100 protein-coding genes, 1 tRNA gene and 1 pseudogene (1 of these 102 running past the window's edge) are annotated in these 115,343 nt (G+C 43.6%); 61 read left to right on the top strand and 41 right to left on the bottom strand.

The annotated features are described in order from the left end of the window. A protein-coding gene (gene zwf, locus AB2J24_RS04430) for a glucose-6-phosphate dehydrogenase (RefSeq protein WP_367384597.1) crosses the window boundary here: on the bottom strand, window positions 1–1,393 show its 5' portion. 80 nt of this gene lie to the left of the window's left edge; the window shows 1,393 of its 1,473 coding nt (coding positions 1–1,393); it begins with the start codon at window positions 1,391–1,393; its stop codon lies beyond the left edge, outside the window. A 204-nt stretch (window positions 1,394–1,597) separates the two neighbouring features. Beyond that, window positions 1,598–1,831 (bottom strand): hypothetical protein, encoded by a 234-nt coding sequence (locus AB2J24_RS04425; protein WP_162654148.1) that lies wholly within the window; start codon window positions 1,829–1,831, stop codon window positions 1,598–1,600. Between the two features lie 280 nt (window positions 1,832–2,111). Here AB2J24_RS04425 and AB2J24_RS04420 point away from each other — a divergent pair, with 280 nt between their 5' ends. After that, window positions 2,112–3,524, top strand: coding sequence for a helix-turn-helix domain-containing protein (locus AB2J24_RS04420; protein ID WP_162654147.1), 1,413 nt, complete (start codon window positions 2,112–2,114; stop codon window positions 3,522–3,524). Between the two features lie 233 nt (window positions 3,525–3,757). On the opposite strand, the gene AB2J24_RS04415 is transcribed toward AB2J24_RS04420, so the two are convergent. Continuing rightward, window positions 3,758–5,644: an AsmA family protein gene (locus tag AB2J24_RS04415; protein ID WP_367384596.1), complete on the bottom strand. Its 1,887-nt coding sequence runs from the start codon at window positions 5,642–5,644 to the stop codon at window positions 3,758–3,760. Between the two features lie 207 nt (window positions 5,645–5,851). Between AB2J24_RS04415 and AB2J24_RS04410 the strand changes: the two genes are divergently transcribed. Together AB2J24_RS04410 and AB2J24_RS04405 are read left to right on the top strand one after the other, a co-directional pair. Continuing rightward, entirely contained in the window at window positions 5,852–6,547 is a 696-nt protein-coding gene (locus AB2J24_RS04410; protein ID WP_367384595.1) for a CoA transferase subunit A, read from the top strand. 19 nt (window positions 6,548–6,566) lie between these two features. Continuing rightward, window positions 6,567–7,193, top strand: coding sequence for a CoA transferase subunit B (locus AB2J24_RS04405; RefSeq protein WP_162654453.1), 627 nt, complete (start codon window positions 6,567–6,569; stop codon window positions 7,191–7,193). A gap of 252 nt (window positions 7,194–7,445) precedes the next feature. On the opposite strand, the gene AB2J24_RS04400 is transcribed toward AB2J24_RS04405, so the two are convergent. Further along, window positions 7,446–10,739, bottom strand: coding sequence for an ATP-binding protein (locus AB2J24_RS04400; RefSeq protein ID WP_367384594.1), 3,294 nt, complete (start codon window positions 10,737–10,739; stop codon window positions 7,446–7,448). A 339-nt stretch (window positions 10,740–11,078) separates the two neighbouring features. Here AB2J24_RS04400 and AB2J24_RS04395 point away from each other — a divergent pair. Continuing rightward, a tRNA-His gene (locus AB2J24_RS04395) sits at window positions 11,079–11,155 on the top strand. 81 nt (window positions 11,156–11,236) lie between these two features. Here AB2J24_RS04395 and AB2J24_RS04390 read toward each other — a convergent pair. Next, window positions 11,237–12,619: a diguanylate cyclase gene (locus AB2J24_RS04390; protein ID WP_367384593.1), complete on the bottom strand. Its 1,383-nt coding sequence runs from the start codon at window positions 12,617–12,619 to the stop codon at window positions 11,237–11,239. A gap of 420 nt (window positions 12,620–13,039) precedes the next feature. Here AB2J24_RS04390 and AB2J24_RS04385 point away from each other — a divergent pair, with 420 nt between their 5' ends. Continuing rightward, window positions 13,040–14,218, top strand: a complete 1,179-nt coding sequence (locus AB2J24_RS04385; protein WP_367384592.1) for an EAL domain-containing protein — start codon at window positions 13,040–13,042, stop codon at window positions 14,216–14,218. Window positions 14,219–14,284: 66 nt separating this feature from the next. Here AB2J24_RS04385 and AB2J24_RS04380 read toward each other — a convergent pair whose 3' ends face one another. Genes AB2J24_RS04380 through AB2J24_RS04365 form a run of 4 tightly spaced genes read right to left on the bottom strand, consistent with a single transcriptional unit; the run spans window position 14,285 to window position 17,741 of the window. Next, the gene (locus AB2J24_RS04380) at window positions 14,285–15,133 is read right to left on the bottom strand and encodes a metal ABC transporter permease (RefSeq protein WP_367384591.1); all 849 of its coding nucleotides are present in this window, start codon (window positions 15,131–15,133) and stop codon (window positions 14,285–14,287) included. After that, complete coding sequence (locus AB2J24_RS04375) at window positions 15,126–15,989, bottom strand: metal ABC transporter permease (protein ID WP_420883615.1); 864 nt, start codon at window positions 15,987–15,989, stop codon at window positions 15,126–15,128. Before AB2J24_RS04375 ends, AB2J24_RS04380 begins: the two co-directional genes overlap by 8 nt. Continuing rightward, window positions 15,989–16,858 (bottom strand): manganese/iron ABC transporter ATP-binding protein, encoded by an 870-nt coding sequence (locus tag AB2J24_RS04370; RefSeq protein ID WP_367384589.1) that lies wholly within the window; start codon window positions 16,856–16,858, stop codon window positions 15,989–15,991. The genes AB2J24_RS04375 and AB2J24_RS04370 overlap by 1 nt, the downstream gene beginning before the upstream one ends. Next, window positions 16,851–17,741: a metal ABC transporter substrate-binding protein gene (locus tag AB2J24_RS04365; RefSeq protein WP_367384588.1), complete on the bottom strand. Its 891-nt coding sequence runs from the start codon at window positions 17,739–17,741 to the stop codon at window positions 16,851–16,853. Before AB2J24_RS04365 ends, AB2J24_RS04370 begins: the two co-directional genes overlap by 8 nt. A 172-nt stretch (window positions 17,742–17,913) precedes the next feature. Between AB2J24_RS04365 and rpe the strand changes: the two genes are divergently transcribed. Continuing rightward, on the top strand, window positions 17,914–18,588 hold the full coding sequence (gene rpe, locus AB2J24_RS04360; RefSeq protein WP_367384587.1) for a ribulose-phosphate 3-epimerase: 675 nt from the start codon (window positions 17,914–17,916) through the stop codon (window positions 18,586–18,588). 15 nt (window positions 18,589–18,603) lie between these two features. Here the strand turns inward: rpe and AB2J24_RS04355 are convergent, their stop codons facing one another. Next, the gene (locus AB2J24_RS04355) at window positions 18,604–19,062 is read right to left on the bottom strand and encodes an Lrp/AsnC family transcriptional regulator (protein ID WP_367384586.1); all 459 of its coding nucleotides are present in this window, start codon (window positions 19,060–19,062) and stop codon (window positions 18,604–18,606) included. A 286-nt stretch (window positions 19,063–19,348) separates the two neighbouring features. Here AB2J24_RS04355 and AB2J24_RS04350 point away from each other — a divergent pair, with 286 nt between their 5' ends. From AB2J24_RS04350 to AB2J24_RS04315, 8 genes are all read left to right on the top strand, one after another. After that, complete coding sequence (locus tag AB2J24_RS04350; protein WP_367384585.1) at window positions 19,349–20,551, top strand: glycosyltransferase family 2 protein; 1,203 nt, start codon at window positions 19,349–19,351, stop codon at window positions 20,549–20,551. Between the two features lies 1 nt (window position 20,552). Next, a complete protein-coding gene (gene rfbF, locus AB2J24_RS04345; RefSeq protein ID WP_367384584.1) occupies window positions 20,553–21,323 on the top strand; it encodes a glucose-1-phosphate cytidylyltransferase in 771 nt (256 codons plus the stop codon). Window positions 21,324–21,342: 19 nt separating this feature from the next. Then, a complete protein-coding gene (locus tag AB2J24_RS04340) occupies window positions 21,343–21,903 on the top strand; it encodes a dTDP-4-dehydrorhamnose 3,5-epimerase family protein (RefSeq protein ID WP_367384583.1) in 561 nt (186 codons plus the stop codon). Continuing rightward, complete coding sequence (locus AB2J24_RS04335; protein ID WP_367384582.1) at window positions 21,900–23,129, top strand: class I SAM-dependent methyltransferase; 1,230 nt, start codon at window positions 21,900–21,902, stop codon at window positions 23,127–23,129. Before AB2J24_RS04340 ends, AB2J24_RS04335 begins: the two co-directional genes overlap by 4 nt. Window positions 23,130–23,262: 133 nt before the next feature. Further along, entirely contained in the window at window positions 23,263–24,120 is an 858-nt protein-coding gene (locus AB2J24_RS04330; RefSeq protein ID WP_367384581.1) for a phytanoyl-CoA dioxygenase family protein, read from the top strand. Continuing rightward, on the top strand, window positions 24,121–25,275 hold the full coding sequence (locus AB2J24_RS04325; protein ID WP_367384580.1) for a class I SAM-dependent methyltransferase: 1,155 nt from the start codon (window positions 24,121–24,123) through the stop codon (window positions 25,273–25,275). It abuts the gene before it with no gap. Between the two features lie 101 nt (window positions 25,276–25,376). Next, a complete protein-coding gene (locus AB2J24_RS04320; RefSeq protein ID WP_367384579.1) occupies window positions 25,377–26,369 on the top strand; it encodes an ATP-grasp domain-containing protein in 993 nt (330 codons plus the stop codon). After that, window positions 26,350–27,036, top strand: a complete 687-nt coding sequence (locus AB2J24_RS04315) for a metallophosphoesterase family protein (RefSeq protein ID WP_367384578.1) — start codon at window positions 26,350–26,352, stop codon at window positions 27,034–27,036. The genes AB2J24_RS04320 and AB2J24_RS04315 overlap by 20 nt, the downstream gene beginning before the upstream one ends. A gap of 29 nt (window positions 27,037–27,065) precedes the next feature. Here AB2J24_RS04315 and AB2J24_RS04310 read toward each other — a convergent pair whose 3' ends face one another. Both AB2J24_RS04310 and AB2J24_RS04305 read right to left on the bottom strand, forming a co-directional pair. Then, on the bottom strand, window positions 27,066–27,782 hold the full coding sequence (locus AB2J24_RS04310) for a WbqC family protein (RefSeq protein ID WP_367384577.1): 717 nt from the start codon (window positions 27,780–27,782) through the stop codon (window positions 27,066–27,068). A 21-nt stretch (window positions 27,783–27,803) separates the two neighbouring features. Beyond that, window positions 27,804–28,556 carry a cephalosporin hydroxylase family protein gene (locus AB2J24_RS04305; RefSeq protein WP_367384576.1) on the bottom strand — a complete coding sequence of 251 codons (753 nt, stop codon included), beginning with the start codon at window positions 28,554–28,556 and terminating at the stop codon, window positions 27,804–27,806. 80 nt (window positions 28,557–28,636) lie between these two features. Here AB2J24_RS04305 and AB2J24_RS04300 point away from each other — a divergent pair, with 80 nt between their 5' ends. From AB2J24_RS04300 to AB2J24_RS04280, 5 genes are all read left to right on the top strand, one after another. Continuing rightward, window positions 28,637–29,773 carry a DegT/DnrJ/EryC1/StrS family aminotransferase gene (locus AB2J24_RS04300; protein ID WP_367384575.1) on the top strand — a complete coding sequence of 379 codons (1,137 nt, stop codon included), beginning with the start codon at window positions 28,637–28,639 and terminating at the stop codon, window positions 29,771–29,773. Window positions 29,774–29,821: 48 nt separating this feature from the next. Beyond that, entirely contained in the window at window positions 29,822–31,006 is a 1,185-nt protein-coding gene (locus tag AB2J24_RS04295) for a glycosyltransferase (protein WP_367384574.1), read from the top strand. A 100-nt stretch (window positions 31,007–31,106) separates the two neighbouring features. Then, window positions 31,107–31,844 carry a 16S rRNA (uracil(1498)-N(3))-methyltransferase gene (locus AB2J24_RS04290; protein ID WP_367384573.1) on the top strand — a complete coding sequence of 246 codons (738 nt, stop codon included), beginning with the start codon at window positions 31,107–31,109 and terminating at the stop codon, window positions 31,842–31,844. Between the two features lie 123 nt (window positions 31,845–31,967). Then, a complete protein-coding gene (locus tag AB2J24_RS04285) occupies window positions 31,968–33,341 on the top strand; it encodes a glutamate--cysteine ligase (protein WP_367384572.1) in 1,374 nt (457 codons plus the stop codon). A gap of 87 nt (window positions 33,342–33,428) precedes the next feature. Beyond that, on the top strand, window positions 33,429–34,238 hold the full coding sequence (locus tag AB2J24_RS04280; RefSeq protein WP_367384571.1) for a DUF937 domain-containing protein: 810 nt from the start codon (window positions 33,429–33,431) through the stop codon (window positions 34,236–34,238). 94 nt (window positions 34,239–34,332) lie between these two features. Here the strand turns inward: AB2J24_RS04280 and AB2J24_RS04275 are convergent, their stop codons facing one another. Beyond that, window positions 34,333–34,629 carry a DUF1127 domain-containing protein gene (locus AB2J24_RS04275; RefSeq protein WP_367384570.1) on the bottom strand — a complete coding sequence of 99 codons (297 nt, stop codon included), beginning with the start codon at window positions 34,627–34,629 and terminating at the stop codon, window positions 34,333–34,335. A gap of 115 nt (window positions 34,630–34,744) precedes the next feature. Here AB2J24_RS04275 and AB2J24_RS04270 point away from each other — a divergent pair, with 115 nt between their 5' ends. Continuing rightward, window positions 34,745–35,713 (top strand): LysR substrate-binding domain-containing protein, encoded by a 969-nt coding sequence (locus tag AB2J24_RS04270; protein ID WP_162654117.1) that lies wholly within the window; start codon window positions 34,745–34,747, stop codon window positions 35,711–35,713. A 21-nt stretch (window positions 35,714–35,734) separates the two neighbouring features. Here the strand turns inward: AB2J24_RS04270 and guaB are convergent, their stop codons facing one another. The 3 genes from guaB to AB2J24_RS04255 all read right to left on the bottom strand — a co-directional run bounded on the left by guaB (window position 35,735) and on the right by AB2J24_RS04255 (window position 39,602). Continuing rightward, window positions 35,735–37,231, bottom strand: coding sequence for an IMP dehydrogenase (guaB, locus tag AB2J24_RS04265; protein WP_162654116.1), 1,497 nt, complete (start codon window positions 37,229–37,231; stop codon window positions 35,735–35,737). 195 nt (window positions 37,232–37,426) lie between these two features. Beyond that, window positions 37,427–38,116: an RlmE family RNA methyltransferase gene (locus tag AB2J24_RS04260; protein WP_162654115.1), complete on the bottom strand. Its 690-nt coding sequence runs from the start codon at window positions 38,114–38,116 to the stop codon at window positions 37,427–37,429. Continuing rightward, the gene (locus tag AB2J24_RS04255; RefSeq protein WP_420883625.1) at window positions 38,109–39,602 is read right to left on the bottom strand and encodes a Ppx/GppA phosphatase family protein; all 1,494 of its coding nucleotides are present in this window, start codon (window positions 39,600–39,602) and stop codon (window positions 38,109–38,111) included. Before AB2J24_RS04255 ends, AB2J24_RS04260 begins: the two co-directional genes overlap by 8 nt. A gap of 401 nt (window positions 39,603–40,003) precedes the next feature. Between AB2J24_RS04255 and AB2J24_RS04250 the strand changes: the two genes are divergently transcribed. The 9 genes from AB2J24_RS04250 (at window position 40,004) to iolG (ending at window position 49,595) form a co-directional block, all read left to right on the top strand. Continuing rightward, window positions 40,004–40,822 carry a TIM barrel protein gene (locus tag AB2J24_RS04250; protein WP_367384568.1) on the top strand — a complete coding sequence of 273 codons (819 nt, stop codon included), beginning with the start codon at window positions 40,004–40,006 and terminating at the stop codon, window positions 40,820–40,822. Window positions 40,823–40,906: 84 nt separating this feature from the next. Beyond that, window positions 40,907–41,845: a substrate-binding domain-containing protein gene (locus AB2J24_RS04245; RefSeq protein ID WP_367384567.1), complete on the top strand. Its 939-nt coding sequence runs from the start codon at window positions 40,907–40,909 to the stop codon at window positions 41,843–41,845. An 82-nt stretch (window positions 41,846–41,927) separates the two neighbouring features. Continuing rightward, window positions 41,928–43,001, top strand: coding sequence for an ABC transporter permease (locus tag AB2J24_RS04240; protein ID WP_367384566.1), 1,074 nt, complete (start codon window positions 41,928–41,930; stop codon window positions 42,999–43,001). A 16-nt stretch (window positions 43,002–43,017) separates the two neighbouring features. Then, window positions 43,018–43,794, top strand: a complete 777-nt coding sequence (locus AB2J24_RS04235) for an ATP-binding cassette domain-containing protein (protein ID WP_162654111.1) — start codon at window positions 43,018–43,020, stop codon at window positions 43,792–43,794. A 225-nt stretch (window positions 43,795–44,019) separates the two neighbouring features. Continuing rightward, the gene (gene iolD, locus AB2J24_RS04230) at window positions 44,020–45,882 is read left to right on the top strand and encodes a 3D-(3,5/4)-trihydroxycyclohexane-1,2-dione acylhydrolase (decyclizing) (RefSeq protein WP_367384565.1); all 1,863 of its coding nucleotides are present in this window, start codon (window positions 44,020–44,022) and stop codon (window positions 45,880–45,882) included. Continuing rightward, window positions 45,836–46,876, top strand: coding sequence for a 5-dehydro-2-deoxygluconokinase (iolC, locus tag AB2J24_RS04225; protein ID WP_367384564.1), 1,041 nt, complete (start codon window positions 45,836–45,838; stop codon window positions 46,874–46,876). Before iolD ends, iolC begins: the two co-directional genes overlap by 47 nt. A gap of 28 nt (window positions 46,877–46,904) precedes the next feature. Further along, a complete protein-coding gene (locus AB2J24_RS04220; protein WP_367384563.1) occupies window positions 46,905–47,747 on the top strand; it encodes a 5-deoxy-glucuronate isomerase in 843 nt (280 codons plus the stop codon). Continuing rightward, window positions 47,744–48,571 (top strand): class II fructose-bisphosphate aldolase, encoded by an 828-nt coding sequence (locus AB2J24_RS04215; RefSeq protein ID WP_367384562.1) that lies wholly within the window; start codon window positions 47,744–47,746, stop codon window positions 48,569–48,571. The genes AB2J24_RS04220 and AB2J24_RS04215 overlap by 4 nt, the downstream gene beginning before the upstream one ends. Window positions 48,572–48,587: 16 nt before the next feature. Continuing rightward, window positions 48,588–49,595 carry an inositol 2-dehydrogenase gene (gene iolG / locus AB2J24_RS04210; protein WP_367384561.1) on the top strand — a complete coding sequence of 336 codons (1,008 nt, stop codon included), beginning with the start codon at window positions 48,588–48,590 and terminating at the stop codon, window positions 49,593–49,595. 41 nt (window positions 49,596–49,636) lie between these two features. Here the strand turns inward: iolG and AB2J24_RS04205 are convergent, their stop codons facing one another. Next, entirely contained in the window at window positions 49,637–50,923 is a 1,287-nt protein-coding gene (locus tag AB2J24_RS04205; RefSeq protein WP_367384560.1) for an O-acetylhomoserine aminocarboxypropyltransferase/cysteine synthase family protein, read from the bottom strand. A gap of 98 nt (window positions 50,924–51,021) precedes the next feature. Beyond that, window positions 51,022–52,080 carry a dipeptidase gene (locus AB2J24_RS04200; protein ID WP_367384559.1) on the bottom strand — a complete coding sequence of 353 codons (1,059 nt, stop codon included), beginning with the start codon at window positions 52,078–52,080 and terminating at the stop codon, window positions 51,022–51,024. Window positions 52,081–52,345: 265 nt separating this feature from the next. Between AB2J24_RS04200 and AB2J24_RS04195 the strand changes: the two genes are divergently transcribed. Beyond that, complete coding sequence (locus AB2J24_RS04195; RefSeq protein ID WP_367384558.1) at window positions 52,346–54,502, top strand: putative bifunctional diguanylate cyclase/phosphodiesterase; 2,157 nt, start codon at window positions 52,346–52,348, stop codon at window positions 54,500–54,502. A 24-nt stretch (window positions 54,503–54,526) separates the two neighbouring features. On the opposite strand, the gene AB2J24_RS04190 is transcribed toward AB2J24_RS04195, so the two are convergent. The 5 genes from AB2J24_RS04190 to AB2J24_RS04170 form a co-directional block, all read right to left on the bottom strand. Continuing rightward, window positions 54,527–55,204 carry a LutC/YkgG family protein gene (locus AB2J24_RS04190; RefSeq protein ID WP_162654103.1) on the bottom strand — a complete coding sequence of 226 codons (678 nt, stop codon included), beginning with the start codon at window positions 55,202–55,204 and terminating at the stop codon, window positions 54,527–54,529. Continuing rightward, window positions 55,201–56,637, bottom strand: a complete 1,437-nt coding sequence (locus AB2J24_RS04185) for a LutB/LldF family L-lactate oxidation iron-sulfur protein (RefSeq protein WP_162654102.1) — start codon at window positions 56,635–56,637, stop codon at window positions 55,201–55,203. Before AB2J24_RS04185 ends, AB2J24_RS04190 begins: the two co-directional genes overlap by 4 nt. Before the next feature lie 8 nt (window positions 56,638–56,645). Then, entirely contained in the window at window positions 56,646–57,416 is a 771-nt protein-coding gene (locus tag AB2J24_RS04180) for a (Fe-S)-binding protein (RefSeq protein WP_367384557.1), read from the bottom strand. 57 nt (window positions 57,417–57,473) lie between these two features. Further along, on the bottom strand, window positions 57,474–58,247 hold the full coding sequence (locus AB2J24_RS04175) for an FCD domain-containing protein (protein WP_367384556.1): 774 nt from the start codon (window positions 58,245–58,247) through the stop codon (window positions 57,474–57,476). An 88-nt stretch (window positions 58,248–58,335) separates the two neighbouring features. Further along, a complete protein-coding gene (locus AB2J24_RS04170; RefSeq protein ID WP_162654099.1) occupies window positions 58,336–59,283 on the bottom strand; it encodes a LysR family transcriptional regulator in 948 nt (315 codons plus the stop codon). A gap of 159 nt (window positions 59,284–59,442) precedes the next feature. On the opposite strand from AB2J24_RS04170, the gene AB2J24_RS04165 reads away from it, so the two are divergent. The 3 genes from AB2J24_RS04165 to glcF are packed head-to-tail and all read left to right on the top strand — an operon-like array spanning window position 59,443 to window position 63,426. Continuing rightward, the gene (locus AB2J24_RS04165; RefSeq protein ID WP_162654098.1) at window positions 59,443–60,882 is read left to right on the top strand and encodes an FAD-binding oxidoreductase; all 1,440 of its coding nucleotides are present in this window, start codon (window positions 59,443–59,445) and stop codon (window positions 60,880–60,882) included. Then, window positions 60,879–62,120 (top strand): FAD-binding protein, encoded by a 1,242-nt coding sequence (locus AB2J24_RS04160; RefSeq protein ID WP_367384555.1) that lies wholly within the window; start codon window positions 60,879–60,881, stop codon window positions 62,118–62,120. The genes AB2J24_RS04165 and AB2J24_RS04160 overlap by 4 nt, the downstream gene beginning before the upstream one ends. A gap of 4 nt (window positions 62,121–62,124) precedes the next feature. Then, window positions 62,125–63,426, top strand: coding sequence for a glycolate oxidase subunit GlcF (gene glcF / locus AB2J24_RS04155; protein WP_367384554.1), 1,302 nt, complete (start codon window positions 62,125–62,127; stop codon window positions 63,424–63,426). Between the two features lie 80 nt (window positions 63,427–63,506). Here the strand turns inward: glcF and AB2J24_RS04150 are convergent, their stop codons facing one another. Together AB2J24_RS04150 and AB2J24_RS04145 are read right to left on the bottom strand one after the other, a co-directional pair. Then, a complete protein-coding gene (locus AB2J24_RS04150; protein WP_420883614.1) occupies window positions 63,507–64,187 on the bottom strand; it encodes a L,D-transpeptidase in 681 nt (226 codons plus the stop codon). A 191-nt stretch (window positions 64,188–64,378) separates the two neighbouring features. Beyond that, the gene (locus tag AB2J24_RS04145; RefSeq protein WP_367384553.1) at window positions 64,379–65,137 is read right to left on the bottom strand and encodes a L,D-transpeptidase; all 759 of its coding nucleotides are present in this window, start codon (window positions 65,135–65,137) and stop codon (window positions 64,379–64,381) included. Between the two features lie 195 nt (window positions 65,138–65,332). Here AB2J24_RS04145 and AB2J24_RS04140 point away from each other — a divergent pair, with 195 nt between their 5' ends. The 4 genes from AB2J24_RS04140 (at window position 65,333) to hisG (ending at window position 69,648) form a co-directional block, all read left to right on the top strand. Further along, window positions 65,333–65,980: a DNA-3-methyladenine glycosylase I gene (locus tag AB2J24_RS04140; RefSeq protein ID WP_367384552.1), complete on the top strand. Its 648-nt coding sequence runs from the start codon at window positions 65,333–65,335 to the stop codon at window positions 65,978–65,980. Between the two features lie 111 nt (window positions 65,981–66,091). Further along, the gene (gene hisS / locus AB2J24_RS04135; protein ID WP_367384551.1) at window positions 66,092–67,828 is read left to right on the top strand and encodes a histidine--tRNA ligase; all 1,737 of its coding nucleotides are present in this window, start codon (window positions 66,092–66,094) and stop codon (window positions 67,826–67,828) included. A gap of 11 nt (window positions 67,829–67,839) precedes the next feature. Then, window positions 67,840–68,949, top strand: coding sequence for an ATP phosphoribosyltransferase regulatory subunit (locus tag AB2J24_RS04130; RefSeq protein ID WP_367384550.1), 1,110 nt, complete (start codon window positions 67,840–67,842; stop codon window positions 68,947–68,949). Then, a complete protein-coding gene (hisG, locus tag AB2J24_RS04125; protein WP_367384549.1) occupies window positions 68,950–69,648 on the top strand; it encodes an ATP phosphoribosyltransferase in 699 nt (232 codons plus the stop codon). It begins immediately after the preceding gene. Window positions 69,649–69,680: 32 nt separating this feature from the next. Here the strand turns inward: hisG and AB2J24_RS04120 are convergent, their stop codons facing one another. The 3 genes from AB2J24_RS04120 to groES form a co-directional block, all read right to left on the bottom strand. Then, a complete protein-coding gene (locus tag AB2J24_RS04120; RefSeq protein WP_162654090.1) occupies window positions 69,681–70,115 on the bottom strand; it encodes a hypothetical protein in 435 nt (144 codons plus the stop codon). A gap of 322 nt (window positions 70,116–70,437) precedes the next feature. Next, window positions 70,438–72,084 carry a chaperonin GroEL gene (gene groL / locus AB2J24_RS04115; RefSeq protein WP_162654089.1) on the bottom strand — a complete coding sequence of 549 codons (1,647 nt, stop codon included), beginning with the start codon at window positions 72,082–72,084 and terminating at the stop codon, window positions 70,438–70,440. An 82-nt stretch (window positions 72,085–72,166) separates the two neighbouring features. Beyond that, a complete protein-coding gene (groES, locus tag AB2J24_RS04110; protein WP_162654088.1) occupies window positions 72,167–72,463 on the bottom strand; it encodes a co-chaperone GroES in 297 nt (98 codons plus the stop codon). A 365-nt stretch (window positions 72,464–72,828) separates the two neighbouring features. Between groES and AB2J24_RS04105 the strand changes: the two genes are divergently transcribed. After that, window positions 72,829–73,866 carry an AbrB family transcriptional regulator gene (locus tag AB2J24_RS04105; protein ID WP_367384548.1) on the top strand — a complete coding sequence of 346 codons (1,038 nt, stop codon included), beginning with the start codon at window positions 72,829–72,831 and terminating at the stop codon, window positions 73,864–73,866. A gap of 132 nt (window positions 73,867–73,998) precedes the next feature. Here AB2J24_RS04105 and AB2J24_RS04100 read toward each other — a convergent pair whose 3' ends face one another. The 3 genes from AB2J24_RS04100 to AB2J24_RS04090 form a co-directional block, all read right to left on the bottom strand. Then, window positions 73,999–74,331 (bottom strand): ArsR/SmtB family transcription factor, encoded by a 333-nt coding sequence (locus AB2J24_RS04100; protein WP_367384547.1) that lies wholly within the window; start codon window positions 74,329–74,331, stop codon window positions 73,999–74,001. Beyond that, a complete protein-coding gene (locus tag AB2J24_RS04095) occupies window positions 74,328–74,774 on the bottom strand; it encodes an SRPBCC family protein (RefSeq protein WP_367384546.1) in 447 nt (148 codons plus the stop codon). Before AB2J24_RS04095 ends, AB2J24_RS04100 begins: the two co-directional genes overlap by 4 nt. 66 nt (window positions 74,775–74,840) lie before the next feature. Then, the gene (locus AB2J24_RS04090; RefSeq protein WP_367384545.1) at window positions 74,841–75,206 is read right to left on the bottom strand and encodes a hypothetical protein; all 366 of its coding nucleotides are present in this window, start codon (window positions 75,204–75,206) and stop codon (window positions 74,841–74,843) included. A 274-nt stretch (window positions 75,207–75,480) separates the two neighbouring features. Between AB2J24_RS04090 and AB2J24_RS04085 the strand changes: the two genes are divergently transcribed. The 10 genes from AB2J24_RS04085 to AB2J24_RS04040 all read left to right on the top strand — a co-directional run bounded on the left by AB2J24_RS04085 (window position 75,481) and on the right by AB2J24_RS04040 (window position 87,443). Continuing rightward, window positions 75,481–76,407: a glutathione S-transferase C-terminal domain-containing protein gene (locus AB2J24_RS04085; protein WP_367384544.1), complete on the top strand. Its 927-nt coding sequence runs from the start codon at window positions 75,481–75,483 to the stop codon at window positions 76,405–76,407. Window positions 76,408–76,729: 322 nt separating this feature from the next. Then, window positions 76,730–77,497: an ATP-binding cassette domain-containing protein gene (locus tag AB2J24_RS04080; RefSeq protein ID WP_162654082.1), complete on the top strand. Its 768-nt coding sequence runs from the start codon at window positions 76,730–76,732 to the stop codon at window positions 77,495–77,497. A 19-nt stretch (window positions 77,498–77,516) separates the two neighbouring features. Next, window positions 77,517–78,644 carry an ABC transporter permease gene (locus tag AB2J24_RS04075; RefSeq protein ID WP_367384543.1) on the top strand — a complete coding sequence of 376 codons (1,128 nt, stop codon included), beginning with the start codon at window positions 77,517–77,519 and terminating at the stop codon, window positions 78,642–78,644. Between the two features lie 74 nt (window positions 78,645–78,718). Continuing rightward, on the top strand, window positions 78,719–79,861 hold the full coding sequence (locus AB2J24_RS04070) for a substrate-binding domain-containing protein (protein ID WP_367384542.1): 1,143 nt from the start codon (window positions 78,719–78,721) through the stop codon (window positions 79,859–79,861). A 199-nt stretch (window positions 79,862–80,060) separates the two neighbouring features. Continuing rightward, entirely contained in the window at window positions 80,061–80,909 is an 849-nt protein-coding gene (locus AB2J24_RS04065; protein ID WP_367384541.1) for a TIGR01459 family HAD-type hydrolase, read from the top strand. Between the two features lie 13 nt (window positions 80,910–80,922). Next, window positions 80,923–81,906, top strand: coding sequence for a bifunctional riboflavin kinase/FAD synthetase (locus AB2J24_RS04060; protein WP_367384540.1), 984 nt, complete (start codon window positions 80,923–80,925; stop codon window positions 81,904–81,906). Beyond that, window positions 81,899–82,648 carry an SDR family NAD(P)-dependent oxidoreductase gene (locus tag AB2J24_RS04055; protein WP_162654078.1) on the top strand — a complete coding sequence of 250 codons (750 nt, stop codon included), beginning with the start codon at window positions 81,899–81,901 and terminating at the stop codon, window positions 82,646–82,648. The genes AB2J24_RS04060 and AB2J24_RS04055 overlap by 8 nt, the downstream gene beginning before the upstream one ends. After that, entirely contained in the window at window positions 82,645–83,415 is a 771-nt protein-coding gene (locus tag AB2J24_RS04050; protein ID WP_367384539.1) for an SDR family NAD(P)-dependent oxidoreductase, read from the top strand. The genes AB2J24_RS04055 and AB2J24_RS04050 overlap by 4 nt, the downstream gene beginning before the upstream one ends. A 293-nt stretch (window positions 83,416–83,708) precedes the next feature. Next, entirely contained in the window at window positions 83,709–86,645 is a 2,937-nt protein-coding gene (ileS, locus tag AB2J24_RS04045) for an isoleucine--tRNA ligase (protein WP_367384538.1), read from the top strand. 183 nt (window positions 86,646–86,828) lie between these two features. Next, window positions 86,829–87,443 carry a hypothetical protein gene (locus AB2J24_RS04040; RefSeq protein WP_367384537.1) on the top strand — a complete coding sequence of 205 codons (615 nt, stop codon included), beginning with the start codon at window positions 86,829–86,831 and terminating at the stop codon, window positions 87,441–87,443. A 4-nt stretch (window positions 87,444–87,447) separates the two neighbouring features. Here AB2J24_RS04040 and AB2J24_RS04035 read toward each other — a convergent pair whose 3' ends face one another. After that, window positions 87,448–87,882, bottom strand: coding sequence for a nucleoside deaminase (locus tag AB2J24_RS04035; protein ID WP_162654447.1), 435 nt, complete (start codon window positions 87,880–87,882; stop codon window positions 87,448–87,450). An 85-nt stretch (window positions 87,883–87,967) separates the two neighbouring features. Here AB2J24_RS04035 and AB2J24_RS04030 point away from each other — a divergent pair. From AB2J24_RS04030 to AB2J24_RS04020, 3 genes and pseudogenes are all read left to right on the top strand, one after another. After that, window positions 87,968–89,230, top strand: a pseudogene (locus AB2J24_RS04030) (pseudouridine synthase); the annotation flags it as partial. Between the two features lie 55 nt (window positions 89,231–89,285). Beyond that, entirely contained in the window at window positions 89,286–89,843 is a 558-nt protein-coding gene (rsmD, locus tag AB2J24_RS04025) for a 16S rRNA (guanine(966)-N(2))-methyltransferase RsmD (RefSeq protein WP_367384536.1), read from the top strand. A 24-nt stretch (window positions 89,844–89,867) separates the two neighbouring features. Beyond that, window positions 89,868–90,692 carry a patatin-like phospholipase family protein gene (locus AB2J24_RS04020; RefSeq protein WP_162654072.1) on the top strand — a complete coding sequence of 275 codons (825 nt, stop codon included), beginning with the start codon at window positions 89,868–89,870 and terminating at the stop codon, window positions 90,690–90,692. Here the strand turns inward: AB2J24_RS04020 and AB2J24_RS04015 are convergent. Beyond that, window positions 90,689–92,122 (bottom strand): MATE family efflux transporter, encoded by a 1,434-nt coding sequence (locus tag AB2J24_RS04015; RefSeq protein ID WP_367384535.1) that lies wholly within the window; start codon window positions 92,120–92,122, stop codon window positions 90,689–90,691. The genes AB2J24_RS04020 and AB2J24_RS04015 overlap by 4 nt on opposite strands. Then, window positions 92,123–93,904 (bottom strand): monovalent cation:proton antiporter-2 (CPA2) family protein, encoded by a 1,782-nt coding sequence (locus tag AB2J24_RS04010; RefSeq protein ID WP_162654071.1) that lies wholly within the window; start codon window positions 93,902–93,904, stop codon window positions 92,123–92,125. 110 nt (window positions 93,905–94,014) lie between these two features. Here AB2J24_RS04010 and AB2J24_RS04005 point away from each other — a divergent pair, with 110 nt between their 5' ends. The 6 genes from AB2J24_RS04005 to lpxK are packed head-to-tail and all read left to right on the top strand — an operon-like array spanning window position 94,015 to window position 99,544. Further along, complete coding sequence (locus tag AB2J24_RS04005) at window positions 94,015–95,361, top strand: TldD/PmbA family protein (RefSeq protein ID WP_367384534.1); 1,347 nt, start codon at window positions 94,015–94,017, stop codon at window positions 95,359–95,361. Further along, on the top strand, window positions 95,354–96,151 hold the full coding sequence (locus AB2J24_RS04000) for a 3'(2'),5'-bisphosphate nucleotidase CysQ (RefSeq protein WP_162654069.1): 798 nt from the start codon (window positions 95,354–95,356) through the stop codon (window positions 96,149–96,151). The genes AB2J24_RS04005 and AB2J24_RS04000 overlap by 8 nt, the downstream gene beginning before the upstream one ends. A gap of 41 nt (window positions 96,152–96,192) precedes the next feature. Then, window positions 96,193–96,429, top strand: a complete 237-nt coding sequence (locus AB2J24_RS03995; RefSeq protein WP_162654068.1) for a DUF4170 domain-containing protein — start codon at window positions 96,193–96,195, stop codon at window positions 96,427–96,429. Between the two features lie 46 nt (window positions 96,430–96,475). Then, a complete protein-coding gene (locus AB2J24_RS03990) occupies window positions 96,476–97,195 on the top strand; it encodes a lysophospholipid acyltransferase family protein (protein ID WP_367384533.1) in 720 nt (239 codons plus the stop codon). Then, window positions 97,192–98,538, top strand: a complete 1,347-nt coding sequence (waaA, locus tag AB2J24_RS03985) for a lipid IV(A) 3-deoxy-D-manno-octulosonic acid transferase (protein ID WP_367384532.1) — start codon at window positions 97,192–97,194, stop codon at window positions 98,536–98,538. The genes AB2J24_RS03990 and waaA overlap by 4 nt, the downstream gene beginning before the upstream one ends. Further along, on the top strand, window positions 98,528–99,544 hold the full coding sequence (gene lpxK / locus AB2J24_RS03980; RefSeq protein ID WP_367384531.1) for a tetraacyldisaccharide 4'-kinase: 1,017 nt from the start codon (window positions 98,528–98,530) through the stop codon (window positions 99,542–99,544). The genes waaA and lpxK overlap by 11 nt, the downstream gene beginning before the upstream one ends. Window positions 99,545–99,574: 30 nt before the next feature. Here the strand turns inward: lpxK and AB2J24_RS03975 are convergent, their stop codons facing one another. After that, window positions 99,575–99,781 (bottom strand): DUF2093 domain-containing protein, encoded by a 207-nt coding sequence (locus AB2J24_RS03975; protein ID WP_162654064.1) that lies wholly within the window; start codon window positions 99,779–99,781, stop codon window positions 99,575–99,577. A 96-nt stretch (window positions 99,782–99,877) separates the two neighbouring features. After that, on the bottom strand, window positions 99,878–101,683 hold the full coding sequence (gene mutL, locus AB2J24_RS03970; RefSeq protein ID WP_367384530.1) for a DNA mismatch repair endonuclease MutL: 1,806 nt from the start codon (window positions 101,681–101,683) through the stop codon (window positions 99,878–99,880). Window positions 101,684–101,776: 93 nt separating this feature from the next. Here mutL and AB2J24_RS03965 point away from each other — a divergent pair, with 93 nt between their 5' ends. Then, window positions 101,777–101,989 carry a hypothetical protein gene (locus tag AB2J24_RS03965; protein WP_367384529.1) on the top strand — a complete coding sequence of 71 codons (213 nt, stop codon included), beginning with the start codon at window positions 101,777–101,779 and terminating at the stop codon, window positions 101,987–101,989. A 236-nt stretch (window positions 101,990–102,225) separates the two neighbouring features. Continuing rightward, complete coding sequence (locus AB2J24_RS03960; protein ID WP_367384528.1) at window positions 102,226–103,581, top strand: putative bifunctional diguanylate cyclase/phosphodiesterase; 1,356 nt, start codon at window positions 102,226–102,228, stop codon at window positions 103,579–103,581. Between the two features lies 1 nt (window position 103,582). Here the strand turns inward: AB2J24_RS03960 and AB2J24_RS03955 are convergent, their stop codons facing one another. Both AB2J24_RS03955 and xylA read right to left on the bottom strand, forming a co-directional pair. After that, window positions 103,583–105,022 (bottom strand): protein adenylyltransferase SelO, encoded by a 1,440-nt coding sequence (locus AB2J24_RS03955; RefSeq protein WP_367384527.1) that lies wholly within the window; start codon window positions 105,020–105,022, stop codon window positions 103,583–103,585. Window positions 105,023–105,169: 147 nt separating this feature from the next. After that, window positions 105,170–106,483, bottom strand: a complete 1,314-nt coding sequence (xylA, locus tag AB2J24_RS03950; protein ID WP_367384526.1) for a xylose isomerase — start codon at window positions 106,481–106,483, stop codon at window positions 105,170–105,172. 236 nt (window positions 106,484–106,719) lie between these two features. On the opposite strand from xylA, the gene AB2J24_RS03945 reads away from it, so the two are divergent. Next, the gene (locus tag AB2J24_RS03945) at window positions 106,720–107,925 is read left to right on the top strand and encodes an ROK family protein (protein WP_367384525.1); all 1,206 of its coding nucleotides are present in this window, start codon (window positions 106,720–106,722) and stop codon (window positions 107,923–107,925) included. A 15-nt stretch (window positions 107,926–107,940) separates the two neighbouring features. Here the strand turns inward: AB2J24_RS03945 and AB2J24_RS03940 are convergent, their stop codons facing one another. From AB2J24_RS03940 to AB2J24_RS03930, 3 genes are all read right to left on the bottom strand, one after another. Continuing rightward, window positions 107,941–109,260: an HlyD family type I secretion periplasmic adaptor subunit gene (locus tag AB2J24_RS03940; RefSeq protein WP_162654057.1), complete on the bottom strand. Its 1,320-nt coding sequence runs from the start codon at window positions 109,258–109,260 to the stop codon at window positions 107,941–107,943. A 165-nt stretch (window positions 109,261–109,425) separates the two neighbouring features. Further along, complete coding sequence (locus tag AB2J24_RS03935) at window positions 109,426–111,651, bottom strand: peptidase domain-containing ABC transporter (RefSeq protein WP_367384524.1); 2,226 nt, start codon at window positions 111,649–111,651, stop codon at window positions 109,426–109,428. After that, the gene (locus AB2J24_RS03930) at window positions 111,648–113,339 is read right to left on the bottom strand and encodes an ABC transporter transmembrane domain-containing protein (RefSeq protein ID WP_162654055.1); all 1,692 of its coding nucleotides are present in this window, start codon (window positions 113,337–113,339) and stop codon (window positions 111,648–111,650) included. Before AB2J24_RS03930 ends, AB2J24_RS03935 begins: the two co-directional genes overlap by 4 nt. A 323-nt stretch (window positions 113,340–113,662) precedes the next feature. On the opposite strand from AB2J24_RS03930, the gene AB2J24_RS03925 reads away from it, so the two are divergent. Next, the coding region (locus AB2J24_RS03925) for a cadherin repeat domain-containing protein (RefSeq protein WP_367384523.1) at window positions 113,663–115,343 on the top strand (1,681 nt) is incomplete at its 3' end.

Raw genomic sequence — 115,343 nt, 5'->3', positions numbered from 1 at the left:
AAGTCTGAGCAAGTTGCTCTGTATCTTCCCACGCAGTTAAAATCGGATCAATCCATTCCCATGCCGCTTCAACTTCATCTCCGCGCATAAAGAGTGTTTGATCATTGCGAATAACGTCGAGTAACAGCCGCTCGTAGGCGTCCGGATTTCTGGATTGGAAGCTCTCGGCAAAACTCATATCAAGCGGAACGTGCCGCAAACGCATGCCGCCAGGGCCTGGGTCTTTAATCATGATCCATTGTTTGACGCCTTCATCGGGTTGCAGACGAATGACGAGTTGATTGGCATACATATTTTGGCCTGCATCGCCAAAAATCGAATGAGGTACAGCTTTAAAATTTACTACAATCTCGGAGACGCGATTTGGCATACGCTTTCCGGTGCGTAGGTAAAATGGAACACCGCTCCAACGCCAGTTCTCTATTTCTGCTTTGATTGCAACATAAGTCTCAATGTTAGATGGCTCGCCCAATTCGTCCAGGTATCCTGAAACCGCACCGCCGTCTGATGCTCCTGCTTTATATTGACCTCTAACAGTCATTTTGTCTGCATTCTTTGTATCGATACGTTTAAGCGAACGTAGAACCTTCAGTTTTTCATCACGGACATTTTTAGCATTCATTGACGCTGGCGGTTCCATCGCGACAAGGCACATGAGCTGTACCAAGTGATTTTGAACCATATCTCGCAACGCGCCTGCATTATTATAATAACCCGCACGCCCTTCTAGTCCGACAGATTCTGATACATTGATTTGTACGTGGTCAATGTGTGCTGAATTCCAAAGTGGTTCATAGAGCATGTTCGCAAATCGAAGTGCCATAAGGTTTTGAACAGTTTCTTTTCCGAGATAGTGATCAATACGAAAGACTTGATCTTCATCGAAAACACTCGAAATTGTGTTATTCAGATCTTGAGCTGAAGCCAAATCTCTGCCGAGTGGTTTCTCAACCACAATTCGGGTTTTTTCCGTAATCAATCCATTGTCGCGGATGCGTTCAGAAATATCGCCAAACAATGATGGGCCAACAGCCATGTAAAAGGCGCGAACGTTCTCTGCACCTTCATCCAAAATCTTTTTTAATTCATCCCAACCACGATCAGCTTTCGCATCTAATGAGACATAATTAAGCCGATTGACAAATTTATCAGCTTCGCCTTTGTCATACTCTGCTTCTTTGACGTGTTCTTTCAAAGCTGCATGCGCAAACTTTTGATATTCCTTTTGGCTCATCTCAGTTCTGGACGCGCCAATGATGCGTGTGGGGTCTGTAAATTGGCCCGCAACCTGTCTGTGGTATAGTGCTGGTAAGAGCTTTCGTTCGGCTAAATCACCGGTGCCGCCAAAAACGACATAATCGAAAGGTTCAACTGGAATGGTCTGACTGCTCATGATTTATATCCATTTTAACTGTGACCGATATTTAATCTAATCGATTTAAAAATGCTAGTGTGTTGCCTCAAATTTTACTTTAGAGCAATGCTTGCCATTGATTTATAACATAAATTTATCTTCGATAATCAGCGGATTCATATCTGGATAAGAAAAAGCCCCGCTTGCGCGAGGCTTTATTAAAATGTTGTCTATGTTGAATTTTTATTTGTTAGCTACAATGACCGGCACCAAAAGATCACCCCAGTTGCCACCGCCGCCATGGTGGCGTGCTGAGCGAATTAATTCGACTGATACGCCCTCATCAACAGCCTTCATGATTGAGTTGTTCAAACGATGAAGATCGTTGGCAAGTCTATGAATAGATGCTTGCTGATTTTCAGGCATTGAATGTGATTGCTCTTCAGCTCTCTCTTTAACGCGTGTTTTAGGTGCCATAATCAACTCCATTATATTTTTGGCCTGACAGGTAGAGGTTTTGCCAGTTTGTAAATTTTTGTCATACTTGCTTAGAGTATTAAGATTACTCCTTGCGGATATGATTTCTCTGTGACTAAATTTACATGGAATGCGGTGCGTATCCATGAAAATTGTAAGAAATGATCATAAAATAGAGTTATGTTGTATATTTTTTCACAATGACAAATTGTAAACTTGTAAATTTTGTAAAAACTGACTAAATCAAAATCAGTAAAAACTTGTAATAAGTTGGAGAATAATGGCTGATCAGAAAGTTTTTCTTGGGCCGCGCGTACGCCGGATCCGCAATTCACTTGGCTTAACGCAAACAGCGATGGCTGAGGATTTGGGAATTTCCCCGTCATATTTGAATTTAATTGAGCGCAATCAGCGACCGTTGACCGTGCCGCTTATCATAAAACTTTCATCTGTTTATAAAATTGATCCGCAAGAATTGCAGGTCGAAGGGGCGGGCACTCTGAGCGCCTTGAAAGAAGTATTTAATGATCCTTTGCTAATTGGTGAATTGCCTGGAGATCAAGAGTTGGTGGAAGTTGCTGATGCTGCACCGAATGCGGCTTCGGGAATGGTCAAACTTTATCGTGCCTACACCGAGCAGTTGATGCGATTAAGTGATTTATCTGCAATGTTAGCCAAAGATGATAGCTCAATGCAGATATCAGGCTCTCGGTTGCCTATTGATACTGTCCGCAATGCATTTGAAGAACGACCAAATTATTTTGGCAGGATTGATGAGGCCGCTGAAAAGTTCAGCGATGAATTTATTTCTGCTGATGAGCCAGCTGCATCTTTGCGTGATTGGTTGAAAGCAAAACACGGTATAACGATAAAGGTTCTGCCCGTGAGGACCATGCCAAGTCTACGACGACGACTTGATAGACATTCAATGCGGTTGTTTATTTCTGCACGATTATCACCGCATGATCGATTGCGGGAAATTGCGATAGAAGCGGGCATGCTTGCGCTTGCAAAACCAATTCAGGATGAGTTGGAGGGATTAAATCTACAAGGCGAAGAAGCTATTCGGATTGCCCGCGCTGAGCTAGCTCGTTATGCAGCTCATGCATTGATTATGCCTTATGCCAAATTTCAAACAGCGGCAAAACGATACGAATATGATATCGATGCTTTAAGCGCCCAGTTTAATGTTTCATTTGAACAAGTTGCCACACGGTTGACCACGCTTCAGCGACCAGATTTACCCGCTGTCCCTTACTTTTTATTAGAAGTAGACAATGCTGGAAACATAGTCCGGCGCGCTGGTGCAAAAGGTTATCCTCGTTCTCAATTTGGCGGGGCATGCCCCAAACACAGCATTTATTCTGCATTCGCGCTGCCCGGTCAAGTGTTTACAAATCAGGTGAAGCTACCTGATGGTACAGACTTCATTACGCTGTCGCGAACAGTAGATGGCCTGAAAGGTTCGCTGAACGACCCAGTCCGTCGTACAGCTATCATGTTATGTTGCTCGTCCGAGTATGCTGATCAGATAGGATATTCTTCTGATATCGGTCAGCTCACAAATATCGAAGTAGGTCCAACATGTCGCCTGTGCGAACGTCAAGGTTGTGTTTCGCGCGCAGAACCATCGATCACGAGGCCGTTAGGGCTTGATGAGATGGTCAGTGGTCTCAGTGCGTTTGATTTCTAATTTGGAGGTGGCCGGAATAAGTGCACAATGATCCATATCAGGGTGATGACAATTGAGCCTAGAATCAAGTGACGAACGGCCCAATCAGCCCGTTTTTATTGTATTAAAAATTGTTCTGGAACTTAATCCCAGATCATTGACTAACTTAGGCGCAGAAATGTTTAGCGCTGCCAGTGTAGCGCCCGTCAGCAATGAAGCGATTGCAATTTTCAAAATGTGTAAGTAATTTGTCTTTATCTGAACTTAACTGCTGGAACAGATGGTGATACAATTGGGTTTGGCCATGAACCGCCGATAAAGAATAAAAAGACATTGTCGGTCGGTTTGGGAGATTCGGAACTCGTTTGTCCAGTTTGACTGGCTATAGGACTAACGCTTCCTTGAAGCGCAAAACTACCCTTTGCGAACGGTATAATGCCATTCAGAATAATTTGCTCGTCACCGGACATAATGATTGCTTGTTGAATGCTCGCTATCCCGCCATCAATGTCGACGTCCAATTCTGCCATGTCAAAGCTTAAACTGCCATTTGCAGCATCATTTAGTCCAAAAAACTTCTTTTCTGATGCAAGTTGTTTGATTTGATCAAGATTGACTCCCGGTACGGATCCGTCATTTAAAGTGATAGAAAGCCCACCTCGAATATTCGCAACATCAGTTGCCCAAAGCGGTCGTTCTGAGGTGAGTTTCAAATCAAGGTCCCCAGTGCCTCGCGGCAATGGGCCTTCCAATTCGAGGGTTGTAAAAAACTCATCAAAGTCCACAGCGCGAACTGAGATGGAAATTTCGCCGCCACCATCAATACCTTTGTCAGAAATGGAAATCTTGCCAATCAGCTGACCACCATATGCGGTTGCATCTCCAACATTAAACGTTGCATCTTCGCGATTGACTTTCACCGCTGCCGCTAAATTTGACATTTCGACCGGGCCAAATTTTGCTGATTGTGCCGAAAGTCTGAGATCTAATCCAAGCTGTTTCAAAAATCGTGTATCAATCGTGTTGGCAATATCATCGCTTGATTTTGGCAAAGGGGTGAAAGCACGTAAAAATGACTCGATATCAAGTGTGTTAAAGGCAAGTGTGCCACTCAAGACTGGCGGGCCATCATCTTCCAGGGAATAGTCCAATATGCCGATGCCACGATTGTCCCCGATCTTGACGATAAGGTCTTCAAACTTTGCACCTGTCAGTGTTCCTGAGACGTCTGCTTGCAGATCAACAGCCCCTAGTGCTGCCCCCGGTTTTATCTCGCTTCCGGACCACTCGATGGCGCGTCTAACTGATGGAGTGTTTAGCGCCAATTCGCCTTTAAGGAAAACTTTGCTGCCAGCTTGAATTTCACCATTATAGCTGAAATTGACGAGATCGGATTTGAGGGTGATATTCGTATCAACAACTTCTCCATGAATAAGGTTCACAGTATCAAGATCAACTATGTTCAGATTTATCTTCTCGCCGCGAACAATCGCCTCAAAATTGGTCGTAAGTGTATTTGTAAAGCTTGAACGAGTTATTCGACCATTTATTGATGATATTTTCTCAGGTTCATTTCCCGGATCGGTTATCAGTAGAACGGTTCCACCTTCAATTTCCAGGTTTTGAAAATCGAATAAGTTAGAATCAAAAGGACCTTCTGTTGATGCGCTTACAATCAAATTTGTTGTTTGCGTTGAAACATTAGAGTTTAACAAACCGCCCAAAATATTTGAGGTGGGAAGCCAGTTAGATGTGCCATCAGGATATATCTCTAACTGCACAGTAGGCCGCACTAATTTGTAGTTGGAAAAGCTTGGTTCGCCAAATAGTGCAGAAAATAGGCTCATATCAGCAGAAACGCTATCGGCGATTAATAGTGATTCCTCGGTGCTGATTTCGGTTTTTCCCACTGTTACCGCGCCCAAAGAAATTTTAGCATTGGGCCATAATGTAATTTTTGGCTCCGTGTTAAAGGTTACCTTTTGGCCAATAGTTTCCGAAATTACAAGTTCGAAGCGTTGCTTGACAAGATCAGTTGAAACGATGCTTGGGATAAAAACCCAAGCAAGCGAGATGAGGATAACGAAGCAAAACAATAGCAATATCGACCACTTAACCAGTCGATTTTTCAACCAATGCATCACCTATATCTCCCAGATAAACTGTCCAATTAAAAATCCTGATAACCTGTGTATCATGCCAATGCAAAAAAACCACAAATTATGTTTGCACGCGGTTGCAAAAATAATCTATACTTGTGACTGGATTAATCTATTTTTTTGTCTAAACATTAACTGAACAATTGAGTTTCTTGAGAATAAAGGTCTTCATTACTGGAGAAAATCGACATGAAAAAAGTATATGCAAACGCAAATGATGCGTTGGATGGTTTGTTGCATGATGACATGCTTATTGCCGCAGGTGGGTTTGGCCTGTGTGGGATACCTGAGTTGCTTATTAAAGCAATTCACAAACATGGCGCAAAGGACTTAACTTTTGCATCAAACAACGCAGGTGTGGACGACTTTGGTATTGGGATTTTACTCCAAGCGCGCCAAGTTAAAAAGATGATTTCATCCTATGTTGGTGAAAATGCAGAATTCATGCGCCAATATCTTTCAGGTGAACTCGAGCTGGAATTTGCTCCCCAAGGCACCCTCGCTGAACGAATGAGATCTGCGGGATGCGGCATACCGGGATTTTACACAAAAACAGGTGTTGGTACTGTGATTGCGGAAGGCAAGGAGCATAAAGAGTTTAATGGTGAAACATATATTCTCGAAGAAGGCATTTTCGCTGACTTATCCATTGTAAAAGCATGGAAAGCTGATGAAACAGGTAATCTTGTATTTCGCAAAACAGCAAGAAATTTCAATCCACCTGCTGCTATGTGTGGAAAAATTTGTGTCGCAGAAGTTGAAGAGATCGTGCCAACAGGTTCGCTAGATCCAGATGGCATTCATCTGCCCGGTATTTATGTAAATCGCCTCATTCATGGTGATCATGAAAAGCGAATTGAACAACGTACTGTAAGTGCAGCCTAATAAAGATTTGAAGGAAATTATCATGTGGGATCGTAATCAAATGGCTGCGAGAGCAGCAAAAGAACTTCAAGATGGCTGGTATGTAAATTTGGGAATTGGTATTCCTACATTGGTCGCAAATTTCATTCCTGATGACATTGAGGTTACGCTTCAATCGGAGAATGGAATGCTGGGCATGGGTCCATTTCCAACAGAAGAAAATATCGATGCTGACCTTATCAACGCGGGCAAACAAACAATTACTGAATTGCCTCAAACAGCATATTTTGATTCATCACAAAGCTTCGGCATGATCCGAGGTGGCAAGATTGCAATGGCGATCCTGGGCGCAATGGAAGTTGCAGAAAATGGCGATCTGGCCAATTGGATGATCCCTGGTAAGCTTGTGAAAGGCATGGGTGGTGCGATGGATCTTGTTGCTGGGGTCGGGCGCGTGGTTGTTGTTATGGATCATACGAACAAAAAGGGTGAATCAAAGCTTCTTAAAGAATGTACACTTCCTTTAACTGGCAAGGCTGTCGTTGATCGAATTATTACCAATCTAGGGGTGCTTGATGTTGTTGAGGGCGGACTTAAACTCGTTGAACTCGCTGATGGTGTTACAGAAGACGAACTTAGAGCCGCGACAGAGGCAAAATTGGTTTAACTCTTGATATAAATTTAAATCGGCAATTTCGCGAACTAGATTCAATTTGAATGATTTAATTATTTGGATGTCAATTGGTAAGCGTTATTATCATTTTAGCATTTTAAGATGCTGTCATGATTGCTTGTCTAATTTTATGAGGCTCCTTTTGAGGAGCCTCTTTTTTTATGTGATGAAAGCTCAAGGTCAGTCGTGTAACCTAAACACCAGCACAAAAATCAATGTATGTTTTATAGAAATATGTTGGTTAAATTACTCCGCGAGAACTCTTTGTGGCGGAAAGTTTATTGTCACGAGCGTTCCATCGCCGGGCGAAGAGATAATGTCAAACATTGCACGGTTCGCCTCCGTCATAGCGCGTGTGAGAGGCAAACCAAGTCCGGTTCCTTCTCCGCGTTGAACCGTTTCTTGCCCGACTTGACCAAATGGTTGCATTGCGCGCTCAAGCTCTGCTCTACTCATACCAATGCCGTTATCTCGGATACGCAAAAGCACATGCCCATTGGCTTCAAGAGATGTCGATACAACTATTTGTCCACCTGCCGGTGTGAACCGAATTGAATTTGATAAAACGTTCAGCAATATCTGTCGAATTGAGCGTTGATCAGCAACGACGTTAGGAACATCAGATGGTAGACTTGATCTGGTAACAACCCTATTTTCATTCGCGATTTGTTGCATAATGGATAAGGCTTCATTGATCTCGTTGTTGAGATTAACCGACTGGAAGTCCAATTCTTGCTGACCCGCCTCAATCTTTGATATATCCAAAAGATCGTTGACAATATCAAGCACATGGCGACCGGATTTGCTGATGTCATGCGCATATTCAACATAGCGTGGATGACCAGTGGGGCCAAAACGTTCCTGAGAAATGAGATCGGAGAACCCAATAATTGCATTTAAAGGTGTTCGAATTTCATGACTAACACGTGCAAGAAAATCTGACTTATGCGAACTCGCAGATTCAGCGTCTTTCTTTGCTTTTCGAAGTTCATCTTCAGCATATCTAGATTGGGTGATATCTCTTAAAACAGCGCAATATCCGCCCGAACCCGAGAGGCGGCCAATGGTCATGGAAAGAGGTAATGTTCCGCCCGATGATACGCGCCCCACAACTTCACGCCCATCATTTAAGATGCTTGTAACCCCATGCTCGGACAACGCGTTTACGTAATCTAATACAGATTTCTGACTATCAGAAGCAAAAAGCATGGCAAATGGCTCGCCCACCGTTTCGCTGGCATCATAGTCGAAAAGCGCTGAGGCTGAGGCGTTGATTGATTGTATGTGACCATCTTCGCCAATTATAACAACACCATCGGTAGCTGTTTCCAAAATAGAATTTAGATCAGAAATTTTGGTTTTTAAACGTTCATATTCCTCGGAAGCAGATTCATTTGGCAAACTGTTTTTGATCAATCGGTCAAAAGTAAGGCTGAGAGCCTTTTCATTTTGCCAACGTGTGACATGCATAGTAGATTTAACAGCCAGATGCTGACCATCTGCACAGCGAATGATGAGTTCATCATTTGCCCCCACGTGTTCATTCTTAAAATCTACTTCTTCGGTGTTTTCGATAAACAGATGTTCCAGCCCACCTAGCTTGCTGAGTTGGGCTATGTCGATATAGCCTGTGAGATCAAAGAAAGCTTCGTTTGCGAACAGCAAATCATCTGATCTGTAGACCAGAACTGCGGCTTCATCATTAATGACATCGGACCCAATTGGCATGTCTGAAGTGGAAGGATAATCATATTTTTCCAACTCCGGTTCAATTGGTGCGTCATGTTTTTCAGAGCCATCGTCATTATGAGTTTCGGTCTCCTCAAAATGAGTTTGATCTAAGGCGTCATCATCATCTCTATTAAGTTCATCGAAGGAGACATCTTCAAGAGAGCTTTCTTCATCAATAAATTCGTCTTCCGATTCATCAGTGTCGCTGAAATCATCATTAATTTTGCTAAGCTTTTCGCGAATTTCAAAAAATGCTGCCTGTTCGTCGTCAGTCAGTTTTTCGCGGGCTTCGCGTCGTAACTCATCTAAATGGACAACTTTATCACCTTGCCGACGTTTGGGAGTGTCAGACGTTTCAAGTGCCGGCACTTCTCCTTGATATGGATCGTCCTCATCGTATGGATCTTTGTTGCTTGAAGATGTTGCCTCTTCATTTTTCTCAATTATGTTTTCAGGGTCAACTGTTGATTTTACAGGATCTGTATTATCGCTTGATGTTTCCTCAGTTTGAGGGCCATCAACAAGTGCAAACCCAATAGCCTCTGGGTCATGAATTGCATCTTGAATTCGCGCAACACCAAAGCCTCGATAGCCATCGAATAATCGATCTCGAGTGTATGTGGGGAGGGCTGCCAAATCGACTGGGACGCTTAAATCTGTTCCTTGAACTGGCCACATCACTGTTTTACCAGACCAAGTATCTCTACGACGTATAAGATCGGCAATTTCGTCACTTGGATTTAAATTGAAAACAAGTGCAACATCGCCGAACCTGCGACCCAAAATATTCGCTGAGTTGGGTCCTAGAGCTTCACCTAATTCAGGAGAGATCTCTGTAAAAATTGAGGCAGCATCTGTGCGCCATACGAAACGGACAGCGCGTTGTTTTGGATCAAAAACGAACTGATCTTTGTCTGCGGGCTCTATATTCTCAATCACCGTATTTTCAGATGAAGATGTCGCTGAAGCTTGTTCCCCAGCCACTTCAATCGTGCCAGCTTTTTCTGAAGCAGCGCCAATATTCGGCTCGACATTTATTTCGGTTTCAAGATTGTCTGTTGCATCAGCATTTTTTTCTGACGTAGATACCATTGGATGATCGTTGTCAGCAACATCGGCAACAGGACTATCTTCAATGACATCTACATCTACATCTACATCTTCATCAATCACAAAGAGAAGATATAAATCTGGATCTTCGGAGAGATGCCCAATGGCGGAGGGTAGTTCTCCTTTGATTGTTTCAATTGGACGTTTCACAAGTCTGTCTGCTTCGCCTGCGGCTTCTTCAGTTATTTTTCGGCGTTCATATAAATCGATTTTCAGTGCATCTATTTGCTCTGTGGCGCCTAACATCTGTCCCTTGTCGCCAAGAACTGCAACACATGTTCCTGTGTTTTCAAAGCCCGCTATTATGTGGTCGACATCTAATGCACTGTGAGATGGTGTCATTTCTTTATTAATGACGACCAGAATTGCCTTTTCATCTCTTGGTAATGTTATTAATTCAAGTGATAGATCAAGCTTTGTTCCATCGCCCTTTGTCAAAATTTGCAAATTTGCGGTTTTGATAACTTTGTTATTCATCAACTGCTTTGCTGTTTCACGCAGTTTTTTTCTCGTTTTCTTTCTATCGATCAGCCCTTCATCCATGAAGTCGTAGATCGTATCAAACTTAAAAAATCTGGCGGCAGCTCCATTTACCCAAAGCAAATTCTCAAAATTGGGTGTTACAATTGCGAGCGCTTTGCCGTCCGAAAATGGCTTACGTATGGCGTCATGAACGGCCAAATCAATAAAAGGATACATAATTTTTTTCATGGCTTTACGGTGCTGCCCTAGATCATAGAATACATTTAGTCCTTGTTTTGATAGCGTTTTATATCTCGAAGGTCCATAAAACTCAGGCTTGAGGACCCTAATTTATTAAAAAAGGGTTAATTTTAGGGAGCCCAGAAATATAAGCTCCCTTTCGTGGACCTGCAGTCATACAAGGCCAATCGTAGTTTAAAATTGGCCATAGTTCATTCAGAAAGTTGAAATGAAGGCCATCATTTAGAGAATTTTGCATTAGATTTCGCTTTGGGTCTTGCAAAAAAAATCTAAGGGACGTATGTCAGCTCATCGTAAGAATTGTATATTCTTTGTGCGGTTGTAGCTCAGTTGGTTAGAGCGCCGGATTGTGGATCCGGAGGTCGGTGGTTCGAGACCACCCAACCGTACCATTCTAATGAACATATTTACTAATGATAGATCGTTTAGGATAAAGCGTATATGTCCGCAGATTCGAGTGTAAATCGCGCTTATTAGGCTGCGCTTTGAACGCAGTCGCGACCAGCATTCTTGGCTTGATAGAGCGCCGTATCTGCTCGTTTCATTAATCTCCGCAAACCTTCGTCTGCAGCAAGCGTGGCAACTCCGATGCTGATGGATGCTTTGATCAATTGGCCTTCGAAGATAAATGGTAGCTCAGCTACTGCCTTGCGCAATCGTTCGGCTGCCCTTGCCGCTCCAGCCGCATCAACGTCAGGCAGGAGAACGCAAAACTCTTCCCCGCCAAAGCGCCCCATTAAATCATGGGCCCGCAACACTTTGGTTGAGCGTTTTACAAGTTCTATAAGCACAGCATCACCCGCGGCATGACCATACTCATCGTTGATTTGCTTGAAGTGATCCGCATCAAGAAGCATAAATGACATCTCATGGTTATGCCGTTTTGCCCGATCAAGCTCCTTGCCAGCTAGTTCCATAAATCTATGGCGGTTTAATGCGCTTGTTAGGCTATCCGTCCAGGCAAGTTGTTCCAATTTCCGTTCTTGTTGTTTAAGTTGACTAATGTCTATTCTGAAACCAACAAAACCGCCCTCGCTAGTTCGGCGCTCCTGAACTCTAAGCCATTTATCATCCGGCAGCTTTTGTTCGATAGGTTCGCCTGGATTGTTGTGGTCCTTAAGGCGTTTGGCTATCCATTCCTCCTCCCTACCCACGGCTTCTATATATTGGCCGCGCTCTACGCCTTTACGGATAATTTCACTGAAGAATGCTCCCGGAACCATTAGGTCCGCACTTTTTGCGTAAAGGTCCCGGTAGCGTTGATTGCAAATCACCAGTCGATCATTTTTGTCGTAAAGCACAAACCCATTGGGTAACGATTCCATAGCGTCAATGAGCCGTTGTTCAGAGCGTTCGGCACGATCAATCATGGAGCGCATTTCTAATGCGTCGATCACCATCTCCGCAAGACACCGGAGAGACCAGACCTCTTCATCGCTGAATTTTCGAGGTTTAGTGTCTATGATGGCTAGAGTGCCAATATTCAGGCCACCTGGTGCACGCAATGGCGCACCGGCATAAAATCGTACATGGGCATCACCGATAACGGATGGGTTTTGCGAGAATACTTCGCTATTGAGCGCATTTTCAATTACATATATGTCATCTTGGCAGATCGTGTGAGCGCAAAATGAGGTACTTCGTGAGGCATCCTGTTCGCTAAATCCGATTTTTGCTTTGAACCATTGCCGTTCGTCTTCAATTAATGAGATTAGTGCTATTGGGACATTAAAATTTATTGTGGCCAATCGTACTACGCGGTCATATGTGGCCTCGGGCAAACTATCGAGAATTTGATATTCACGAAGCTTGGTAAGACGCTGGATCTCATTTTCTGGTAAAGGGTATCCGTGCATTGATTATCCGATTCGTTGGGTGGCAAGTAACAGCCATGTTTCATGACTGGACCTCATACTGTTCCCCAAAACAGAGATAAACCTCTTTTATGCTGGACCAAAAGTACTAACAAATTGATACCATGCCCGATGTTTTTAAGCGATGATCAAAGGTTTTCTTCGCTATCGTTAGGAGTAGTGCGATAGCAAATCATGGTTGATAATTAGTTTTGTGCGTCCAATATTTATCGTAGTGAAACCATATGAAAAATTATTAGATGTAAGGTACGCATGTTGCTGATCAGGCGTTTGTTTTAAGATCAAAGTAACGCTATTTTATTATCTTTAGATAATTTTGAAGCAAAAGTGTTTATACTAAAGGTTGGTATAAGATTTTATTTCTACCATAGCATGGATGGCCGTCTAACAGGAGTACACTTTTTGAAATCGGTTACTGAAGTAAAGCTCAATACAGGTGATATTCTTTACAGGGAGGGAGACCCCAACGACTGCGCCTATGTCATCGAAACTGGTGAAATACTTCTGTACAATGAGGTCAACGGCGAACGTGTTGAATGTGAGAGGCGCGGCGCAGGCTCCATTTTGGGAGAAACATCTGTACTGACGGGCCAACCGCGTGCAGTTACTGTTGAAGCCATCTCACCTTGTATTGCCTATAGAATCTCAGCGGAGGATATTTTAACGCGCTTGGAGGCACTTGATCCGATATTAAGGGCATGTTTCGATACTACTGTTGATTTTGTTACTAGATTTTTTGGACAAGATAAGGAAGAGCAAACACCGTTTGCACCAAGTACCTTACACAATGCGCATAAATTGATCGAAAAGTTCAGATTTGAACTCGATATTGAAAAGGGTCTAGACCAGGGAGAATTTTCTCTCGTTTTTCAGCCAATTATAGAACTTGCGAATAATCGGATGGTTGGTTTTGAAGCTTTGATGCGTTGGTGCCACCCTCGGCTTGGTAATATACCGCCTGACCGATTTATTCTCGTTGCGGAGGAGATGGGGTCAATAGGTAGATTAACGGACTATGCTCTGCAGCAAGCCTGCATGGTTTTACAACATATACGGACTAAAAGTTCACATGAGAGCGATCTTTTTGCATCTGTTAATATTTCTGGCGTTGATATGGCCCGTGATAATTTTTCTGAAAGTTTAAAGCAAGTTTTAGATAAAAACGACCTGGATCCGAAAAACCTCAAACTGGAATTAACGGAAACTGCATTACTGCCAAATGTAAAGAATACAACTGAGAATTTCGAGCAAATCAGGCACCTTGGTTGTGGTATTTCCATTGATGATTTTGGAACCGGATATTCAAATTTAGTCTATTTGAAATCACTGCCTTTGACAGCTATTAAGATCGACCGTGCTTTTACAAATGATGTACGCACAAATCCGTTTTCACGGGGCATTATAAAAATGCTGGTTGGGCTTGGTAGTGACTTGAATGTGGACATTGTTGCGGAGGGTCTGGAATCAAAAGAAGATGTCAAAGTTGTTCATGATTTGGGTTGTCGCTTTGCTCAGGGGTATTATTTCTCTGCTCCTGTCTCTGAGAGTGAGATCATTAAGAAGTCCATGCTGGGTATTTAGCCAGTTTCCAACGTTATGATACCTAAATACTGGAAGGGGCTTGCTGGACGACCTGATAATAAAACCTCAACTAATGGTAGCCTTGCGCAATTTGGCAAATCTGTATTGTTGCACGAAAAATGCGATAATAAATATGGCAGTCAAGCTCAGGACAATTGTGGGCGCGGGGGCACTATCAATAAAAAAGCTTAGATAAATTCCCATAATTCCGGCAAAAATGGTCATTGTTGATGCAACAATCAGCATGGTGCTAAATGTGCGGCTAACCAGAAATGCGATGGCACCGGGAGTTACGAGCAATGCGATTGATAAAATAATTCCAATGGCATCAAGGCTTGCAACGATAATCACTGAAAGCGTTATTAATAGGCCATAGTGCAGAAATTTCACCGGAAGTCCGATAGCTCGTGCATGCTGGCTATCAAATGAATAAAGCAGCAAGTCCCTGCGTTTGAAAAACATAAAGCCGCCACATAACAGACTCAACAAAGCTGTTATGAAAATATCATTCCAGTTAATACCAAGCATGTTGCCGAAAAGAATGTGATCTAAATGTACGTCTGTTTGAATATTTACATACAGAACTATCCCCAGTCCAAACATGCCGGAGAATACAATTCCTAGAACAGTGTCTTCTTTTATGCGGCTATTATCTTTGATATAGCCAGTAGAAACTGCGCAGAAAAGACCTGCACAAAACGCTCCGATAGCTAGGGGTATAGAAAGAACATAAGCAATAACGATGCCTGGTAACACTGCATGTGAAACCGCATCACCCATCAAAGACCAACCCTTTAGTACCACCAGACACGACAACATACTCATAGGAATTGCGATCAAAAGTGTGATGATAAATGCACGCTGCATAAACGGGAAAGAGAAGGGGAACAGTAAGGTCTCAATAAATTCAGCCATTTTGCTCTCCCATCAAATTTTCTCTGGTCTTTGAACGTTGTTTTAACAACCCGTGTTTTGGAGCGAATATAAAAGCAAGCAGGAAAAGTATAGTCTGCATGACGACGATTATACCTCCCGTTGCGCCATCTAGAAAATAGCTTAGATATGTACCGAAAAAACAGGTCGTCATGCCAATAGCAGAGCTGATTAAGATTAATTTTGGAAACCGGTCAGTTAACAGATAGGCAGTGGCTCCCGGTGTTATAACGAGCGCAATTACCAAAAATGCCCCAACGGTCTGCAAGGCTGCAACAGTCGATGCGCTTAAGAGCGTAAAGAAAAGTATTTTTATCCTAAAGGGATTAATGCCAATGGCGCTTGCTTGGTGTTCATCGAAAAACACGAGCATGATATCCTTCCATTTAAGAAGAAGAACAAAAAGTGTTACGCCGCCAATGATTGCAAGTTGCACACTATCATCACTTGAAATGGCCAATATATTGCCCAGAATTATGGTTTGAACATTAATTGAAACGGGTGAAATTGACACCATAAAAAGACCAAGCGCGAAGAAGGATGTGAAAATAATTCCGATAACTGCATCTTGCTTTAACGTTGTTTGTTGATTTAAAAACATAATGCCAGCAGCGGCTAAACCACCAGCAAGAAACGCCCCGGCCGCAAATGGTAACCCAAGCATATATGCTCCGGCAACACCAGGTACAATTGCATGGGACAAAGCATCACCAATGAGGGACCAGCCCTTTAAAATCAGATAGGATGACAAGAAACCACAAATGAGACCAACCAATGCGCTGATTAAAATCGCATTGACCATATATTGGTAGGTGAAGGGTTCAAGAAAATAAGCCATCACGTTTTCTCAGGTCCATCGTCATTTGCATCGCCATAGATAACAAATGGGCGTTCGTCGTCAGTTAAGACTGTAACCTGACGTGTATCATCGTCGTCATGAAGTGTTTCACCGCCAAGAACAAAATGCCGAAGAACGCCGCCAAAAGCTTTCTCAAGGTTGGCGTGTGTAAAGACGTCTGCTGTATTCCCTGAGGCAAGAACTGTTTTATTGATGAGTACAGCACGATCACAAAACTCGGGAACGCTGCCGAGGTTGTGAGTGGAAACCAGAATGACCCTACCCTCATCGCGTAGGCTCTGGAGGAGTTTTATAATCTGTGTTTCAGTTTTGACATCCACGCCCGTGAAAGGTTCGTCAAGAAGGATCACCTGTCCCTCTTGTGCAAGTGCCCGTGCAAGAAAAACACGCTTCTTCTGTCCACCCGATAATTCACCAATTTGGCGTTTACGATAGTCTGACATGCCAACGCGTTCAAGCGCCTCATCAACCATTTGATGGTCTTTTGCTTTCGCTCGCCGCAGCCAATTCATGTGGCCATAACGTCCCATCAATACAACATCTTCCACTAAAACAGGGAATTGCCAATCGACGTCTTCGCTCTGTGGAACATATGCTACGAGGTTATCTGCAAGCGCTTCTTTTGCAGTTTTACCTAGAACAGAAATCTCGCCTGAGGTAAATTGTACAAATCCCATGATTGACTTAAAAAGAGTGGATTTTCCGCTGCCATTGATGCCCACGAGTGCAGTTATCGATGCTCTAGGAACATCAAAGCTTGCATTGCGAAGCGCTGTGTTACCGTTTCTATAAGTAACGGTAACATTGCTAACGATAAGGCCACTTTGTTTAGAAGTAGAGCTATCCATCAGATTTACTTAGGCCCTTGGCAATTGTTTGAACTGTCACATTGATAAGATCAATATATGTAGGCACTGGACCGTTCTCGTTACTTAGTGAATCCACGTAAAGAACCCCACCATATTTTGCGTCTGTTTCTTTGGCTATCGTCTTAGCTGGATTGGCAGAGACTGTACTTTCAGAAAAGACTGCAGGAATATCAAACTCGCGAACTTTGTCTATTACCTTACGTACCTGTTGTGGAGTGCCTTGCTGGTCAGCATTAATTGGCCATATAAATAGTTCCTTAAGGCCAAAATCTCTAGCAAGGTAGCTGAATGCACCCTCACTTGTTACAAGCCAGCGTCGATTTTCATCAATATCACTGATAGTTTTTGTAATAGGGGCTGAAACCGCCATGATTTTCGCTATATATATGTCTGCGTTTTGGCGATAAAAATCAGCATTGACAGAATCGTGTGTTATCAGCGCTTTCGTCATGTTTTCAACATAGATCACACCATTTTTGGGTGACATCCATGCATGCGGATTAGGTTTTCCATTATAAGGTCCTTCACCGATACTGATTGGATCAATACCGTCAGTTAGAATAACGCTTGGAACATCGGATAGGTTTTCAAAGAATTTCTCAAACCAAAGCTCGAGATTAAGACCATTCCATAGAATAAGATCGGCGCGTTGTGCGCGCCTAATATCACCTGGGGTCGGTTGATAATTATGAATCTCCGCGCCAGGTTTAGTAATAGAGACAACATCAGCGCGATCTTTCACAATGTTTTTTGCCATATCAGCAAAAACTGTGAATGTTGTGACAACTTGTAATTTTGCGGCCGACGCGCTTTGCAGCATTGCTATGGCAAAAAATAATGAGATAACTAACAATTTTGACATTCTTAAACCTTCTACATGCGAATTATTCGCAACTAGCTATCGCGTATTTATATGCATACGTCAATCCTTATTGCGAATTATTCGCAGTAAGGATTGAAATCGAACACCTATCCGCTTGACCTGAACCTCTCGAGCGTTTACCGCATGGGCAAAGAAAGCATGGAGGTGCCTTTTGAGCACGGATTTAATTATAGCCCCATCGGTATTGTCTGCTGATTTTTCAAAATTAGGAGATGAAATCGAGGCCGTCATTCGCGCCGGAGCTGACTGGATACATTTAGATGTTATGGACGGTCATTTTGTTCCGAATATCACTTTTGGTCCACCTGTTATCAACGCTGTGCGTGATCGTTCTGACGTGATTTACGATTGTCACCTGATGATCGAGCCGTGTGATCCATATTTAGAAGCGTTTGCAGATGCTGGTTGCGATATTATTACCGTGCATGCAGAAGCAACAAAGCACCTCGACCGGTCACTTCAGGCTATTAGGTCGCTGGGTAAAAAAGCGGGTGTGTCACTTAATCCGTCAACGCCTGAAAGCGCCATCGAGTATGTTTTAGATCGCCTTGATCTCATTCTTATCATGACGGTGAATCCTGGATTTGGTGGACAAGTCTTTATCGATGCTATGATAGATAAGGTTGCGCGCATAAAAAAAATGATCGGTGACCGTCCGATTGATATTGAGATTGATGGTGGCGTTACCCCATCCAATGCTCGTGCGCTCATGGAAGCTGGTGCGAACGTACTTGTTGCAGGTTCTGCTGTATTTAAAGGTGGAAATGAAGAAGCATATCGTACAAATATCTCAGCTATACGAGATGCTTGCTTGAAATCAGCGTAACCATCCAAGAGTTAGTTATAATGGTAGTGCAAGCGTTTCTTTGATTGTCTCAAGTGACATTAGCGCTTTTGCACTCCGTACGGAATCGTGTTTTTCGATCTGATCACTTACAAGGCTCGATAGTTCTTCCAGATTTGATACAGCTACTTTTACGATAATATCAATGTCTTCGGTAAGTGCATGTGCTTCTAAAACTTGAGGCGATCTGCGCAAGAACTCATTAAATCTCTCAGCGCTGCGTCGATCATGATTAAGCAACGTCACCGCAATAAATGCAAAAACATCAAAGCCCGAGGCTGTCCGATTAACAACAGCATGATACTTGTCAATGACGCCCTCATTTTCCAGCTTGGACCGGCGCTCCGTTGTATCGACAAGCGGTAAATTAATCATTTCTGATAGCGCATAATTGGTGAGACTGCCATCTTCCTGCAAAGCTGCAAGTATCCTGCGGTCAAAATTATCTAATTGCACTATTCCTCCACTCGATACACTAGAATTAAAAGAAGTCTCGTGAGCAACTACTACAACAGGTATGTATGGATTGTAAAAGATAAAATACTGCTAAAATATGAGCTTTTATTGTTGGCATGATCGATAATTTAAGACCAATGGCATAAGTCATTGAAAGTAGTATTTGATTTCAGTTTTTGAAGTAAAAACATTGTGGTGTGCACTTGTCGTGCATCAAGCTTCAGGACAGTTTAAGTAGATAGTTTAGCAATATATATATATCTGTTTAAGAACTAAAGGTCCTAGAATGGTAAAGCTATCCGTTTGCATCCCTTCGCGAAATCGTCAGAAATATTGCATCGAAACAATCAGGAGTATTGCAAAATCTGATGTTCAAGATTTTGAAGTGATCGTTGGCGACAACTCAGATGATCCTGAGCCACTTGCGGCATTCTTCGAAACATTTGACGATAAACGGTTCAAACTTGTACCGCCCGGTGAACGTGCCTTATCCATGGCAGAAAATTGGAACCGCTTGATAGAGTATACATCTGGCGAATGGGTAACTGTTATTGGTGATGATGACTATATTGACCCCGATGTGCCAGCCTTCATTTCGGGTCTTCAAAAAACTGTACCTGATGTTGATGCTTTAAGTTGGATGTCAATGAACTATATCTGGCCCGATATCCGCCCAGAGAATGCATCCATCGCTGTACCGTCAGATTGTGGTATTTACGTTCAAAGTCAAAGAGAAATGATGGGTAGAATGTTTTACTGGCAAGGCGCTACAGATCGCCCTCTGTGCTCTTATGGCATATATCACGGAGCCATAAAACGAGAGTTGCTTGAGACTATTAAAAATACGTTTGGTGGCAAGTACTTCATACATCAAATTGTTGATTATGAATGCATTTGCAAAACGATTCTTGTCGCCAAAAAGATGGTATTGTGTCAACGCCCCTTGTCAGTAATGGGCGCGTGTGCTGCATCCAATTCAGCGGCAGTAATAGATTCCAAGCTAATGGAAGCGAGGAATAAAACATTTGTGAATGAGGTCAAGAATTCAGAGCATGGTTTATACTATCCCAACGGGTTCCCTTTTCATGATGAACATGGTCTTACAGCTGCTATAGCTTCCACTATTCTGTGGGTTGTTCAAGAATATGGATTGGAAGTTGTGGGGTGGGAGAAAAATTTCGTGTTAGCGTCTCAAAATTACTGCGAAACAGCAGGAACTATTGAGGAATATAATGCACGAAGAAAACTTTATGCAAGAACGTTAAGGAAATGGAAAGGCGGCCGTTATCTTAAGTATTTCAACCCGAAGTTTGCCAAGTTTGGGGGGAAATCAGTTGCTTTTCAAGGGGTTCATCAGGGAAAATTATACGTGAATTCTGATATCAATGGGGCAAAAACGCCTAAAGAAGCTTTTGATGCGGTGCAATGTATTATGCCATCAATAGAATTTGTCTTAAACCAGTTGGAGCCTTTGAAGAGAGCAGCTTGATATGAAAGCCGTAATTTTAGCCGGTGGATATGGGTCTCGTCTTGCAGAAGAAACCTATCTGAAACCAAAGCCGATGGTTGAGATTGGTGGTATGCCGATCTTGTGGCATATTATGAAATGTTATCACGCCTATGGGATTAATGATTTCATCATTTGCTGCGGATTTAAAGGTTATATGATAAAGGAATATTTTGCCAATTACGGTTTACATATGTCGGATATAACCTTTGATCTTGCAAACAATCAGATTGAATTTCATAGGCAATACGCAGAGAAATGGCGCGTAACATTAGTCGATACTGGCGAAGGTACCCTGACAGGGGGGCGTTTAAAGCGAGTTGAATCGTATTTGAAAGATGAAGAAGCGTTCTGTTTCACTTACGGCGACGGTCTGACCGATGTCGATATTGGAGCATCAATTAAGTTTCACAAAGAGCATAGGAAGCTCGCAACTGTCCTTGCAGTTCGACCACCTGGTCGATTTGGCGCGCTTCAAATGAGTGGTTCCCAAGTCGAGGATTTTATAGAAAAGCCGGCGTCTGAAGCTGGTTTAATAAACGGTGGTTTTTTTGTTTTATCTCCAAGGTGTCTTGATCGAATCGAAAATGATAAAGTGAGTTGGGAAGGTAAGCCGCTAACAGGCCTTGCTCACGATGGCGAATTGCAAGCATTTCGTCACGATGGGTTCTGGCAACCTATGGATACATTACGGGAGAAAAATCTTCTGGAAGATCTATGGTTGAACGGTAATCCTCCTTGGAAAAGCTGGTAAGACCGTTGGAAAATTGACCATGGGACGTTTTGTTATCGAGGATACTCCAATTCATGGTGTCAAAGTTATTACGCGTATGAAAGTATCTGATGATCGCGGATTTCTTAGTCGTTTGTATTGTCAAGAAGAGTTATCACAACTTGGCTGGCAAGGGTCGCTAGCGCAAATGAATGAAACGATGACCAACAATAGATGCACGGTTAGGGGGCTTCATTTCCAGAGAGAACCGTCAGCGGAAATGAAACTTATATCCTGTATTGAAGGTCAGATATATGATGTGGCGGTTGATTTACGAACGAATTCGCCGACATATTTAAAATATTTCTCTTCCGTACTTAGTGCAGAAAATAATAAAGCAATGTTAATCCCTAAAGGCTGTGCGCATGGCTTCCAAACACTATCTGATAATGTGCGTATGATTTATTGCCATTCAACTGCTTACAATCCTGACGTGGAGGATGGTGTTCACATATTAGACAAAGAAATTGGAATTGAATGGCCATTTAGCCCAATTAATCTCTCGGAACGCGATTCAGGATTCCCTCATATAGGCTATAATTTTGAAGGTATGAGTGGATGACTTGTAGACACTGTAACGAATCAAACCTTCTTCCTTTTTTAGATTTGGGGTGGGCGCCACCTTCAAATTCTTATTTAACCGAGAGTGAGTTATCTATTGAACAGGATACGTACCCGCTTGTCATTGACGTTTGTCCAAACTGTTGGCTGGTTCAAACGCGGGACTTTGCTTCGCGCGAGACATTTTTCTCAAAGGATTACGCATATTTTAGTTCTTTCTCGAGATCTTGGTTATCTCATGCTGAAAAATATATGGCTGATATGCAAGAGCGTTTTAAGCTTGATGAGAACTGTCAGATTGTTGAGATCGCGGCTAATGACGGGTACTTGCTCCAATATGCTAGGGACTTGAAAATACCATGTTACGGCATCGAGCCCACAGCAAGTACTGCCCATGCTGCACGGGAAAAAGAAATTGAAATTATCGAAGAATTTTTTGGCGAAGAACTTGGAAAAGAACTTGCGAATAAAGAGCGATCTGCAGATCTAATGGTTGCAAATAATGTGTTGGCACATGTCCCTGATATAAATGACTTTGTTAAAGGCTTTACAGCGCTACTTAAACCAAATGGGGTTACTACTTTTGAGTTCCCACATCTGTATGAATTACTCAAACACAACCAATTTGATACGGTTTATCATGAACATTATTCGTATCTTTCTTTACAAGCAGTAGCGAGAATATTTGAAGTAAATGGGCTGAGCATTTTTGATGTCGAACGCCTCCCATTTCACGGCGGCAGTTTGCGAGTATTTGCGCAGAGAAGTGATGTGAATTATTATAAAGTGAGTCGCTCGGTTAATGAGTTATTAGATTTGGAGGTGGGCAACGGGCTTACTAGTTTTGAAGTTTATAAAGATTTTCAGGCTAAAGCACGCAAAGTGTCGGATGATTTCAAAACATATTTGATTAACTGTAAGGCTGAAGGTCTGAAAGTTGCTGCATTTGGTGCCGCTGCTAAAGGCAACACGCTTTTAAATTTTGCCGAAATTGGAAACGAACTTATATCGATTGTTGCTGATAGTAATCCTGCCAAGCAGGGAAAGTATATGCCCGGAAATCGCTTGCCTATTGTATCCCTTGATGAGTTATTGAAATTCAAGCCTGACAGAGTGGTCATACTCCCATGGAATATAAAGAACGAGATCAAAGAACTACTTTTACCTATCAGAGATTGGGGTGGGAAGTTTGTAACAGCAGTACCGAGATTAACGATAGAGAAATGAAGAGTTTAGAAATCGAAATTGATTCAGTGCAGAAGAGATTTATGCTGTCAAAATTTGTAATGCGAATAATAAAGCATCGGTCTGAAAGTAATTCAGAAAGTGAGTTTATTATTTAGAGGGATTTGACTTATATATGGGTATGATAAGTGATAAAGATAAGGCTTTTTTTTTCGAAGAAGGATATGTATTACTTCCAAATTTTTTTGATCTGGAGGAAGACATTTTTCCAGTTCTTGAGGGTATACATGGCGTAATTCAACGCGTGGCGCAACGTCATGGAATTTGTGTTGATCCAACTGTATTCTCTGTTGAAAATTTTGACGCAAATTTTCAGAAAATTCTCAAATTGGACCGCAGTTTTGCTGCCGAAATTTATGACCTTGTAAAACAAATTCCAGCATTTTTGAGATTAATCTGTCACACTAAATCTGATTCATTGTTTAGAGAAATCAGAGAATGTAGTATGCCAGGCATAGGCATGGGATCCTACGGTATACGTATAGATAATCCATCTGAAGATAAATTCCGTTCTCATTGGCATCAAGAATTCTTATATCAACCGCAAAGTATGGATGGTATAGTTTTTTGGACGCCTCTCTTACCAATTACAGATGAGTTGGGGCCAGTTAATATTTTGCCTCGTTCTCATAAAAATGGTTTGGGAATTTATGAATATTCTGAGAAGTATAAAGATAAGCAAGGCGTATACCACATAGGACTTGCAGATGAGGCTAGGACGGTCTCAAAATATGAAATGATTGCGCCACTTACAAACCCAGGTGATCTGTTGTTAATGGATTTTCTTACTATCCACGGTTCGGGTTTGAATAGGTCAGAGCGTTCACGCTGGTCAGTCCAAAATAGATTTTTCAATTTTGATGACGAGGTGGGGGCGGAAATTGGTTGGAAAGCAGCTGGTGTAACTGGAGCTTGTCTTGAGAATGTTTTTCCAAATAATATTGTCACCCCTATTGGGCGTAGAAAAGGCTAAATGATGCGAAAATGTAATGTCTGCAACAGTTCGGATATTCAACCATTTTTTGAAAGCGGAGGAAAATATTCGCTGACTACTATGAACAAAATGATTGAGGGAAAAACGGTTGTTTCTTATTGTTCAAACTGTGATCATTTGCAGACAGATGAGCTTCCCAATCTTATTGAATTTTATGCGGATGATTATGAAATTAATGTCAATAGCTCCGATGATGACCAACTCTACGCAATTATTGATGGAAAAGAGATCTACAGAAGTGAACATGAAGCAAGTGTGTTAGCGGACAAAATTAATCTGAAAACTCACAAAAATGTTTTGGATTTTGGCTGCGCTAAAGCGCCCACATTACTCAAGCTTCTGGATATTGAAGCGGATGTTAAGCCATTTCTTTTTGATGTGACCGACAAATATGTAAGTTATTGGGAGCAATTTCCGAAATCAACAGAATGGTGCACACATACATTAAACCCCGAATGGGCTGACAAAATGGATGTCGTACTGTCTTTCTTTGCACTGGAACATATCCCTAACCTTTCGGAAATATTGGTTGAAGTAAAAAATGTTTTGAGAGACGGCGGTATTTTCTGTTTTCTTGTCCCAAATATCCTTAAAAACCCAGGTGACTTTGTGGTCGTGGATCACGTCAATCATTTCAGCAAGAGCTCAATATTGCAAATGATGACACGTGCAGGGTTTTGCGAAATAGAAATCGATGATGATGCTTATAAGGCTGCTTTTGTAGTCCGTGCGAAAGTAGATAAATCAGCCATACCTGAGGATATTCAGATAACGCCAGAACTTGAAAGTATTGGATTAGAACTCGCAAGCTTCTGGGGCGGGGTTAAAGGGAGAATACAGTCTTTTGAAGCCGACTTACCTGAAGATAGTTTGTGCGCCATTTATGGTGCTGGTTTTTATGGGAATTTTGTATTCTCATGCCTGAAAGAACCAGAGCGCGTAGTATGTTTTTTAGATCAGAATAAATTTTTGGCCGGTGGCAAAAATCATGGTATTCCAGTCTATAAGCCTGCTGAAATGCCGGAAGAGATTAATGCTCTATTTGCAGGGATAAATCCAAAATCTGCTCGTGGCATTATTAGTCAGGTACCTATTATCGAAGATAGCGGTATTCCGATATTTTTCTTTGAGTAGTCGATGAAGTTGGTCATTTGATGTAATGTTTAATTCAAATGTTCATAGGTAAAATATGCAGAGCTTGGCTACAAACTGGCTAGATGAAAGATTACGGCATAATGTCTAAAAGTTTGAACGTTTTAGTTACTGGAATGGGAGCACTTATTGGGCAAGGAGTTGCATTGGGCCTACGCAATGATAAACGTACAAGTATTATCGGACTTGATCGCTCATATTCAGCGTATGGTTCTTCCTTGTGTGAGGAATTTGTTTGTAAGCCAAAAGTAGATGATCGTTCACCTGAGTATCTAGAATTCTGGTTAGAGCTACTACAGCAAAAGAGAATTGACTTGATTCTACCTGCGATTAGCATCGACTTAGACTTTGTAGATGCGCATCGTATGACGTTTGAGGCTGCCGGTGTGCGTCTGGGTATAAACTCTGCAGCTCTGATATCTGTTGCCTGCGATAAGATGAACTTCTACAAGGCTTTGGAGAGTTTAGATGTACCAAGGATTCCAAGTGCCCAACCAAAAAGTTGGTCAGATGCCCTAGAGATGATGGGGCCTGCTCCATTGTTGCTAAAGCCACGAAGAGGAGAAGGTTCTCAAGGACACGCACTGTTGATAGATGAAGCGGACTTTCTTTATTGGACCCAGAAAGCGAATAACGAAAATTGGATGTTGCAACCCATTATTGGAACGGATCATGAAGAATATACGGTTGGTTGTTTTGGATTGGACAATGGCGAGTTCTTAGATGAAATGATAATTATGCGCAGGCGCTTAACGCGGTCTGGAAATACTGGTTTGGCCGAAGTTGTAGATCATCCATTAATTTTGGAAACAAGCCGAAAGCTTATGCGTTATTTTAAACCTGTTGGGCCGACAAACCTTCAATTTCGAGTTGCCGCAGGTAAAGCATACCTGTTAGAGATTAATCCACGATTCTCATCTAGTTGTTCTTTGCGAACAAGCTTCGGGTTTAATGAAGCCGAAATGTGTGTTGATTATTTTTTGAGGGGTAAGCGGCCTGCGGAACCTCAAATTAAATTCGGAGCAGCCCAACGTTATTCAGCGGACTTCATAGTTTATGAAAGCAATTATATCTGACATTCATGCAAATCTTGCTGCTCTAGAGGCTGTTATTGCTGATATTGATCGCCAAGGTATATCTGATATTTTATGTCTGGGCGATATTGTGGGTTATAATGCGCAACCAGATGAATGCATCTCGTTAATTCGTGAGCGAAATATACCATTTCTCTTAGGTAATCACGATAGCTATATTACGACTGGTAAGAACTGCGAGCGATCAGAAGTTGTTGCGGGAATTATTAATGATCACAGAGAAATGCTTTCTGATGAGAGTATAAATTGGTTAGATACGGGGAAAGAAAAATTCGTTTATGGGACGGATATTTTTTTCCATGGTGGGCCACAGGATCCAATGGATCAATACATTTATGAAGTCAATGAAGCTACTTTTCCAAAAAATGTACTCCGTATGTTCGTAGGACACACACATGTCCAGACCGTTATCAAAATTGGTGAAAAAGTATTCTGTAATCCAGGTTCAGTTGGTCAACCTAGAGACGGTGATCCTAGGGCTGCATATGCAACAATTACCCATGACGAAGTAATTTGTCATAGGGTCGACTACGATGTTGAACGAACAATACGAGCTATGCAGGAACGTAATTACGAAGCGTTTAAATACTATGGATTACGAACTGGAACACAGATTGGTGGGCGTCAAAGCGAAATCATAACTGTTTAGCAGGACTGTGAAAGTCAACTGTGGAGCGGTTATCTTTGTATATTTGCCAAAAACGTGGATGCAGGTTCTGTGTAAAGGTTTATGTTTTTTTGGGCTGCCTTTCCACCAGAAGCAATCAAGTCTAAACCTGTGACATATGGTGAGAATTTACCAAAGCTTTGTTCCCATGGCAGAATATCATAATTCATATATGAGACAGAAATTCCAGCAGTATTAAAAGCATCATGATCCAGATAGTTTGCTGCGCCATGACCAGTGACGTAATCGGAGCAATTCAATTGTTTTAAAATGTTTAGAACACGCTGACTTGAATTTCCGTCGATTTTAAGTTCACTTGCGCGATAAATTTTTTGCGGTAAAATTTCTAGAAATTGCGCCTGGAGTTCCGCTGAGGCAATAAGTGTTTCGCAGAGGCACTGGCAAGAAAGCGCCGCATCAAAAATATCTACCGCTTGTTTAAAGTTTGGTTGTCCAATCAAACTTTGAGTTAGCATCGATTTATGAGTTAATCGCCATTTTTCGCCATTGCTTTGTAATTTATTGATTGGCTGTTTTGTGCCCTTACCGGTTAGAGGAACGGTCATCCACTTTATACCAGACTGTAATTTAATTTGTATACGATTAGTAAATGAGCCCTTTGAGAATTGTGCATCATCTAACCAGACAAATATGTCTGCTAAATTCATTTGAGCGAGAAAACCAGCCCATGGGAAATACATCGGCTGGGAAATAACAACTCGGGTCATTATGAGCGCTTCTCGTTGATTCTATTTAACACAGCGGCAATATCCGCCGGGAGATGAAGATAAAACCAGTTTACCATTAAGTGCTTCGTCAATATCAAAACGATCATTTTCCGCTAAATAATCAGTAAGTGCAGCTAAGGGTTCATCTCCCACATCACATATCCGCGCTCTTTTTTGCGGAGCTTTGCCTTCTGGCAATCGACCAAGCAAAGTATCAGCAACGACTAAATAACAACCTTTGGTGACAATCGGTCCATAGGTACGTAATTCACTTAAAACATGAGCGTACGTATGGTCACTGTCCAGTACAACCATTACCCGAGCATTGGTAGGGATTTCAGCTACTACCTTTGCCAAAGTTTCTTTGTCTGATGATCCACCTTCAATGAGTGTTATGTGTTTTGACAAGGGGTGATTTTCGATGCTGTTCCGATTATGCGGTCGGATATCAATATCTACGCCAATTACTTTTCCATTGTTGCCTAGCATAGCAAGGATAGATGCCATGAAAATGACTGAGCCACCTCGTGCCACACCGGCCTCTATTATGATGTCTGGTTTTGTATTCCAAATAACTTCTTGCGTTGCAAGAACATCAGCAGGCATTTGGATAATGGGAACTCCCATCCAGCTCCATAAGTATGCATAGTCATATTCATCGAGTGCATGAAGAGCTTCTGTAGATTTATTAAAAACAGCAATATCTTTACCAAGCGCGATAGATTGCTTCATTTTATGAGCTTCAAAAGCTGCTCGGTCATCCTGTAATGTCATAATTTACCATAGTCTGATTATACGAATCATGTGATTATGACAGATAATATACGTGATCGTGGTAATATGGAAATTTATAGATGACACATGATAAGCTTATTCCAGTTGCAAGGCCGTGGATAACAGAGCGTGAGGGAGAGTTGGCAAGAGATGCCGCTCTTAACGCGTGGGGTGTCGATCACTATAAATATAATAAGCAGTTTGAAGAGATGTTCGCTGCCTATATTGGACGAAAATATGCGATATCTTTGCCTCATGCTACCGCCGGACTTCATCTAGCTTTAGCTGCACATGGTGTTGGTAGCGGTGATGAAGTTATTGTTCCTGATGTCACTTGGATTGCATCTTCGGCACCGATTTCCTATGTCGGAGCAACTCCTATTTTTGTTGATATTTTGGCCGATACGTGGTGTCTTGACCCCCAAGCAGTTGAAGCTGCAATAACACCGAATACAAAAGCGATTATAGGAGTTGATCTTTATGGTTCGGTTTGCAATTGGGCAAAGCTTAAGGAAATTGCAGAACGGCATAACATAATCCTTATCGAGGATGCAGCCGAGGCGTTAGGCTCCGAAATGGATGGTAGGAAGGCTGGAGCATTTGGCAGTGCTTCCATATTTTCTTTCCATGGATCTAAGACACTTGTGACAGGTGAGGGTGGTATGCTTGTTACAGATGATGATGACCTTCATGAACTTATTTTATGTTTGAGGGATCATGGTCGGCCTTTAGGTGACAGACTATTTCAAAATTCTAACGTCGCATTCAAGTATAAAATGAGCGCGATGCAGGCAGCAATCGGCATTGCGCAAATGGAGCGAGTAGAAGAACTCGTCGCGTATAAAAGAGAGAATTTTAAACGTTACAGTGAGCTCTTAGTTGGACAGGAGCATATCTCATTAAATGCCGAACCAAAGAGCACAAAAAATTCCTATTGGATGGTCACTGTGGTGCAAAATGGTGATCAGAAGACAGATAAGTTCAATTTACAACGTCGATTGCGTTTATGTGGAATTGATACGCGGCCGTTCTTTTCTAGGCTTTCAACGATTGAAGCTTATAAAGCCTTCCCTCAATCCTCTCGTTTTTTAAGCGAGGAATTGGCAGGAGACTTGCCTGCACAGTATGGTCTAAATTTACCGTCAGGTTATGGATTGACGGATGGTGAAATTAAGTACATCTGTGAAACTTTATTACAGATCACACAATCAGTTTGAAGCAAGTTTTAAACCGTATTCTCTTGATAAAACGATAGGTTTAAAATCATGCCAGAATTATCAATTTGTGTTCTAACTCGCGATAACCAAGATACTTGCAAAACTACAATTTCCGGGATCTTACGAGATGCGCAGTTGGGTTTTGAATTATTAGTCATTGATGCGTCTGAAACTCCCAATGAACTTAAAACATATATCGGTAGTTTAGAAGATGATCGCGTGCGTTATGTGCACGTGGCGGCAAAAGATAGACAAGAGCATTGGAATATAGCAATACCTGAATGCAATGGTGACTGGTTAACTTTTATTTTAGATGGCGACTACATTGACCCAAAAATTATTGAAGTCATCAGACGAATGAAACTTGACTGTCCGCAAGTAGAATCTTTGGGTTGGAACAAAGTTGATTATGATTGGCCGGAGCAAAGAAGCGAAGTTCGGGCGACAAAAATTAGTACAGAACACGGTGCCTACATTGTTGACAAAAATGAAATGCGAGATCGTTTCTTTGGGTACGAAAAAGAAGGTTTAATTCCCTTTAGTATATACCATGGAATTGTTAAACGTGAATTAGTTGAGAGAATTCGCCATAAATTCGGTGGTGTTTATTTTGAACATCAAATCACTTCCTATGAATTTGGATATAAAGTGTTGGCCGAAGCCAATGAACTGGCGTTCACAGGGCGCGCTTTATCGGTTCTATGTACACATAGTGAGGACATGCTTTCGGAAGCATCTATTTTAGATGATATCGAACATAAAAAAAGCCATTTTTATCGAGATATTAATGTTATTGACAATCTTTCAGAATTTCCATTCGCCAGCGATTGGAGCCCAAAAATTTTTGGTGCGATTGTTCTTAGATGGCTAGTAGATAGATATGGCGATGAGTTTTTTGTGGAAGGCTGGGAGAGTAATTTTGTGAAATGGCGTGAAGAGGAATGTAACGCTTTATACTCCGATAAACGTTTCGGGGAGTTATCTACTTTATATCAAAAAGCTATTGAGAATTGGCATAATGGAAAATTTTCTAAACTATTTGCGCCGAAATTCAATCAAAAACTCCTAATGCAGAAGGATTTAATTGGGTGTTTTCACGGGTTTTTATTTCTTGATAAAAATGCACTTGGATCAACCAACCCCGCAGAATTTTATAATGTGTTTCAGAATTTTGTACCGACTACCGGGAGTATTGGTCTTAAATTGGTTGAAAAAACCAAAAAGGCAGCTTAGTTAGAATTGAGTTCTCAATTAATCTGTTGCTTGCATTGAATCTCTGTCCCTCAGCTCTTAAAATAAACCCATCGTTTATGGACATAATTAGATAGCCGATATGCGCGCAAACTTTCGTCTCCAAAGGCTACATGTCGACGCTGATTTGTCTGCGGGGATGATGCTTGATTTAAATCGAGAACATTCCAATTATCTTCTAAATGTTCTGCGGTTAAAAGAAGGTTCTGAGCTTCTTGTTTTTAACGGTCGAGATGGTGAGTGGCAGTGTGAGCTTAAAAACATAGGGCGAAAAAAAGCCAGTGTTGCTTTAACTGAATTGGTCAGAACTCAACCCATACAATCATCCTTGATGGTTCTATTTGCGCCCATTAAAGTCGGTCGACTTGAATATATGGTGCAAAAAATGACTGAGATGGGAGCTGGCATCATTCAGCCTGTTTTCACAGATCATACACAGCTGCATAAAGTAAATGAAAAGCGCTTAGAGGCAAATATTGTTGAGGCAGCTGAACAGTGTGGCGTTCTTTCTATTCCAGAACTGCGTACTCCGCAAAAACTGCTAAATATTCTTACTCAGTGGGATGATGAACGGCATCTAGTCTTTTGTGATGAAGGTCATGAGATTAACAATCCGATACCTACCCTCCAAGAATTAGCTAGCAAAGAAATCGCTGTTTTAGTTGGCCCAGAAGGCGGGTTTTCTGAGAAAGAGCGCACAATATTGAATGAAATGGACCACGTTTCATCTATACCGCTAGGACCTCGGATTTTGCGCGCTGACACGGCAATGGTGTCGGCAATTTCAATAATCCAGGCGACAATTGGCGATTGGAATTAAAGAGATGAATTATTTTTGATCGCTCTTTAAATAAATTTTGCTTGCACCATATGCATTAAACGTTCAATCAAATGAGAAAAATGCGAGCGAGCTTGCACAACAATTAGTAAAAGGGTGTTGAGAATGGCACGCGACACAACAGATGAGACCCCGTTAACATCATACCATCAAATGGTTGAGTATCTTGAGGCTGGAAATAAACCACGCGAAGATTTTCGGATTGGTACAGAACATGAGAAGTTTGCTTTCTTTGCAGATGATCATTCTCCGGTGCCCTATGAAGGTGAACGGTCCATATCTGCGTTGCTTAATGGCATGGCTGATAAAATTGACTGGGAACCAATCACTGATGCGGGAAAAATTATCGGTCTTGCGGCGAAAAGCGGAGGTGGAGCTATCTCGCTGGAACCCGGCGGGCAATTTGAACTTTCCGGCGCACCTCTTGAGAATATTCATCTAACCTGTTCTGAATCAAATCAACATCTAAGACACCTTCAAGAGGTGGCAGAACCAATGGGTATAAAGTTTGTTGGTCTTGGCGGTAGTCCAAAATGGACGATTGAAGAAACGCCGAGAATGCCCAAAAGCCGCTATGATATCATGACCAATTATATGCCGAAAGTAGGCACGCAAGGTCTTGATATGATGTATAGAACTTGTACCATTCAGGTTAATTTGGACTTTTGTTCCGAATTGGACATGCGAAAAAAAATGCAGGCTAGCATGAAATTGCAGCCGCTATCGACGGTTCTTTTTGCAAGTTCTCCTTTCACGAATGGAAAGCCAAACGGCTTGTTATCATGGCGTGGAGATATTTGGCGCGATACTGATAATGCACGCGCAGGAATACTGCCTTGCGTGTTTGAAGGTAATTTTTCGTTTGAGAAATATGTTGAATGGGCACTCGATGTGCCAATGTATTTTGTGTTGCGCGATGGCAAATATCACGATGTAACCCATGTCACATTTCGTCAATTTAGAGACGGTGCTCTCAAAGGCGAAATACCTAATCCAGAGCCAACTTTAGGCGATTGGACAAATCATCTATCCACGGTTTTTCCCGATGTGCGTCTAAAGCAATTTATCGAAATGCGTGGAGCTGATGGCGGTCCGTGGAAGCGCATATGCGCATTGCCAGCCTTTTGGGTTGGTCTGCTTTATGATGATAATGCGATGTCAGATGCGTTGGAATTGACCAAAGATTGGACATATGAAGATGTCTTGGGTTTGCGGGATCAGGTGCCGCGTGACGGATTTAAATGCGAAATTGCTGGTAGACCCCTTCTGGACGTGGCTCGGGATGCGCTCGAAATTTCTAAATCTGGATTGAGATCACGAGGGATTATGAATGAGACAGGTAGTGATGAAACTTATTTTCTTCAACCACTGGAAGAGATTATTGCCTCAGGCAGAACGCCTGCGGAAGAACTTTTGTCGCTGTATCATGGCGAGTGGAACGGCAGCGTGGATCCGATTTTTGAAAAATATGCTTACTAGGTTTTGCAAATTCGCAACTCGACGTACAGTCGCAATAGGACTATAATAAATTGAGGTCTGCTAAAGTGCGGCCACAGGGAGAATTAAATGTTACCTTTGTTTGATATGTTGATGAATGCGCAAAATGGCAGCGCTATGAAGGATATAGCTGAAAAATTTGGTCTGGATCAGTCTCAGATGAACAGTGCTCTTGAAGCAATGATGCCGGCTTTTTCAAACGGCTTAAAGCGGAACGTTTCTTCGCCAGATGCAATGGGCCAATTTATGAAAGCTTTATCTTCCGGTAATCATTCACAATATTTTGAAAATGCTGCAAATGCCTTTTCATCAGAAGGTGTAGCAGATGGAAACAACATTTTGGGTCATTTATTTGGGTCAAAAGATGTTAGCCGCGCCGTTGCAGCGCAAGCAGAGGCTGCAAGTGGTGTTGGTCAAGATATTATCAAGCAATTACTTCCGATAATTGCAAGCACATTGATGGGCGGCATGTTTAATCAAACCAATGATCAAATGAAGGCTATGTCGGGTGGTGGTAGTGGCAATGTTTTTGGCGATCTTATGGGTCAGATGATGGGCGGCTCTAAAGGTGGCTCAAATCCACTTGGCGACATGTTAGGTGGCATGCTTGGCGGTGCTTCTGGCAATAACCAGCAACAAGATAATCCTTTCGGCAAAATGATGGAAGGTATGATGGGAAATATGGCGAGCGGCAGCTCAAACCCATTTGGTAATATGTTTGGTGGTAGCCAACCAGAAACATCTAATAAAGAAGCAGCCAACCCCTATGACGAGCTATTTGGAAAAATGTTCGACACGGGCCGCACTGTACAAAATGAGTACCAAAAAAATATGGATGGTATTTTTGATCAGTTCTTAGGTGGTATGGACAAAAAATAACCTCAAAATTTCATGAAAAAGCCCGACCGTCACTAAGGGCGAACAGTCGGGCAAAAGGCAGGCCGGGAGTTGCCGCGGCCTGCGGGGGACACATTCAATCCATCTTCAAGATTCGTCCATGTTTGAGTGCTCGTGCTTGTAGGTCATAAGACGGATCTTCAAAGATACTCGCTCTGCGAATAATATATAAATCCTCTCTTCTAAGACCTATGTCAGCTAGTTCATGGTCCGATGCGTAATATAGTTTTTCAACAGAACGCCTATTTTCCATTGCTTTCGCGAGGCGCCGCAAGGTCGCCCAAAGTTTCGTGAGCAACGGTATTTTTACGGTTTCTGTCATCTGGATGGATTGATCCAGAGTGCAGGTGTTGCCACAGTCGATAACAGTCATACTATCTCTCCATCTAAGTCTTGGGTTTCGATAGTGAATATATGTCAAATTATGATTGATCATTCCAACGAATATTTCTAATGTATCTTATCAATAATTTTGATGGAATGAAAAGATGCCAAATCCTTTAGATCTTGATCAATTGAATACATTTATCGCGATTGCTGAAACAGGCAGCTTTACGCGTGCTGCAGAACAGGTATTCAAAACACAATCCGCTGTATCCATGCAGATGCGCCGTTTGGAAGAAAGAATCGGTCAGCCGATTTTTGTAAAAGATGGCCGCATCAATCGTCTGAGTGACGATGGTGAAAAGCTTCTGGATTATGCACGCAAAATGCTGAAACTTAATGATGAGACAATCAATGCGTTTTCCGGCGAACAATTGGAAGGCTCTATTCGTTTTGGAACTCCTGATGATTATGCTGATCGTTTTATGCCCAGCATTATTGCCCAATTTGCGCAAACGCACCCAAATATAGAACTAAATGTGATCTGCGAGCCATCACGAGAGTTACATTCGCGGATGGATAATAATGAGTTAGATGTGGCTCTGGTAACGCATGGCGATGTGAATTACTTATCGGAAGTCATCCGAACTGAGCCGCTTTATTGGGTAACATCACATAACCATATGGTTCATGAAGAAAAGGTGATCCCTTTGGCAATCGGACGAGACGGCTGTTGTTGGGGAGACGTATCATTTGCGGCGTTGGATAAAGCAAATCGGGATTATCGGGTTATCGTAGCCAGCCATTCTGCAACGGTGATTGCATCAGCTGTTTTGGCAGGGTTAGCAGTTGCACCTTTGCCTGAATGTGCATTGCAATATGGTATGCGCATTTTAACAGAGGCTGATAATTTTCCCCAAATAGGAATGACAAAAATTGGGCTGTTAAAACGGCCTGGTGCTGCACCAACACTCGTCGAAGCCTTGAGCAAGCATATCATTGCAAGCTTGGACAATATCACTCCAAACGGCACAAAATCTCAATTGGTTAACCAACCCAATGGTCAATCAGGTGATTTGCTGGCACATAACAATGCAGTAAATGCTGCAGCAGGAAGCAAATTTACCTGGTAGCGAGTTGAGGCTAGTACGTAGTTAGCCCGCTCCTGGGTAATTGGGGCTCTCACGAGTAATTGTCACATCATGAGCATGGCTTTCACGTAGCCCGGCATTTGAGATTTGCACGAATTTGGCGACATCGCTAAACTCCTTCAGGTCTTTGCCACCTACATATCCCATTGCGGCACGTAAGCCACCTGTTAACTGATGAAGAACACCGGAAACTGGGCCCTTATATGGAACTTGTCCTTCAATACCTTCAGGCACAAGTTTAAGCGTATCACGAACTTCTGCTTGGAAATAACGATCGGCAGAACCCCTTGCCATAGCGCCAACTGACCCCATTCCGCGATAAGCTTTAAATGAGCGTCCTCCATGAAGATAAACTTCGCCCGGGCTTTCATCAGTGCCGGCCAGAAGTGATCCAATCATCACCGCATCAGCGCCTGCTGCAAGAGCTTTGGCAACATCACCAGAATACTTGATCCCTCCGTCTGCGATAATTGGAACGCCCGTGCCTTTTGCTCCTTGAACAGCTGACATAATGGCAGATAGTTGTGGCACACCCACGCCCGCAACAATCCGAGTTGTACAAATTGAGCCGGGGCCAATACCAACTTTAATGGAATCAGCACCAGCATCAATCAGTGCTTTTGTGCCTGCTTCTGTTGCGACATTACCTGCCATAATGCGAACTGAGTTGGATAATTTTCGGATACGCATGACAGCATCCAAGACCCGTTGAGAATGTCCGTGAGCTGTATCGACAACCAACAGGTCGATACCTGCATCAATAAGACGTTCAGCGCGTTCAAAACCATCATCCCCAACGCTTGTTGCAGCGCCTACACGCAAGCGACCTTGGTCGTCTTTGCAAGCATTTGGGTTAAGTTGTGTTTTCTCGATATCTTTGACGGTGATGAGGCCAACGCAGCGATATTCATCATCAACAACCAAAAGCTTTTCAATGCGATGTTGATGTAGAAGTCGTTTGGCTTCTTCCTGTGCAACGCCATCTTGAACCGTAACCAAATTGTCCTTAGTCATCAATTCATGAATTTTCTGATTTGGATCAGAAGCAAAGCGCACATCACGGTTTGTCATAATGCCGACCAGCTTGCCTGCCTTGCCTGGTTGTTTATCTTCAACGACCGGAATACCAGAAATTTTATGCGCTTTCATCAAGGCATGCGCATCTGCCAAGGTCTCATTTGGTCCAATGGTGACAGGATTGACAACCATACCGCTTTCAAACTTTTTAACGGCTCGTGCTTCAGCAGCCTGTTCTTCCGGTGTTAAGTTTCGATGAATAATGCCTATGCCGCCAGCCTGCGCCATTGCAATGGCAAGACGACCTTCTGTGACCGTATCCATCGCAGAAGATAAAATCGGTATGTTAAGTTCAATGCCTTTGGCAATTGTCGCTGTTACATCGACCTGATTTGGCATCACAGTGGAGTGGCCTGGCTGCAAAAGCACGTCGTCAAAAGTAAGGGCTTGAAGGCCTGTTGGGGTTTGGAGGATCTCTGCCATCGTCAAGTCCATTTCTGTTATCGAGCAACTATTGCAAAGAGGATTTGCATAGAGAATTTTGAAATTCTAGAAGCTCGTCATTTCATAAGGAGTTGACGCTGGCTCGTAACACGGAAATTCTAGATTGTGAACTGGGATTTGAAGAATAATCCCAATTATATGAATTTCATACCTTTCAAGGTTGCTTGTAAGAACTTAATCACGCCCTTTGAAGTTTTTAGCAAGTAAATAAAGCTCGACTGATTCAGCGCGTGACGCAGGTGGTTTGACGTGAACAACGGATTGAAAATTTTTCTTCAGCATATTCAAAATATCATTCTCAGTTCCACCTTGGAACGTTTTAGATAAGAAGTGTCCACCCTTCGCTAATACCTCAACAGCAAAATGAGCCGCGATCTCACACAAATATTGTGTGCGTAAATGGTCAGTTCTGCGATGACCTGTTGTTGGGGATGCCATATCTGAAAATACAAGATTGGGCGCAGCCCCGCATAATTCCATTAGCCGTTCTGGCGCATCATCATCCAAAAAATCCATCTTTAAAAATGAAACGCCTGGTACCTGATCCATATCGAGGAAATCAATTGCGACTACTTTCGGATCGAGATCGGATGACTCCGTCACTTTCGATGCGATTTGCGACCAACCGCCCGGTGCCGCACCCAAATCTATGATGCGTTTTGCACCTTTTAAGATGTTATGTTTTTCATCAATTTCTAAAAGTTTGAAAGCCGCGCGTGAACGGTAACCTTCATGCTTTGATCTTTGTACATAAGGATCATTCAAATGACGTTCGAGCCATTGTCGTGAAGATGCTTTCAGCTTCTTTTTCTTAACGCGCTGGCCAAGCTTTCGACCTGTTGCGATTGTGGTTTTTTTACTCATTTTGCTCGCCACTTCTCACATTGCTGTTTGGCTGGTTTGAATTATTCTGATCTTTGCGTTTACGGTTTCGACTTCGGCGTTTTCTCCGCCATACACCATCACGGGCCATCATATCGTTTAAGAGACCTTCTCTCAAACCCCGATCGGCAACGCGCATCCTTGTTGAAGGCCATCGCTTTCGAATGCTCTGCATAATAGCACAACCTGCCAAAACCAGATCAGATCGATCGGGTCCTATACAAGGGTTTTCAGAGCGTGCTTTTAAGTCCCACGAAAGTAGCTTGTCGAGCATCTTATCAACATCTTCATCAGCAAGCCAAAGACCATCCACCTGCCTGCGATCATATTTGGGTAATTTGAGGTGCAGACCAGCCAAGGTTGTCACTGTGCCAGATGTGCCAAGCAAATGAAAATCCTCTAATCCTGGATCAAAAGCAAGCATGGCTTCAGGGGCGGTTTCCTGTAGCATAGTATCAACGGTTTGCACCATGTTTTCAAAGATTTCAGGCGTGACATCCTTACCGCCAAAACGTTCTGAAAGAGTGACCACGCCAACGGGAAGGGATGTCCATGATTTGATGTGGTTCGCAAGACGCGCTGTTCGTCTTTGATCAAAATGAATTGCTGCAATTTCCGAAGATCCACCACCGATATCGAACAGGATAACTGATTTGGTATCTCGTTCGACGAGCGATGCACAACCAGAAACCGCAAGACGCGCTTCGGTTTCTCGATTGATCATCTCAAGATCAAGCCCTGTTTCCAGCTTAACTCGTTTCAAAAATGCTTCGCCGTTGGAAGCCTGCCGACATGCTTCGGTTGCTATGAGCCGATATTTTTTGATCTTGTGGCGGGCAAGTTTTGATGCACAGATTTTAAGCGCGCCAATGGCCCGTTCCATTGCATGATCGGATAAAGCGCCACTAGCGGCCAGTCCTTCACCCAGGCGTACAATTCGCGAAAAAGCATCTACAACATGAAATTGACCATGTTTGGTAGGCCTTGCAACAAGCAGGCGGCAATTGTTTGTGCCAAGATCAAGTGCCGCATATAATTGCTGGTTTTGATATGGTTTTGCGTGGCTTTGTGTCTTTCTGTTTGCATGTTGCTCACGGCCGGGAGAGCCGCCGCGTTCATTACGTTGCTTCCCAGGTTTTTGATTATGTTGCTGTTTATTGCGGGCGACTTGCTGCTCTGCATGACCCTCAGAATTGGGCGCATTATTTCTCCGACGCCGGCGTCGGCGCTTCTTCTGATTTGGATTTCCGGAAGAAACATCACTATCTTTGTCGCCCAAGTTTTTGCCAACAGATTCAGGCAAGTCAGGCGCACGTCTAGTGCCTTTTTTTGCCTCTCCGGTAGCATCACTTTTAGGTATGCGTTCGTTGAGAGGCTTTTCAGGTGTTCCTCCCAGAGGAGCCTTTTGGCCGCGCAATGGGGTGTTCACTTCGTATCCTATCAGCGCCGAGCAATCGTCGAGATGCATCAGGCGCCTAATATTTGTCGTTGAAAACACAGTAACAGTGTCTGCAAGAAATACAATCGATTTTTCGAAAGTTATTTTGATACCCAATATGAGATGCCTAGAATGAGATGCTTGTACGAGATGCTTGTGTGGAATGCATTCCATAGGTTTATGAAAAAGACATGTAAAAACACTGGTAAAAAAGGCTGAATTACTTTGTTTTAGTTTAACGTGTTCAATTTTGGAGATGCGAATCCTTAGAGTTTTAGCAAATGGAATTTCAAATTTTGTTTTTAAAAACAAAGTTCTAAAAAAAATTGCGTATTAGAATAAGATTCACTATTGACTATTTTTGAAACCGGTTGCAAAATTAAATCATTGATCGAATTCATTATGAGTTCTAGCGATCAAGGGAGGAATTTTTGATCTTATTTGGTTTGAACCATATGGCGGTTCGAGGCTTGGATGTAGATGCATTCTTTGCATTGGCGTCGTCTCTTGGCTGTGCCGGTGTTGAGATCAGAGAAGATACCTCTCACGAAAAATTCACTAAAAAATTTGCGCGTAAAGTCACGCGATCAGCGAATGAAAATCAATTGGGTATTTTTGCAGTTTCCGAAGTTGGCGCATTTGATGATTTTAGCGAGCAAAAATTTGAAGAGGCGAAAGCGCTTATTTCTATGTCTGCGGAGATGGGTAGTAAAGCTGTTAGCTTTATCCCTCGTAATGATGGTTTTACCTCATCAGCAGTCGAGCTCAAACAAAATTTGACGGGGATTCTGCAAGAGTTGCAACCTCTTCTGCGCGATGCTGATATGCAAGGGTTTATCGAGCCGTTGGGGTTTGAGACTGCATCAATTCGTTTTAAGGCAGACGTTGTTGAGGTTATTGAAGAGCTTGGCTTTGAAGGCCACTTTAAGATCATTCATGACACGTTTCATCATACGCTATCAGGTGAAACACAAGTTTTTGCACATCATACTGGTCTGGTCCACATCTCAGGTGTTGAAGATCAGAATACTAAATTCGTTGATATGAAAGATGCTGACCGAGTGCTAGTCGGGCCTGAAGACCGTCTTGGCAATATCGAGCAGTTACAGGAATTACGGGCCGCTGGTTACAATGGTCCTGTCTCATTTGAACCGTTCTCACCGACGGTTCAAAATGCGAACGACCCGAAAGCCGAGCTTGAACGGTCAATAAAGTTCATCGAAGATCAATTGGTTTTGCGCGCTGCGTAACCGACTTTGATGATTTAACTTGTCCTTCGGGACAACCGGCAGATTTAGTTCGGCGAGCCGGTCGCCAATTTGGGAGAAGGTAATATGAAAAAAACACTTATGACAGTTGCTCTATCTGCGCTTATGTCCACAACTGTGATGGCAGCGGAAATCGGCGCAACGTTTTCCAGGTTTGATGATAACTGGTTGACAGTTTTGCGTAATGGCATGGTCGAGTATGCAGAGACAGTTGATGGTCTGACATATCAGCAGGAAGATGCATCGGATGATCTAGCCAAGCAGATTGACCAAGTGAAAAACTTTGTTGCGAATGGTGTTGACGGAATTATCGTGAACATCGTTGATACATCTGCTGGTGCAGCCATTACAGAAGCTGCTGGCGATACACCGTTGGTTTTTGTTAACCGCGAACCAGATAATGTAAACGAATTGCCAGCAACTCAAGCGTTTGTTGCTTCCAATGAAATTGAATCTGGCACATTGTCTGCGTTCGAGGTCTGTAAAAACCTTCGTGCAGCTGGCAAAGCTGGTGGTGCGCGTGGTTATCTGATGAATGGTCAGTTGTCGAATCAGGCTGCTGTTCAGCGTTCAAAAGATGTGCACGATGTTATTGGCATGGATATGTGTAACTTCATGACAATCATTGATGAGCAACCAGCAAACTGGTCACGTGATGAAGCTCAGGATCTTATGACAAACTGGATGTCATCTGGTGAGCCATTTGACTTTGTTTTGGCTAACAATGACGAAATGGCCATTGGTGCAATTCAAGCGATGAAAGCTGCTGGCACCGACATGGCTGATGTCCAAGTTGGTGGTGTTGATGCTAGCCAGGACGCTTTGGTAGTGATGGGTGCAGGCGACTATGATGTCACAGTATTTCAGGATTCTGTGGGTCAGGGAACGGGTTCAATTGATGCCGTGCTTAAGCTGATCGCTGGCGAAAAAGTTGACCAAAAAGTCTATATTCCATTCAAGTTGGTAACTCCGGCTAATATGGGTGACTTCCTTAGCAAGAACTAAGTTGGGTTAAATTATAATATTCGAGACGGCGCGGAGATGCCGTCTCGTTTTTCACAATTAAAGTGTAGGGGGTGCCTCATCCATGACAGATAATAGCGATGGCATAGGCGGGCTAACATTTGATAAGACAAAAAAGTCTTGGCCGAACGAATTTAACATCTTTTTTGCCTTGATCATTATCATTGTGATCTTTGAGGTTTTAGGGCAGGCTTTGCCTTATATGAATGATCAGAGTTTTCTTTTTGATTCAAGAGATCGTTTTGACAGTATCTTTAATGAAGCGCGTTTAAAGATCATTATCTTGCAAGTCGCGATCATCGGAATTATTGCGCTTGGCGTGACGCAAGTCATTATTACCGCCGGAATTGACCTTAGCTCAGGACCGCTTGTTGCTGCAACTGCGATGATAGCGATGAGTTTTGCACAAACTGAATTGGTGAATGGCAACCCTAACCCTAAAGCATTGTTCGGAACCTGGGCAATGGATTTACCCGTGATTTTACCAGTTATCATTGGGTTAGCGTTTGGTGCATTTATTGGCGCCATTAATGGCACCTTTATTGCATTTTTACGTATTCCTCCATTTATCGCAACACTTGGAATGTTCCTTGTCTGTCGCGGTGTTGCGCTTTGGTGGTCTTCTGGCAACCCGATATCGTTCCCGACAGAGGAATATAAATTTCTGGGTTCTGGCATGATGCCAGTTGTTTGGTTCCTTTCACTGGCGATCATATTCCATGTGATCATGAAATATACCGTCTACGGAAAACACACTTATGCAATTGGTTCGAACGAAGAAGCCGCTCGGATGTCCGGCATAAATGTGAAACGTCACAAAGTCATGGTCTATATGATTGCTTCAATGCTTGCGGCATTTGCTGGTATCGTCTTAAGCGCTAAAGCATCAACAGCGCAGGCTGGTATGGGCGAATTTTACGAGCTATTTGCGATTGCAATGGCTGTTATTGGTGGCATCAGTCTAACAGGAGGGCGAGGGTCGATTATCGGTACCGTTCTAGGTGCGATGGTACTTGGTGTTATCCGATCTGGATTTACCTTTGTTAAGCTAGACGGATCATATCAGCTAATGGCCATGGGCAGTATTATTATAGCAGCCGTTATTCTCGATCAATATCGTCAACGCAACCGGGCATAAGTTAGGAGACTAGAATATGAGCAACGATATTGTTCTGAAGACCGAAGACCTAACCAAGCATTATGGTGGTGTTCATGCTTTAAATAATGCTAATTTTGAGCTGAAGAAGGGCGAGCATGTTGCCATTATGGGTGACAATGGTGCGGGTAAATCAACTTTTGTTCGCCAAATAACTGGCGTTGAACAGCGGACAAGCGGTAAAGTTAGCCTGTATGGTGAAGAAGTAAGCTTTGCTGGACCGTTGGAAGCGCGCGAGGCAGGCATTGAAACAGTGTTTCAAACCTTGGCTCTGGCCGATGATCTAGATGTTCCAGACAATTTATTTTTGGGCCGTGAATTGACTAAATGGAATTGGCTTGGCCCATTTCGCAGGCTTGACTATAAAGCGATGCGAGATGCAACCATGAAAGGTCTTGTTAAAACCGGTGTTAAAATTCCAAATATTCGGAATACGATACAAAACATGTCGGGTGGGCAGCGCCAATGTGTTGCTATTGCACGAACAGCGACGTTTGCATCCAAGCTCACAATCATGGATGAGCCAACTGCGGCTCTTGGTGTGCAGGAAACTGCGCAAGTTGAGAATATTATCCGTACGCTTAAAGAGCAAGGTGAACCACTGATTCTGGTGAGTCATAATATGCGTCAGGTATTTGACCTGGTCGACCGGATTGTTGTGTTTCGTCGCGGCCGTATTGTGGCGAACTTGCGAAAAGAAGATACGGACGGACAAGACGTTGTTGCCTACATCACGGGTGTTAAAACCGGTGCTGAATTCGAAGGTGCAGCGTAGTAAGAGCATGCTTGATTTTTCCCATCCATTTTTCAGACCCACTTGGCGGAGGTGGGTCGTCGTAGTCCTTTGTTTGGGGATGGCGTTGTTTGATTTCTTAAATCAAAACATATTTTGGGCAGTTGTTTTCGGTGGGCTAGGTTCTGTCGCTTTATGGATGCTTTTTTTCGATCAAGCGACGCTCAAAAAATTGAACGATGATCAAGATAATTTAGAGTAAAGTAAATGAATAAGACAATTAAATTGACAACAGCACAGGCAATCGTGCGGTTTCTCGCTAATCAGTTTATTGAAATTGATGGTGTTAAAACGCGCCTGTGTGGTGGTGGCTTCGGCATATTTGGTCATGGTAACGTGACATGTCTTGGCGAAGCTCTTTATGATAATCAGGATGCTTTGCCCCTTTATCGTGGTCAAAATGAGCAAGGAATGGGGTTTGCCGCTGCTGCCTATGCAAAGTATCATTTGCGTCAACGTTTCATGTTTTGCACAGCTTCTGCAGGTCCGGGAACAGCAAATCTTTTAACATCTGCGGCGTTAGCACACGCAAATAGATTGCCAATGTTGATGTTGTGTGGGGATGCATTTCAAACGCGTCTGCCTGATCCGGTACTACAACAACTTGAACATTTTGGTGATCCTACACTGGGCGTCAATGATGCATTCAAAGCTGTCTCACGTTATTGGGATCGCATTACGCACCCTGCACAAATTATTCAATCTCTTCCTGCAGCGATCAATACCATGCTTGATCCTGCTGATTGCGGCCCAGCCTTCATTGGCCTTCCGCAGGATATTCAGGGTTGGACCTATGATTATCCGATAGAAATGTTTGAAGAGAAAATGCATTTTATTCGCCGTGTAACGCCCGATGAAAATGAAGTTGCAAATGCCGTTGCGGCTATTAAAGCAGCAAAACGGCCGATTATTATCGCTGGTGGTGGTGTTCAATATTCTCGCGCCGTTAAAGAGCTAACGGCGTTTGCAGAAGCCACTCAAATTCCGGTGGTTGAAACAATAGCGGGTCGGGCAAACCTGCTCGATAGCCATGATTTGAATATCGGGCCGATTGGCGTGACAGGATCAGATAGTGCAAATTTCGTGGCTGAAAAGGCTGATGTAATTATCTCCATTGGTTGTCGTTTGCAGGATTTTACGACTGGTTCTTGGACCGCTTTTGCAAAAGATGCACAGATCGTATCAATAAATGCTGGCCGTCATGATGCAGGCAAGCACAGATCATTACCAGTTGTTGGTGATGCGAAGATAAGTATTTGCAAAGTTTGGGATGCGCTAGCTTCTCACAAAGCGCCCGCAGAATGGACCAGCATTGCGATAGAGGAACGTGCAAAATGGTCAAGCTATGTTGCAGATAATGTTCGCCCAGGAAATCGACCAAATTCCTATGCGCAAGCAATCGGCGTTGTTAATGAGTTGTGTGATCCAAGGGATCGGGTTGTTGCAGCAGCAGGTGGTCTGCCAGCGGAAGTAACAGCCAATTGGCGAACACTTGATATTGGTACGGTAGATGTTGAGTTTGGCTTTTCTTGCATGGGCTATGAGATAGCGGGTGGCTGGGGCGCACGTATTGCCCAATCAGAAAATGAACCAGAGCAGGACACAATCATATTCTGTGGCGATGGCTCATACCTTCTCATGAATTCAGACATCTATTCGGCGGTTCTAACGCAGAAGAAGATGATTATCTGTGTGCTCGATAATGGTGGGTTCGCCGTTATCAATAAGCTACAGAATAACTCTGGCAATGAGAGCTTTAATAATCTCATTGAAGATACGCCAACGGCCGTAAATCAGGCTCGTGTAGATTTCCAGGCACATGCGCAAGCACTTGGCGCGAATGCAGAACGCGTGCAAAATCCGTCCGAATTTGCCGAAGCATTCAAGCGTGCAAAAGCGGCCACAAATACCACAGTGATTGTCATGGATGTCGATGCCTATGAGGGTTGGACGACAGAAGGCCACACATGGTGGGAGGTTGGCACACCTCATGTAACAACAAGCGATAAAGTGCGAGAAGCACATGTCGAATGGGAAGATGGTCGTAAGCGCCAGCGTAATGGGATCTAAGAACGTGAATATTGATACTGTTATCGCAGGAATAAAAAAGAACAATTTCGTAGTTGTCGGGCGCGCTGGGATGGACTTGTTTCCCCATCCAGCAGGCACAAAGACTGAGGAGGCCACAGATTTCAAAAGTGATCTAGGCGGTTCATCAGCAAATATCGCGGCAGGCATTTGCAAATTTGGTGGTAAGGCGTCGCTCGTAACAACAGTGTCGGATGATAGTGTTGGTAGATTTTGTCTAAACCGCCTAGACCATTATGGCGTGTCTCGCGAATATGTTCGTTCTATTGGCGGGGAGTTTCGTAATTCACTTGCACTATATGAAAGTCGCGTTGAAGACCATCAATCCGTTATCTATCGAAATGGTGCGGCTGATTTTGAGATGACATTGGAAGATGTGGAGAAAGTTGACTATTCCAAGTTTGGCGCACTGATTACTGCTGGCACTGTATTTGCCGCAGAGCCCTCTCGTAGCGCTGCATTTCGAGCGTTTGAACTAGCAAAAGCAGCAGGTCTTCCGGTTATTTTTGATGTCGATTATCGTCCATATTCTTGGCCATCAGCGGAAGTCGCAGCAGATGTATTATCTCGTGCTGGCGCTCAAAGCGATGTCATTGTGGGCAATGATGAAGAATTTGGCTTTATGGCTGGTGGCATTGAGAAGGGACTTGCAAAGGCAAGAGAACTTGCCGAGACATCTGTTTCAATCGTTATCTATAAAATGGGTGAAAAGGGTGCCATTACTTTTGCCGCTGATGAAAAGATCGAAACTGGGATTTACCGCGTTGAAGCATTAAAGCCGACAGGAGCTGGCGATAGTTTTATGGCAGGGTTGATGTCATCTATCGCTGATGGTCATGACTTACGTTCCGGGATTTTACGCGGTTCAGCATGTGCCGCCATCGTCGTTGGAAAACCCGGTTGCGCGCCGGCCATGCCAAACAATGAACAACTAGAAGAATTTTTGTCAACTCATCCAGGACCATCGAAGCCCTAACGTTTGGCAATAAAATAAAGGACACAACATGCATATCCCTCCATTTGAAAACAAAAACAATCCGATTGTTGATGTCGATGATTCATTGGTGCCGTTGAACTATTTCAACATTGTGAAATTGAAGAAAGGTGATGCATTCGAATATGCGGTCCCTGGATACGAGACATGTATTGTTCCGGCAACGGGTAGTATCGATGTCAATGTTGAAGGTTTTAAAGCTGATGGCCTGGGCGGACGTGGCGTCGATGTTTGGGATGGTGAGCCGGAAGGCGTTTATGTTCCATCGGCTGCGAAAGCAGAGTTTGTGTGTACTTCTGATGAGGCAGAAATCTTTGTTGCTGGTGCAAAATATGACAAAGTTCTGGATGCTTTTGCTGTTCGTAAAGATGAGCTTGATCTAGTTCAATATGGCTCGGATGACACAAAGACACACCGGAAAATCAAACATATTTTAGGCCAGAAGCAAGCTGATAAAGTCGGGCGCTTGTTGGTCAGTGAACTTTATACGGTTGGTCAAGGTGGTTGGTCTGGGTTTCCATCTCATAAGCATGATACGGATCGTTTGCCGGATGAGACCCGTCATGATGAGACATATAATTTCCGCTTCCGTCCAAACTATGGTTCTGGGGTACAGATGTTACAGCGCGAGGATAATAAACCCGGCGATGCCTATCACATTGTAGATGGTTCAACCATTTGCCTGGATAAGGGGTATCATCCATGCTGCGTATTGCCTGGTTATGAGATGTACTATTTCACAATTCTTGGTGGCTTGAGCCAACGTTCTCTTGTGCAATATTTCCAACCAACACATGCTGCTCAGCTGCACACTATTCCGGGCATCATGGATATGATTGCTAAATTCAAATGAGCCTAGTTACATTAAAAGATGTCCTGCAACCTGCTCTTAAAGAAGGTTATGCCGTTGGTGGCCTTGTCTGTCTTGGGTGGGAAGATATGCGGGCCTATGTTGCTGCTGCAGAAGCAATAAACTCGCCTGTGATTTTGCAGGCAGGCCCGGGGTGTCGTGAACATACTCCTTTGCCTGTTCTGGGTAAGATGTTCCGTCATTTGGCAGAAAATGCAAGCGTGCCGGTCGTCGCACATTTGGATCATGGTTATACATTTGAAGATTGTAAGATCGCTCTTGATTCCGGTTTCACATCATTGATGTTTGATGGTTCACGCAAGCCGCTTAATCAAAACATTGATGAAACCGCCAAAATTGCCGATATGGCGCATGCTGCAGGTATTTCCTGCGAAGGTGAAATTGGGTTTGTAGGCTATGCTGATGGTGAAGCTTCTGCGGGAACAGACCCTGAGGAAGCGGCAAAATTTGCGAAAGATACAGGCGTCGACGCGATGGCAATCTCTGTCGGTAATGTTCATCTACAACAAGATAAAGAGGGTGGCCTTGATCTTGACCGCATCAAAGCCATTGATGCTGTGACTGAAGTCCCCCTTGTTATACACGGCGGTTCCGGGGTTCCTGTCGAGCAGCGCACATTGCTCGCTAAAACATCATCAATCTGTAAATTTAATATTGGCACAGAATTGCGGATGGCATTCGGGTCAGCTCTTCGAGATGCTGTTAATAAAGACGATGAAAGATTTGATCGTGTGAGTATTTTAAAAGAGACTCATGATCCTGTTATGCAAGCTGCTAAAACAGTTTTGCAAGCATTTCGCGGATAAGAACAAGAGACATATTATGCTAAGAATTGGAATATTGGGGGCCGGACGGATCGGCCAGGTTCATGGTCGAACGCTCAAACATCTAGCTACTGCACAAGCTGTTGCAGTGTCAGATTATTTTGATGAGGCTGCACAAAAACTTGCCGATGAACATGGCGCAAAGGTTATGACGACGGACGAAATTATAGCCAGTTCGGACGTTGATGCAGTCATAATCGGTACACCAACAGATACGCATTTTGACATTATTCAAGCGGCGGCAAAAGCTGGAAAAGCGATCTTCTGTGAGAAGCCTGTCGATTTATCAACTGACAGAATTCGTGAGTGTCTGGCCGTTGTTGAACAAGCAAATGTACCCTTCATGACGGCGTTCAATCGCCGTTTTGATCCCAACTTTGCACTTTTAGAAAATCAATTGCGTAACGATGTGATCGGTGATGTTGAGATGATCACAATCATGTCTCGCGATCCATCGCCTCCACCAGTCAGTTATATCAAATCTTCCGGTGGTATATTTCGCGATATGATGATCCATGATTTGGATATGGCGCGGTTTCTATTGGGTGAAGACCCCACAGAAATTTATGCGACAGGCTCATGTCTGGTTGATCCAGACATTGGCAAAGCGGGTGATATTGATACTGCGAGTGCAACCCTAAAAACCGCGAGCGGTAAGATTTGCTCCATTACCGTGTCCCGTCGTGCATCCTATGGGTATGATCAGCGGATTGAAGTGCATGGTTCAAAGGGTATGCTGCGCGGACATAATGTGCATGAAAACACTGTGGAACTGGCTAATGCTGATGGCTTCCATACATCGGTGGTTCAAAATTTCTTCCTGGAACGCTATGCGGACGCATACAGAAATGAAATGATTCATTTTGTCGATGCTGTGAATTCAGGAAAGTCGCCTCAACCAAGCGGTGAGGATGGTTTAAAAGCGCAGCAACTTGCGGATGCCGCAGCCTTATCTCTCGAAGAGCAACGTCCCGTATTGGTTCAATATAAACGTAAAATAAATTAGAAAATGGCCTGAAATCAATTGGTTTCAGGCCATTTTAACTTTTATAGGTTGTTTAAAGCTTGATCCAAATCAGCGATCAAATCATCCGCATTTTCAATACCAATTGAAAAGCGCACAATGTTAGGTGCAGCACCTGCGGCAACTTTTTGCTCGTCTGTCAATTGGCTATGTGTTGTTGATGCTGGGTGAATAACCAGTGAACGCGCATCACCCAAATTGGCGACATGGCTGAATAGTTTCAGATTATCGACGAGTTTAACACAGCCATCGTGTCCGGATTTAAGCGCGACTGTAAACAGCGAACTTGCACCTTTAGGACAATAGGTGGCAATGCGACCATAAGATGGTGATGATTTCAGACCAGCGTAGGTAACAGCTTCAACCGCGTCATGACCTTCAAGCCAGCCCGCAATTTTCTCCGCATTTGCGACATGTTTTTCCATACGTAATGATAGTGTTTCAACGCCCATCAACGTGTAGTGTGCTGCTTGCGGGTTCATTGTCATACCAAGATCGCGAAGACCAATTGCGATTGAATGGAATGTAAATGCCATCGGACCAAGTGCCTCATGGAATTTAAGGCCGTGATATGCTGGTTCCGGTGCTGAAAGAGACGGGAATTTATCCGATGCAGACCAGTCAAATTTACCACTATCAATCACCGCACCACCAGTTACAGAACCATTGCCTGTAAGGTATTTGGTTGTTGAATGGGTGACCAAAGTTGCGCCATGCTCTATTGGATTGCAAAGATAAGGCGTTGCTGTTGTGTTATCTACGATTAGCGGAAGGCCAGCAGCATCCGCAACATCGGCAATAGCCCGAAGATCTGCAATATGACCACCGGGATTGGCAATGCTTTCGCAATATACTGCGCGGGTATCATCATCAATTGCATCTGCGATAGCCTTAGGGTCATCAAAATCAACAAACTTGGTATTCCAGCCAAAGCGTGAGAGTGTGCGCCCAAGTTGGGTAACAGATCCACCATAAAGGCGATTTGAAGCAACAATGTTTTTACCCGGTCCCATCAAAGGGAAAATAGCCATGATTTGCGCTGCATGACCTGATGAGCAACAAACAGCGCCAGCACCACCTTCCAATGCCGCCAAACGTGATTGCAACGCACCAACTGTCGGATTTGTCAGGCGAGAGTAGATATAGCCAACTTCTTTAAGTGCAAAAAGATTAGCGGCATGTTCCGCATCTTTGAATACAAAAGCTGTCGATTGGTAGATAGGTGGATTGCGTGCTCCTGTAGCAGGATCAGGTTCAGCACCTGCGTGGATTTGTAGTGTGTCAAAGCCCTGTTGGCGTTCGTCGCTCATGCGATACTCCCTCAATTAATTTATATAATGATTTTAGTGTACTAAACCCGAGCTTGTCCAGCGACAAACATTTTACAGGCATTCATCATTCAAGAATATTATTCCCAAACGCGATCGAGTAAACAAATCCAATTCTCATGGCAAAGTTTTGTCATCAATTCATCATTAAAACCATGTGCTTTCATGGCTTTTCGAAGAACCGGTAAGTCGCTAACGTCTTTAATTGCGTCGGGTATGTGCGCGCCATCAAAATCCGAGCCTAGACCGACATGGTCTTCGCCAAGTTTTGCAATAAGATAGTCAAGCTGAGTGATTAGGCTTTCAATTGGCGTATCAACATCCATAGAACCGTCTGGGCGGGTAAAGGCAACCGCAAAGTTCAGACCGACCATACCTTTGCTCTCCTTGATCGCATCTAACTGTTTATCGGTCAAATTACGAGAATGAGGGCACAGAGCATATGCATTCGAATGGGTCGCAACAATGGGTTTAGAACTATGTTTCGCAATATCCCAGAAGCCGGCTTCGTTGAGATGTGATACATCAAGCATGATGCTACGTTTATCGCATGCCTTTACGAGACGTATACCTGCTTCAGTTAGGCCGGGACCAATGTCACCCGTGCTTGGGTAACGAAAGGGTACCCCGTGGCCAAAAATTGTCGGTCGGCTCCACACAGGGCCCAAAGAACGTAGACCTGCGCGGTGGAAAACATCCAGTGCATACAGATCTTCATCAATCGCCTCAGCACCTTCCATATGTACAACCGCTGCAATAGTCCCGCCTTCCAAGCATGCTCTGATTTCGGACGTACGTGTGCAAATTTTGAGCGCACCCTGTCGTTCCAGTTCAGTGAGCAATGCTAATTGGTGCATGGCAGTCTGAAGTGCATCTTTGTGGGGTGTAGGGCTCGGCAATGGAAGATCGTAGGGTGGATTCTGCATCATCGAAAGTGCATCGTAAAGGTCCCCGGGTGAGGGAACATAGATGGCAAAAAAGCCGCCACCAAAGCCGCCAATCTTTGATTTTGCTAAATCAATGTGGCCGTTGCGACCACTTGTAAATGCTATTGCAGCATCACGCGTATTCATTTCAAAAAGGCAGAATAATACATCATTGTGCCCGTCGAAGATTAACGGCTTGTGACAGTTTGTCATGTGGGTTCCTAAAATGTCATGCCAAGTTAAGCATACTTGTGTAATATTGAAATTAGTATCTGTCAGAAGGATATAGTTATTAAAGATCAATGCGTTATAACATGCTGAATATAAAAACCTTTTATGAGTGCGCTCTAAATGACGTGTGCGCTAATGATTTTAATGATGATTAGTTATAGCTGGTTATTAATGATTGTAAAATGACTCCTCCATAGTTTGAAATGACAGATAATCAATTCCTATCCTATCTTATATGAGGTGTATGATGGCCAAACGATATCGTTTTGTCCGCAGATTGCTGGCTCACTCTGGCGCGAACCCCAAAAATCTATGGAAAGGATACATATTCGGTCTCATACTTTTAGTGGGTATATCGTCTATTACATTTGTTACTACACGTTATAATATATTTCTTTTCGACAAATATGCTAAAGCCTCCATCGTTGCATCTCAACAGTCGTCAATCAGTCATGCTATAACTCATTTATCGTACAGCCCTGAAGTGTTTTCTGGAGCCATAAGCCCTAGCTTTGTTGTTCGTGCATTATCTGATTATGAGCAAAATCATGATGAAATGATAAAGCTTTTGCAGGAGTATTCGCCATTGGAGAGGGTCTTCTCAACTGGCATACAAAGTCAGATTGACGAGGCAAATAGTTTAAAAAAACACCTACTCGATTATGGGAAAAATCTGCTTGCGTTAGCGATTTCCAACAAACACGAAAATCAGCTTGATAAAGCGAATATTGTTTCACAAAAATCGGTTGTAAGCCAAACTGCGAAATTTACACAGTCCCCTGATGTCGGTGCGCGGCTAAATGCACGACATGATAGGCTGGAGACAATACTTAAAGTGGCTGAGAAGCATCGCGCAGATTATGCTCATTCCATCAATAATTGGTTCTATTCGATTGCAATGGTCTTATTATTGATGGAGGCAATTTTCATATTTTGGCCGGCTCATTTGGTCAGTTCATATTATTATTTACGCAGCGCAAAACAGAAGCAAAAAATGCGTGCACTTGTAAAAAATTTAAGCACACAGAACCAAAAAATTAGAATTGCCTATGAACAAATTGGCCATGATGCACTGCATGATGCTCTCACGGGGTTAGCGAATAGGCGTTACCTGAAAGAAGAATTGCAAAGACGGGTGGGTAGTCAGAAAGATTACAGTTCTGAATTGGCAATATTACATATTGATCTAGATCGATTTAAGCAGGTTAATGACACGATGGGCCATAAGGCTGGCGATCATGTGTTGGAACGTATTGCAGATAAGATTAGAAGCTGTCTTGCACCTACCGACTTTGTGGCACGTATTGGTGGTGACGAGTTTGTAATCTTGTCGAGTGAAGCCGTTGGGAAAGAAAAGTTATCGGCATTTTCAAAAACGCTTGTCGATAGTCTTTCACAGCCTATCTTGTTTGAAGGTCAGCGTTGCGATGTTAGCGCAAGCATAGGTGCGGACTTAGTTTACTTGAGTTCACCCACAATGGAACTTGATGTAAGCGATATTCTAGTGAATGCTGATATGGCATTGTATCAAGCAAAACAACTTGGTGGTTGCCGTTTTGAGCTATTTACCGATAAGATTTTTTCATCGCACCAACATAAAATAAGTTTGCGCGAAGAAATTGCTTCGGCCATTAATCGCCGAGAGTTCATACCCTATTATCAACTTCAATTTGATGCGCAAAGTCGCGAAATAATCAGTGCTGAAGCATTGGTAAGGTGGCGCCATCCAACAAGAGGAGTGTTGCCACCGGCAGATTTTTTAGAAGAAGCTATTGATATGGGATTTGGTGAGCAGATTGATAAGATGATGATGCAGGCTGCTTTGAGTGATTTGTCGATGTGGAAGATAGACAAGAACTGCCCCGTTAAAAGTGTCGCGATCAATTTAAATGTTAGTTCTATTGGCAATCCAAATTTTATTAGCTCGATTAAAAAGCTGAAAATTCCTCGCGGGAGCTTAAGTTTTGAAATTACCGAGACGGTAGACATCAATAGAGATTCAACGCAGATTATTGAGAATGTTGAAGCACTTAAGGAACTTGGATTTGATATTGAGATTGATGATTTTGGAACCGGGCATGCATCGATTTTATCTCTTCAATATTTGAAGCCAAAACGCTTGAAAATCGATAGGGAGTTTATCTTCCCGATTGTTGAGAGCGAAGATCAACGGAACTTGGTTAAGAGTATTATTCAACTTAGTCGCCCTTTTAAAGTTGCCGTTGTGGCAGAAGGTGTTGAGAGTTTAAAGCACGCAGATATTCTGGCAGATATAGGGTGTGACCTCCTTCAAGGGTTCGCATTTTGCAAACCTATACCCGCATTTGGCGTTATTGCTATGCTTTCAAAAAATCGTACTGAGTTCAGTTCTGGCAACCGCAAGGCTTCGAGAAGAAGGGCTTAAATTGAACTAAGCTGTAGTTAGGTACTACCCAACGATCACAATTTTGAGGGCTCTTGGTCCATGGGCACCTAGTAGTAATTTCTGCTCAATATCTCCAGAACGTGAGGGACCAGTAATTAGGTTAATGGCGCGTGGCATTTCGGTACTTCCATCAGCATTTTTCTTAAGCTTACCAAGTGCAGATTCCAAATCACCTTTGATGTCCTTGGCATTTAAGATCACTATATGATGATCGGCAAGGAAGTTGATGGTTGTTGGATTATCTTTGCCAGACGTCAGAAGCAGGGTTCCACTTTCTGCAATAGCAGATGTCGCATGGCTAATTCCGACCAAATCACCGCCATCGCTAGCTCGCTTTTCAACTTCCAAATTTGGCTCACTCGCCCATTTGGCCTTTGCAAGCCGTTTATCATGTCCAGAGCAGACCGAGAAGGGAAGATTATGCGCACGAAGGTAAGTTACAACATCCTTTGGAATATCGGTATATTTAGCGACGCGAGTAACAACGGTTTGCGCATCACTTGCCATTTTGACAAATAGTTCAATACGTTCCTCAGCCTTCAACTGACCTCTTTTGGGAATGATACCCGATGGTTTATTCTTAAGCCTGTTTTCCATCATCGTTTTGCGTGTTTCGATGCTTGCCCTTTGGGCAAGTGTCGTACGGAGACTACCCAAGATGCTATCGCGAATATCATTCATGAGCTTGCACTCTGCTTTAACGCTTCGCGCTGGTTCCAATCTTGCATAAAGGTTCGTCCTTCTGGTGCAGGAAACTCTCTGTGGCGGGTCCACGCTCCCAACATTGGCATGCTAGTTATACGCTGTTTGGAACCTCCAAACAGCGAAAGAATAGGCATCGCAAATGACATAAGCGTTCGATAAATCTTTGGCCGCTTAACGAGATAGGCCCAAACCGAAAGTCCATATCGCGCAGTTTTGGTTTGGAGATGATTTTCAAATTCTTTTTCACGCCAATGCCGCATCATTTTTGGGAGAGGAATACGCATAGGGCAAATAGCTTCGCATCGTCCACAAAAGGTTGATGCATTGGGTAGTGTTCCACCCTTCTCCACACCTTCCAACGATGGTGTTAGAACAGACCCCATGGGTCCCGGGTAAATCGATCCATAGGCATGCCCGCCAATTGCGTGATATACAGGGCAATGATTTAGGCAAGCGCCGCATCTAATGCAACGAAGCATATCTTCAAACTCAGTTCCAAGCATATCAGTGCGGCCATTATCAAGAAGTATAACGTGATATTCTTCTGGACCATCAAGATCATCTTCCCGTTTTGGACCTGTAGAAAGTGTCGTGTAAACTGACATGTCCTGCCCTGTTGCAGAACGGGCAAGAATACGCAAGATCTGGCTGCAATCTTCAAGCGTCGGAACAACTTTTTCAATGGAAGCCATGACCACATGAACTTTGCCAAGTGTCTGTGTAAGATCACCATTCCCCTCATTCGTCACGATGACTGAAGAACCGGTTTCTGCGATTAAAAAATTAGCACCTGTAAATCCAATATCTGCATCAAAATAGCGCTGCCTTAGGACTTCACGTGCTTCCGCAAGAAGAGATTCCGGCTCTGACATGTCGCGTTCGGGGTCAAGGTGAGTATGTTCGCGTCTGAAATCTTCTTCAACCTGACTTTGATTGACATGGATCGCAGGTGCAATGATGTGACTTGGTTTTTCATTCCGCAGTTGAATGATGTACTCGCCAAGATCGGTCTCAACCGGTTCAATTCCATGTTCTAAAAGGTGCTCGTTAAGCTCAACCTCTTCGGTAATCATGGATTTACCTTTAGTCACCGTTTTAGCATTGTGTTTCTGGCAAATTTCAAGCGCTATTCTTCGCGCGTCTTCTGCCGTCTTTGCCCAGTGAACATGACCTCCATTTTCGATTACCTTTTTCTCATAGGCTTCCAAATATAAATCTAGGTGTGCCAGAGTATGCTTCTTGATCTCAACTCCTTTGTCACGAAGGCTTTCAAATTCAGGCAATGCATCCGTAGCTTTAATGCGCTTTTGAATGAAGCCTTTGGGAACGTTGCTAAGCGCGCGCTGCAATTGCGCATCTTTGAGCGCATCTTGCGAGTTTTGTTTCAAATTGTGAGATGTGAGTTCCATGTGATATCTCAATTTCCTGAAATGGGTTTAGTGTCGAGCTTTCCAGCAAGGACTTCTGCAACGTGCCGAACCTCAATATCAGAACCTTCGCGTTTGAGTTTCCCAGCCATATTCATCAGGCACCCCATATCGCCCGCGAGCAACATGTCGGCCTCGGTATTTTTAATTGATTGCGTTTTTTTCTCGACGATCGCATTGGAAATATCGGAATATTTTACACAAAACGTGCCGCCAAATCCGCAGCATACGTCACTATCTTTCATTTCTTCAACGTTCAAATCCTTGATGCCAGAAAGTAGTTTTCGTGGTTGTTTTTCAATGCCTAGTTCCCGAAGGCCAGAACATGAATCGTGATATGTAACTGTTTTGTCGAGCGCTTCAATTGTTTGGGTTACAAACATAATATCGGTCAAAAAGCTTATAAGTTCGTAGGTTTTATCAGCTAGCGCACTCATTCTTATATAGAGCGGGTCACCGTCTTCAAATAGTTCGATATAGTGTTTTTTGATCATTGCTGCGCAAGATCCTGAAGGCGCAACCACATAGTCGTAATCTTCAAATAGTTCGAGAACTTGAATCGCAATCTCTCGAGTGCTAGCTTTATCACCGCTATTATAGGCCGGTTGCCCACAGCATGTTTGTGCCATCGGTACATCTATTTCACAGCCAGATTTTTCAATAAGTTCGACTGCTGAAAAGCCTACACTTGGCCGGAATAAATCGACCAAGCAAGTCACAAATAATCCGACTTTTGGTTTGTTTTTATCAGTAGTTTCCATAAACGGATTTGCCTTAGTCTTTAACGGGTTGATATCAAAATTGAAGTATTCTGTAGATTAATTTGATCGTTGTTTTAGCCGTAGTTCAGAGATGTATTCTCTTTCGCTAAGTTGGTTCGCTTCGTTGAAGCTGGTGATTATAAAGTCAAGGTGAGTTTCTGCCGCCGCACGAGCAAGAACAGGGTCATTGGTGTTAATCGCATCGATGATCGCAATATGTTGGTTGAACAGCTTCTCACGAGCACCTTTAATTTTATGCACTATCTCACGATTAAAAATTACACCACCTGAAAGCAGTCGATAGCAAGAACGAAGGCTATGAAGCAAAATTACATTGTGCGCGCATTCGCCAATAGCGTTGTGAAGTTCGATGTCTAGGTTTGCTTCCTGTTCGGCATTCTCGTCTTGATGTGCTGCTCGCATAGCATCTGCCAGTCCGGCTAATAGCTTTTTATCAGAAGGTGTGGCCCGTTTTGCAGCAAGTTCTGCTGACATGCCCTCCATTGACTTACGGTACTCTAGATAATCATTTGTCGCTTTCGGGTGCCGACCAATAAGCTCTATCACCGGTTCTGAAAAAACCTGCCCAGTGGTATCTGCAACATATGTTCCGCCACCCGGCTTTGTATATAAAAGCTCCCGTGCTTCAAGATCTTTAATCGCATGCCGTAATACGGGTCTTGAAATATCCAATTGCTCGGCAAGATCTCTTTCAGCAGGTAATTTGTCGCCGAACCGCAAAATTCCTTCCAGAATGAGCTCTTCAATGTGCTCTGCCGCTTGATCAGCTGTTTTGTGCTGTGATATTTGAGAGAAAATGTTCTTTGTCATGACCCTAACCTAGTGGATAAGTTAGCAAGTCATTTCATTTTGGTCAATTAATTTATCCAAAAAGATAAATCGGAAATTTTATAGGAATTTATGCATGAGACCGAAATTGCGATATTTGATCGGGATCATCCTGCACTAAATTTCTATCCCAATAGGGTATGTTGCCATAAAGGTTAGCAAGATAGTCTATAAATAAACGCACTTTCAACGGGAGAAAAGTTTTGCTGGCATAAATTGCGTGAATAGCAACAAGGCGCGAGCTTTCAAATTGAGGCAGGACTTGTTCAAGCTGACCTGAATTTAGGCTTTCCCCGATATCCCATGTAGAGCGAAGGGCTATGCCAGCGCCTGATAGAACGGCTTCGCGTACAACTTCGCTTGAGTTTGTTTGAATAGGGCCAGATGGGCGGAAATGAAAAATCTCTTCTTCATTCTCCAGTTTCCATGTATCGCTATTGTGATTTGAAATACATGTGTGGTGTTCAAGATCGGCAAGGTTTGATGGTGTGCCGTTGTCTTTGAGGTATTCTGGTGTTGCGCACAAAATTCGTCGGACTGGCGCAAGTTTCTTTGCTACAAGGCTTGAATCCTTTAATTCTGCAATGCGGATGGCTAAATCGTAGCCTTCCCCGACGATATCGGTCATGTCATCATGAAGATTCAGATTTATCTGGATGTCGCTATTTTGCTCAAAAAATGCTTTCAGATGAGGTGCAATATGCATGCGGCCAAAAGACGTCGGGGCTGAAATTTTCAACGTCCCCTTCGCTGTATTCGATCGTCTGCTTACAAATGCTTCAGCGTCTTCTAGTCCGGCAAGTATTGCCAGTACGCGTTCATAAAAACCTTGCCCAGCCTCGGTAAGAGAAATCTGTCGCGTAGTCCTGTTCATAAGGCGGGTACCCAGGCGATCCTCTAACCGTCTTAAGCGTTTTGACACAACCGCAGGAGATAGACCCAGTTCACGGCCGGCAGCGGACATCGAGCCAGCAGAGACCATGCGAGCAAAAACTTCTAAATCACCAAGATTGTTCATGATCGATTCCCTGTTGCGAGCGAAATTATAGACTTTGAGTTTTTTACGTCAAAAATTGCAATATGGATCATTTATTTTTTCATAATATGCACAAATGTGTTGAGATTGCCAGTTGCAAAATGATGTGGTAAACATTTTTTACCAATAAATGAGGTGCCCATGACTGAGATTATAAAATTCCTGGAGCCTGATGCTGAAATCATGTCTCGCAGAGGTCAGATTATAAATGGTTTAGCTAACCTTGTGCCAGTTGATTGCTTGATTACAGATGAACGTGAACTTGTCCCCTTTGAGACGGATGCTTTTATCGCCTATCGCCGTTTGCCGTTGGCAGTGGTTTTGCCGGAAACAACTGAACAGGTTGCGGCTCTTATTAAATATTGTCATGATCAGAGTGTTCCCATTGTCCCACGTGGTGCAGGAACATCTCTTGCAGGCGGTGCGATACCCCAGGAAGATGCAGTTGTAATTGGTCTTTCAAAGATGAACAGAATCTTGGAAATCGACCTTGATAACAGATGTGCTATTGTACAGGCGGGTGTTACAAATATTTCAATTTCGCAAGCGACTGATGCGGATGGTTTTTTCTATGCACCTGACCCCAGCTCTCAACTTGCTTGCACAATAGGCGGCAACATCGCCATGAATTCTGGTGGTGCCCATTGCCTAAAATATGGTGTGACGACAAACAACTTGCTCGGCATAAAAATGGTGCTGTTCGACGGAACGATCGTAGAGCTGGGCGGTAAGGCATTGGATGCGTCCGGTTATGATCTATTAGGCATCATCTGCGGTTCGGAAGGTCAGTTGGGAATTATAACAGAAGCAACGGTTAGATTGCTTGCAAAACCTGCTGGCGCGAGACCGGTTTTGTTCGGGTTTGATACTGCTGACGATGCTGGCAGTTGTGTTCGTGATGTTATTGGCGCCGGTATCATTCCTGTCGCAATCGAATATATGGATAAGCTAGCAATTGAAATTTGTGAGGCATTTGCAGGTGCGGGGTATCCACTCGATGTTGAAGCTCTCCTGATTGTCGAAGTTGAGGGATCAGATGCCGAAATGCAGGATATGCTTGATAAAATCATTGAAATTGCCAAACAACACAACGTTAAAACGGTTAAAGAAAGTCAATCTGCTTTCGAAGCTGCATTGATCTGGAAAGGGCGAAAATCTGCCTTTGGTGCAACAGGTCGAATTGCGGATTACATGTGCATGGATGGAACGGTACCGCTTGGTCAATTATCTTATGTGCTGGAACAGACAGCCGAGATCGTAAAGAAATATGGTCTGCGTGTTGCGAATGTTTTCCATGCAGGAGATGGCAATATGCACCCTCTTATTCTGTTTAACATGAATGATCCTGAAGAGAGCATAAAGGCTGAGCAAGCAGGTATGGATATTCTCAAGCTTTGTGTGGATGCTGGTGGCTGCCTAACTGGAGAGCATGGTGTTGGGATCGAAAAACGGGATTTGATGACACATCAATATAGCCAAGCTGATCTTGATCAACAGATGAATGTGCGTGCAGCTTTTGATCCGAAATGGATATTCAATCCCTCAAAAGTGTTTCCACTCGACGTAAGGGGAGGGGAATGACAATGCAAAATATAGTCGCACCAACGTCATCGGAAGAATTGGTTGAGGTCGTTGCTCAAGCTTACAGAGATATTGAGGCAATTGAGATCAAAGGCGCAGGAACTAAGAGGCCCATTGGTTATAATGTTGCATCTGATATCCAGCTAGAGATGTCCCAGCTATCTGGCATTGTGGAATATACAGCATCTGAACTGGTGATGTCGGCAAATGCGGGAACATCTTTAGATCTGGTGAAGGCTGCATTGGATGAGAACAATCAGATGCTAGCATTTGAACCTGCAGATTATTCCATTCTTTTGGGAACAACAGGCAACCAAACTATGGGTGGCATTTTCGCCGCAAACCTGTCCGGTTCGCGCCGCCTGGTTACAGGTGCAGCACGAGACGGTTTGCTCGGCATAAATTTCGTTAATGGAAAAGGTCAATTAATCAAAACTGGTGGCAAGGTGATGAAAAACGTTACTGGTCTGGATCTGGTTAAGTTTTTGGCAGGGTCATGGGGAACTTTAGGTATTATGCGAGATGTAACATTTAAGGTGCTGCCAAAGCAGGAAGTGACCACAACAATCATAATTCACGGTTTAGGTGATCGTGAAGCGACAGAAGCTATGGCATTAGCGATGGCGCAATCCGTGGAAGTATCAGCTGCTGCCCATCTTCCTCAGTCATTGTCGAATACAGTTTTAGATGGCAAGTTCTCAGGAAAATCCATGACCATGTTGCGTCTCGAAGGATTGGAGCTATCAGTCAAAGTACGGAAAGAAAAGTTACAAGCCATTATGCACAAATATGGTGATATATCGTTCCTTGACACATCAAATTCCGCGGCACTTTGGACGGAGATGTCGAACGTTAAGCCATTTCATGAACGAGCCAAGGCCTCGATTTGGAAAGTATCTGTTGCGCCAAGTGATGGGTATAAGGTCGTCGCTGAGTTAAGTAATATGTCAGATATAGATGCATTTTACGACTGGCAGGGTGGTCTGGTTTGGATTGCAGACAATACTGTCGGAAATGTCGGCGCTGTAAGACAAGCTGTACAAAAAGTGGGCAGTGGATACGCAACACTCCTTAAAAAGAGTGCGGAACTCGATGAACCCGTCGACATATTCGAACCTCAGAACGCAGCTGTTGCTACACTGTCGGAACGTATTAAGCATCAATTTGATCCAAATTATATTCTAAATCCAGGGCGTATGTACCGCGAGTATGATACGTCTCAAAAAGCTGCGAGTTAAATAAATGAGAACAGATTTTTCCCTTGCCCAGCTTGCAGATTCAAATGTCGCTGAATCTGAAAAGATCTTACGCAAATGTGTTCATTGTGGATTTTGCACAGCTACTTGTCCAACATACGTCACACTTGGAAATGAACTTGATAGTCCTCGCGGTAGAATTTATCTCATCAAAGATATGTTGGAAAATGATCGCCCAGCAGACGAAAAAACCGTGACACATCTAGATAGATGCCTTTCCTGTCTTGCCTGCATGACCACATGTCCATCGGGTGTGAATTATATGCACCTGATCGATAATGCGCGTGCATATATCGAGAAAACCTATGACAGACCCTTTGCAGATCGGATGATTAGGGCGTTGTTGGTTAATATCTTGCCATACCCAAAACGTTTCCGTCTGGCTCTGCGTTTCGCGCAATTTGGGAGACCTTTTGCAACGCTGTTTAGAGCCATAAAGCCATTGAAGCCGCTTGGCGCCATGCTAGACCTTGCACCACCTTCTATCTCAAGTGATCAACGATCCTCTGAACCTGGCACTCGTAAAAACACGGGTGTTAAAAAGGCGCGGGTCGCCATTTTATCTGGTTGCGCACAGCCGGTTCTTAGTCCCAGTATTAATGCGGCAACAATAGAGCTTCTCACGCGCATTGGTGTTGAGGTTGTCATTCCAAAAGGCGAAACGTGTTGTGGTTCGCTTACTCATCATATGGGGCGGGAGGAGGCAGCATTACAATCGGCCAAAAACAATGTCGATGTCTGGATGCGCGAAGTTGAGAATGGCGGTCTTGATGCGATCATCATAACCGCTTCGGGGTGCGGCACAACCATAAAAGATTATGGCCACATGCTGCGCGAAGATACAGCCTATGCAGATAAGGCCGCAAAGGTCTCAACACTCGCGAAAGACATTACCGAATTCCTTGTTGAAATGGAGTTACCTGAATCAAAGATAGACGAACCGCTAACGGTTACATACCATTCAGCCTGTTCAATGCAGCATGGCCAGAAAATTACAACCCATCCGAAGACGTTGCTTAAAAAGGCTGGATTTATCGTTAAAGACCCGCCAGAGGGACATCTATGTTGTGGCTCGGCAGGAACATATAATATTTTGCAGAGTGAAATTGCTGATAAGCTCAAAGAGCGGAAGGTCAACAATATTATGTCGACCAAACCAGATATCATTGCCGCAGGTAATATTGGCTGCATCACACAAATTGCATCTGGAACAGATGTCCCGATCATTCATACGGTTGAATTGTTAAATTGGGTTTATGGTGGAAACAAACCAAAAGAGCTTAAATAGACCAAGCTGAAAACTGGATAACAAAAAACCCGATCAACTTAATATTGATCGGGTTTTGTATTCTTAAGTTTCAATGTAGCTTATGCGCCGAAGAAACCCTTTTTAGGTTTGTAATACTTAGCGCTTGATGCACCGTCTTTAATCACAATAACTTTTGTACCGATTTTCGCACGCTTATAAAGGTGCTCAACATCCTTGTTGACCATGCGGATGCAGCCAGAGGACATGTTGTGTCCGATTGTCCAGGGCTGGTTTGTACCGTGGATTCTAAAGATTGTATCGCGGCCACCACGGTAGAGGTACATTGCGCGAGCACCTAATGGGTTGTTAATGCCACCCTTCATATATGAAGGAATTTTGCGGCCTTTAGCTGCTTCGCGGCGGATCATTGTTTTTGGTGGTGTCCATGATGGCCATTCAGCTTTACGACCAATTTTGACAGTGCCGCCCCAACCAAAGCCATCGCGGCCCACACCAACACCATAACGAATAGCTTTGTTTTTCCCTGTAATGTAATACAGATACTTTGTATTGCTATCTATGATGATCGTGCCAGGTTTTTGGCTTGTCTCTATGCGAACATTGCGACGACGGAACTTTGGGTTCATCTTCTTTTTAACAGCGACTTGAACAACATCAGTACTGTTTTCGAGACCCAAAATTCGGCCTGTGTCATATGTAAAAGCGAATGTATGTGGTGTTGCAAATACCATTGCAAGTACAAAGCTTACTGCAACGTAAAATTTTCTTGAGTAACCCATGGCCCTCAGCTCCCCTGATTTGGATTTATCAGAAACTAGCATTGTTTTCTCTAAGTGCAAGAAGGGAAGGTAAGATTTTTGGAAAAATTGATCGACTTTCATATCAATTTCGGCAAGAAAAAAGCGCCGAATGTACATCGGCGCTCCAAAAGGATTGAAATTTGCCTATTTGCTCAAATGATAGGCAAGCTTTATATAACAGTTACTCTAGCACCAACCTTCACGCGTTCGTAAAGATCAACGACGTCTTGGTTACGCATGCGGATACAGCCAGAAGATACCGCTTGTCCAATTGTCCAAGGTTGGTTTGTTCCGTGGATACGGTAAAGCGTTGAACCCAGATAAAGCGCACGTGCACCAAGTGGGTTTTGTGGTCCACCCTCCATATGGGTTGGAAGAATGCGCCCCTTTTTCTTCTCTCGCGCAATCATTTCAGCTGGTGGTCGCCAGGATGGCCATTCGCCTTTGCGTGTAATTTTTTCACTACCTGTCCATTCAAACCCTTGCTTGCCGACACCAACGCCATAGCGGCGTGCCTTGCCATCTCCAAGAATGAGATACAGATGTTTTGTTTGGGTATCGATAACGATCGATCCAACCTTCTTATCACTCTCGTAATTCACTAATTGAGGTAAGAACTGAGCGCTGAGTTGTGGTTTGACAGCTTTCTTTTTAGCAACAGGTGCGATGGCAGCCTGACGGATGACGACGCCACTTCGTTGTTCTCCTGTAGTCAATGAACGTCGAACAACACGCTGCTTCTGTCGTCTTTGTACTCGTTGAACCGAGCGACTTCTAACTTGGCCACCATTTAATTGTAATACCCAAGTGGATTCTAAGCTTGGGCTCACGGTAACGGGTGGCTTTGTGCGATAGCGATCATTAGCCATTGTTGGCGAAGCAAAAATCGCAGTTGCTGCTATCAGCAAACCAATTCGGGAAAACTTCATTGAACGTACTCACTACTAGGCGTTAAATAAAATAACTCTACTATATAATAAAATTGTCGCTTAGCTTGGATACCAAATTATGAATCAATGAAGATAATTGATCGAATTTTAAATAAACTCTTTGTCAGGGTTATCAGAAGCTTTAGAAACAAAGTTAATGAAGCTTAAATGATTTGAATTTGCGAGGATCGAGTGATGTCTGATGATACGCCTGACGAAGGATTAATTAAAGGCGAAGACGGAATAACACGTTGTTGGTGGCCGTCTGACTTGCCCGATTATATTGAATATCATGATAATGAGTGGGGAGTTCCTGTTGATGATGATGAACGCTTGTTTGAGAAACTTTGTCTTGAAGGGTTTCAGTCTGGCCTTTCATGGCTCACAATTCTGCGGAAACGCGAAAATTTCAGGAAAGCATTTTGCAATTTTGAAATTGAGAAAGTCGCAGCTTTTACACAAGACGACATTGAACGTCTCGTTTTAGATGCTGGTATTATCCGTCATCGGGGCAAAATTAAATCAGCGGTCAATAATGCAAATCGTGCACTTGAGATGCAAAAAGAGTTTGGTTCACTCGGGCATTATTTTTGGGCGCAGGAACCGGATGAGAGCGAACGACCTGATAAATGTGATTATGCAACGCTTCGAACGCTAGGTAAGACCGAGCGATCAACTACAATTTCAAAAGACCTTAAGAAAAGAGGGTGGAGCTTTGTTGGCCCCACAACAGTTTATGCCTTTATGCAAGCCATGGGCATCGTCAATGATCACGTTGAAGGGTGCCATCATCGCGCAATAATCGAGGAAGCCAGGCGTAATTTTAAGCGTCCAACGGGCTAATATTGAGCAATTTCAAGGGTTCAAAAATCAACAACAAAGCTTGCTGCATCGGGCAGGATGCGGTACGAAGCGGCGAATTACAATTATCTGAGATTTCCAGCAGAGTTTCCTATGGCTAAAAAGAATAAGAAAGCACCGAAATTAAGGGCACGTTTGCCGCGTGGTTTTCCTGATCGTACACCGTTTGACATCAGAGCAACCGAAGAGATGCTTGGTAAAATCAAAACAGTTTATGAGCGTTTTGGTTTTGAACCTGTCGAAACGCCAATGTTTGAATATACCGATGCGCTGGGTAAGTTTTTGCCAGATACAGATCGTCCTAATGCCGGTGTTTTCTCTCTGCAAGATGATGATGATCAATGGATGAGCCTGCGCTATGACCTAACCGCGCCGCTAGCTCGCCATGTCGCTGAAAATTTCAACGAAATCCAACTGCCATATCGTACCTATCGTTCAGGTTGGGTTTTTCGCAATGAAAAACCCGGGCCGGGCCGCTTTAGACAATTCATGCAGTTCGATGCCGATATCGTCGGTGCACCGGGCGTGCAAGCCGATGCCGAAATGTGCATGATGATGGCTGATACGATGGAAGCACTTGGAATTAAGCGCGGGCAGTATGTAATTCGTGTGAACAATCGGAAAATTCTTGACGGACTTATGGAAGCTATTGGGCTTGAGGGTGAAGAAAATGAAGAGAAACGCCTCACCGTGCTACGTTCCTTAGATAAACGGGATAAGTTTGGAGTTGAAGGTGTTCAGCTTTTACTCGGAAAAGGTCGATGGGATGGCGGTTCTGAGGGCGAGGGTGACTTCACAGAGGGTGCGGGTTTGAATGATAACCAGATTACTATTTTAACCAAAGTGTTTTTGAGTAAGCCAACGGATGACGAAACATACAATGCGATAGAGGATCGGCCAAATACTGTTATAAAAGTGCAACCTGCTAGAGCTTCTATCGGACCAGATTCTGCAACTTCGAAGGCGACACCTGAGGCAGCCAGTCAAAATGTCGTAGATAAAACCAAGCATTCCAACATCGGTATTGTGAACTTCATAAAAGCGCAATGCAGACTTTTCAACTTATTAGGCAATCAAAACCTCAATACTGGTGTCGATGAATTGAGCCAGATAGCGTCGCTAGTGGAACGTTGCGGATACACTTCAGATCAAATTCTAGTGGATCCTTCCTGCGTACGCGGCCTCGAATATTACACAGGCCCAGTTTACGAAGCCGAACTACTCTTCGATGTTGTCAACGAAAAGGGCAAAAAAGTCCAGTTCGGATCAGTTGGCGGCGGTGGTCGCTACGATGGTCTAGTGTCTCGCTTCATGGGCCAGCCCGTTCCTGCGACAGGATTTTCCATTGGCGTTTCGCGCTTAATGACAGCGCTGAAGAACTTGAAAAAAATTGGCGGTGAGCAAGACATTGGTCCTGTGCTTATTACGGTTATGGATAAGAAGATGCTGGCTGATTATGCCAAAATTGCCAACGATCTGCGCAAAGCGTTAAATCCACTTGGCGACGATGGACAGCCAATTGGTCCGGTTATTCCTGTTGAACTTTATCAAGGCAACCCAAAGAACTTTGGTAATCAGCTTAAATATGCGGATCGCAGAAACGCGCCAATTGCCATCATCCAAGGGTCAGATGAGAAGGAAAATGGTGAAGTCCAGATCAAAGACTTGATTGAAGGTAAGCGCATTTCTGAAAATATTGAAGATAATGCAGAATGGCGTGCTATGCGCCCAGCGCAGGTTTCTGTGCCTGTTGATCAAATAGCCGAGAAAGTAAAAGAAATTCTCGCAGCACAACAGGCAGACCGTGAAGCACTCGATAGCGGCAGTTAGGAACTAAGCCTATGTATCCTTCAAGCATGAAAAAAATGATGCTGGCGATGGAAGAGAGCCTCGTTCAATGTGGTACAGAGCTCATCGATTGCGATATTGTGCAACCTGCCGAGCCATTTTTAAATATGGCTGGAGAAGATTTACGTCGCCGTATTTTTCTAACCCAAAGCACAAATGGCCAGAACCATTGTCTGCGCCCCGAATTTACAATTCCGGTATGTTCAGATCATATTCAAAATAATGGCAGCGCACCCCAAAGGTATGGATATCTCGGCCCCGTATTCAGGCAGCGGCAGGTTGGAAAAACTGAATTTCATCAGGCTGGTATCGAAGACTTAGGCGATCCAGATATTGCAAAAGCCGATGCATTGGCAATTTCAGATGCCATGCGTCTGACCAATCAATATTGCAACAATATATCAACGCTCACAACATTAGGTGATCAAAATATCTTTGCCACCGTTTTGCAAGCACTCGGGCTGCCTCTTGGCTGGCAACAAAGACTGCTTCATGCATTTGGAAATCCAGATGCGCTCGAGCTGATGCTAACGACTTTAAGAAATCCGAGCGATACATCCAATCTTGATGCTAAACTTTCGATCATTATTGAAAATGAAGACCACAAGGCGCTAGCATCTTATCTAGCTAACATTATGCAGGAAACAGGTTATTCCACCCATGCCAGCCGCTCACCGGATGAGATTGCGGCCCGGCTGATTGAACAGCAGCAATTGGCAAAAGTACACTTAAGCGATGAACAATTTTCAATACTGAGTAAATTTTTGTCGATGGAACTGCCCTTGAGCGAAGCACTTAGTTCTCTGACAAGTTTTGCTTCTGAAGCGAATTTGGATATTCAAAAGGCATTTGAACTTTTTTCTGCACGTATTTCTCAGTTAGAAAACTTAGATATCGATTCATCGAAAATACAGTATGTTGCAGCATTTGGCCGACCACTTGATTACTATACTGGTCTAGTTTTCGAAGTATCCAATAGGGCAAATGATGAGGTTTTGGCAGCTGGAGGGCGATATGATCGACTTATGTCGCTGCTGGGCGCAAACAGTGTCACACCCGCTGTTGGGTTTTCATTGTGGCTTGATAGATTCGAGGTTGCGTAAATGACAATTACCATAGCGCTCCCATCAAAGGGCAGAATGAAAGAAGCCACATTGCAAGCATTTTCAGATGCTGGCATGACAATTCAATCCATCGGCAATGATCGATCTTACCACGGGCGCGTTGTGGAAAATGCTGATATTGAAATTGCCTTCATGTCCGCAAGCGAAATTGCAAAAGAACTCGCAACAGGGGCTGTAGATTTCGGTGTAACCGGCGAAGATCTGGTGCGCGAGCAAATAGCAGATGCAGATGATTATGTGTCCTTTTGCGCACGACTTGGTGTTGGTCAGGCTGATGTGATCGTTGCTGTTCCAGATTTTTGGTATGACGTGACAACAATGGCCGATCTTGGTGATGTGGCCACGGGCTTTCGCCAAAAGCATGGGCGTAGATTGTCCATCGCAACAAAATATTGGCAACTTACGCGAGATTTTTTCTCATCGACCCACGGTATTCAGCTTTATAGAATTGTGGAAAGTCTTGGTGCGACAGAGGGAGCGCCTGCTGCGGGAACGGCGGATATCATAGTTGATATTACATCGACCGGCTCAACCTTGAAGGCCAATCATCTGCGAGTTTTGGATGATGGTGTCATTCTAAAATCAGAGGCTTGCTTCATCGCTTCAAAACAATCCAAAGCGAAAGATACCGATCTTTATAGGAAGATGAGCACCATATTTCCCGTTACTCATAATTAATCAATATTCTGACTGAACAGTACTATGCAACTTTACTGTCTGAATTTTTGCGCGGGTTCTTTGTGAAAATGCGGGAATATAAACACACCTTTTATAATCGCTTCGGACACGTTCTCGATGATGGACTCCCCGATGACTACAACCGGTTGTTCGTGTCCATCAGTGCCAATAATTGTGGTTGAGTACGAAAAAGTTGAATTCTGCGCGCAAACAACATCAAAAATTTCGGTAATACGGTCTCTATCTTCAGGTGTATAACTATTGATAAGCGGAAGTAAGCCGCAAGAGGAGGAGATATTGTGTTGATAGGACGACAAGTCGCCAAGCGTAAAAATACCTGATTCCGCAGACGCGTACCAATCTTCGATTTGGCAATAGTTCGCTAGCAGTTCCAGATCGATGTTCTGGAGACTAGCAGTATGTGGCTGTAATGTTAACAGCGAGCTTTTACTCGATACTTTAAACACGAACCACTGCCCCAGACCCAATTTCTTGAAATGAACATGTATTCAATAACTGAAGTCTGCCAATGAAAAGTTCTAAATCTTTTAGACTTTCCAAGAGCTCATTTATCAGATGGCGCTATTTAGCGTCGGAGGGAGGTTTAATCCTCCCGAATACAACCATAAGATAGCAACCGTTGAACGAAGTATCAAATATATTGTTAATTTAGAGTTAATTCTGAATTCTTTAATTGATTGTCGTTGCGGGTTGAAAAATGTAAATCAATAAAAAAGGGCGACCAAATGGACGCCCTTTAAAGTAGAATAGTCTATATAGACGAATGACTTACATCATGCCGCCCATTCCACCCATGCCGCCCATGTCTGGCATTCCACCAGGACCTGCCGCAGCTTCTTGTGGAATTTCAGCAATCATTGCTTCTGTTGTGATCAATAGACCGGCAACTGATGCTGCATCCTGAAGAGCTGTACGAACAACTTTAACCGGATCAACAATACCCATGGAAATCATGTCGCCATATTCGCTAGTTTGAGCGTTGTAGCCGTATGTAGCATTGTTTTCGTCGAGGATTTTACCAACAACAACAGATGCTTCATCGCCAGCATTTTCAGCAATCTGACGAGCAGGTGCTTGTAGTGCACGACGAACGATGTTGATACCAGCTTCTTGGTCAGAGTTTTCACCCTTAGCAGAAATACCAGCAGATGCGCGAAGAAGCGCAGTTCCGCCACCAGGGACGATACCTTCTTGAACAGCAGCACGTGTTGCATTCAATGCATCATCAACACGGTCTTTACGTTCTTTAACTTCAACTTCTGTTGAACCACCAACACGGATAACTGCAACACCACCAGCTAGTTTAGCTAGACGCTCTTGAAGTTTTTCTTTGTCGTAATCAGAAGTAGTTTCTTCGATTTGAGCTTTGATCTGTGACACGCGGCCTTCGATTTCAGCTTTTTGACCAGCGCCATCAACGATGATTGTGTTTTCTTTTGTGATGTTTACGCGTTTAGCAGTACCCATCATGTCCAAAGTAACATTTTCAAGCTTGATGCCAACGTCTTCAGAGATCACTTGACCACCTGTTAGGATAGCGATGTCTTCAAGCATTGCTTTACGACGATCACCAAAGCCAGGAGCTTTAACAGCAGCAATTTTCAAACCACCACGCAGTTTGTTAACAACAAGCGTTGCAAGAGCTTCGCCTTCAATGTCTTCAGCAATGATAAGAAGTGGTTTAGATGTTTGAACAACAGCTTCAAGAACAGGAAGCATTGCTTGTAGGTTAGAAAGTTTTTTCTCGTGAAGAAGAATATAGCAATCTTCAAGTTCAGAAATCATTTTCTCAGTGTTCGTTACGAAGTACGGTGACAAGTAACCGCGGTCGAACTGCATACCTTCAACAACTTCAAGCTCTGATTCAGCAGTTTTCGCTTCTTCAACAGTGATAACGCCTTCGTTGCCAACTTTTTGCATTGCTTCCGCAATGTCAGCGCCGATTTGTGCTTCGCCATTGGCAGAAATCGTACCAACTTGTGCAACTTCTTCAGAAGTTTTGATTGGTTTAGCAGAATCTACAAGTGATGCAATCACGTCTTTAACGGCCATATCAACGCCGCGCTTTAGATCCATTGGGTTCATGCCAGCAGCAACGGCTTTGCCGCCTTCGCGAACGATAGATTGTGCAAGAACTGTTGCAGTTGTTGTACCATCACCTGCAGTGTCATTGGTTTTAGATGCAACTTCACGCAACATTTGTGCGCCCATGTTTTCAAACTTGTCTTCAAGTTCAACTTCTTTTGCAACTGAAACACCATCTTTTGTGATGCGTGGAGCACCGAAAGATTTGTCGATAACAACGTTACGGCCTTTTGGACCAAGTGTAACTTTTACAGCATTTGCAAGAACATCAACACCATTAAGCATTTTCTCGCGAGCTGAACGGCCAAATTTAACTTCTTTAGCAGCCATGATTTTTCTCCTTGGGGCGGTTCCTATCTATGTGGAAGTGGCCCTAGATTTAAATGAATTGGTTGATTGGAGGCAAAAAGCCTTAGCCCAAAATACCCATGATGTCAGATTCTTTCATGATCAAAAGGTCTTCGCCTTCTAAAGACACTTCAGTGCCTGACCATTTGCCGAACAAGACTTTGTCGCCAGCTTTAACTTCAAGCGCAACAAGTGCACCTTTGTCGTCACGTGCGCCTGCGCCAACAGCGATGACTTCACCTTCGGAAGGTTTTTCTTGTGCTGTATCTGGGATAATAATACCGCCAGCAGTTTTAGCTTCTGACTCAACGCGACGTACGACGACGCGATCGCCTAGCGGACGGAAATTTGTGTTTGCCATTTTCTCTACCCTAATCTCTCAATACTGGAGTGGACTATTGTTGTTTTCAAAATTAATTTGAATTTGTTAGCACTCTTATACGAAGAGTGCCAAGCGAAGTTGATCTAGGGGTTCGGGAGTAAATTGTCAAGAACATGAGATGATTCTTTCGACATAATTTTAGTTGATTTTGGCTGCATAACCGTGAGAAGGCTCTGCCTACTACCTCAGCTACCCATTCATATGTAACGGGTTTGCTTTGCTAAATTTGTCGTGGGAAGGGTAAGAGTTATGTGTAGAGTTTTATTTTATTGTTCGTACAGATTTGGTCAATATTTAGAAATGCAATCATCACGATCGATAAAGTGTGTATTATGCTGCTGTTGATGAGCTCTCGTTCTGCTATGCTCCGATTATTATTGCTAGTAACTCTTACAGTTGGTGGCGCTGTCACCGCGATTGGCGTAGGAATGCCAATTCCGCTGCTGACTGGCCCGGCAATCGTCACAACAATTGCAAGTGTTTCCGGTATCGATTTGCAGTTTCCAATGCGGGTTCGGGATGTAATATTCCTGTTTGCCGGGATAGCAATTGGCGCGACAATATCACCAGAATCGATAGCAGCGCTTACTCGGTGGCCGTTTGCCTTTGCCATTTTGGCAATATCGGTATTAGTAATGATTTTGGTCGGCCAAAGATTTCTGCAAAGGATAATGCGAACTGACGCACGCTCCGCGCTTCTGGCAGCCACACCCGGTCACTTGAGCTTCGTTATTGCATTAGGTGAAGATCTCAGACTGGCAACTGATAAAATGGCGGTAGTGCAATCAATTCGATTGTTATCACTAACGTTACTCGTGCCATTTGCATTTAAGTTAAGCGGAGTTGAGACAGGTGTTGGGATAGGGCCAACACAAGGAACTGAGATGAGCCTGTTGCAAACGGCTACCTGTGCAGTTTGTGCAGTCGCAATTGTACCTATTATCAAAGTTACAAAATTATCAGCACCAGTGTTAATGGCGGGCATGGTTGTTGGAGCTGTTGCACGTTTGACGGAGTTTGCACCTGGCGGGTTGAGCCAATGGATAGCATTTCCGGCTTTGGCAGCCATCGGCGCATTGATTGGTACTCGCTTCGCAGGCATCAGCATAACCCAACTGCGAGAATCAGCAGTTGCGGGTCTGGTAAGCACAGCACTTGCTGCAACGTTGACACTAGTGGCAGCTTGGGCAGCAACTGGTATCGTGCAAATGCCATTGACGCATGTCTTTGTGGCTTTTGCACCTGGTGGACTGGAGACAATGGCTATTATGGGCGCAGCTATTGGAGCGAACCCTGGGTTTGTTGCCGCCGCACATGCGGGTAGATTGTTATTATTGTCGGTCGTAATTCCAATATTGATCAGCAGGATGCAAAACTTCTGAGAGATTAACAAATGTTTGAACCCGTATCGTGAATACATGATGTTTTGAAGTATACCGCTTGCAAATCTACATTTTCATACTTTATATAATTAAGGGTTGATTGCGACGCCTAATTTGACCTGATGAATTAAACTATTCCAGGTGAGATTTCAGTCTCTGAAGAGCAAGCTCCCACTTTGCGCCCACATGGACCAAATAGTCATTAGCCTCCTCAAGGCGGGCGGGTTCCAGTTTATAGAGTGTTTCACGACCCGCTTTCTCTGTAGAGACTATTTTGGCATCGGCCAAGACCTTAAGGTGTTTGCTTATCGCTTGTCGGGATACATCTACTCCCTCACAGAGCGAAGTAATTGACATAGTATCTGTTTCTTTCAAACGCTCCACTATAGCAAGTCGTCTGTTATCTCCTAGAGCAGAGAATGTGTTTGCCAATTCCGTGGATGATTGATGTTGGCTAAGACTCACTTTAAATGCTCCTGGATATTTGCTGTTTGAAATTCCCATCCGACTTGATTATCGCGGAAAACTTGAAGACGTCTCTGGTTTGGTAATTTTTCAAATCCACTTTCGCGAACCGTGAGTTTTGAGCCGCCACTATGTGGCTCTAGTATGAACGTGACTAATGTTGTTTTACCCTCAATATTTGGATCATCAGGTTCTATCGTTTCATCTATCGGCCAAGAGAAACTGAAATAATTTGGCTCCTCCATAGCTTCAATTCTAATCCAAAATGGCAAGCCTTCGTGTCCAGGTAAAGTCATTTTTCCGTAAATGACTTTACCTTTCGCAAATTGGTCATTTAGAGTAACTCGAAACCATGTGCCGAATTCCATATGATCTGTAACCGCAACCCACAAACGTTCAATGGGCACGTTTACATGGATAGAGCGAATGATCTGATCGGTCATTTTATTTATCTTCCTGAATACAAAACGGGGCAACTTGTATGGCCCCGCCCAAAGTGTCGCTGAGGATTAGTGTGTTTCAACGCCATCTATAAGATGAATGATAGATGCCGGATTTGAAATCCAATACCCGTCAAATTCATCTCCTAATGGTTCGATAGTATCGCAGCGCGAGATGCCAGCATTGTTCAAATGATTTTCTGCAGCCGAACTATTGCTTGTTATAACTTGAAGCCAAATCTCAGCTTGGCTGACTGTATTAACGCTGTCGATCCATAAATTGTTTTCCCCAAATTTAAACACAGTACTTTCCTCATTCTGGTTGGGAAGCTCTGCAAGCTGCAACACATCCCGATAGAAAGCTACAGTCGCTTCATATTGATGTGGCGGAACTTTCATTGCGATATTGGGGCCACCTTGAAATTGTGTCTTCATAATAATCATCCTTCAAGAGTCTGTTAGGTATATGTGCAACCATATTGTTGCATATATCTTGATCTATCTGTTTATGCAACCCTATGGGTGCATATAATGTGTTTTATTATGTGCATTTTCTCATGGAGGCATAAGTTTTCAGATAATCTGAGCACTGACTGAGCACTGGCATTGTTTTATTACGTGACTAAAAAAGGCACTCTTGGATAAGGTTGATTTCTGTTTTCCTGATAATAGAATAAATTGGGGGAAGTTATGGAGCGAGATTTTTGTTATGGGCATGCTGATAGATGGTAAATGGGATAATGAAGCAGATCGCTCAATGGTATCTGGTACTTATCGCCGAGAGGAAAGTACTCTTGATACAACCATTGACCAAGAAATATTGCATGCTTTGCAGCATGATGTAGGGCGGTTTATTCTCGTCGTTTCAGCAAGTTGTCCATGGTCACATGGCGCAGTAATTGCTCTGGTTCTCAAAGAACTTTCTGAGAATGTGCTTATACAATGGGCAGGCGGATTACGCGTTGAGGGTTATGGATTGCTGCCAGATGGTCCTATTACGGGGTCTAGTAATATTCAACATGCCCATCAGCTCTACTCTGTAACAGACAAAAACTATACTGGTCGCGCGACTGTGCCGATGCTTTGGGATAGTAAGCGTCAGTCGATTCTGTCTAATTCATCTGCAGATATTATTTTGGCTTTTTCTCATGCTGGGCACGGTTCTGAATTACGACCCGAAATGTTAGTGAGCGAGATTGATGCCCTAACGAGCGATATATTCAATGGTCTTTCAAATGCTGTTTACCGTGCAGGTAAAGCGGAGCAGCAAGCAGAATATGATGAAGCAGTCGACACCGTGTTTGCGACAATGGATTATCTTGAAGATCGTTTGATGGATCAGCACTTTCTCTTTGGCAGTAATTTAACGATTGCTGATATTCGCCTCTTTGCGACTTTAGTTCGTTTTGATACGGTTTATGTCACACATTTTCGTTGTATAAGAAAAAGGCTGGTGGATTATCCAGCTCTCTGGCGATTCACGCGCCGTATTTTTCAGATGCCCGGTATTCGTGAAACTGTCAATTTTGAAGAAATTCGTTTTGGCTACTATGTGAATGATGGAAGCCACAATCCATTTGCTATTATTGGGCAGCAACCTTTAATCAATTGGGATAATCGCGATGGGCTTGATTGAAAGCTATCATTGGAAAGGCTCTAAAGCCATCATGAGCATGTTTAGAGCAAACATGCTTTAGTGTAATTTTCGTAATATTTGAAATAAATTTACATAGTTTCCATGTTGCGACATTCGTCTTAAGAGGGCTGGTGCACACTCATTTAGCAATAGTTATCGATAACACTTGACAAATGTTACCGGTAACATATTATTCCTTTCATTGGCGTTGAACTTTTAGTTCTGGCCAATTGGAGGAAATATAAGGTGTTGAATTTTAAGCTCAACCCATGCGCGTGGCGTATTTTGGGAAGCGGCTTTCTGTTGCCTTTTGGGAGGAATAATGGTCGAGAAGAAGCCCATAATTTCAATGCGTGGCATTGTGAAGAAATTTGGTGGTGTGGTCGCACTCAATGACGTTGATCTTGATGCCTATTCAGGTGAAGTCCTGGCAATCGTTGGAGATAACGGCGCTGGAAAATCTACACTTATTAAAATTTTGACCGGTGTTTATCAGCCAACTCAAGGGTCTATTTCGCTCGACGATAGTCCTCTTGAGATGAATAGCCATGCCGATGCAATCAAGGTTGGTATTGATGCTGTATATCAAACGCTTGCGCTCGCTGATCATCTAGATCCTGCCGCCAATCTTTTTTTGGGCTCAGAACTCACTAGAAACTTTTTTGGAATGACATTTCTGGACAATAAAAAAATGCGCTCAGAAGCCAAGCGCGTGCTCAAGGAACGTTTAGGCGTTACCTTACGTAGTATGGATGCCGAAACATCCAGCCTGTCGGGTGGTCAACGCCAGGCTGTGGCGATTGCACGCGCAGTTTATAATGCAAATTTACGTGTTTTGGTTATGGATGAACCCACTGCGGCCCTTGGCCCGCAGGAAACAGCACGCACTTTAACGCTCATAAAAACACTTAAGGCTCAGGGGTTGGCTGTTATTCTTATTTCTCATTCATTGGATGATGTGATGGAAGTTTCAGACCGTGTTCACGTGATGAGGCGCGGTAAGAAAGCCGGCGTGTTGACCACTGAGAATACAAATAATGAAGAAATTTTGGGAATGATCGTTGGCGCGGTCAATGAAGCGGCAGCTTAAGCGCTTTTAGGGAAGAACAATGAACACTATTATACAAGATAACTCAGCGCTGACATTTAAAGATAGGATTGAACCTTATATTGGTTTTATCGGCCCGGTTGCCATGATCCTCGCTGTAATCATCTTCATGGGTATTGTGGAACCCGCTCGTTATTTCCGTGCATCGAACATGGAAATCATTCTGTTGGATGCAGCACTTTATATGCCGATGGCAATGGCAATGACATTTGTCATTACCCAAAGAGGCATTGATTTATCTATAGGTTCAGTAGCGGCTCTCACTGGTATTGTGATGGCGTTTTCGATCAAGGTTTACGACTTTCCGGCTTGGATTGCAGTTTTTATTGGTATCATGTTTGGCGCCACCCTTGGTCTTATCAACGGTTTGGTGATTACACGCCTTAAAGTTCCAGATCTAATTGGCACTTTAGCGATGGATCTGGTTTATCGTGGGTTTGCACTTATTCTGGCAAAGGGTCTAGTACTATCTCGTTTTCCAGATCTCATTACAACAATTGGCCGTGAACGAATTCCATTTTTCTTGCCAGTGCCAGTTCTTATCGGTATTGCAACCATGATCGGCGGATTCATTTTACTCCGAAAAACCTATTTCGGGCGATATACAATCGCAATTGGGTCCAGTCCTGAAGCTGCCGAAATGACTGGTATCTCAGTCGATCGTCATCGCATTTATGCTTATGTTTTGATGGGGGCTGCTGCTGGCCTTGCTGGCGTGATGTTGACAGGAAAACTGAACGCTATTCAGGCGACATCCGCACCTTATTTCAACTTGCACGTTATTGCAGCTGTTGTGGTTGGAGGGACGTCTTTATTCGGTGGTCGTGGTTCATTAATCGGATCGTTTGCAGGTGTTATGTTGCTTGCGATGATGGTCAATGCGTTGGTGACATTGAGGATCGAGTTTTTCTGGCAATCAGTTGCCTCCGGGGTCGTAATTGTTTCGTCAGTTGCTCTTTACACCTGGCTTGAGAAGAAAGATCGAGATGGTGCTCGTGGACTGCTAGCTGGTCTGTTGTCACCCGACGGTCTTAAGACAATAAAACTTGGGGTCGGTCTAATGTGTGGAATTGCAGTCTTACTCATACTGGGATTTCTGTTCGCAGGAGGTGGTGTTCCAAGCAATTAAGCTTGAGATAGCCAAAAGAGGTCTTGTTTGATCGCAAACAGGTCATATTATAATACATAAACGGGAGGAATATTATGAAATACAATATCTTAAAGGCTTTATTGCTGACAAGTGCGTTGGCATTTTCTAGCACCGCAATGGCGCAAGATTTGCCGCTTAAAGCAATGGATGGTGATGCAGATCGCGACTATTGGTTATTTGAACAAGTTAACAAAGAAGGTTCACTCGAGGCGTTGCAGGCTGCTACCGGCGCGGATGCTGTAAAGCTTTCTGTTTCACAAGAAAAACCGATTGAAATCGCCTTGATTTATCCATCCGCCGACACATCTGATTTTTGGGCACGTGCATATCTAGCTTTGACAAAACGTCTCGACCAGCTAGGCATTACATACAAAACAACTGAATTTGCATCGCGCCAGATTGAGCATTCTCTTCAGTCAACTTATGCAACTCAGGTTGCGCAAGATAAAGACCTGTATGACTATGTTATTTTTGGTCCCTCAGAGCTGGCAACGCAAGCTGACAATATTGATAAGCTTGCAGCAGAAGATGATTTTGATACATTTGTTTGGGCATTCCATACACCGCTTAAATATCTTAAAAACCAGCCTGACATGTGGCTTGATTTCTCATCGGCTTACGGGGCCATAAAAATCTGTGATTATATGGTTGGGCGCCTAGGTAAGGACGTTACCTATGCAATGAACCGAGGGATTCCCGGTATTACGGACAATCAACGTTCTGGTGACTTCAAAGATTGCGTAGCTGAAAAAGGTAACTGGAATGTTGTGTATGAACATTATGGCGAATACCAGCGCGAAGGCGGATTTGCGGGAACCAACTTGATCCTACAAGCCTATCCTGAAGCAACGGTCATCCACAATGCCAATACTGCAATGTCGATGGGATCTGTTGAAGCACAGGTTGCAGCTGGTAAGGAGAAAGATATTTTCTCAACTGGTTGGGGTGGTACAGGCCTTGAGTTAGATGCAATCCGTCGCGGTGAACTTGATGCAACGCCTATGCGTATGGGTGATGATGTTGGTGCCGCAACTGCAGAAGCTATTAAAGCCGATATGGAAGGTCGCAACGATGAAATGCCATTGGTATTTCTCGGTCGTATCACTGTTGCGCATGATCAAATGAGTGCTGAAGAGATTGATAATCTTGAAAAAGAAGCATTCCGCTTCTCCGGTGTTGGCGCTTTAGATCGGTAATCTTAAAGTTCAAAAGAGGCGCCCCCCCCCAAGCGCGTCTTACAAACCACGCAACTCGAGAAATCATTTGCGTGGTTTTTCTTTGTCGTTTGCAAGCTTCCTGCTTGAGAGACCAAAATTCAATCTTTCTACTTGAGTTTATCCGCCAGTTGCTTCAAGACAGCATAATCATTTGATAGCTGTGTTTGGAGGCCGCTTCATGCTTGAAAAATTGAAAAGCCTAACTGACCTTGGTGACAAATATGATGTCATTTTAAGTGATGTCTGGGGTGTGCTGCATAATGGCGTGAGTGTTTATGAAGGCGCACCAAAAGTACTGTCGGCTCTACGTGAAGCTGGAAAAACGGTAATTCTAATCACAAATTCGCCACGTCGAAAGCAAGGTGTTGCATCCCAGCTTGAAATGCTTGGCGTTCCCCCAGAGGCTTATGATGACATTGTCACTTCGGGTGATCTAACACGACATCTTATAAAACAGATGCCAAAGAACGTTTTCTTCTTGGGCCCTGACCGTGATTTGCAAATATTAGATGGCTTGGATGTTGTGCGCGTAAAAGCGGAAGAAGCTGAAGCTATTGTTTGTACAGGTATGTTTGATGATAATGTTGAAAAACCAGAAGATTACTCAGATATGTTAGCGGAATTCAAGGTGCGAAATTTGCCATTTGTGTGTGCCAACCCTGACCTGATTGTCGAGCGTGGTGAGCGAATGATTCCGTGTGCCGGTGCGGTTGCCCAGCTTTATAAGCAAATTGGCGGTGACGTCTATGTCGCAGGGAAGCCGCATAAGCCGATGTATCAAACTGCCCTCGAAATAGCATCTAAAATTAGAGGTGAGATTGACCAATCTCGCGTTGTTGCGATAGGCGACGGAATGCCGACAGATGTGAAGGGTGCTATAAATTACGGTCTTGATCTGGTGTTTGTTGCCCATGGAATTCATATCCAGAATTATGGCGATAGTGATAATATTGATGAGTTAAAGCTTACAGGCTTTTTAGCCAAACAAGGTGTGCGTCCTAACTACTGGATGGAATGGGTATGTTAGGTGGGCTTTAAGTATGCGGATTAAGCGTTTCTCAGGAGAGACATCCCTTTCTGAAACATTGCGTGGCGGTGTCGTCGCTATTGGAAATTTTGATGGCGTGCATCGTGGGCATCAGTCCGTTTTGGATCGTGCTCTGGAAATTTCGCAAGACGCAAATGTACCTTCATTGGTCATGACATTCGAACCTCATCCTCGAGCCATCTTTCAACCTGAAAATGCGCCTTATCGTTTATCTCCAGCGTCGTTAAAGGCAAGAGTTCTGGGAGTTTTAGGGTTTGATGCAGTGATCGAGCAGAACTTTACCCGCGACTTTGCAGGTAAGTCTGCCGATGATTTCATACAGCATGTTTTGATTGAACAGCTTGGTGCATCTCATATTGTTACAGGATTTGATTTCCATTTTGGTAAAGGGCGCGAAGGTGGCCCGGCGTTCTTAATGGAGGCTGGTAAAATAAATGATTTTGGCGTCACACTTGTTGATGCGTTCCGTGATGAGGGTAGCCAGGTCATTTCATCAAGTAGAATTCGATCTTTTTTGAAGGATGGCGAATTGGGCGAAGCAAATTCGCTATTAGGATATCACTTCACGGTTTCAGGCGTTGTTGTCAAAGGTAAGCAACTCGGACGCACGTTAGGTTATCCAACAGCAAACATTTCATTGTCTGATGATGGTGGGCTAAAGACGGGTATTTATGCCGTTCGTTTTAGACTTGATGATGGTAAGCTTTATGATGGTGTCGCAAGTTTTGGCATTCGTCCTACTGTTGAAGATAATGGTGAACCGGTACTTGAGACATATATATTCGATTTTGATGGAGATATATATGGACAGACTTGCCAAGTAAGTCTTGTTTCATACCTTCGCGAAGAAGCTAAATTCGATGGATTAGATGCTCTTGTTGTTCAGATGAAAGACGATGAAGCTGAGGCACGTCAGGTTCTATCAACTATTTCACCTATAAGTCCGCTTGATCAAGCCATGTGTTTTAATGGCTAAAGAGGTACAAAAACTCACTCTAATAACTGGAGCGAGTTCCGGCATTGGACTTGAGCTTGCAAAATGCCTTGAGCAAACTCACCGTCTTATTCTCGTTGGACGTCGGCCTCTGTCAGATATCGATTATTCCTTTGCCGAAAATGTGTCATATATTCAGGCTGATTTTTCCAATCCTCACGCTGCAGTTCAGACAATATCAAATGCACTTGATGCATTTGGCATAGAAGTTCTTGATCACATTGTTCAATGTGCTGGAATGGGCATTTATGCATCCCCATTTGATGAGGAACTTCTTGGAATTGGAAATACTATCAGCGTTAACCTAACATTCCCGATATTGCTGACCAGAGAGCTTGTATCATTGTTAGAGGATTCTGCTGGCAAAATTACTCTGATTGGTTCTATCGCACATAAGGGTTCGCCTCAAATGGCAAGCTATGCCGCCTCAAAGGCTGGCCTAAACGGGTTTGCCCGCGCCTTACAATCCGAATGGCAAGATAGGATTGGCGTTCAGGTCATTCACCCCGGACCAACCTTAACGCCAATGCTTGAAAAAGCTGGATATAAACTGGGATGGGAGAAACATCTATTTGTTCCAGCAAATGTAATGGCTTCAGAGATCGCAAGATTAATGCAGACGAGGAAAATGAAAGCAACAGTGTTTATGGGCGCTAAGCTAAAGAGCTGGATGTTCTCAAATAGCCAATCGGTAAAGACGCGGACAACGGGGGATAAATCGTGAAAAGGTGGCATAGAGCAATGGTAACGGGTGCGGCAAGCGGCATTGGTCTGGCATTGTGCGAGAAGCTTATCCTACAAGGCGTGGAAGTCATTGCAATTGATGTCAATAATGTAAAGTTACAGAAGAATTTTGATTCTAATCTATTGAAATACATTGATATTAATCTTATTAACTCAAAATCAGTTAACAAATTGATTGAGCAACTCAAAAACATCGGAAAATGCGACCTCATTATTCATAATGCCGGCATTTCAGCAACTGGAAAGTTTGAAGAGATTGATCCAAAAGCCTACGAAAACCTTATCAGACTGAATGCAGGTTTTCCAATGCAGGCTTCAATCGCAATGGCTCGGGAGAATTGCTACGCGGACAATGCCAATTTGATCTTCATCTCATCGCTTTCTCATGCAACGGGATATCCGGGTGCGTCTGTGTACGGTGCAAGTAAGGATGCAATTGCTATTTTTGCCAAAAGCATTCGCAAACCCTTCGCAAAAAGAGGTATTGCAGTCACGACCGTTTTTCCAGGGCCTGTTCGAACAGCCCATGCTGAACGCCATGCCCCAAAGGGTGCAAGTGCAGAAAAGCGAATGATGCCAGAAGAGTTGGCAATGAGAATATTGAATGCGGCATCTCGGAACGCTAAAACTCTTCACCCTGGCGGTGTCGCTAAGATTACTGGCTTTTTAGGAAAAATTGCACCCAATTTCATGACCAAACTGATGCGCAAGATCATCTATGACAAACTGGATCGCGCCGTTTGGTAAAATCTCTGGTGGCGACCCTATGGTTTTAGACAACAAAAACACTTTTCTTGTAGGCAAAAAACATCTAATACATGTTTGAAATGAACAAGAGATTTGATTTGTTGAGCTTATCATTGAAAATAGCAGTTCGAATAATTCGAATTATAAGCCCGGTCTTCGCGTAATTACATTTGTAATCATAGTGGAGTCCCGGGATTTTGACGTTGCAACGTCGCCCTTCATATCTACGTAAATATCCTTATTGTCTGTGAGCAAAGAAAGCTCGGGCGTAAGGCAGATAAAAAGCCAATATTATGACAGACGAAACATTCGATTATTCAAAAACACTTAACCTGCCCAAAACAGATTTCCCCATGCGCGCTGGTCTTCCGAAAATGGAACCAAGTTTGATTGCAAAATGGGACGAGATAGGGCTTTACAAAGAGCTGCGCGAAACTTCCAAAGGCAGGCCGCAATATGTACTTCATGATGGCCCTCCCTATGCCAACGGTAACCTGCATATCGGTCATGCGCTCAATAAAATCCTAAAAGATATGATTACTCGCTCATTTCAAATGCGTGGGTATGATGCAAATTATGTACCTGGTTGGGATTGTCATGGCCTTCCAATTGAATGGAAGATCGAAGAACAATACCGCGCTAAGGGTAAAGATAAAGATGAAGTGCCAATCAACGAATTTCGCCAGGAATGCCGAGACTTTGCAGATCATTGGATTGGTGTGCAAACAGATGAATTCCGCCGCCTAGGTGTCGAGGGTGATTTTGAAAAGCCTTACAAAACGATGAATTTCTCATCAGAAGCCATAATTGCTGGCGAGTTGATGAAATTCGCACAGTCTGGTCAGCTTTACCGTGGTTCGAAACCAATCATGTGGTCCGTTGTCGAGCGCACCGCGTTAGCGGAAGCTGAAATCGAATATGAGATGTATGAATCTGATACGATCTGGACGAAGTTTCCAATCGTAAAGGGCCCAGAAGACCTCATTGGTTTATCTGTTGTTATCTGGACAACGACGCCTTGGACGATCCCAGGAAACCGTGCAATCTGCTATTCATCTAAGATCAATTATGGCCTGTATGAAGTCGCATCTGCTGAAAACGATTTTGGGCCACAAGCGGGCGATAAAATGATTTTTGCTGATGCATTGGCGCAAGAATGTGCTGAAAAAGCCAAGGTCGAATTCAAGCGTGTTCGTGATGTGACAAGCAAAGAGTTTGCTTCCATCACATGCGCGCATCCGCTTCGCGGTTTCAATGATGCCTATTCATTCAATGTACCGTTGCTTGACGGGGATCATGTGTCTGATGATGCAGGTACTGGTTTTGTGCACACCGCGCCTAGTCATGGTCGTGATGACTTTGAAATCTGGGTTGCTCGCCGCAATGAGATTGAAGCGCAAGGTATCTCGTCTGATATTCCGTTCCCTGTTGCAGACGACGGATCTTACACGGAAGAGGCGCCTGGGTTTGGCGATGTTCGCGTTATCGATGATAAAGGTAAGAAGGGTAAAGCCAACCAAGCAGTGATCACAGCGCTTATTGGCGAGAATAATCTCTTTGCCCGTGGTCGTGTAAAGCACGAATACCCACATTCATGGCGTTCTAAAAAACCGATCATTTTCCGCAATACCCCGCAATGGTTTGTATATATGGACAAAGATGGTGTTATAGGCGATGCATCAACCAGCAATGCCGGAACGCTTCGCCAAACAGCACTTGCCGCAATTGATGAAACTCGGTTCGTTCCTGCTGCAGGACAAAATCGCCTTCGCACAATGATCGAGCAGCGTCCAGATTGGGTTCTATCACGTCAACGTGCTTGGGGTGTTCCAATTTGCGTATTCCGAAATCCTGAAACCAATGAAATTATCCCGGGTCCGGATTTTGCTAAATCTGACGAGTTGGTGAGCCGTATCAAAGATGCATTTAAACAAGAAGGTGCCGATGCATGGTTTGCTGATGGTGCAAAGGAACGTTTCCTAGAGGGGATGGTCGCTAATCCTGATGAGTGGGAACAGGTGCGAGATATCTTGGATGTTTGGTTTGATTCGGGCTCCACGCATGCTTTCTGCCTAGAAGAACGCCCGGATCTGAAATGGCCAGCGGATCTTTATCTTGAAGGCTCTGATCAGCATCGAGGCTGGTTTCATTCATCATTGCTTGAAAGTTGCGGAACACGTGGCCGTGCTCCCTATGATGCTGTGCTGACGCATGGTTTCGTGATGGCCGAAGATGGGCGGAAAATGTCCAAGTCTCTTGGCAATGTTGTAACGCCGCAGGAAGTTATCAAACAATCAGGAGCTGATATTTTGCGCTTGTGGGTGTCCTCGGCTGATTATGCTGAAGATCTGCGTATCGGGCCTGAGATATTGAAAACATCCATCGATGCCTACCGTAAAATGCGGAACTCATTGCGCTGGATGCTCGGCACACTTGCCCATTATGATGGCGAGAAAGTCGCGCATTCAGAATTGCCGGAGTTGGAGCGCTTGATGCTGCATCGTTTGGCGGAGTTAGATGCTGTCGTGCGCAAGGGCTATGATGATTTTGATTTCAAACGCGTTTTTGCAAGTCTTTCGAACTTTATGAATTTGGAGCTATCAGCTTTCTATTTTGATATTCGAAAAGACACGCTTTATTGTGAGGGGCCATCAAGCCTGACGCGCAAAGCCTCATTGCAAACAATTGCTAAAATCTTTGATTGTCTTGTGACATGGATGGCACCAATGCTTCCCTTTACAATGGAAGAAAGTTGGCTAACGCGTTATCCTGAAGCAAAGTCAGTTCATCTCGCACAATTTGCTGATGTTGATTCAGCCTGGGTTGATCAGGCCTTGGCAGATAAATGGCATAAGGTAAAAACGGTTCGCCGTGTTGTCACAGGTGCTCTGGAAATTGAACGCCGTGAAAAGCGCATTGGTTCATCTTTGGAAGCAGCTCCAGTTGTTTATATCAATGACGATGAGTTGCTTGCAGTTGTTTCGGATATGAACTTTGCTGATATCTGCATCACATCAGATATCAGCATGCATTCCGGTCAGGCACCGGACAGTGCTTTTGTTCTTGAAGATACTGCATCCGTGAGCGTAGTGCCGGAACTTGCAACCGGTAAGAAATGCGCACGTTCCTGGCGCGTAACCAATGATGTTGGCTCTGTTGCCGATTATCCAGATGTATCTGCACGTGATGCTGCGGTGTTGAAGGAACTTAAAGCATTGGGACGTTTATAGAATATACGAGCGGAGCTGGGCCTTGATTAATGGTCCTGCTTCATGTTTTGTTATTCGCCTTGGAGTAACAATGACGTAACGATGATTGCGAATTTTGTTCCGATCAGGTAAAAGCTGCCTGAAATAAGCCGGAATCTGTGGTTATTGAGTATTGAATTGGGCGTTTTTGAGTGGGATTGACGGATGTTACTGACTGAAAATATCAAAAAATTTGTTTCAGGTTCTGTATTGCTTTTGGCGTGTTTGTCGCTGAGTGGCTGCTTATCCTCTCCGACTTATGGTACGGATAAAACCTCGTCGGAACAGCTGATAGATGATTTGGGCAATCTTGCGTCGCTTAAGACGCAAAAAGGTGCTGATATTGATTACAAGCCGCGCCCTGATTTAGTTCAGCCGCCTGCAGGATCCTCTTTGCCTGAACCGCAGACAAGTGTGGTGAAGAACGAGCAAATTTGGCCAGAATCTCCCGAAGAGATCAGGGATCGTCTGGTCGCTGATGCAGATGCGAACAGGGGTAAGTTAGGCTATCGTTCAGCGCTAACTGGTCCGGACCGCGCTAATCAGCGCTTAACTAAAAAGCAACAACGCCAGGCGTATTTGGAAGCTCGGAAGCTACAAAAAGGTCAGTATAAAGACCGCCGCTATTTATCTGATCCACCTGCGGGCTATAAAACTCCTGCAAATACAGCACCTATTGGTGAGCTTGGTGAAACAGAAAAGACAAAAGAACGTCTTGCTAAAGCTGGCGCAACTGTAAAGGGCACCGGTAAGCGCTGGTGGCAAGTTTGGAAACGCTAATAAGTTAGTTTTCCCGTTGCTTTAAGAAGAAGCTCTTTAATATGTCAGCACACATCGCTTCATTAAACCCAGAATAAACCTCCGGTGAATGATGGCAGGTATCTTGTTGAAAAAAACGAGGACCATTTAAGACCGCGCCACCCTTCACATCTTCAGTGCCAATATAAAGGCGCCGAATGCGAGCAAAAGAAATAGCAGCGGCGCACATCGCGCATGGCTCTAACGTTACATAAAGGTCAAGGTTGGTTAGGCGTTCAGAATTCAGGATCTGTGATGCCTGACGAATAGCCAAAATCTCCGCATGCGCTGTTACATCGTTCAATTCTCGTGTGCGATTACCTGCTCTGGCAATAATCTCGTTATCTTTGACGATAACGGCGCCAACAGGCACTTCATCGCGCTGGGAAGCAAGTTTAGCTTCCTCAATCGCAAAATTCATAAAGCTTTCTTTTGCCAATAGAATTATTTCCTTAACCTTGCTGCATGAAACTGATAGGACAGCCCCAAGCAGAGGCAAACACCATATGAGCAAACAAGACAAGCCCCCATTTCGTGGCAATAAAACAAAATCAGGCGACAAAAAGCCATTTAAGCGCGATGATAAGCGTTCTTCTTCTCCTGAAAAGGTGGAATCCGCCCCCGTTCTGGTCGAAGGCCGAATAGCAAAAGTTCTTGCCCGTTCGGGTGTTGCATCCAGACGCGAAGTTGAGCGAATGATTGAAGAAGGCCGTGTGAAGGTCAACGGAAAAGTGCTGGATACGCCTGCACTGAATGTATCGAGCACGGATAATATCGAAGTAGATGACAAGCCTGTCGCTTCAATTGAGCGTACGAGACTTTGGTTATATTATAAACCACAAGGTCTTGTGACGACAAATAATGATCCTGAGGGACGTCCAACCGTATTTGAAAAACTGCCAGAAGAATTGCCCCGCGTGATGTCTATTGGTCGTTTGGATATCAATACTGAGGGTCTTTTGCTCCTAACCAATGATGGGGGACTTGCACGCACTTTGGAACTACCATCCACGGGTTGGCTTCGCCGTTATCGTGTGCGTGCGCATGGTAAGATTGATCAGGCTCAACTAGATGAGCTTAAGGACGGTATCGCAGTAGAAGGCGTGCTTTATGGCTCGATTGAAGCCACGTTAGATCGTGTTCAGGGTTCTAACGTATGGATCACGATGGGTCTGCGCGAGGGAAAAAATCGCGAAATTAAAGTCGTGCTTGCCGCACTTGGGCTTGATGTAAACCGCCTGATCCGTCTTTCTTACGGTCCGTTCCAATTGGCAGAACTTGAAGAAGGAAAAGTTGTTGAAGTGCGTGGCAGAATGTTGCGCGATCAACTTGGACCACGCTTGATAGAAGATTCGGGAGCTAATTTTGATGCACCACTTCGCGAACATGAGAGCAAGGAAGAGCGTGAAAAAGCTGCGGAGTGGAAACCTCGCCGAAAACTTACAGAAGTTGAACGCAAAGAACGTGCACGTGATCGATTGAGCACAAGGCCAGGCGGTTTTGAAGATCGCAGTAAACGAGGCAAGTTTGATAAAGACGAACCTAAAGAAGAAAAAAAATCGGGTTACAGAGGTCCGCGTGATAGATCCGCTAATGTATGGATGGGTAAGGGGGCACGTCCAACAGTTGAGAAAAAAGAGGATGTAGCTGACCGAGGCCGCGAACCTGCCAAAGGCAATTGGCACCGATCTAAAGATAAGCTCGATCCTCAAAAAACGTTTCGCTCAAAAAAAAGTGGTGATGCGAACGGCAAAACGAGTTCTAATAAGGGCGATACTTCCAAAAACGCTAAACCTTTTAAAAGCAAGATGAAAAAAGGACCAAATGCGGATCGTCGGAGGTAAATATAAAGGGCGGCCCATTGCCGCTCCCAAAAGTAATGATATTCGACCGACAAAAGATCGGACACGTGAAAGCCTGTTTAATATACTCACACACAGCTACTCTGACCATCTGAAAGATGGGCGTGTTCTTGAGTTGTTTGCCGGAACTGGTGCTGTCGGAGTTGAAGCACTCTCACGTGGTGCAGAATTTGTTTTGTTCGTGGAGACGAGTATTGAGGGTCGTGGGCTTCTACGCCAGAATGTTGACAATTTGGCACTTCAAGGCTGCACACGTGTTTTCCGTCGAGACGCGACAAAACTTGGTCCTCGTGGGACTGTTGATAAATTTGACATTCTGTTTGCAGACCCTCCTTACAGTCAAGGCTTGGGTGAGAAAGCTATTAACACCGCAGCCGATCATGAGTGGCTTCGAGAAGAAGCTTTAGTCATCTTGGAAGAACATAGTGACATAGAGCCAAAGCTTGATGAACGGTTTGAGTTGCAGGACGCGCGTTCATTTGGCGAAACCAGAATGTGGTTCTATATTTATAACATCTAATGTGATCATAGATGGAGCCTATAAATGAGTGACAAAACAATTGCAGTGGCATTTGGTGGCGGTGGTGCGCGTGGTTTTGCTCATGTCCATGTCATCGAGGTGTTAGATGAACTTGGCCTGACACCTGTTGCCATAAGTGGCACATCTGTGGGGGCAATCATGGGGTCCGCCATGGCGTCAGGTATGAGCGGGCAAGATATCAGATCTTTTATTGATGATACGCTTAATGATCCAAAGGAAATCGCGACACGTGCGTGGAAAGCAAGGCGCCCCGGTTGGCGTGCCGTGTTTTCAGAAGGTGTCAGTCTCGGGCAGTTTAACATCGAACGGATTCTATCTGCGTTTCTGCCAGAGCAAATTCCACTGAGTTTTGATGATCTAAAAATTCCTACAAAACTGATAGCGACGGATTATTATGGCCATCATGAAACAATTATGGACCAAGGTGATCTGCATTCAGCCATAGCGGCATCGGCAGCTATTCCAGCAGTGTTTAAATCTGTAAAACGAGATGGACGATTTTTGATTGATGGTGGAATTTATAATCCGCTTCCGTTTGATCATCTTGAGGGTGTAGCGGATGTTGTGATTGCAATTGATGTTGCGGGATTTCCAAATGGCGATGATGGTAAAATACCCGGCACGACAGATGCGGCTTTTGGCGCAAGCCAATTGATGATGCAATCCATTATTGATCTCAGGCTCCAAAAATCACCACCGGATATATTCTTGGTACCCGATATCCATGATTTCCGCGTGTTGGACTTCTTGCGAGCCGATGAAATTCTTGCGTCGAGTGTTGGTATAAGAGATGATCTCAAACGAGAGCTAGAACGCGCTTTAAGTTAGAGTGCGGATGCCTTACCGCTTGTGAACGGGGATTGTGCAGCAGGTGGATAATGCAAGCCGTCTTGATCTTCATGATCTGCTTTCTCGGCAAGTTTTTTGACAACACGTAAGCAAACAACCGCACTCGCTATACCAAAGAAGACTGCTCCTAAACCATAACCCGCAAGAGCACCATTAATACCATAATATTGCGAGCCAATCCAAACAAAGGGGATAACACCCAATGTTGAGCGACCCCAGTTAAATAAGGTTGAATAGAGGGCAAACCCAAGATTATTAAATGCGGCATTTGCAGAAAATAACATGCCGTTGAACAGAAAACTGATGGCTATCCAGAGGCAGAAAAATGTGATGACGTCTCGTGCTTGACCTGTTGCACCAAATACATCGGCTATCGGTTCAACTGCGAGCGCCAGAATCGCGGATACGACTATGACGTAGACGGCGGTAAAGATAAAACTATCCTTAATTGCATCTTCAATCCGGTGGAATTTACGGGCACCTAAATTTTGGCCAAGAATGGGACCTATTGCGCCTGATAGTGCAAATAACGCACCAAAAGCAACTGGAATAATGCGGCCAACAACAGCCCACCCGGCCACGGCAGAGTCTCCATATTCGGCAACTGTTGCAGTCATGTAGGTGTTTCCAATTGGTGTTGCCAGTTGGGTCAAAATGGCAGGGCCGCCAATAATCATGAAGGGTTTAATCTCGCGAATGATGGTTTGCAGTGTCGGGAATGCAATTAAGTCATGTGTTCTAATTAGGACATAGAACCCGAAGCCAACCATGAAAAAACGCGAAATAACGGTCGCTGTTGCGGCACCGTTTATTCCCATGTCGAAACCAAAAATAAATAGGGGATCTAAAATGGCTGTGAGAAAACCAGCGCCTAGTGTTACGTACATTGCACTTTTAGCGTCACCAACTGCTCTTAGAAGCGAAGCGCAACACATTCCTAAGCCAAGAACGGGTAAAGATAATATAACGATTTCCATATAGCCTTGGGCTAGAACTGCAGTGTTTCCGGTGGCGCCAATCCAGGCAAGTAGGTCATCTATAAAGGGATAGGCTAGAGCAACGACAATTGCCGAAAGTGCAAACATATAGAATAAAGATGCGCCTGCAAGATTGCGGGCCTCTGCCTTGTCGCCACTGCCTAAGGCACGTGATGTGAGTGCAGTGGCGGCAATTGAGAGACCGATATTAAGCGACATTGTGAAAAATAACAGCGTGCCGGCATAACCAATAGCTGCAGCAAGTTCATCTTCACCAAGGAGTGAAATGTAAAACAGGTTAAATGCATCGACTAAAAAGATTGCCACAAGGCCGATGGAGCCGGTTGCCGTCATCGTCATAACATGACGCATTGTTGAACCCGTTACAAACTTCGGTTGGGCTTCAACAACATCTGTTTTTTCGCTCACCATTTAATTGCTGCCTTCTTGATTATCTGGTTTTGGCTTTACCAAGGGTTCAGGTTTGATTGGTTTTGTCAAAATCCGATCGCCTCCTGCAGCAACACCGTCTACTTCTTGCAGAGCAAGGCGTTCTTCATCGCGGTGCCGGACTTCATCAGATATTTCTGATGATAATTGTTCTGTCATACCAAGATGTTCAAGTGTTTTGCGGCCAAATTCGATACCTGATTCGAAGGTTTCTCGGATTTCGTATTCAACACCCGTCGCTCGTAGTGCCAGCGTGTGTGCACGATCATATGAACGAACAAAAAGCTTTACGTTTGGATATTCGGAACGAATAAGTTCAACGATTTTATCCGTTGTGTCGCGCTCATTTGTGCAGACAGCAACTATTTTTGCGCGTTCAATTCCCGCTGCTTTGAGCACATCGCGGCGGCGGCCATCGCCAAAGTAAATTCGGAACCCAAATTTCCGCGCATTGCGAATACGTTCTGCCGATTGATCAAGAATAGTAACATCCGTTCCGCCGGTTAGAAAAACTTGTGATGCAATTTGACCAAAACGAGAAAATCCGATCATCAAAACATCGGATCCCGCGTCCTTGAAATCTTCTTCCATGCCCTCATCTGCAACATTGGATAATAGCATGTTTCCAACTCTAACAACCAGCGGAGTAAGTGCCATGGAGATTGTAACAATGGCAACAAGTGTTGATGCTGTCGATTGCGATAGTAGTTGATTTGCGGTAGCTGCCGTAAACGCTACAAAACCAAATTCACCGCTTTGGGGTAAAATGCTTGCTACGCGAATTGCTTCGTTCGAGTGCGAACCAAACCCACGACACAATTGATAAATGACGATGGCCTTCACAGACATGATGATAGGGACTGACAAAAGGATCAAAAGCATATTTTCATAAATAACTTGAAGATCGAGAGACAAACCGACAGCCATGAAAAACAAACCGAGTAAAATTCCACGGAATGGTTCGATATCTGCTTCAAGCTCGTGCCGGAATGATGATTCTGATAGCATTACTCCGGCGATGAAGGCACCGAGCGCCATGGAAAGTCCGGCATATTCCATCATGGCGCCGGCAGCTAAAACGACGAACAGGGCCGCAGCAATCATGGCTTCCTTGGCGCCAGTACTCGCAATAACTTGAAAAAGCGGGTTGAGTAAGTATCGACCCGTTAAAATCAAAAAGATAATGGCAAGTGCCGCAATCGTCACGTCTTGCAACATAGAATCGGTGCTAGGGTCTGCACTTGGTGCAAGAATTGCAACCAATGCAAGGAGTGGGATAATCGCAATGTCTTGGAAAAGCAGGATCGAAAAAGCTTTTTGGCCATAGGATCGATTAAGATCACCGCTTTCGTTTAGAATTTGCAGTGTGAATGCTGTTGATGACAAGGCAAGACTAAATCCGATAACAATGGCTGTCGAAATACTGTCTACAGCAAAGTAATAACTAAACGCCATCAATATCAAGCCTGTCACAAGCACTTGTATGCTGCCCATTCCAAGGATGTCACGCCGCATGCGCCAAAGGCGAGAGGGTTTCAATTCCAGACCAATGATGAATAGAAGGAGCACAACACCTAACTCTGCGACATGCAAAATCTTCTCACTATCTGCAATGAACCCCAATATAGGTCCGATGACGATGCCGGCTGTCAGGTAGCCTAAAACCGTGCCCAAACCGATGCGTTTAAATAGAGGTGCTGCAATAACGGCACTTCCTAATAACACAATCGCATAATTGAAAAGATTGGCATCAGCTTCGGCCATTTAAATGAATTCCATTCGCGGCAATGATTACAAGTTTGTGATGTAGGACATGATTGTCTTGATATACTCGCTATTAAAGCATAAATGGGCCAATAAGAAAGGCCAATTCCATGAAAGATTCTATACAATCTGACAAACTTCTAAAACGTGCGGAAAAATTAATTGATGCCGCAAGAAAAGCTGGCGCCGATAAGGCTGATGCTGTTGTTGTTAGAGGGCGTTCTAGCTCGGTCTCCGTTCGAATGGGGAAAGTTGAAAATACGAATGCAGCTGAACGCGATGATTTTAGCTTACGCGTGTTTGTTGGTTCGAAAGTTGCAAGTATAGGCGCAGGCCAAGGTGGCGATGATAATGAACTTGCAACTCGGGCCGTGGCAATGGCCAAAGTATCTCCCGAAGATCCCTATGTAGGATTGGCTGATAAAGATGATTTAGTAAAAGACGTAGAAGACTTAGATCTGGTCGATGACCATCAAGTTTTATCTGAAGAACTAACGGATATCGCGCTTTCGATGGAAGCGGCTGCAATGGGTGTCAAAGGTGTGGCAAACTCTTTGGGATCTGGTGCTTCATCGGGAATGGGCGGCTTGGTACTTGCCACTTCCGAAGGGTTCTCTGGCAGTTACATGGTCACGAACTTTGCAAGATCTGTCAGTGTTTTAGCTGGTGAAGGCACAGCCATGGAACGAGACTATGATTTTGATAGTCGCCTTTTTTATGCGGATCTGGATAGGCCGGAAGATATTGGCCTGTCTGCCGCGGAACGAGCGGTAAAGCGGTTAAATCCGCGAAAAGTACCTACGAGTTCGGACATGACAATCGTGTTTGATCCTCGTGTGTCGCGTGGAATTTTTGGCCATCTCATTAGTGCTATTAACGGTGGCTCTATTGCACGTAAGACAAGTTTTTTAAGAGACCTGATGGATGAACAAGTGATGGCTGGGGCAATCACCATTATAGATGACCCCAAAATTAAACGACGTAGTTCATCGCGGCCATTTGATGGTGAAGGTGTCGATGGTCAAAAAATGACCATGATCGAAAATGGAGTTCTAAGGAATTGGTATTTAAGCACCTCAATTGCAAATGAACTTGGTTTGAAGACCAATGGTCGTGGCGCAAGAAGTGGCACTGGTATCGGAGCTGCGTCAACCAATGTGATCGTCTCTAAAGGCCAGCAAAATGCAAAAGACCTCATTGGGTCTGTCAAAAATGGGCTATATGTAACAGAAGTTATCGGTCAGGGTGTTAACATGGTGACAGGTGAATATAGCCGTGGCGCATCGGGTTTTTGGATTGAAAATGGCGAACTTACTTTCCCGGTATCGGAAATTACGATTGCATCAAATCTGAAAAATATGTTCAAACGCATCGTGCTTGCCGATGATATTGATCCCAAATATTCGATAGCTGCGCCAACCATTGCTATTGAGGGGATGACCATCGCAGGTGACTGATCTATTCAATCCACAAGACCTAATGCTTATTGAAGAGGCTGCTTTTCAAGCTGGTGCAATCGCTTTGAAGCACTTTAGAAAAGACCCGGAAGTTTGGTATAAAGGTCATGGCCGCTCTCCCGTCAGTGAGGCAGATATAGAAATTGATCAATTTCTTAAGTCCACACTGCTTGAGCTGCGCCCTAACTATGGATGGCTTTCAGAGGAGATTGAGGACGACCTTTCAAGACTGAATAAGGATCTGGTTTTCGTGGTGGATCCAATTGATGGAACACGCGCGTTCATTGCAGGTACCGATCAATGGTGTGTTTCCATTGCGATTGTAGCAGGCGGTAGACCGATACATGGCGTGTTATATGCGCCCGTTCAGAACATACTATACAAAGCATCCAGAAATATGGGTTGCTTCATTGATGGCAACTCTATCTCAAAAACCATGGCTGGTGATATAGAACGTTTAAACCATGTAATCGTACCGCATGAAGTTTCCAAAAATGTAGATGTAGAGTTTGATCGTTCTATTACTCGGATTGATGGATCGCGTTCTTTAGCTTTAAGGCTTGCAGGTCTGGCAGAGAGCAAAGCTGATGGGATCTTTGTGCGAAAAAATTCCCGTGATTGGGATATGGCAGCAGCTGATATCATTATTCAAGAAGCGGGTTTTAAATTACAAGACAGTGATCGGAAGGATGTTGTTTATAATACGCCCGATGTCGAGCATGGCCTTTTGTTTGCTACAAGCCCAAGTTATATAGCAGGCATGATAAATGCATTGAAAACTGCTAAATAGATTTACGCCCATTTTTGGGTCGACATTAAGGAACTAGACAAATGGCGAATGAAGAGCAAAAACAACTGTTGCACCTTGTATTTGGTGGCGAACTAGAGTCCCTCGAGGGTATTGAGTTTCGCGATCTTGAGGATTTGGACGTAGTTGGTATCTATCCTAATTATGAGAAAGCACTAGCAGCTTGGAAATCTAAGGCGCAAATGACTGTCGATAATGCGCACATGCGTTATTTTATTGTTCATATGCATAAGTTGCTTGAGCCTGGTCTAGGAGACTAGTATATCTTCGCACTTCTTTGCTTTCCCGATGTGAGAGGAATTTAACTTGGGTAAACCAAGGTTAAGTAAGAGAATATTTCGATCAAAAGCCTTTCAACATATTGTGGGTTATTTGGTGCACAAAACCTTATCCTTTGTGTGTTATTCAAATAAGCTTGATAAAGATCATCAACTGCAACTTGAAGCATCTGAAGCGCATGAGCCGGTGATCTTTGCTATTTGGCACGGTCAGCATTTCCTCATGCCTTATGTTTACCCGCGACATAAACGCAAAAATATGGTTGCTTTGGTATCCAAAAGCAAAGACGCAGAATTCAATGCAATTGTTTTGAACCTTGCCGGGTATGATGTTGTACGTGGTTCTGGTGGGAGAATAAGGGAGGCAACCCTTAAAAAGGGCGGCGTGTCTGCTATACTTGAATTATTAGGTTTTCTAAAAACAGGAAAAAATGTTTGTGTGATTGCCGATATCTCAAAAGGCGAACCACGCGAATCGGGCAAAGGTATCGTCACGCTCGCAAAACTTTCGGGTCGGCCTATTGTGCCTTTGGCAATTGCAACAAGTCGATTTAAGGTGATAGAAGGTAGCTGGGACAAAACCACAATCAATTTACCATTTGGCAAATCCTGTGTCAGAGTTGGAAATCCTGTTTTTGTGCCCGGTGATAGTTCGGGGGAGGAGCTAGATATGTTGCGTAAACAAGTTGATGCAGAATTGAACAACGTTACCCGAGAAGCATATGAGGTTGTTGGTCATAGTATATGAGTAGTTTTTTTGCACGAATGTTATTGCACGGCTATCGTCTCACGGGAGCTGCTGTCTATCCGATGCTTGGACCATACTTATCGGTTAGAGCAGCAAAAGGAAAAGAAGAGCGTGCTCGTCGCAGTGAAAGATATGGCCGTTCAAAGCAAGTGCGACCTGGTGGGCCTCTAATTTGGTTCCATGCGGCAAGTGTTGGCGAAACTGTAGCTATCATACCACTAATTGAAGAGGTCGTTCGTCGGGGGATTGCTGTTGTTGTTACAACCGGAACGGTTACGTCAGCGAACATAGCTAATGAAAGATTGGGTGAGGCGGTTATACATCAATATGTGCCGCTTGATTTAAAGCCCGCTGTCAGCAATTTTCTTAACCATTGGGGCCCTGATCTTGTCATTATTTCGGAGTCTGAAATTTGGCCGATGACTATTTTGGAACTGGGCGCGAGACGTATTCCTCAGATTTTAGTCAATGGTCGGATATCTGATAAGTCTTTTGCAACATGGAGTAGATCACCGAAACTCGCTGATGCACTTTTTGAGAACCTCTCTCATGTGGTCGCGCAAACTGAGCTTGATGCAACTCGTTTTTCTTCACTTGGCGCAAACCCAGTTACAGTTTCGGGCAATTTGAAAGTTGATTCAGATCTTCCGCCCGTGAAGGATGAAGATTTCTCCCTTTATAGTCATAGTTTGGAAAATCGAACATCATGGGCAGCTATTTCGACATTTGACGGTGAGGAAGAGATTGTTGCTGACGCACACAAATTGGTCAGTAAGAATAATCCAGATTCGATTTTGATCATTGTACCCCGCCATGTGGAACGTGCTGATGCTATTGAGAAGATGCTCAATGATAAGGGGTTGAAAGTTGCACGGAAATCAAAAGGCGAACCTGTAACAAAAGACATTGATGTATTACTGGGTGATACCACTGGCGAGATGGGGCTTTATCTGAGGCTTGTATCGATTGTTTTTGTTGGAAAATCCATAAAAGGCGAGGGCGGCCAAAACCCAATTGAACCGGCAATGCTTGAAACAGCTATATTAACAGGCCCAAATGTTCAGAATTTCAGAGAAGCATTCCGTACGCTGTTGCAAAATAACGCTGCACGTATTGTTAAAGACACTGACACACTTGCCCAATGCGTTGAGCATCTTATGTCTAACGAAGACGCGCGGCGGGGAATGATTGATGCAGGACTATCAACCGTTCAGAATATGCGTGGCTCACTTGAAAAAACGATTCAAGATTTAGAACCTTATTTGACGCCGCTCGTAATCGAATCTAGCCTTGAGCGACAAAAACCAATCAAACAGTTAAATGGAATGAAGGATGGCGTCTGAAGCTCCTCCATTTTGGTATGAGAAACCTGGATTGCAGGCGGCATTATTGTCACCGATTTCGTGGATTTATGGAAAAATAGCATCCGGTCGAATGATCAAAGCAACGCGGCGAAACGTTGATGTGCCTGTTATATGTATAGGCAATTTTACTGTCGGAGGCGCAGGCAAAACTCCCACAGCTATTGCATTTGCAAAAGCAGCCTTAATGCGAGGGCTAAAGCCGGGTATCCTAACGCGCGGGTATGGTGGAACAGCGTCGTCACCGACATTAGTTGATCTATCTCATCATAGCGCAAAATATGTCGGTGATGAACCAATCCTATTGGCTGAGGTCGCCCCTACCATGGTTTCACAAGATCGTCACGCCGGCGCTTTGGCACTTATAGAGAACGGTGTTGACATCATTCTTATGGATGATGGTTTTCAAAGCGCGCATCTGTGGTTTGACTATTCTGTTCTTGTTGTCGATTCTGTACGCGGTCTGGGCAATGGTAAAGTTATTCCAGCAGGTCCTGTACGTGCACCTTTGAGAGATCAGATGATCTATGCCCATGCACTATGCGTAATCGGTGAAGGAAATACTGCCGACAGTCTTATTCGTATAGCTGCACGATCGGCAAAACCTGTCTACAATGCTGTATTAAAATCAAAATCAGGTTCAGAATTTGCGGGCAAAAAGTATCTTGCTTTCGCAGGAATTGGTGATCCTCAAAAATTCTTTACATCATTGGGAAAAACTGGTGCCAAACTTGAGATAACAAGGTCATTTTCAGATCATCATTATTATACTGATGATGAAATTGACGAACTTATTGCACTAGCAAAAAAGTCCGATCTTGAACTGGTAACCACCATGAAAGACTTCGTACGTCTCCAATCGGGTCTTGGTAAATCAAAAGAATTTTCAGAAATGTTAAAGGTTCTTGATGTCGAGCTGGTGTTTGATGATCCTGCAACGAGTTCGGTTATTATTGATCGGGCAATCAAGAACTTTAAAAATAAGTGAACGTACTCATCTCACACCAGCTGAGTTTGCTCACGCCATGTTTTGTAATTCAGCCGTATAAGAGGCCTGAACATCAATGTATGCTTCCTGACGCGCAACGCTCCAGTATTTGAGCTCATCTACAGGTATCCTTTCACCCGTAATAGCGCATACTACATAACTACCTTGAATTATGACCTGAAAGTCTGCGTCTAGATATCTGATCTTTGCGATATCTGATTTTTCAAATTGGTTCATGTGATCTCCAAGGCGCTTTTTGCTCTAAATGCATATTAGTCAGCTGATGTAACTTAATAATACTCTACTATAATCAATGCAACTTCTTCCTTATACTCAACGTCTGGAGAATAGTTTCTCAATATCATCGAGAGCCAATTCAATGTAGGTTGGGCGGCCATGGTTGCATTGCCCAGAACCGGGTGTTTGCTCCATTTGTCTCAAGAGCGCGTTCATTTCATCTGCCTGCATCCGGCGGCCAGAACGTACCGAACCATGGCATGCCATAGTGGATGCGACCGCTTCTAACCTTTGTGCAAGACCAGACATATCATCCCATTCGGCAACCTCATCGCTAAGTTGTTTGATAAGGCCACTTGCATCCATCTCACCCAGAATTGCCGGTGTTTCTCGAACTGCGATTGCGCCTGATCCAAAGCGTTCAATATATAGGCCCAATGATTTGAAATCTTCTGATAATTCAATAAGTCGATCACATTCATCTTCACTAAGATCAACAATCTGCGGTATGAGCAAGACTTGGGTTTTAATAGCATCACCATAAAGCGCTTTCTTCATACGCTCATATACAATTCGCTCATGAGCGGCATGTTGATCGATGATAATCATCCCATTTTCTGTTTGTGAAAGAATATAGTTTTCGTGAATTTGCGCACGTGCTGCTCCGAGACGAAAAGTTATCGCTACGTCGTTGTTTTCAACTGTATCCATGCGGGCAGATGGCTGTTGAGCAATGTCAAATTGGCTCTGCTGTGTTTCACCAAAACCATCTTGCAATGGTCGGCTGGGTGATGTTTCATGAGACCAATCAGCGGCTGTATAAGGTGCTGCTGTATAAGCAGCCCTGTTGTCAGATGAAAATGTGTCCGCTCGGAATGTGTTCTTTAAATCTTCGGTTGCAGTTGTTGATGAGCGGTCACCTTCATCACCTAATGCTTGGCGAATGGCGCCAATAATGAGACCTCTGACCAGTTGAGGATCGCGAAAACGCACATCAGATTTAGCCGGATGAACGTTAACATCGACAAGCGCTGGATCCAATTTAATGAACAGAACGGCGACGGGGTAGCGCCCGCGAGGTAAGCGGTCTGAGTAGGCACCCCTCAAAGCAGAAAGAACCAACTTGTCTTGGATAGGTCGACCATTCACATAGGCAAATTGATGAAGTGAATTTCCGCGATTAAATGTTGGTACGCCAACATACCCTGTTAGTTCAATGTGCTCTCGCTCAGCGTCTATCTCAATTGTATTCTGTGAGAAATCTCTCCCTAATATTTGAGCGATGCGTGCAAGGTTGTCATTTCCGGCGGACTTGAATTCTAAGGTCGAACGATCTGGGCCGGATAACACAAAATGAATATTGGGAAATGCAATTGCAATCCGGCGCAAGGTGTCCGAGATCGCTGTATTTTCTGCTCTATCCGTTTTCATGAATTTCAAGCGTGCAGGTGTCGCGAAAAAAAGGTCCCGCACCTCGACAATGGTTCCAAGATTTGCCGCCTTCGGTTTGACGTCGGATATTTGCCCACCAATCACTTCAATTTCGTGACCATTGCTTGCAACTTTTGTCCGACTGACAATTTTCAATTTGGCTACCGAACCAATTGACGGTAATGCTTCTCCGCGAAAGCCTAAAGATTTGATCTCGTCAAGACGTTCGGTGACCTTTGAGGTGCAGTGGCGTTCAATTGCCAGTCTCAGGTCTTGTTCATTCATGCCATGACCGTTATCAATGACGCGCAATAGTGCTTTCCCGCCCGAAGCCGTTGCAATTTCGATACGTGTTGCGCCAGCATCTATCGCATTTTCGACCAACTCTTTTATCACGCTTGCTGGTCGTTCGACAACTTCCCCAGCAGCGATTTGATTGACCATTGTGTCGGATAATCTGCGAATATTCATATCAAATTGTATCTTATGTAAAATTATTGATGTGCAAACTATATCTGATTCTTTAGAAAGCAATCAGAACATATCTGGCTTGAGAATTGTAATATGGATGAAATATCTTTAATAAACAGACTTGAGCAATTGTTTCTAGAGGGTGTTTCTTTTGCAAATCCTTTAAATTGTGTTCCAGCGTGGTTACCAAACATCTTTGCCTTTGTTGGAAATACAGTTGGTATTGGCGGTAGCGAAGATAATTGTGGTGCTTTTGATTTATTCGATACTCTTCATCGTCCCAAAAACTGGTCTTTCGGCTACTAGTATGCTGGAAAACAACGAGTCTTGCAATTTTTTCTAAACTCAAAAACCTATACAGAACTGGCTCAATTCTAACCTATATCAACGATTTACGTCATATCAGTTTACTATCTTATTATCGATTTTAACCCTCTAAATCATGGATTAACGATAGGATAAAATTAACATTTATATTTTAAAAGCTTAGTAGAGTAGTATTCTGGATAATGCTCTGAAACGATTGAGAGTTTTTAAGTTTCATGGATTTGAATGCCCAAAATGCAGATGCCCACAGAGATGAACGATCCCGTTTTACGGATTCGCTCACGGGTTTGGGCAACAGGTGGCGATTAACTGATAAAATCGCAAGACTTGTTGACGAACGAGCACAAGATCCTGCGCCATTCACTGTTGGTATTATGAACATTGATGGTTTTAAGCCGATCAACGACCTCTTTGGTCATGCTGCCGGAGATGAAATTCTCTGTCAAATTGCTCACCGTCTAAAAAATTGTCTACCTGCTGGCGCAACATGTGCACGGCTGGAGGGGGATGAATTTGGCTTCTTGCTTCCATTGGTTTTCGATCAGGATAGTGCAACAAAACTTGGCAAAGTTCTCGCCGAAGTCCTCTCAGCACCTTATGACTTAGGCGAACGAAACGTTCGATTGTCCTCTTCTTTTGGCTTTTCTATTTATCCATTTGCTGGTGAAGATAATAATACGCTTATGGAAAGTGCAGATACTGCACTTTATCGTTCTAAGCGCCGGGGCCGCAATCAGATCACTGTATATTCAGAGGAAATAGCAGAGCAAATTAAACGTGGCACATTGATTGAGCAAGCATTACGCCGTGCCATTAACAGTGATGAAGTCGAGGTTCATTTCCAACCCATTGTAAATTTGAGTACTAAGATGCCGGTTGGTTTTGAAGCTCTCGCACGCTGGACAGACCGTGAGTTGGGGTTTGTGCCGCCAGATATCTTCATTCCTCTAGCCGAAGAACGCGGGTTTATTGATCAACTAACAGAGGTGCTTTTGCGGAAAGCATCAAAAGTTGCTCAAACATGGCCTGAAGGCATGTTCTTATCATTCAATTTATCATCGGCCCAATTAGTTGATCCTACAACGGCATCAAGCATTATCGCAATTTTGGGCAAGGCTGGTATTGATACACGCGCCGTTGAGATGGAAATAACTGAAACAGCGATAATGAGTGATCCCGAAATTGCTAACAAGATTATGAATGAACTGCGCGATGCAAGAATTGGCATCTCGCTTGATGATTTTGGAACTGGTCAATCAAGTCTTGGTAGATTGCGCGACTTTGCTTTTGATAAGGTCAAAATTGATCGTGCATTTGTCAATGAGATTACGACTGATAAACCCACAGAACATATTGTAAAGGCTATTCTAGCCATGTGCCAAGGGCTTGATCTCGCAGCGGTTGCTGAAGGGATTGAGACTGAAGAACAAGCTGAAATGTTAAATGATATGGGCTGCGGATATGGGCAGGGTTATTTCTTTGGTCGGCCAATTAACGCAAAAGATACATGTGCTTATCTCGAGAGTTTAGGGGTTCTTCCGCGCGGAACAACAATAGCATTTCCATACTAAGTTATCTGTGTATTCCATATGCGAGTAGTGTATCATTAACTCTTCCATACTCTTGAATACGTGAAATTTTTTCCTCAAATAAGGACCAGTCATCGCTCTGCGCAATTGAAGCCCAAATTGCCTCAACTTCGTCAATAATTAGCGTTTGCGCTAATCTTCCTCTTTGCATGAGTTCGCTGCACAAAACATCGTTTGCATCGGAAATAAGTTCGCGTTCGCGAATGGCCTCGATAAGCGGCATAAAACTGCTCTGATGATAGAAGTCTTTTTGTGGGCTGGCTTCTAGTCGCTCGGCTTGCGCACCGCAAGTAAGATCAAAAAAGCACTGCTCATAACCAGCTTCGCTATCTCTAAGAGTTTGATAAAATTGCGCAACAATTGGATCTGTATCGCTCAATGTTTGTGCAATGCCAAGACGGGCAAGGGTTTGCCTTTGAAGTTGTGTTTCGAAAGTTTCTGAAAACTTGGAGAGTGCTTGTTTTAGGTCTTCAAGCGCGCAAAGAGGTAAAAGACATTCTGCTAATCGGGCCAAGTTCCAATAAAGTGCATCGGGCTGCCGACCAAATGCATATAATCTGGAATGGTCGAAGTAAGCTGCGGTGAATTCCGGGTCAAGGTGTGGCAGGAAACGCCACGGTCCATAATCAAAACTCTCACCTGTTATCGTAATATTATCGGTATTTAGAACACCATGAACAAAACCGGCGGCAAACCATTCAGCGCCCAGTTTGGCAACCTGTTCGACAACAGAAGAAAAGAAAGCTAGCGGTGGGTTATGATGTTTATTTGCATGTGGAAAATAATGCTCGTTCGAGTAACTTACAAGTTGTTCAATGGCGGCATGATCTTCAAGGAACAGTTGTCGTTGGAATGTGCCAATGCGAATGTGACTATGATTTAGGCGAGTTAATACGCTCGATCGGGTAGGGGATGGTTCATCATTGCGTTCCAGTTTTTCATTAGTTTCTACGAGACTAAAACTCTTGGATGTGTAGACACCAAGCGCTGTGAGCAGTTCCGTTGCCAGCACTTCTCGCACGCCGCCTTTGAGTGTTAGGCGCCCATCTCCTGATCTCGACCAAGGCGTTTGACCGGAACCTTTGGTTCCTAAGTCAAGTAAACGATTCTCATTGTCTTTAACTTGGGCGAATAAAAATCCGCGCCCATCGCCAAGTTCATGATTGTAGTTGCGAAATTGATGGCCATGATAACGGAGCGCTAATGGTCGCGATAGGTTGTGCTCAAGTGGCTCGAACCTGCCAAAGTGCGAAATCCACTCGTCATTAGCAAGCGTATCGAGCCCAATTGTTTCAGCGGCAGTTTGATTTCGATATCTGAGAATCGTATCTGGAAAATTTGCTGGTTTCACTTCGTCATAGAATTTTTCACCCAGTTTAAGATGAAGTGGAGCTGGCTGATAGTTTTGTGGGTGAACTGGCATGATTTGGCAACTTAATTAGGGGCAATATATGAGATATATCATCCAATCTTAATCAGCTCGAGTGGTAAATGGGAAAACCCACTCTCATTAATGCAAAAAGGCACCCAGTAATTGAACGCCTTTATCGTGCTAACGGTTAAATGGTGGTTAGACAAAACGATTTATCAAGTTCTCCAAATATTCTTGTCTACCTGATTTTGGTTCTGGATTGACATCGGCTTGCTCGACATACGATGCAATGTCGTCCAGACTATATTCGCCTTGAAGCATTTTTTGTGCTTCTTCACCATTCCAATTAGAATAGCGTTCAGCGACAATTTGATCGTAAGTGCCATCTTCAATGATCGCTGCCGCGGCCTTTAGGCCGCGAGCGCAGATATCCATGCCTCCAATATGCCCATGCAGTAAATCTTCTGCATCAATTGATTGGCGCCTAAGTTTTGCATCAAAGTTAGTACCACCTGTTTTCAAGCCGCCATCTTTCAGAATGTGATAGTAAGCAAGTGCGACTTCTGGCACATTGTTCGGAAATTGGTCTGTATCCCAGCCAGATTGGTAGTCGTTACGGTTCATATCTATGGAGCCTAAAATACCCAAGCTAGCGGCTGTCGCAATCTCATGTTCAAAAGAATGACCAGCGAGTATTGCATGACCTTGTTCCAGATTTAACTTTACTTCTTTCTCCAATCCATGCCGTTTTAAAAAGCCGTAACAAGTCGCGGCATCATAGTCATATTGGTGCTTGCTTGGCTCTTGTGGCTTTGGTTCAACTAAAATCGAGCCTTTAAACCCGATCTTATGCTTATATTCGACGACCATGTTGAGCATCCGGCCCATTTGCGCATCTTCCTGCGCGAGATTTGTATTCAGCAGAGTTTCATAACCTTCGCGGCCACCCCATAGGACGTAGTTTTCACCACCCAGTTTATGTGTTGCATCCATACATGATTTGATGGTCGCCGCAGAATAGGCAAATACATCCGGATCGGGATTTGTGCTTGCACCAGACATGAAACGTTTATGGGAAAATAGATTTGCGGTACCCCAAAGAAGTCTGATGCCAGTTTCTTCTTGTTTATGAGCAAAGATATCAATGATTTCTTCTAAGTTTCGCCTGCTTTGAGCAAAATTATCTCCCTCTGGGCGGATATCAGCGTCATGGAAGCAATAATATGGTGCGCCCAATATTTGAAACATTTCAAATGCAATATCAGCTTTAATTTTGGATTTGCCCATATTGTCTTGTGGATACCAAGGACGGTTAAATGTTCGTCCTCCAAATGGATCGCCACCTTCCCAGGCAAATGAATGCCAGTATGCTACGGCAAAACGAAGATGATCTTCCATGCGTTTTCCCATGATCACTTCATCAGGATTATAATGGCGGAAGGCTAATGGGTTATCTGAACCTGGTCCTTCATATTTAATCGTGCCGATGTCATTAAAAAATCCAGTACTCATTAGTGCTCCTTTATGCGCTCAATTGTATATCCATTGCGAATTACAAAGATGCCTAAATGCAATTATTCTATTTCAAGATTGATTTCAGAGAATAGATGTTTCATTTAATTTAACCCTTAAAGTATTGCATGGTTCTTTATTAACGTCAATCATTATTGTCTGTGATACAGCTGGCACTATCGCTGAATAAAAAAATATGATCTTTATGAAATATGCGGAAAAGTTAGGATTTGAATTTGAAAACAAACCTGTATCTGTCTGATGATGTGCGAAAGCAAAACCGTCTTCGTGTTCTCTCCCAATTTCGTAAAGTTGGCCAAGTTTCGCGTACTGAACTTGGAAAACAAACTGAACTTAGTCCGGGAACAGTGACAAATGTTACGACCGGACTTTTGTCCGAGAACGTTATTCAAGCAGCTGATAATGATGTAAATTCTACTCAATCTCATGGTCGGCCTCGGGTTCAACTCGGCCTTAATCCTAATTACGGGTGTGTCATTGCCGGGTCGCTCAATTTTAATGGCCTGAAGCTTGATGTCATTGATTATTCGGGGCGCAAGATCGTACGTATTGATGAGCCGATTAAATTTGGGAAATCTGATGCAAAAAACCTTGGTAAAAAGATCTACTCTTTGGTCGAAGGTTTAGCGTTAGCTCGAAAACCCGACATATATGTTATCGGTGTTCAAGGGCTGACCAGTAATGATGGACAAGACATATTATGGTCGCCAATCTTGGACGATGCGGGCAATGGATTTGCATCCATTTTATCTGAACTTAGCAATGCGAAAGTGATCGTGGCCAATGATTGTGCGATGATTGCACAAAGTCTTTCGAAGGCTTCAAATGAGGAACATCCATCCTTCGCAGCAGTTCTGATGTCTTACGGTATTGGCATAGGACTATATATTGATGGCCAACCGTTTCACGGAATTAGATCTTCCGCCTCCGAACTTGGCCATATACCCTATCGACGAGAGGATGGTGCACTTTGTCGTTGCGGAAAGCATGGATGTGTCGAAGCATATGCAAGTGATTATGCAATATGGCGGATGGCAAATGAGAAGGGTAGTAGCTTTCTTCCTGAGTTTGAAATAAAAGCCTCGGACATTTCAGATATAGTGGCAAAAGCCCGATTAGATGACGGACCAGAACGTCGGGCAATCAAACAAGCTGGTCGTGCCTTAGGATATGGACTTGCAACTATGTTTAGTTTTTTCGACCCATTTCCGGTGACCTTCGTTGGTCGCGGAGCACAGGCACTCGACCTTATGGAAGATGATATACGGCACTCTCTTTCAGAGAATTTCAGATTTCAAAAGGATATAAATGTTCCATTTTCACAAGACCTTGATGCCCAACAACATATCGAAAACGGATGTGCAATCGTCGCTTTGGAACTTATGGACCAAAGTGCTGCTTTCGAAGTGATTAAGGTGTAGTTTAAAATTGGCAAATTATCGTTCAGAGAATGATGCGCCAAACGATTTTAAAACAGGTTTGAGCATATATCTCATGAGTGATTTTGAACCGGTTTTAATTTTAGCATCAACAACCATACCTGCATGAAGGAAACGTTTCGTTTGCTTCTCGCCAACGAAATTATCATCCAAACTAATGATTGCTTTATAATATGCATCACCACGTTCGGTCACAAAAGTAGACGGAGATAACACCGTGATTTGTCCGTTGGCAATTCCAAAGATACTGGGATCAAATGTCGAGATGCTGATCTCAGCTGTGTCACCAGGTTTTATGTGACCTATATCATAGGGATCAACCTTAACTTCAGCGACAATCTTTCGTTCTTGAGGAACAATCTTTGCTACAAGTTCTCCGGGGCTGACGACTTCACCTTTCGTTTTCTGTGCAAGTTCCTGCACATATCCGTCTATAGGTGATTTAATAATTAAACGCTCGTTTCGATCAACCTGCTTGGTGAGCTGCGAGCGGGACTGAGAAAGTTCGGATAGAATTTGAGTTTGCTCTTCCAAAAATAATTTTTTATCTTGAGCGATTTTACTTTCCATAACGCGCTCTGCCTCTACCGATTGCAATGTGGCAACATCTCGCTGACTTTTGGCGGCATCAAGGCTTTGTGAGAGGCGTTCTAGATTAGACTTAGAATCCAGATATTCCTGCCGGGATATATGTCCGGCCCTCAACAATTCTTCAAGGCTATTGTTGCGCTCTTGTTCTATTTCAAGTTGACGCTGAAGACTTATGATATCATTTTCAAATGATGAAATTTCAAGCGTTTTTAATGCGACATTGGTTTTAAGGCTTGCAAGCTCTTTCTCGATAAATGTCGCGCGCGCCTCGTGCGCAATGCGTTCTTTCGCGACAAGATCCGGATAATCATCGCCAACCTTACCAAAGTCTAACTCTTGTCGATCAAGAAGGGCCTCAAGTGATTTTAATTTAAGTTCAAGACTTACGCTTTGAATCTCTATTTGATTAAAGTCCGCATTTGTCGATATGGGGTTTAGTTCAAGTATTGTATCCCCAGCTCTAATTTTTTGTCCTTCTTTCATCATCACTTTATCGACGATACCGCCCTCACGATGCTCTATGGAGCTGATCCTGTCAGTGGGAATGATTTCACCATTCGCAACCACCAATTCATCTATTGGAGCGAAGATAGACCAGATGATTGCAGCTAGAACGATCAAACAAATGAAGTTAGCCCGCCGGCCCATGACTGCGATTGATTTATCATCGTCAAGTTCGGCAGGTAGAATAAAATGGTTTCCCGAGACTTGGTCTCTGTTACTCAACGCATCTATTCCTATTTCTACTTAAGATTGCAAAAATGGGCTTGCAAACTTGTTTCCATAAAGCCTCAGGACTGATCATTACGAGTCCACCCCGATACCGTATGTGTTATGTCTTATCGTTATAATGCCATTAACGTTAAAATTCAGCTAAATTTGTCTAACAAATCAACCAGCTTTTGTAGTTTGTGCTGCTTTAAGAATTTGTGGTACAATTTTTTCAGGATCAGCATCTGCAAGCAATTGTCCTTCTTTAAGCAAGAGTACCCGATCTGCCAGATACATATGGCTGGGGCGCTGTGTCGCAAGAATAACTGTGGCAGTCTTTTGAAGTGTCTTTAATGCTTCCATGAAGCTTTTGTCTGCTTGCGGATCGAGATCGCTGCCAGGGTCATCGAACATATAGATCGAGTTGTTGGTAAGGTAAGCTCTGGCAAGAGAAAGTTGGCTGCTGAAACTTTTTGTAAGTTGTCGCTGCAAGGTCGCATTAAGCCGTGTCTCAATACCCTCAGGTAGTTGTTCAACGATCTCCCTTGCACCTGCAAGGTCTAAAGCCCGCTCCAATTCAGCCAATGTTGCAACTGGATTTGCAAACATCAAATTCTGCGCAATCGTGCCATGAAAAAAATCTGCTTCTTGTGAAACATAACCAATTGCACGACGATACTGATAAGAATCGATTTGTCGAAGGTTGAGCCCATCTACGCCGACCACCCCGGTTTGCGGTGTGTAAAGGCCAGCCATTAGTTTTAACAGTACCGTTTTTCCAGAACCAGAATCACCGGTTATGGCAATGAACTCCCGAGGCGCAATATTTATAGAGAAGTTAAAAATACTCGGACTATGGGCACCTTGGTGACGAAAGCCAACTTTATCCATCGTAATCTTACCGGTAAAGTTGCGTAATATATTTGGGCGCTTGCTTTCGACACGTTCCGATTTCAGACGCATTAAATTATTGATTTGTTTAAAGGTTCCTAGCGTTGCATTTATGCGACCAATACCCAAAAATACAGTTTGAATTGGCGATAGAAGACGCCAGATAAGTGTTACAAGCGCAATAAGCGCACCAGCTGAAAGAGTACCCTCAATCACCTTCCCCGCACCCAGGCCAATTGTCAGGATACCCGTAACCATCACAAGCAACTGAGATAAGTTTTGTAACAAGGCTTGAAATTGTTGCGCCTTAAATTGTGCGACTAGTGACTTAGCTGATAATTCGTTCTCTCGTTCCATCCACACATGTTCAGAATTATTATCCATCACTGTTTCGTGCTTCTCAATGGTTTCTACAACAAAGTTCCGATGGTTCTTTTTGTGGTTTCCGGAGATTTTCATAAAACGTGTACCAAGTGGCATCAAGGCAATCGCTGTCACAATATAAAAGCATAATAATGCTAACGATAAGAAGCCTAAATTGCCTCCGATGATGAAGATTGCTGCAAGAAATACAACAATAAATGGGGCATCTAAAATCGCACTGCCCAAATGTCCCATAAAGATATCGCGAATTCCCACGAATTGTTTAAACCTGGAAAGCTGTTCACTTGATCTAGCGCCTTCACTCATCAAAATGGGGAGACTCAGGACTTGTTTAAATGCTGCTAAGGTGACTAATCCCTGAACGCGCGCGCCGAGGTAAGCTATTGTTTGTGAACGAATCTGACGAAGAACTAAGCTTAATGAAATGGCAAGTAACAAACAGCCAATAAATGTGACTAGAGTTGGAAAGGATTTGTTCCCAATCACCTTGTCGTAAACCATCATAATGTAAAATGGTACGCCAAAATCTAACAGGTTTATGGCGAAGGTTAGAGCAAATAGTCGAAGGAACAGGCTCTTAAAGCTCGATAAAAGAGATTGAAACCAACCAAACTTGGAATCATCGCTATTTGCTTCAACAGGATCAAACTTCTCTATAATATAGAGAGTAAGCTGTTCATTGGCTATATCTTTATAAGCAAACTTTTGTTCTTTTCCGTTATAAACGAGCAGCTTTCCATTATCAGCAATATCAATGAGAATTCGTACATCCTCATTGTTCTCTCCGATCATGAGTGCAGGTAATTGGCCCTGCTTCACTTTATGAGATAAGATCTGCTTTTTTTGGGTTTTGTAGTTCAGGCGAACCAGTAGACTGCGCAAATCTTCAACGGTATGGAGTGTATCAAAGTGAGGCATCACCTCCTTTAATTGTCGTGTTGATCCAACCCATTCCAACAGTTTTAGAAGTGGATCAATACAGGCCGCTGCAGCACTTAGATCTTCGTCTTTTTTGTCCTTGCGATCATAAGCATTGTAAATTTTTTGAAGAGAATGCTGAATGACATTGGCACCCTCCAGCAGGGTGTTTGTATTTAATTTTCGTTCAACAGTTTCTTTCTCTTCATTCATGCTGATTTCACCTGATCAGTTTTGACAGCCTGTTGTTTAGCCCATTCGTCAGGAAGAAGATTACCATTCTCAAGTTTGAACCTTTGATCTGAGATTTTTAAGAAAGAAGGGCGACTGCTGAAATACACAGCGGTCATCTTACCTTTAAGTGTCAACAAACCTTCTGTCAGAAGTTTATCCGACCGCATGTCCACTGAACTATTTGCACCATCAAATATGAGCAATGTTGGTTTCCGCATGAGCGTTCTTGCAATTTTAATGCGTTGAAGAAATCCCGGTGAAAGGACCGAAGTCGAGCCAGCACTTAGGACCGTGTCATAGCCATTTGGCAGTTTGAAAACATCATTTTCGAGACCAATGGTACGGGCAGCTTCGCGTGCATTATCGATAAGGTTTCCGCTACCAAACATGGTTATATTATCGATAATGGTGCCTTCAAATATTTCTGATTTTGCTGATACAAATCCAACCTGTTCGCTGATGCCAAATTCGTCCCATTGCTTCGAAGAATAACCATCAAGGAATACACTTCCGCTGGTCGGGTCGTTGTAACCTCTTAATATATTTACAAGTTCTGTCCGCTCTGCTTTTTCTTGACAATGAATACCAATAAATTCACCAGCTTTTACATTGAGTGAAATTGGTAATCGCTTGTTTGAACAGTCACCTTTTGTGAGCGTGATGTTACGTGCACTTAGCGAGCCGGAAATTGACTTGGGATCGTTAGTTTTAGTCGTTGTCGTTTCCTGTTCGCTGCTCTGAAATACATCGCATCTCGATTTTGCAAGTTTAACATTTTGCAGCTCGTGAAACAGGGTTAACGCCTTTGCAAATGGTTGAACCATACGACCAGTTAGTAAGGAGCAGCATGCAAGAGCAGCCATGCTCATATCGCCGTTGATAACGCGAACCGCGCCGAAGGAGACGACGCAGATCATCATCATATTTGAAAACAATGTGCCCTGCGTTTGCAGTTTGTTCGTGCTGATAATTGCATTGTAACTTGAGTAAGTTGATGTTTTTTGTAACATCTCGAACCTACGAAGAAGTTGGCTTTCGACCGCGAGGCTTTTTACCGTTTGGATATTGGCAAAGCTTTCCAGTAAGAATTCATTTTGTCGATTATCCTGTTGCGAACGATTGTCGAGAAATTTTTGCACCTCATTACCTTGTAAGTAACTAAAGATGCCAAATGCGATTATCAGGGCAATGGGGACGAGAACCAAAATTCCGCCAACCATTGCAACCACGCCCAAGAATATGAATGCCATTGGGATATCTATCAGGATGATACGGTTTTGGCTTCCCTGAAAAGAGCTATATTCAGCAATTGCATCAAATCCATCGAGCCATTTTGACATAGCCGTTGCTTTGTCATCTGACTTTGAGAGCATTCGGTTCATCGCCATTTGCTGGGCTCTATGGCCATTTTTAAGTGCGGCCCAACCTAATATATATGACCTTAGCGTGCGTAATAATGTATCGATAACTACTGCGCCTAGAAGGCCAAAAATCAACCAGAATAGTGTTGTAGTAGATTGGTTTGGCAGAATGCGATCATAGACTTGGAAAATCGCTAGTGGCATCGCTAAACCCATAAGATTTGCTACAAAGGATACAATAATAATTTGTTTTGTTAACGGCGTCTGCGCAGTCTTCAAAATCTTGTTATCTTCAATAGAAGGCATGATCCGACCTCCATCCATTCCTGGATGTTTTTTTTGAAAAAAATTTCTCAGGTCGTGGCCTACTTTGTTCATTTCATCATTAGCCAAATCATATTCTGTTGAGAGATTTAAGATTTATATTCAAAATCTTAGCATAGTATTAACCATCCAAAGGTTGCCGGAAGCTTAATTTTCAGCATTCTTTGCTGGATTTCATTAGAGTGATCACTTGTAGAGTCTTTTTGTTAACCTTTTGCTCAATTTAGGGAAACTTGTAGTCACCCAATCAATCTTTTGAAAACCTTTTTGCTTATTATGGCCCCCAACATGCTGCAGGAGCTATTATGAGCAAGACTGAAACAGGCGCTGGAAACACTGGTACTCCGGTAAAAAAGAGTAAAACAGATACCGAAAATCTGGATTTGGGAAACGAAGCACCCATTGATAGAATCGAAGTTGTTTTGCCCGGTGGTGATGAACTACATCAAAAAAATGTCGATCTTGTCACTGAAAATTCAGAAAAAGAAGTTAATTCTGACTTGGAAAACAATGGCTCCAGTTCAAATCAAGCTGCAAGTCATGAAGTTTTTAATCCTGAGGATGTGAACTTTAAGACTGACCTAGCGTCCAGTGAAGATAACAGCAGTTCAGATATAAGTGGGAATGAGAATTCTAGAGCAAGCTCCTCGCAAGTGAATCAAACTCAATTTCAGGAAGCGCCAAAGATTGAAATATCAACCACTGAAATTGAGCAGAACGGTTCAAACCGTGAGGGTGTTCCGGGCGTTGCTTCTCTGAATCAGCAGGAAGCAACTGTAGACGTTGCACCAGTGGATGAGCCAGCCATTGAGAGTGGCGGTGAAGCCGTAGATAACAATTCTGCACCCCAAGATATTTCCGTCTCAGATACAAGCATTGAAGAAAATTCTGCTGCCGGAACCATTGTCGCGACACTTTCAACAACAGATTCTGATGTAGGGGATAGTTTTTCTTATACATTGCTTTCAGATGTGTCGAATAATTTTGAAATTGTGGGCAATGAAATTCGCGTGAAATCTGGTGCCAATTTAGATTACGAAAATGAACTATCGCATGAACTCATAATTCAGGTCACAGATTCTGCAGGAAATACTTATTCAGAATCAGTCGTCATTGATGTCGCCAACATTAATGAATTTTCCACCTCAGCGGTCACCGATAGCAATGGTAGTGCAAACAATATTGATGAGAATGCCTCTGCGGGTTCTGTGGTTGGGATTACGGCTGTTGCCACAGATGGTGATGTGACAGACAATGTCAGCTATTCCCTGTCTGATGATGCAGGCGGATTGTTTACCATTGATGCGAACACGGGTGTTGTGACGACCACAGGGTCTTTGGATGCGGAAAGTGCGAGTTCACATAATATTACCGTTGTTGCGACCTCAGATGATGGATCGACGTCTAATGAGACGTTCACGATTGGTGTGAATGATGTGAACGAGACATCGATCACAGCGATCAGTGACACAGATGGGTCTGGCAATAGTGTTGCTGAAAACGCCTCCACGGGCTCCGTGGTTGGTGTAACGGCGTTTGCCTCTGATGCAGATGCGTCCGATCATGTAAGCTATTCACTCTCGTCTAACCCGGGCGGGTTCTTTGCCATTGATGCGAATACGGGTGTGGTGACTGTGGCCTCTGGCCTTGATTATGAAACAGATACATCTCACACGATTGAAGTAACGGCCACTTCTGATGATGGCACAACCTCAACCCAAAGCTTTACGATTGATGTCAGTGATGTCAATGAAAGTGGTGCCTCAGCGATCACAGATACAAACGCGACAGGCAATAGTGTTGATGAGAATGCAGGTTCTGGTGCAACGGTTGGTGTAACGGCGTTTGCCACAGATGCGGATGCCTCTGATAATATCAGCTATTCCCTGTCAGATAATGCAGGTGGTTTGTTTACCATTGATGCGACGACAGGTGTTGTGACGACGACAGGGTCTTTGGATGCAGAGACGGCTTCAAGCCATAATA

The organism is Lentilitoribacter sp. EG35, from assembly GCF_040784015.1.
In the GTDB taxonomy this organism is placed as follows: Bacteria; Pseudomonadota; Alphaproteobacteria; order Rhizobiales; family Rhizobiaceae; genus Lentilitoribacter.
The sequence above is the reverse complement of the archived record's forward strand: the minus strand, read 5'-3'. Positions and strand labels throughout refer to the sequence as shown.

Bases quoted from the DNA above. Each gene is read 5' to 3' on its own strand.
- AB2J24_RS04105 (WP_367384548.1), top strand. From the start codon at position 72,829: ATGAGCTCTCGTTCTGCTATGCTCCGATTATTATTGCTAGTAACTCTT.
- AB2J24_RS04175 (WP_367384556.1), bottom strand. From the start codon at position 58,247: ATGACAAAGAACATTTTCTCTCAAATATCACAGCACAAAACAGCTGAT.
- AB2J24_RS04005 (WP_367384534.1), top strand. From the start codon at position 94,015: ATGAAAGATTCTATACAATCTGACAAACTTCTAAAACGTGCGGAAAAA.
- AB2J24_RS04295 (WP_367384574.1), top strand. From the start codon at position 29,822: ATGCCAGAATTATCAATTTGTGTTCTAACTCGCGATAACCAAGATACT.
- AB2J24_RS04070 (WP_367384542.1), top strand. From the start codon at position 78,719: ATGAAATACAATATCTTAAAGGCTTTATTGCTGACAAGTGCGTTGGCA.
- AB2J24_RS04205 (WP_367384560.1), bottom strand. From the start codon at position 50,923: ATGAGCGACGAACGCCAACAGGGCTTTGACACACTACAAATCCACGCA.
- AB2J24_RS04055 (WP_162654078.1), top strand. From the start codon at position 81,899: ATGGCTAAAGAGGTACAAAAACTCACTCTAATAACTGGAGCGAGTTCC.
- AB2J24_RS03930 (WP_162654055.1), bottom strand. From the start codon at position 113,339: ATGCCTTCTATTGAAGATAACAAGATTTTGAAGACTGCGCAGACGCCG.
- AB2J24_RS03935 (WP_367384524.1), bottom strand. From the start codon at position 111,651: ATGAATGAAGAGAAAGAAACTGTTGAACGAAAATTAAATACAAACACC.
- AB2J24_RS04215 (WP_367384562.1), top strand. From the start codon at position 47,744: ATGAGCCTAGTTACATTAAAAGATGTCCTGCAACCTGCTCTTAAAGAA.
- AB2J24_RS04075 (WP_367384543.1), top strand. From the start codon at position 77,517: ATGAACACTATTATACAAGATAACTCAGCGCTGACATTTAAAGATAGG.
- xylA (WP_367384526.1), bottom strand. From the start codon at position 106,483: ATGAGTACTGGATTTTTTAATGACATCGGCACGATTAAATATGAAGGA.
- AB2J24_RS04015 (WP_367384535.1), bottom strand. From the start codon at position 92,122: ATGGTGAGCGAAAAAACAGATGTTGTTGAAGCCCAACCGAAGTTTGTA.
- AB2J24_RS04335 (WP_367384582.1), top strand. From the start codon at position 21,900: ATGACTTGTAGACACTGTAACGAATCAAACCTTCTTCCTTTTTTAGAT.
- AB2J24_RS04420 (WP_162654147.1), top strand. From the start codon at position 2,112: ATGGCTGATCAGAAAGTTTTTCTTGGGCCGCGCGTACGCCGGATCCGC.
- mutL (WP_367384530.1), bottom strand. From the start codon at position 101,683: ATGAATATTCGCAGATTATCCGACACAATGGTCAATCAAATCGCTGCT.
- lpxK (WP_367384531.1), top strand. From the start codon at position 98,528: ATGGCGTCTGAAGCTCCTCCATTTTGGTATGAGAAACCTGGATTGCAG.
- iolG (WP_367384561.1), top strand. From the start codon at position 48,588: ATGCTAAGAATTGGAATATTGGGGGCCGGACGGATCGGCCAGGTTCAT.
- AB2J24_RS04270 (WP_162654117.1), top strand. From the start codon at position 34,745: ATGCCAAATCCTTTAGATCTTGATCAATTGAATACATTTATCGCGATT.
- AB2J24_RS04340 (WP_367384583.1), top strand. From the start codon at position 21,343: ATGGGACGTTTTGTTATCGAGGATACTCCAATTCATGGTGTCAAAGTT.
- ileS (WP_367384538.1), top strand. From the start codon at position 83,709: ATGACAGACGAAACATTCGATTATTCAAAAACACTTAACCTGCCCAAA.
- AB2J24_RS04080 (WP_162654082.1), top strand. From the start codon at position 76,730: ATGGTCGAGAAGAAGCCCATAATTTCAATGCGTGGCATTGTGAAGAAA.
- AB2J24_RS04145 (WP_367384553.1), bottom strand. From the start codon at position 65,137: ATGAAGTTTTCCCGAATTGGTTTGCTGATAGCAGCAACTGCGATTTTT.
- AB2J24_RS04235 (WP_162654111.1), top strand. From the start codon at position 43,018: ATGAGCAACGATATTGTTCTGAAGACCGAAGACCTAACCAAGCATTAT.
- AB2J24_RS04410 (WP_367384595.1), top strand. From the start codon at position 5,852: ATGAAAAAAGTATATGCAAACGCAAATGATGCGTTGGATGGTTTGTTG.
- AB2J24_RS04065 (WP_367384541.1), top strand. From the start codon at position 80,061: ATGCTTGAAAAATTGAAAAGCCTAACTGACCTTGGTGACAAATATGAT.
- AB2J24_RS04275 (WP_367384570.1), bottom strand. From the start codon at position 34,629: ATGACTGTTATCGACTGTGGCAACACCTGCACTCTGGATCAATCCATC.
- AB2J24_RS04330 (WP_367384581.1), top strand. From the start codon at position 23,263: ATGGGTATGATAAGTGATAAAGATAAGGCTTTTTTTTTCGAAGAAGGA.
- AB2J24_RS04160 (WP_367384555.1), top strand. From the start codon at position 60,879: ATGACAATGCAAAATATAGTCGCACCAACGTCATCGGAAGAATTGGTT.
- AB2J24_RS04255 (WP_420883625.1), bottom strand. From the start codon at position 39,602: ATGCATCTCGACGATTGCTCGGCGCTGATAGGATACGAAGTGAACACC.
- AB2J24_RS04425 (WP_162654148.1), bottom strand. From the start codon at position 1,831: ATGGCACCTAAAACACGCGTTAAAGAGAGAGCTGAAGAGCAATCACAT.
- AB2J24_RS04185 (WP_162654102.1), bottom strand. From the start codon at position 56,637: ATGGAACTCACATCTCACAATTTGAAACAAAACTCGCAAGATGCGCTC.
- AB2J24_RS04400 (WP_367384594.1), bottom strand. From the start codon at position 10,739: ATGTATCCTTTTATTGATTTGGCCGTTCATGACGCCATACGTAAGCCA.
- AB2J24_RS03965 (WP_367384529.1), top strand. From the start codon at position 101,777: ATGGATGAAATATCTTTAATAAACAGACTTGAGCAATTGTTTCTAGAG.
- groL (WP_162654089.1), bottom strand. From the start codon at position 72,084: ATGGCTGCTAAAGAAGTTAAATTTGGCCGTTCAGCTCGCGAGAAAATG.
- AB2J24_RS04010 (WP_162654071.1), bottom strand. From the start codon at position 93,904: ATGGCCGAAGCTGATGCCAATCTTTTCAATTATGCGATTGTGTTATTA.
- AB2J24_RS03960 (WP_367384528.1), top strand. From the start codon at position 102,226: ATGGATTTGAATGCCCAAAATGCAGATGCCCACAGAGATGAACGATCC.
- AB2J24_RS04305 (WP_367384576.1), bottom strand. From the start codon at position 28,556: ATGACATTACAGGATGACCGAGCAGCTTTTGAAGCTCATAAAATGAAG.
- hisS (WP_367384551.1), top strand. From the start codon at position 66,092: ATGGCTAAAAAGAATAAGAAAGCACCGAAATTAAGGGCACGTTTGCCG.
- AB2J24_RS04415 (WP_367384596.1), bottom strand. From the start codon at position 5,644: ATGCATTGGTTGAAAAATCGACTGGTTAAGTGGTCGATATTGCTATTG.
- AB2J24_RS04220 (WP_367384563.1), top strand. From the start codon at position 46,905: ATGCATATCCCTCCATTTGAAAACAAAAACAATCCGATTGTTGATGTC.
- waaA (WP_367384532.1), top strand. From the start codon at position 97,192: ATGAGTAGTTTTTTTGCACGAATGTTATTGCACGGCTATCGTCTCACG.
- AB2J24_RS04260 (WP_162654115.1), bottom strand. From the start codon at position 38,116: ATGAGTAAAAAAACCACAATCGCAACAGGTCGAAAGCTTGGCCAGCGC.
- AB2J24_RS04150 (WP_420883614.1), bottom strand. From the start codon at position 64,187: ATGGGTTACTCAAGAAAATTTTACGTTGCAGTAAGCTTTGTACTTGCA.
- AB2J24_RS04095 (WP_367384546.1), bottom strand. From the start codon at position 74,774: ATGACCGATCAGATCATTCGCTCTATCCATGTAAACGTGCCCATTGAA.
- AB2J24_RS04200 (WP_367384559.1), bottom strand. From the start codon at position 52,080: ATGACAAACTGTCACAAGCCGTTAATCTTCGACGGGCACAATGATGTA.
- groES (WP_162654088.1), bottom strand. From the start codon at position 72,463: ATGGCAAACACAAATTTCCGTCCGCTAGGCGATCGCGTCGTCGTACGT.
- AB2J24_RS04280 (WP_367384571.1), top strand. From the start codon at position 33,429: ATGTTACCTTTGTTTGATATGTTGATGAATGCGCAAAATGGCAGCGCT.
- AB2J24_RS04140 (WP_367384552.1), top strand. From the start codon at position 65,333: ATGTCTGATGATACGCCTGACGAAGGATTAATTAAAGGCGAAGACGGA.
- AB2J24_RS04040 (WP_367384537.1), top strand. From the start codon at position 86,829: ATGTTACTGACTGAAAATATCAAAAAATTTGTTTCAGGTTCTGTATTG.
- AB2J24_RS04020 (WP_162654072.1), top strand. From the start codon at position 89,868: ATGAGTGACAAAACAATTGCAGTGGCATTTGGTGGCGGTGGTGCGCGT.
- AB2J24_RS04165 (WP_162654098.1), top strand. From the start codon at position 59,443: ATGACTGAGATTATAAAATTCCTGGAGCCTGATGCTGAAATCATGTCT.
- AB2J24_RS03995 (WP_162654068.1), top strand. From the start codon at position 96,193: ATGGCGAATGAAGAGCAAAAACAACTGTTGCACCTTGTATTTGGTGGC.
- AB2J24_RS04130 (WP_367384550.1), top strand. From the start codon at position 67,840: ATGTATCCTTCAAGCATGAAAAAAATGATGCTGGCGATGGAAGAGAGC.
- AB2J24_RS04390 (WP_367384593.1), bottom strand. From the start codon at position 12,619: ATGCACGGATACCCTTTACCAGAAAATGAGATCCAGCGTCTTACCAAG.
- AB2J24_RS04090 (WP_367384545.1), bottom strand. From the start codon at position 75,206: ATGAAGACACAATTTCAAGGTGGCCCCAATATCGCAATGAAAGTTCCG.
- AB2J24_RS04350 (WP_367384585.1), top strand. From the start codon at position 19,349: ATGGTAAAGCTATCCGTTTGCATCCCTTCGCGAAATCGTCAGAAATAT.
- AB2J24_RS04325 (WP_367384580.1), top strand. From the start codon at position 24,121: ATGATGCGAAAATGTAATGTCTGCAACAGTTCGGATATTCAACCATTT.
- glcF (WP_367384554.1), top strand. From the start codon at position 62,125: ATGAGAACAGATTTTTCCCTTGCCCAGCTTGCAGATTCAAATGTCGCT.
- AB2J24_RS04290 (WP_367384573.1), top strand. From the start codon at position 31,107: ATGCGCGCAAACTTTCGTCTCCAAAGGCTACATGTCGACGCTGATTTG.
- AB2J24_RS04195 (WP_367384558.1), top strand. From the start codon at position 52,346: ATGGCCAAACGATATCGTTTTGTCCGCAGATTGCTGGCTCACTCTGGC.
- AB2J24_RS04285 (WP_367384572.1), top strand. From the start codon at position 31,968: ATGGCACGCGACACAACAGATGAGACCCCGTTAACATCATACCATCAA.
- AB2J24_RS04315 (WP_367384578.1), top strand. From the start codon at position 26,350: ATGAAAGCAATTATATCTGACATTCATGCAAATCTTGCTGCTCTAGAG.
- guaB (WP_162654116.1), bottom strand. From the start codon at position 37,231: ATGGCAGAGATCCTCCAAACCCCAACAGGCCTTCAAGCCCTTACTTTT.
- AB2J24_RS04320 (WP_367384579.1), top strand. From the start codon at position 25,377: ATGTCTAAAAGTTTGAACGTTTTAGTTACTGGAATGGGAGCACTTATT.
- AB2J24_RS04035 (WP_162654447.1), bottom strand. From the start codon at position 87,882: ATGAATTTTGCGATTGAGGAAGCTAAACTTGCTTCCCAGCGCGATGAA.
- AB2J24_RS04375 (WP_420883615.1), bottom strand. From the start codon at position 15,989: ATGGCTTATTTTCTTGAACCCTTCACCTACCAATATATGGTCAATGCG.
- AB2J24_RS04300 (WP_367384575.1), top strand. From the start codon at position 28,637: ATGACACATGATAAGCTTATTCCAGTTGCAAGGCCGTGGATAACAGAG.
- hisG (WP_367384549.1), top strand. From the start codon at position 68,950: ATGACAATTACCATAGCGCTCCCATCAAAGGGCAGAATGAAAGAAGCC.
- AB2J24_RS04370 (WP_367384589.1), bottom strand. From the start codon at position 16,858: ATGGATAGCTCTACTTCTAAACAAAGTGGCCTTATCGTTAGCAATGTT.
- iolC (WP_367384564.1), top strand. From the start codon at position 45,836: ATGTCGAATGGGAAGATGGTCGTAAGCGCCAGCGTAATGGGATCTAAG.
- AB2J24_RS04180 (WP_367384557.1), bottom strand. From the start codon at position 57,416: ATGGAAACTACTGATAAAAACAAACCAAAAGTCGGATTATTTGTGACT.
- AB2J24_RS03975 (WP_162654064.1), bottom strand. From the start codon at position 99,781: ATGAACCAATTTGAAAAATCAGATATCGCAAAGATCAGATATCTAGAC.
- AB2J24_RS04170 (WP_162654099.1), bottom strand. From the start codon at position 59,283: ATGAACAATCTTGGTGATTTAGAAGTTTTTGCTCGCATGGTCTCTGCT.
- AB2J24_RS04365 (WP_367384588.1), bottom strand. From the start codon at position 17,741: ATGTCAAAATTGTTAGTTATCTCATTATTTTTTGCCATAGCAATGCTG.
- AB2J24_RS04190 (WP_162654103.1), bottom strand. From the start codon at position 55,204: ATGAATGATATTCGCGATAGCATCTTGGGTAGTCTCCGTACGACACTT.
- rfbF (WP_367384584.1), top strand. From the start codon at position 20,553: ATGAAAGCCGTAATTTTAGCCGGTGGATATGGGTCTCGTCTTGCAGAA.
- AB2J24_RS03955 (WP_367384527.1), bottom strand. From the start codon at position 105,022: ATGCCAGTTCACCCACAAAACTATCAGCCAGCTCCACTTCATCTTAAA.
- AB2J24_RS04245 (WP_367384567.1), top strand. From the start codon at position 40,907: ATGAAAAAAACACTTATGACAGTTGCTCTATCTGCGCTTATGTCCACA.
- AB2J24_RS04240 (WP_367384566.1), top strand. From the start codon at position 41,928: ATGACAGATAATAGCGATGGCATAGGCGGGCTAACATTTGATAAGACA.
- rsmD (WP_367384536.1), top strand. From the start codon at position 89,286: ATGCGGATCGTCGGAGGTAAATATAAAGGGCGGCCCATTGCCGCTCCC.
- AB2J24_RS04085 (WP_367384544.1), top strand. From the start codon at position 75,481: ATGGGCATGCTGATAGATGGTAAATGGGATAATGAAGCAGATCGCTCA.
- AB2J24_RS04310 (WP_367384577.1), bottom strand. From the start codon at position 27,782: ATGACCCGAGTTGTTATTTCCCAGCCGATGTATTTCCCATGGGCTGGT.
- AB2J24_RS04380 (WP_367384591.1), bottom strand. From the start codon at position 15,133: ATGGCTGAATTTATTGAGACCTTACTGTTCCCCTTCTCTTTCCCGTTT.
- iolD (WP_367384565.1), top strand. From the start codon at position 44,020: ATGAATAAGACAATTAAATTGACAACAGCACAGGCAATCGTGCGGTTT.
- AB2J24_RS04060 (WP_367384540.1), top strand. From the start codon at position 80,923: ATGCGGATTAAGCGTTTCTCAGGAGAGACATCCCTTTCTGAAACATTG.